At 60.8% G+C, this 94,439-nt stretch carries 81 protein-coding genes and 1 tRNA gene; 50 read left to right on the top strand and 32 right to left on the bottom strand.

Features of this window, described 5'->3' with window-relative positions:
- From AC0L2R_RS07030 to AC0L2R_RS07005, 6 genes are all read left to right on the top strand, one after another.
- On the top strand, window positions 1-427 hold a 427-nt coding region (locus tag AC0L2R_RS07030), incomplete at its 5' end, for a GNAT family N-acetyltransferase (RefSeq protein WP_473508234.1).
- Between the two features lie 215 nt (window positions 428-642).
- Window positions 643-1,404 carry a 3-hydroxyacyl-CoA dehydrogenase gene (locus tag AC0L2R_RS07025; RefSeq protein WP_473508233.1) on the top strand — a complete coding sequence of 254 codons (762 nt, stop codon included), beginning with the start codon at window positions 643-645 and terminating at the stop codon, window positions 1,402-1,404.
- A gap of 6 nt (window positions 1,405-1,410) precedes the next feature.
- Window positions 1,411-2,559 (top strand): CaiB/BaiF CoA transferase family protein, encoded by a 1,149-nt coding sequence (locus AC0L2R_RS07020; protein ID WP_473508232.1) that lies wholly within the window; start codon window positions 1,411-1,413, stop codon window positions 2,557-2,559.
- A 105-nt stretch (window positions 2,560-2,664) separates the two neighbouring features.
- A complete protein-coding gene (locus AC0L2R_RS07015; protein ID WP_473508231.1) occupies window positions 2,665-3,426 on the top strand; it encodes a HugZ family pyridoxamine 5'-phosphate oxidase in 762 nt (253 codons plus the stop codon).
- Window positions 3,427-3,599: 173 nt separating this feature from the next.
- Window positions 3,600-3,938 (top strand): ArsR/SmtB family transcription factor, encoded by a 339-nt coding sequence (locus tag AC0L2R_RS07010; RefSeq protein WP_091594634.1) that lies wholly within the window; start codon window positions 3,600-3,602, stop codon window positions 3,936-3,938.
- A 310-nt stretch (window positions 3,939-4,248) separates the two neighbouring features.
- Window positions 4,249-5,052, top strand: coding sequence for a TrmH family RNA methyltransferase (locus AC0L2R_RS07005; protein WP_091594637.1), 804 nt, complete (start codon window positions 4,249-4,251; stop codon window positions 5,050-5,052).
- A gap of 29 nt (window positions 5,053-5,081) precedes the next feature.
- Here the strand turns inward: AC0L2R_RS07005 and AC0L2R_RS07000 are convergent, their stop codons facing one another.
- Together AC0L2R_RS07000 and AC0L2R_RS06995 are read right to left on the bottom strand one after the other, a co-directional pair.
- Window positions 5,082-6,230: a coiled-coil domain-containing protein gene (locus tag AC0L2R_RS07000; RefSeq protein WP_473508230.1), complete on the bottom strand. Its 1,149-nt coding sequence runs from the start codon at window positions 6,228-6,230 to the stop codon at window positions 5,082-5,084.
- 148 nt (window positions 6,231-6,378) lie between these two features.
- A complete protein-coding gene (locus AC0L2R_RS06995) occupies window positions 6,379-7,014 on the bottom strand; it encodes a DUF1134 domain-containing protein (protein WP_236369205.1) in 636 nt (211 codons plus the stop codon).
- A gap of 357 nt (window positions 7,015-7,371) precedes the next feature.
- On the opposite strand from AC0L2R_RS06995, the gene chpT reads away from it, so the two are divergent.
- Window positions 7,372-8,001 (top strand): histidine phosphotransferase ChpT, encoded by a 630-nt coding sequence (gene chpT / locus AC0L2R_RS06990; RefSeq protein WP_091594641.1) that lies wholly within the window; start codon window positions 7,372-7,374, stop codon window positions 7,999-8,001.
- A 246-nt stretch (window positions 8,002-8,247) separates the two neighbouring features.
- Complete coding sequence (locus AC0L2R_RS06985; protein WP_473508229.1) at window positions 8,248-8,616, top strand: response regulator; 369 nt, start codon at window positions 8,248-8,250, stop codon at window positions 8,614-8,616.
- A gap of 125 nt (window positions 8,617-8,741) precedes the next feature.
- On the opposite strand, the gene ctrA is transcribed toward AC0L2R_RS06985, so the two are convergent.
- On the bottom strand, window positions 8,742-9,437 hold the full coding sequence (gene ctrA / locus AC0L2R_RS06980; RefSeq protein ID WP_006203583.1) for a response regulator transcription factor CtrA: 696 nt from the start codon (window positions 9,435-9,437) through the stop codon (window positions 8,742-8,744).
- 450 nt (window positions 9,438-9,887) lie between these two features.
- Here ctrA and AC0L2R_RS06975 point away from each other — a divergent pair, with 450 nt between their 5' ends.
- The gene (locus AC0L2R_RS06975; protein WP_029349790.1) at window positions 9,888-10,265 is read left to right on the top strand and encodes a flagellar export protein FliJ; all 378 of its coding nucleotides are present in this window, start codon (window positions 9,888-9,890) and stop codon (window positions 10,263-10,265) included.
- Between the two features lie 413 nt (window positions 10,266-10,678).
- Here the strand turns inward: AC0L2R_RS06975 and sciP are convergent, their stop codons facing one another.
- Window positions 10,679-10,954, bottom strand: coding sequence for a CtrA inhibitor SciP (sciP, locus tag AC0L2R_RS06970; RefSeq protein WP_006203587.1), 276 nt, complete (start codon window positions 10,952-10,954; stop codon window positions 10,679-10,681).
- A 273-nt stretch (window positions 10,955-11,227) separates the two neighbouring features.
- Between sciP and mnmA the strand changes: the two genes are divergently transcribed.
- Window positions 11,228-12,418, top strand: coding sequence for a tRNA 2-thiouridine(34) synthase MnmA (gene mnmA / locus AC0L2R_RS06965; RefSeq protein ID WP_473508228.1), 1,191 nt, complete (start codon window positions 11,228-11,230; stop codon window positions 12,416-12,418).
- Between the two features lie 54 nt (window positions 12,419-12,472).
- On the opposite strand, the gene AC0L2R_RS06960 is transcribed toward mnmA, so the two are convergent.
- Window positions 12,473-13,438 (bottom strand): Gfo/Idh/MocA family protein, encoded by a 966-nt coding sequence (locus AC0L2R_RS06960; protein WP_023797942.1) that lies wholly within the window; start codon window positions 13,436-13,438, stop codon window positions 12,473-12,475.
- 329 nt (window positions 13,439-13,767) lie between these two features.
- Between AC0L2R_RS06960 and AC0L2R_RS06955 the strand changes: the two genes are divergently transcribed.
- A tRNA-Met gene (locus AC0L2R_RS06955) sits at window positions 13,768-13,844 on the top strand.
- A 244-nt stretch (window positions 13,845-14,088) separates the two neighbouring features.
- On the opposite strand, the gene AC0L2R_RS06950 is transcribed toward AC0L2R_RS06955, so the two are convergent.
- Window positions 14,089-15,015 (bottom strand): ABC transporter substrate-binding protein, encoded by a 927-nt coding sequence (locus tag AC0L2R_RS06950; RefSeq protein ID WP_473508227.1) that lies wholly within the window; start codon window positions 15,013-15,015, stop codon window positions 14,089-14,091.
- Between the two features lie 263 nt (window positions 15,016-15,278).
- On the opposite strand from AC0L2R_RS06950, the gene AC0L2R_RS06945 reads away from it, so the two are divergent.
- Together AC0L2R_RS06945 and AC0L2R_RS06940 are read left to right on the top strand one after the other, a co-directional pair.
- Window positions 15,279-16,142 (top strand): hypothetical protein, encoded by an 864-nt coding sequence (locus AC0L2R_RS06945; RefSeq protein ID WP_473508226.1) that lies wholly within the window; start codon window positions 15,279-15,281, stop codon window positions 16,140-16,142.
- Window positions 16,143-16,189: 47 nt separating this feature from the next.
- Window positions 16,190-16,777, top strand: coding sequence for a YceI family protein (locus AC0L2R_RS06940; RefSeq protein ID WP_473508225.1), 588 nt, complete (start codon window positions 16,190-16,192; stop codon window positions 16,775-16,777).
- Window positions 16,778-16,909: 132 nt separating this feature from the next.
- Here AC0L2R_RS06940 and AC0L2R_RS06935 read toward each other — a convergent pair whose 3' ends face one another.
- The 10 genes from AC0L2R_RS06935 to AC0L2R_RS06890 form a co-directional block, all read right to left on the bottom strand.
- Window positions 16,910-17,644 carry an FCD domain-containing protein gene (locus AC0L2R_RS06935; RefSeq protein ID WP_473508224.1) on the bottom strand — a complete coding sequence of 245 codons (735 nt, stop codon included), beginning with the start codon at window positions 17,642-17,644 and terminating at the stop codon, window positions 16,910-16,912.
- A 107-nt stretch (window positions 17,645-17,751) separates the two neighbouring features.
- A complete protein-coding gene (gene fghA / locus AC0L2R_RS06930; protein ID WP_473508223.1) occupies window positions 17,752-18,606 on the bottom strand; it encodes an S-formylglutathione hydrolase in 855 nt (284 codons plus the stop codon).
- A 129-nt stretch (window positions 18,607-18,735) separates the two neighbouring features.
- Window positions 18,736-19,464, bottom strand: coding sequence for an ABC transporter ATP-binding protein (locus AC0L2R_RS06925; protein ID WP_473508222.1), 729 nt, complete (start codon window positions 19,462-19,464; stop codon window positions 18,736-18,738).
- Complete coding sequence (locus tag AC0L2R_RS06920) at window positions 19,457-20,191, bottom strand: ABC transporter ATP-binding protein (protein ID WP_473508221.1); 735 nt, start codon at window positions 20,189-20,191, stop codon at window positions 19,457-19,459. Before AC0L2R_RS06920 ends, AC0L2R_RS06925 begins: the two co-directional genes overlap by 8 nt.
- On the bottom strand, window positions 20,188-21,156 hold the full coding sequence (locus AC0L2R_RS06915; RefSeq protein WP_473508220.1) for a branched-chain amino acid ABC transporter permease: 969 nt from the start codon (window positions 21,154-21,156) through the stop codon (window positions 20,188-20,190). The genes AC0L2R_RS06920 and AC0L2R_RS06915 overlap by 4 nt, the downstream gene beginning before the upstream one ends.
- Entirely contained in the window at window positions 21,156-22,022 is an 867-nt protein-coding gene (locus AC0L2R_RS06910) for a branched-chain amino acid ABC transporter permease (protein WP_473508219.1), read from the bottom strand. Before AC0L2R_RS06910 ends, AC0L2R_RS06915 begins: the two co-directional genes overlap by 1 nt.
- Before the next feature lie 61 nt (window positions 22,023-22,083).
- On the bottom strand, window positions 22,084-23,292 hold the full coding sequence (locus AC0L2R_RS06905) for an amino acid ABC transporter substrate-binding protein (RefSeq protein WP_473508218.1): 1,209 nt from the start codon (window positions 23,290-23,292) through the stop codon (window positions 22,084-22,086).
- Window positions 23,293-23,608: 316 nt separating this feature from the next.
- Window positions 23,609-24,868 carry an NAD(P)/FAD-dependent oxidoreductase gene (locus AC0L2R_RS06900; RefSeq protein ID WP_473508217.1) on the bottom strand — a complete coding sequence of 420 codons (1,260 nt, stop codon included), beginning with the start codon at window positions 24,866-24,868 and terminating at the stop codon, window positions 23,609-23,611.
- A 15-nt stretch (window positions 24,869-24,883) separates the two neighbouring features.
- Window positions 24,884-25,201 (bottom strand): 2Fe-2S iron-sulfur cluster-binding protein, encoded by a 318-nt coding sequence (locus tag AC0L2R_RS06895; protein WP_473508216.1) that lies wholly within the window; start codon window positions 25,199-25,201, stop codon window positions 24,884-24,886.
- Between the two features lie 10 nt (window positions 25,202-25,211).
- Window positions 25,212-26,393, bottom strand: coding sequence for a cytochrome P450 (locus tag AC0L2R_RS06890; protein WP_473508215.1), 1,182 nt, complete (start codon window positions 26,391-26,393; stop codon window positions 25,212-25,214).
- Between the two features lie 101 nt (window positions 26,394-26,494).
- Between AC0L2R_RS06890 and AC0L2R_RS06885 the strand changes: the two genes are divergently transcribed.
- A complete protein-coding gene (locus AC0L2R_RS06885) occupies window positions 26,495-27,436 on the top strand; it encodes a LysR family transcriptional regulator (protein ID WP_091594674.1) in 942 nt (313 codons plus the stop codon).
- A gap of 106 nt (window positions 27,437-27,542) precedes the next feature.
- Here the strand turns inward: AC0L2R_RS06885 and AC0L2R_RS06880 are convergent, their stop codons facing one another.
- Window positions 27,543-28,085: a cupin domain-containing protein gene (locus AC0L2R_RS06880; RefSeq protein WP_091594910.1), complete on the bottom strand. Its 543-nt coding sequence runs from the start codon at window positions 28,083-28,085 to the stop codon at window positions 27,543-27,545.
- Between the two features lie 61 nt (window positions 28,086-28,146).
- A complete protein-coding gene (locus tag AC0L2R_RS06875; RefSeq protein ID WP_473508214.1) occupies window positions 28,147-29,268 on the bottom strand; it encodes an alcohol dehydrogenase catalytic domain-containing protein in 1,122 nt (373 codons plus the stop codon).
- Window positions 29,269-29,546: 278 nt separating this feature from the next.
- Here AC0L2R_RS06875 and AC0L2R_RS06870 point away from each other — a divergent pair, with 278 nt between their 5' ends.
- The 5 genes from AC0L2R_RS06870 (at window position 29,547) to AC0L2R_RS06850 (ending at window position 35,066) form a co-directional block, all read left to right on the top strand.
- Entirely contained in the window at window positions 29,547-30,395 is an 849-nt protein-coding gene (locus tag AC0L2R_RS06870; RefSeq protein ID WP_473508213.1) for a fumarylacetoacetate hydrolase family protein, read from the top strand.
- Window positions 30,396-30,499: 104 nt separating this feature from the next.
- Window positions 30,500-31,399, top strand: coding sequence for a VOC family protein (locus tag AC0L2R_RS06865; RefSeq protein WP_473508212.1), 900 nt, complete (start codon window positions 30,500-30,502; stop codon window positions 31,397-31,399).
- A 79-nt stretch (window positions 31,400-31,478) separates the two neighbouring features.
- Complete coding sequence (locus tag AC0L2R_RS06860) at window positions 31,479-32,360, top strand: alpha/beta hydrolase (RefSeq protein ID WP_473508211.1); 882 nt, start codon at window positions 31,479-31,481, stop codon at window positions 32,358-32,360.
- 32 nt (window positions 32,361-32,392) lie between these two features.
- Window positions 32,393-33,430 (top strand): Ldh family oxidoreductase, encoded by a 1,038-nt coding sequence (locus AC0L2R_RS06855; protein WP_473508210.1) that lies wholly within the window; start codon window positions 32,393-32,395, stop codon window positions 33,428-33,430.
- Window positions 33,431-33,494: 64 nt separating this feature from the next.
- On the top strand, window positions 33,495-35,066 hold the full coding sequence (locus AC0L2R_RS06850; protein WP_473508209.1) for a bifunctional 3-(3-hydroxy-phenyl)propionate/3-hydroxycinnamic acid hydroxylase: 1,572 nt from the start codon (window positions 33,495-33,497) through the stop codon (window positions 35,064-35,066).
- A 73-nt stretch (window positions 35,067-35,139) separates the two neighbouring features.
- Here AC0L2R_RS06850 and AC0L2R_RS06845 read toward each other — a convergent pair whose 3' ends face one another.
- Both AC0L2R_RS06845 and AC0L2R_RS06840 read right to left on the bottom strand, forming a co-directional pair.
- A complete protein-coding gene (locus tag AC0L2R_RS06845; protein ID WP_473508208.1) occupies window positions 35,140-35,757 on the bottom strand; it encodes a TetR/AcrR family transcriptional regulator in 618 nt (205 codons plus the stop codon).
- 56 nt (window positions 35,758-35,813) lie between these two features.
- Window positions 35,814-36,170 carry a DoxX family protein gene (locus AC0L2R_RS06840; protein ID WP_419694531.1) on the bottom strand — a complete coding sequence of 119 codons (357 nt, stop codon included), beginning with the start codon at window positions 36,168-36,170 and terminating at the stop codon, window positions 35,814-35,816.
- Between the two features lie 270 nt (window positions 36,171-36,440).
- Between AC0L2R_RS06840 and AC0L2R_RS06835 the strand changes: the two genes are divergently transcribed.
- From AC0L2R_RS06835 to AC0L2R_RS06795, 9 genes are all read left to right on the top strand, one after another.
- Window positions 36,441-37,550 carry an alcohol dehydrogenase catalytic domain-containing protein gene (locus tag AC0L2R_RS06835; RefSeq protein WP_473508207.1) on the top strand — a complete coding sequence of 370 codons (1,110 nt, stop codon included), beginning with the start codon at window positions 36,441-36,443 and terminating at the stop codon, window positions 37,548-37,550.
- Window positions 37,551-37,648: 98 nt separating this feature from the next.
- On the top strand, window positions 37,649-38,671 hold the full coding sequence (locus AC0L2R_RS06830) for an amidohydrolase family protein (protein WP_473508206.1): 1,023 nt from the start codon (window positions 37,649-37,651) through the stop codon (window positions 38,669-38,671).
- A gap of 67 nt (window positions 38,672-38,738) precedes the next feature.
- Window positions 38,739-39,410 carry a 4-carboxy-4-hydroxy-2-oxoadipate aldolase/oxaloacetate decarboxylase gene (locus tag AC0L2R_RS06825; RefSeq protein ID WP_473508205.1) on the top strand — a complete coding sequence of 224 codons (672 nt, stop codon included), beginning with the start codon at window positions 38,739-38,741 and terminating at the stop codon, window positions 39,408-39,410.
- A 540-nt stretch (window positions 39,411-39,950) separates the two neighbouring features.
- Entirely contained in the window at window positions 39,951-41,744 is a 1,794-nt protein-coding gene (locus tag AC0L2R_RS06820) for a putative bifunctional diguanylate cyclase/phosphodiesterase (RefSeq protein WP_473508204.1), read from the top strand.
- A 129-nt stretch (window positions 41,745-41,873) separates the two neighbouring features.
- Entirely contained in the window at window positions 41,874-42,395 is a 522-nt protein-coding gene (locus AC0L2R_RS06815) for a ubiquinone biosynthesis methyltransferase UbiE (RefSeq protein WP_167366450.1), read from the top strand.
- Window positions 42,392-43,570 carry a methyltransferase domain-containing protein gene (locus AC0L2R_RS06810; protein WP_473508202.1) on the top strand — a complete coding sequence of 393 codons (1,179 nt, stop codon included), beginning with the start codon at window positions 42,392-42,394 and terminating at the stop codon, window positions 43,568-43,570. The genes AC0L2R_RS06815 and AC0L2R_RS06810 overlap by 4 nt, the downstream gene beginning before the upstream one ends.
- 14 nt (window positions 43,571-43,584) lie before the next feature.
- On the top strand, window positions 43,585-45,954 hold the full coding sequence (locus tag AC0L2R_RS06805) for a SpoIIE family protein phosphatase (RefSeq protein WP_473508370.1): 2,370 nt from the start codon (window positions 43,585-43,587) through the stop codon (window positions 45,952-45,954).
- Between the two features lie 2 nt (window positions 45,955-45,956).
- Window positions 45,957-46,520: a slr1658 superfamily regulator gene (locus AC0L2R_RS06800; RefSeq protein WP_473508201.1), complete on the top strand. Its 564-nt coding sequence runs from the start codon at window positions 45,957-45,959 to the stop codon at window positions 46,518-46,520.
- A gap of 20 nt (window positions 46,521-46,540) precedes the next feature.
- Window positions 46,541-46,879: a slr1659 superfamily regulator gene (locus tag AC0L2R_RS06795; protein WP_023797948.1), complete on the top strand. Its 339-nt coding sequence runs from the start codon at window positions 46,541-46,543 to the stop codon at window positions 46,877-46,879.
- A gap of 100 nt (window positions 46,880-46,979) precedes the next feature.
- Here the strand turns inward: AC0L2R_RS06795 and melA (AC0L2R_RS06790) are convergent, their stop codons facing one another.
- The 6 genes from melA (AC0L2R_RS06790) to melA (AC0L2R_RS06765) form a co-directional block, all read right to left on the bottom strand.
- Window positions 46,980-48,353, bottom strand: coding sequence for an alpha-galactosidase (gene melA, locus AC0L2R_RS06790; protein ID WP_473508200.1), 1,374 nt, complete (start codon window positions 48,351-48,353; stop codon window positions 46,980-46,982).
- 23 nt (window positions 48,354-48,376) lie between these two features.
- A complete protein-coding gene (locus tag AC0L2R_RS06785) occupies window positions 48,377-50,047 on the bottom strand; it encodes an ABC transporter ATP-binding protein (protein ID WP_473508199.1) in 1,671 nt (556 codons plus the stop codon).
- A 13-nt stretch (window positions 50,048-50,060) separates the two neighbouring features.
- Window positions 50,061-51,188, bottom strand: a complete 1,128-nt coding sequence (locus AC0L2R_RS06780) for an ABC transporter permease (protein WP_473508198.1) — start codon at window positions 51,186-51,188, stop codon at window positions 50,061-50,063.
- Complete coding sequence (locus tag AC0L2R_RS06775) at window positions 51,185-52,198, bottom strand: ABC transporter permease (protein WP_473508197.1); 1,014 nt, start codon at window positions 52,196-52,198, stop codon at window positions 51,185-51,187. The genes AC0L2R_RS06780 and AC0L2R_RS06775 overlap by 4 nt, the downstream gene beginning before the upstream one ends.
- Before the next feature lie 122 nt (window positions 52,199-52,320).
- Window positions 52,321-54,405 carry an ABC transporter substrate-binding protein gene (locus AC0L2R_RS06770; RefSeq protein ID WP_473508196.1) on the bottom strand — a complete coding sequence of 695 codons (2,085 nt, stop codon included), beginning with the start codon at window positions 54,403-54,405 and terminating at the stop codon, window positions 52,321-52,323.
- Between the two features lie 203 nt (window positions 54,406-54,608).
- Window positions 54,609-56,081, bottom strand: coding sequence for an alpha-galactosidase (melA, locus tag AC0L2R_RS06765; RefSeq protein ID WP_473508195.1), 1,473 nt, complete (start codon window positions 56,079-56,081; stop codon window positions 54,609-54,611).
- Between the two features lie 230 nt (window positions 56,082-56,311).
- On the opposite strand from melA (AC0L2R_RS06765), the gene AC0L2R_RS06760 reads away from it, so the two are divergent.
- The 4 genes from AC0L2R_RS06760 to AC0L2R_RS06745 all read left to right on the top strand — a co-directional run bounded on the left by AC0L2R_RS06760 (window position 56,312) and on the right by AC0L2R_RS06745 (window position 61,290).
- Window positions 56,312-57,178 carry an AraC family ligand binding domain-containing protein gene (locus tag AC0L2R_RS06760; RefSeq protein WP_473508369.1) on the top strand — a complete coding sequence of 289 codons (867 nt, stop codon included), beginning with the start codon at window positions 56,312-56,314 and terminating at the stop codon, window positions 57,176-57,178.
- A gap of 464 nt (window positions 57,179-57,642) precedes the next feature.
- On the top strand, window positions 57,643-58,857 hold the full coding sequence (locus AC0L2R_RS06755) for a glycosyltransferase family protein (protein WP_473508194.1): 1,215 nt from the start codon (window positions 57,643-57,645) through the stop codon (window positions 58,855-58,857).
- A 1-nt stretch (window position 58,858) separates the two neighbouring features.
- Entirely contained in the window at window positions 58,859-60,103 is a 1,245-nt protein-coding gene (locus AC0L2R_RS06750) for a glycosyltransferase (protein WP_473508193.1), read from the top strand.
- On the top strand, window positions 60,100-61,290 hold the full coding sequence (locus AC0L2R_RS06745) for a glycosyltransferase family protein (RefSeq protein WP_473508192.1): 1,191 nt from the start codon (window positions 60,100-60,102) through the stop codon (window positions 61,288-61,290). Before AC0L2R_RS06750 ends, AC0L2R_RS06745 begins: the two co-directional genes overlap by 4 nt.
- 91 nt (window positions 61,291-61,381) lie before the next feature.
- Here the strand turns inward: AC0L2R_RS06745 and AC0L2R_RS06740 are convergent, their stop codons facing one another.
- Together AC0L2R_RS06740 and AC0L2R_RS06735 are read right to left on the bottom strand one after the other, a co-directional pair.
- The gene (locus tag AC0L2R_RS06740) at window positions 61,382-62,053 is read right to left on the bottom strand and encodes a methyltransferase domain-containing protein (RefSeq protein WP_473508368.1); all 672 of its coding nucleotides are present in this window, start codon (window positions 62,051-62,053) and stop codon (window positions 61,382-61,384) included.
- Window positions 61,998-62,489, bottom strand: coding sequence for a hypothetical protein (locus tag AC0L2R_RS06735; RefSeq protein WP_473508191.1), 492 nt, complete (start codon window positions 62,487-62,489; stop codon window positions 61,998-62,000). The genes AC0L2R_RS06740 and AC0L2R_RS06735 overlap by 56 nt, the downstream gene beginning before the upstream one ends.
- A 29-nt stretch (window positions 62,490-62,518) precedes the next feature.
- Here AC0L2R_RS06735 and AC0L2R_RS06730 point away from each other — a divergent pair, with 29 nt between their 5' ends.
- From AC0L2R_RS06730 to AC0L2R_RS06720, 3 genes are all read left to right on the top strand, one after another.
- A complete protein-coding gene (locus tag AC0L2R_RS06730; protein WP_473508190.1) occupies window positions 62,519-65,233 on the top strand; it encodes an ABC transporter transmembrane domain-containing protein in 2,715 nt (904 codons plus the stop codon).
- A gap of 302 nt (window positions 65,234-65,535) precedes the next feature.
- Window positions 65,536-65,985 (top strand): cyclic nucleotide-binding domain-containing protein, encoded by a 450-nt coding sequence (locus AC0L2R_RS06725; protein WP_091594718.1) that lies wholly within the window; start codon window positions 65,536-65,538, stop codon window positions 65,983-65,985.
- Window positions 65,986-66,120: 135 nt separating this feature from the next.
- Entirely contained in the window at window positions 66,121-66,975 is an 855-nt protein-coding gene (locus AC0L2R_RS06720) for an MBL fold metallo-hydrolase (RefSeq protein WP_473508189.1), read from the top strand.
- Here the strand turns inward: AC0L2R_RS06720 and AC0L2R_RS06715 are convergent.
- Together AC0L2R_RS06715 and AC0L2R_RS06710 are read right to left on the bottom strand one after the other, a co-directional pair.
- Window positions 66,955-67,740, bottom strand: a complete 786-nt coding sequence (locus AC0L2R_RS06715; protein ID WP_473490991.1) for a polysaccharide deacetylase family protein — start codon at window positions 67,738-67,740, stop codon at window positions 66,955-66,957. The genes AC0L2R_RS06720 and AC0L2R_RS06715 overlap by 21 nt on opposite strands.
- Entirely contained in the window at window positions 67,737-68,825 is a 1,089-nt protein-coding gene (locus tag AC0L2R_RS06710; protein ID WP_473508188.1) for a glycosyltransferase family 4 protein, read from the bottom strand. The genes AC0L2R_RS06715 and AC0L2R_RS06710 overlap by 4 nt, the downstream gene beginning before the upstream one ends.
- A 73-nt stretch (window positions 68,826-68,898) precedes the next feature.
- On the opposite strand from AC0L2R_RS06710, the gene AC0L2R_RS06705 reads away from it, so the two are divergent.
- The 8 genes from AC0L2R_RS06705 to AC0L2R_RS06670 all read left to right on the top strand — a co-directional run bounded on the left by AC0L2R_RS06705 (window position 68,899) and on the right by AC0L2R_RS06670 (window position 79,906).
- Window positions 68,899-70,077, top strand: coding sequence for a DUF3095 domain-containing protein (locus tag AC0L2R_RS06705; protein WP_473508187.1), 1,179 nt, complete (start codon window positions 68,899-68,901; stop codon window positions 70,075-70,077).
- Between the two features lie 113 nt (window positions 70,078-70,190).
- Window positions 70,191-71,534: a nucleotide sugar dehydrogenase gene (locus AC0L2R_RS06700; RefSeq protein ID WP_473508186.1), complete on the top strand. Its 1,344-nt coding sequence runs from the start codon at window positions 70,191-70,193 to the stop codon at window positions 71,532-71,534.
- Window positions 71,535-71,740: 206 nt separating this feature from the next.
- Window positions 71,741-73,081 carry an adenylate/guanylate cyclase domain-containing protein gene (locus tag AC0L2R_RS06695; protein WP_473508185.1) on the top strand — a complete coding sequence of 447 codons (1,341 nt, stop codon included), beginning with the start codon at window positions 71,741-71,743 and terminating at the stop codon, window positions 73,079-73,081.
- A gap of 165 nt (window positions 73,082-73,246) precedes the next feature.
- Window positions 73,247-75,142, top strand: coding sequence for an ABC transporter ATP-binding protein (locus AC0L2R_RS06690; protein WP_473508184.1), 1,896 nt, complete (start codon window positions 73,247-73,249; stop codon window positions 75,140-75,142).
- Window positions 75,139-77,037, top strand: a complete 1,899-nt coding sequence (locus AC0L2R_RS06685; protein WP_473508183.1) for an ABC transporter substrate-binding protein — start codon at window positions 75,139-75,141, stop codon at window positions 77,035-77,037. The genes AC0L2R_RS06690 and AC0L2R_RS06685 overlap by 4 nt, the downstream gene beginning before the upstream one ends.
- 2 nt (window positions 77,038-77,039) lie before the next feature.
- A complete protein-coding gene (locus AC0L2R_RS06680; RefSeq protein WP_023797971.1) occupies window positions 77,040-78,038 on the top strand; it encodes an ABC transporter permease in 999 nt (332 codons plus the stop codon).
- The gene (locus tag AC0L2R_RS06675; protein ID WP_091594734.1) at window positions 78,035-79,216 is read left to right on the top strand and encodes an ABC transporter permease; all 1,182 of its coding nucleotides are present in this window, start codon (window positions 78,035-78,037) and stop codon (window positions 79,214-79,216) included. Before AC0L2R_RS06680 ends, AC0L2R_RS06675 begins: the two co-directional genes overlap by 4 nt.
- A gap of 210 nt (window positions 79,217-79,426) precedes the next feature.
- A complete protein-coding gene (locus tag AC0L2R_RS06670; RefSeq protein WP_473508182.1) occupies window positions 79,427-79,906 on the top strand; it encodes a class I SAM-dependent methyltransferase in 480 nt (159 codons plus the stop codon).
- 36 nt (window positions 79,907-79,942) lie between these two features.
- Here the strand turns inward: AC0L2R_RS06670 and AC0L2R_RS06665 are convergent, their stop codons facing one another.
- Window positions 79,943-81,358 carry a DUF5939 domain-containing protein gene (locus tag AC0L2R_RS06665; protein ID WP_473508181.1) on the bottom strand — a complete coding sequence of 472 codons (1,416 nt, stop codon included), beginning with the start codon at window positions 81,356-81,358 and terminating at the stop codon, window positions 79,943-79,945.
- Window positions 81,359-81,549: 191 nt separating this feature from the next.
- Here AC0L2R_RS06665 and AC0L2R_RS06660 point away from each other — a divergent pair, with 191 nt between their 5' ends.
- From AC0L2R_RS06660 to AC0L2R_RS06640, 5 genes are all read left to right on the top strand, one after another.
- Window positions 81,550-82,374, top strand: a complete 825-nt coding sequence (locus AC0L2R_RS06660; protein WP_473508180.1) for a hypothetical protein — start codon at window positions 81,550-81,552, stop codon at window positions 82,372-82,374.
- Window positions 82,375-82,448: 74 nt separating this feature from the next.
- A complete protein-coding gene (locus AC0L2R_RS06655; protein WP_473508179.1) occupies window positions 82,449-82,973 on the top strand; it encodes a GNAT family N-acetyltransferase in 525 nt (174 codons plus the stop codon).
- 58 nt (window positions 82,974-83,031) lie between these two features.
- A complete protein-coding gene (locus AC0L2R_RS06650) occupies window positions 83,032-84,417 on the top strand; it encodes a hypothetical protein (RefSeq protein WP_473508178.1) in 1,386 nt (461 codons plus the stop codon).
- A gap of 287 nt (window positions 84,418-84,704) precedes the next feature.
- Window positions 84,705-88,004, top strand: coding sequence for an ATP-binding protein (locus AC0L2R_RS06645; RefSeq protein WP_473508177.1), 3,300 nt, complete (start codon window positions 84,705-84,707; stop codon window positions 88,002-88,004).
- Between the two features lie 19 nt (window positions 88,005-88,023).
- Window positions 88,024-88,704, top strand: a complete 681-nt coding sequence (locus AC0L2R_RS06640) for a peroxiredoxin-like family protein (RefSeq protein WP_091594747.1) — start codon at window positions 88,024-88,026, stop codon at window positions 88,702-88,704.
- 38 nt (window positions 88,705-88,742) lie between these two features.
- On the opposite strand, the gene AC0L2R_RS06635 is transcribed toward AC0L2R_RS06640, so the two are convergent.
- Entirely contained in the window at window positions 88,743-91,709 is a 2,967-nt protein-coding gene (locus AC0L2R_RS06635; RefSeq protein ID WP_473508176.1) for a trifunctional glycosyltransferase/class I SAM-dependent methyltransferase/polysaccharide deacetylase, read from the bottom strand.
- 915 nt (window positions 91,710-92,624) lie between these two features.
- Here AC0L2R_RS06635 and AC0L2R_RS06630 point away from each other — a divergent pair.
- Window positions 92,625-93,290, top strand: a complete 666-nt coding sequence (locus AC0L2R_RS06630) for a hypothetical protein (RefSeq protein WP_473508174.1) — start codon at window positions 92,625-92,627, stop codon at window positions 93,288-93,290.
- A 7-nt stretch (window positions 93,291-93,297) separates the two neighbouring features.
- Window positions 93,298-94,439: protein kinase family protein (locus AC0L2R_RS06625; protein WP_473508173.1), on the top strand; the 1,142-nt coding region annotated here is incomplete at its 3' end.

Here is a 94,439-nt window from a genome sequence, read left to right as displayed (position 1 = left end):
GTGCGTAGACGTCGCCGATGTCGTGCAGCAGGGCGCAGACGATCCAGTCGGTGTCGGCGCCCGCGCCCCCAGCGCCCCGCGCCCCCCGCCCCGGGCGGCCGCCGCCCCCCCCGCGCTGATGCTCGGACCGCTTGCCGTGCGGCCGGCGTACAAGAATCTCGGCATTGGCCGCCGGCTGGTGGCGATCGCGCTGGAGGCCACCGCCAAGGCCGGCATGCCGGCGGTGATGCTCGTCGGCGACGAGCCCTATTACGGCCCGCTCGGCTTCAAGAGAATCCCGCGTGGGCAAATCTCCATGCCGCGCCCGGTCGATCCTGACCGGCTGTTGTCGCATGAGATCGTGCCGGGCGCGATGGCACGGCTGGTGGGGGAGGTTTGCCACGCAGATCAGGCAAGGATTGCCGCGCAAATCGCCGCGATGGCGTGACCATCCGGATGCTGTTGCGCAGTCCTGTCGGGCTTCGTAGCATGTGCCCGACTAAGGTGTGTTGAGATTCAGGTCGGGCCGAGCCGAAAACGGTGGTATTCGAGAACCGGAGCGGAGCGTACTTTTGGGTACGTGAGCACCGGAAGCGCAGGAGACCACTGCTTGTAGGCCGGCCTCACCTGAATATCAACACAGCTTGGATGGAGGACGCCGACATGAACCCCAACGGCCAGATTGCGATCGTCACCGGCGGCGGCTCCGGCCTCGGCGAGGCGACGGCACGTGCACTGGCCGCAAAGGGTGCCGGCGTTGCCATCCTCGACCTCGGCATCGAGCGCGCGGCGAAGATTGCGGCCGATATCGGCGGCATCGCCATCCAATGCGACGTAAGCAGCGCCGATGGCGGTGCTGCTTCAGTGGCGGAAGTGGTAAAAAAGTTCGGCGAACCCCGTATCCTGGTCAATTGCGCCGGCATCGCCATCGGCATGAAGACGATCGGCAAGGACGGTCCGCACCCGCTCGACCAGTACCGCCAGGTGATCGAGGTCAATTTGATCGGCACCTTCAACATGATCCGCCTCGTCGCCGACCAGGCCGCGAAGCTTGAGCCGCTGGACGGCGGCGAGCGCGGCGTCATCGTCAACACGGCATCGGTCGCCGCCTTTGACGGTCAAATCGGCCAGGCGGCCTATTCAGCCTCCAAAGGCGGTGTCGTCGGCATGACGCTGCCGGTGGCGCGCGACCTTGCCCGGTCGGGCATTCGCGTCTGCACCATCGCGCCCGGCATCTTCAAGACGCCGATGATGGCCGGCATGCCGCAAGAGGTGCAGGATACGCTCGGCGCTGCGGTGCCCTTCCCGTCCCGTCTCGGCGAACCTTCCGAATATGCAGCCCTTGTGCTGCATATCATCGAAAATCAGATGCTCAACGGCGAGACCATCCGCCTCGATGGCGCCATCCGCATGGCGCCGAAGTAGCCGACCATGAGTGCCGAAGTCGCCCTTCAGGCGAAGACCGGCCCGCTCGCCGGCCTGACTGTGATCGAGATGGCCGGGCTTGGACCGGTGCCGCTGGCCGGGCTGATGCTGTCGGAGATGGGCGCCGAGGTGCTGCGCATCGAGCGGGCTGGGTCGAGCCAGCCATTTCTGGCGCTGCCGGACGAATACGACATCGACTGTCACGGCCGCTCCATCCTGCGGATTGACCTGAAGCGCTGGGAAGGCGCCGAACTGGTGCTGCGCCTTGCCGAAAAGGCCGACATGCTGGTCGAAGGGTTTCGTCCCGATGTCATGGAGCGGCTTGGTCTCGGGCCGGATGCGGTACTGGCGCGCAATCCAGCCCTGATCTACGGCCGCATGACGGGGTTCGGCCAGGACGGTCCGCTATCGGGACGTGCCGGCCACGACATCACCTACCTCGCCTATTCGGGTGTGCTGCATGCCATCGGCCAGCAAGGCGGCCGGCCGGTCCCACCGCTCAACCTTGTCGCCGACTACGGCGGCGGCGCCATGATGCTGGTCGCCGGCGTACTGGCCGCCCTGTTTGAGCGCTCGCGCTCCGGCAAGGGTCAGGTGATCGACGCCGCGATGACCGAGGGCGCTTCAATGCTGGCGACACCTGTGCACGCCCTGATGGCGGCGGGCCTGTGGAGTGACACGCGTGGCGCGAACCTGCTCGATTCCGGCGCGCCCTTTTACGACACCTATGAGACCGCGGACGCACGGCACCTCGCCGTCGGCTGCCTTGAGCCCCGGTTCTTCGCCGAATTTGCAAGACTGCTGCCGCTCGACCAGATTTTTGTACGCGGCCAATACGACAGGACTTTGTGGCCGCAGATGCGGGCCGCCATTGTCGATCGGGTCGGGCAGAAATCACGGGACGACTGGGACCGTCTCTTTGCTGCAACCGATGCTTGCGTCGCACCGGTCTTGTCGCTGCGGGAAGCCAGGGATCATCCGCACAATCGCGCTCGCAACGCCTTCTTGAAGTCGGGTGCGCTTGAGCGCCCCGCCCCGGCGCCGCGCTTTTCGCTTTTCGCGCTCCCGGCCGACGCTTGCCGCCATGCCGGCCGATCACGATTGTCAGGCGGTGACGGTGCTGGCACGCTTCGGCCTTTCGGAAAGCGAGACTGAGGCCCTTTTCAAATCTGGGGCCCTTTTCAAATCTGGGGCCCTTGTCAAATCCGGTGTGATAGGTTGATAACTGGAGAGCAAAGATCAGCTTAAGACGGTGTGGATTTGAACGATCGAAAGAAGGACGTGATCCGCGAGACCGACGCCGAAGCGATCAGGCTGGCGAAGACGCTGATCCGCAGTGCCCGTTTCGGCGCGCTGGCGGTGATCGAGCCCGGGACCGGTTCGCCGCTGGCCAGCAGGGTTGGTGTCGCCACCGATATCGACGGCACGCCGCTGATCCTTGTATCGATGCTGTCCGCCCATACCGGCGCGATCCTTTCCGACCCGCGCTGTTCGCTGCTTGTCGGCGAGCCCGCCAAGGGCGACCCGCTGGCGCACCCACGGTTGACGCTCGTCAGTCGGGCGGCACGGCTTGAGCCTGGATCCGACGAGCACGCCCGCGCCGAACGGCGCTATCTCAACCGCAACCCCAAGGCGAAGCTCTATGCCGGTCTTGGCGACTTCTCGATCTTCCGCCTTGAGCTGGAGCGCGCCAGTCTCAACGGCGGCTTTGGCAAGGCCTACCTGCTCGAACGCGCCGATCTGGTCACGACCGCGCCGATCGTCGAAGAGCTTGCCGCTGGCGAACAATCCGCCCTCGACCATATGAATGCCGACCATAGCGACGCAATTGCCGTCTACGCGCGCCACTTCGCCAAGGCGGCGGGCGACGGCTGGGTCGTCACCGGCTTTGACGCCGACGGCATGGACCTGGCATTGGGCGACGATATCTGCCGGGTGTTCTTTCCCGAGCCATTGAGGACCGCGCGCGAGCTCAGGCATGTTCTGGTCGACATGGCAAAAACCGGCCGAGTGGCGGATTAAACACAGTCCGACAGTTAATCGCGTCGGGTCGAAAGCAAGTCTTGAGGTTTGTGCGAGATGTTCTACGCTTTCCCGGTAGCGTTGAATCGCCAGCGCACATTCGCAAGTGAGCCTATGGAATCAGACGCTATTGCCCCCATAGCGCCGGAGGAGCAGGAAGGTATGGGGGATCGATGGTCTCGAAAAAGCTAATCGCCAATGCCGAATCAGCGGCTTCGTTTCTGACGCTGATGGGCAACGAGAAACGACTGTTGATCATGATCTACCTGGCCGACGGTGAAATGTCGGTCGGCGCTATTGCCGAAAAGGTTCTGCTCAGCCAATCCGCCCTGTCACAGCATCTAGCCAAACTGCGGGCGCTCGATCTCGTCGAGACCCGGCGCGACCGGCAGATGATCTACTATTCCTGCAAATCCGATGCCGTGCGCGAACTTCTCAACACGCTGGACGGGATTTTCGGCGAGGGTGAGCCATCGCAGATGGCATACCGCCCGCGTCGCTCCGGGACTTGACCGGCCAATGCATGTCGCCCAAAGCCGGCAACATGCATAACTGGTCCGAGCGCCCCTTGCCTCGCTGACGACTCCTGATGCATGTCGCGCAAAAGCATGCCCGTGCAGCGGTTTTGCGATAACGACATGCATAAAACAACAACCTAAAGCGCGTCGCGAGAGGTCGGTTGAGGTCGGTCGAACGCGACGCGCTTTTGAGCGACTTGCGTCCACTTGGACGCAGAAGGTACGCTCTGACACTTTGGATCCACGCGTCGTGCTGTCGCAAAACCCACCATGATCGGGCCGATGCGGGTCAGTTGAGGCAAGCATGCGCAGCATTCGTATCGACGACCCGCAAGACCCGCGCGTCGCCGCCTATCTCGACATTCGCGAGCGCGATCTTGCCGGCCGGCAGGGTCGTTTCGTTGCCGAAGGCAAGGTGGTGCTCGAAATGCTGCTCGCAGCCAAACGCTTTACCGCCGAATCGGTGCTGGTGCTCGAAAACCGGCTGGCAGGCCTCGACGCAACCCTGCGCAAGGCGCCCGCGGACCTTCCGGTCTACGCGGCAGCAAGCGAGGTCATGGACAGGATTGCCGGCTTTCACATGCATCGCGGCATATTGGCGATCGGCCGCAAGGGCGAGGCGCAGCCTGCAGAGGCCTTGCTGGATGCCCTGCCCGCCCGCGCGTTGATCGTCGTGCTGGTCGGCATCGCCAACCATGACAATATGGGCTCGATCTTTCGCAACGCCGCCGCCTTCGGCGCCGATGCCGTGTTTCTGGACGCGACCTGCTGCGATCCCCTGTACCGCAAGGCGATCCGCGTTTCGGTCGGCGCCGCGCTGAAAATTCCTTTTGCCTCCTTCGCTGAGACCGTCGGCTTTACCGCGGCGCTCGATCGGCTGGGCTTCGGCCAATTCGCATTGTCGCCGCGCGGACAAACCGACATCCGCGATGCGAAAAGGACCGAACGGCTGGCACTCTATCTCGGCACTGAAGGCGAAGGCCTGCCCGAGATGCTGCTCGCCCGCCTGCGGACGGTGCGGATCGATATGACGGAAGGCTTCGACAGCCTGAACGTCGCCGCCGCGTCAGCCATCGCCTTGCATCATTTCTCGGCAAGCAGGACCTGAGCCGCAGAAGTCAGCATCACTGCCTGGGCTCAATGCGCCGATTCGGCCTGCTGCAGCGCCCGCACGCGATCGGCAAGGCTGCGTTCACCGCTTCCCGGTGGGTTGGGTGCCGCAAGAACCTTTGCGATCGGCGATTCCGGCCCGTCGAGCTTCGCCGTCAGAGCTACGACCTGCGCCGCCAGGTCGCTCATCTGCTCGCGCAACGCAGCGCTGGCGCCTTCGGATCTGGATACCGCGTCGGCGGCAAGATCCGTTTTCAGCCTCTTGTTCTCGCTGGCCAGTGCCGTCAATCTCGCCTCCAACTGCTCCCGGTCGCTGTCGAGCTTGGCGATAGCTTTTTCCATATCGCCCTTGACGGCCACATCGGCCTGACCGCCTTGCGCTCCGACGAGACGCACCGCTGCCGACGCATTTTCCACGCTTTCGCTTTTCAGCTTTTCGCGAAGCCGCGCGATTTCCTTTTCGCGGCGTTCAAGCTTGTCCTCGCGATCGGCAAGCGTGGCGAGCAGGCGCTCGATCTTCTTGTCCAGTTCGCCGGTCCTTTTCTTCTCGGCTTTCAACGCGTCTCGCGCGGCCTTGCTCTCGGCCGCGATCTCCTGTTGGCGCCTGTCGGCCTCCTTGCGCTGGCCGCGCAGCACTGAAATATCATCGGCCAGCTTTTGCAATTCGGATTCGCGCGCCACAAGTTCGATCTGACGGCTGCTGGAAGAAAAGCTGGCGTCGTCATACATGTGCTCCAGTTTTTTCAGCTCGAGCACACGCTTTTCCAGGGCATGCTCGGTTTGAGCAAGCCGATCCGACAAAAGCTGCAACTGGTCTTTGCGCTGCCGAAGGTCTTCGCCCTTGGCCTCGAGCGCGGAAAGGGCGTGTTCCTTGTCCTTCCGCTCGAGCGCCAGTTCCTTCAGTGCTTCGCGGCCACGGCCGATCTCGACAAGCTGTTCGGCCGATTTCTCGCGCAACGCCTTGACGCTCATCTCAAGCCGACGTGTCGCCATGGCGAACTCGGCGCGGATGCGATCCTTCTCCGCCTGGATCTCGGCCAGCGTCAGCGGCATCGAGCCCTCGATGCGTTTACGGGTCAGCATCACGGCCCGCCGCCAGATGGCCGGAGCAATCATCAGCGCCAGAAAGCCGGCGCAGAGAAAGCCGAGGACAAAGAACAGGACCGACTGAACCAAGGTGACTATCCGTTATGAACGGCAAACAACCGTAAGGGACTGTGCCACGTTCGCATGACGGAATTCCAGTGCCGCGGCAAGGGTCTGCCGCAGCATTGTTCACACCGTCGATCCTGGAAACAATCGCGGTGACGAGGCAACCGCTTGCTCAGAATGGATTCCAGGTTGCGCGCTGGGTAAGCTTGAGGTAGCCGAGATTGACGCCAAGCCGGGCTCCGACGCCGGTACGGATCGGCACCAGCAGCACATTGTTGTTCTTCATCACGTTGAAGCCGACGCCAGCCACGAGGTAGGCGGAGCCGGCAAGGCCGCCGAAACGATTGTAGAGGCTGTTCACATCGTCGAGATTATAGACCAGCATCATCACCCGCGAGCCCTCGCCGCCAAAATCCCAGCCGAGCGACGGGCCCTGCCAGAACACTTTGTGATCGCCGGCATTCTTGGTGTAGAGTGTGCCTTCACCATAGGTCAGGCCACCGATCAGGGCGCCCGAGCCCTCCTCCCCAAGCAAATAGCCATTGGGCAGGCCATAGGAGGAGAAAATCTTCTCCACGACGGTGGCGAGCCCGCCCGACGTCGCACCGAAGAATTTATGACCGGAATCGACGATCTCCTGAGCGGTGTATTCCTGGGCCCGCGAAGGCGAGGTTGAAAAGACGACAAGGCCCATGAGAGCGATCGCCATTGAGAAGACACGGAGAAAGCTCCGGTCTGTGAAGACACGGAGAAAGCTCCGGTCTGTGAAGACACGGAAAAAACTCCGGTCGTAGTATCGGGAAAACATGCTTCCAATCTCCGTCAGGGAGCACTTTCGCCGACGCCTCGCATCCGTGCGGCTCTTTGGTGGCCGTTAAGGATGACTGTTAAGGACAAACTATGCCGTAATCCTTTTTCAACCATTAAGCTTTCACATGAAGATGGCGGTTCGTAGGCTGGTTTCGCGCTGATTTCGCGTCGGCCCGCAGTATCCGCACCCTGCGTGAACACACCATTTTCGATAGCGACAATTCCGGATTTGTTGCTGCACGCTCAGGCGCTGTGTATTCAGTAGGCCTTGGGAGAGCGAGCGTGATTCGTGTGGACAGGCGTGATCATTGATCGCCCGGCCATCTCCAGTGAAATTTTGCAGGGACTTTCGCCGATGGCCGAGCTTTTCACCCTTTCCGCACCCGATCTCGCCGCGCTTTTGTGCAGCCGGGTCTGCCACGACATCATTTCGCCGGTCGGCGCCATAAACAACGGGCTTGAGCTGCTCGACGAAGGCGGCGCCGACGAAGATGCCATGAAATTGATTCGCCAGAGCGCCAGAAACGCTTCGGCCCGCCTGCAATTCGCCCGCATCGCCTTCGGCGCAGCCGGTTCTGCCGGCATGATGATCGACACCGGCGATGCCGAGGCCGTTGCGATCGCCTTCTTGAAGAACGAGAAGCCGGAACTGATCTGGAATGGACCCCGTGCGCTGCTGCCCAAGAACAAGGTAAAGCTGCTGCTCAACCTCATTCTCGTCGCCAACGCTGCCATTCCGCGTGGCGGCAAGCTTACGGTCACGCTTGAAAAGCTCGACACGGAACCACGCTTTGCGCTCGCCGCGAGCGGTCCGATGCTGCGCGTGCCGCCCAAATTCCTGGAGCTCCATTCCGGCAACAAGCCTGAAGAACCGATCGACGCGCATTCGGTGCAGCCCTACTACACACTGCTTTTGGCACGCGAGGCGAACATGACAATATCGATCCACGCGACCGCAGAAGAAATCGTTCTCTCGGCTGCTTGAATTTACTAAGAAATGATTGAAAAGAACAGATAAGAGTTTTTAGACAATATTTACTGCACCATCACGGTCGAATGAAATGAACCCCAAAGGCTAGTTCGGCCGAAGCATCGGTCAAGAAGTTTCCGTAAAAGCTGTTCTTGCAAAAATTTTACCTATCGGCTTTTCAGCTTCTTTACCGGATTGACCATACGGTGCCTTCCAGACCGCGACGCTGCCGGATTGCCGCATGGCAAAGAGGGCCCGGAAATGAAACGCTGCATGTTCATCGACGATTCGAGCGTCATCAGGAGGGTTGCAAAACGCATCCTGGGTGGTTCCGACATGCTGGTCATCGAAGCTGCCAGCGGGCTTGATGCGGTTGAGATGTGCACTGCCGACATGCCGGATATCATCATTGTCGACGGCGCCTTGCCGGACATGCAGGCCGAGGACGTCATTCGCCGCGTACGCGCCATGGAAAGTCCGATACAACCCCAGATCCTGATTTTGCTGGTTGAGGTCGACGTCGCTTCGATCATGCGGGCAAAGCGCGCCGGCGCCCAAGGCTATCTGCTGAAGCCGTTCACTCGGCCGCAACTTCTCGAGCGCTTCCGCACCTTGAGTTTTGCCGCCTGATTCGCCGCCGCTGGCGCATGGCCGCGGAAATCGGCGCTCCAATATCTGCGACATGACATAAAAACGCAAAATCCGGCCGAAGCCGGATTTTTGTCGGAAGAATCGATCGGATCGGCGTCGTCAGCTCAGGCGCTGACGCGGATGTCTTCCGGCTCGCGCAGCACGTAGCCGCGACCCCAAACCGTCTCGATGTAGTTCTGGCCGCCGGAAGCAGCGTCGAGCTTCTTGCGCAGCTTGCAGATAAAGACGTCGATGATCTTCAGTTCCGGTTCGTCCATGCCGCCGTAAAGGTGGTTGAGGAACATTTCCTTCGTGAGCGTGGTGCCCTTGCGCAGCGAGAGCAGCTCCAGCATCTGGTATTCCTTGCCGGTCAGATGCACGCGCTGGCCACCGACCTCGACGGTCTTGGCATCAAGGTTGACCACCAGGTCGCCGGTGGTGATGACCGACTGGGCATGGCCCTTGGAACGCCGCACGATGGCGTGGATGCGGGCGACCAGTTCGTCCTTGTGGAACGGCTTGGTCATATAGTCGTCTGCGCCGAAGCCGAGGCCACGTACCTTGTCCTCGATGCCGGCCATGCCGGAGAGGATAAGGATCGGCGTCTTCACTTTGGAAAGGCGAAGTGTTCTCAACACCTCGTATCCCGACATGTCGGGGAGATTAAGGTCGAGAAGGATGATGTCGTAGTCGTAGAGCTTACCTAGATCGACCCCTTCTTCGCCAAGATCGGTCGTATAGACATTGAAACTTTCCGATTTCAGCATCAGCTCGATGCTCTGTGCGGTCGCACTGTCATCTTCTATCAGCAGAACACGCATTTCATTCCCCTTTTCTGCTGCCGGACCATTTCACGACCCGTCCAGGACCGGAGCAGTGATTGCCTGAGCAGAGGCTGCCATCGAATGGTTAACAAAACCTAATTCCGTGCCGTTGACGGTACCAGATTTTTTAACCCTTTTCTACACCTTGTTGAATCTAATAGCGAATCTAAGAACCAAACCGCTAATGCAAAACATTAATAAGCCAGACTAAGTGACTCCAGGGACTCGCTAGCCGTGCTTCCGCGTCGGGGCCGGAATTTTTACCCGGCCTTAAGTCCTGAGCCGTATGATTAACAATGCCCGTAAACGAATGGTTACCGCCGGCAAAAAACTTTAGGAATTTGTTTCCCATAGTTCTGGTAAAGTCGGTGGAAGCGGGTCGAAGCCTGAGTTTGCCAGGCGGATTAGACGATATGTGCAGGTGTGCGTTTCCAGGAGTACCGAATCATGAAGTCACGTGAAAACCTCGTTCGGCTGAAGCAGTTTCAGGTGAACGAGAAGCGGCGGCAGTTGCTGCAACTCGACATGATGATCGCCGAATTCGAGCGCATGGCTGTCGAACTGGAACTCCAGATCACTGCCGAAGAAAAGAAAGCCGGCATCACCGACATCAACCATTTTGCCTATCCGACCTTCGCCAAGGCAGCACGCTTGCGCCGCGACAATCTCAGAAATTCGCAAAGCGACCTCGCCCAGCAGCGTAGCGTTGCCGAATCACTGCTCGGCGAAGCCGAAGCGGAGCTTTCCAAAGCAGAAATGCTCGAATCACGCGACACCAAGATCCGAGACGCCGAGACCGGCGGCCGCAGCGCCATGATCGGCTGAAAACAAGGCTTTAAGGCCGGTCAGCACCCAGCGATCAGGTCGTTGCCCATCTGGAATGTCGCCGCTCATTGGTCGAGCAACTGCCAGTTTCAGGCCTACGCTGCCAAATCCCCTTGATGCTCCGCGACCGCCCGCATCTGGGCTGATGTCGGGCGCAGGCGATTCCGGCCAGGACTTTATCTGATTGAGCAGCCCACCAGGTTCCGGCCGAGTTCGGCTCGGGGCCGGCCGCGCAGGCTTGCGGAACTCGGCAAGGTCGACGCGAAAAATGCTTGCTCCAAGAAGCAGGCGCTGCTCATGCCTGTTGTCAGCCCGATCGGCAGGTGGTGCTGACCGTCTGAAGCAGAGAAAACCCTGTCGGCAAAGCAAAAAGGGCGCGGATTGCCGCGCCTTTTGACATCCTTGAACCAGCCCTAATGCCGATATTGCTGGATGCGCGTTGTGCGCAGGCCGGCAAGGCCATATTCATCGATCGACGCCTGCCAGGACAGGAATTCCTCGGTGGTCAGCTTGTAGCGCTGGCATGCCTCTTCGAGACTCAGCAGCCCGCCCCGTACAGCCGCCACCACTTCCGCCTTGCGCCGGATAACCCAGCGACGTGTGTTCGTCGGCGGCAGATCGGCAATCGTAAGGGGGCTGCCGTCAGGCCCGATAACATATTTGACGCGCGGTCTAACAAGATCGGTCATCGTACTCTCTACTAAAAACTCAAAGACCCAATCCCCACCACATTACCGCCACAGCTTTAAAATTTGCCTAAGCGATCCCTAATAGCTAGGTAAGGATCATGAACGCCGCGTTAGTCTTTTCGTCGGCATTTGAGGCATCTGCCCAGCAAGCGCCCGAATCCGTTCAAAAAATCGGCCGGTTCGCGAAGCTGGCGCACCCGGAAAGCTTGACCTATATTCCGGCCATTGGCATTCAGGCGCCGTCATCCAGGCGCCGTGCAGAACGAAAGAACCATGAACAGCCTCGACCTTCCCGGACGCCCCGAAGATACCCGCATCGTTGTCGCCATGTCGGGCGGCGTCGATTCGTCGGTTGTTGCCGGCCTTTTGAAGCATGAAGGCTATGATGTCGTCGGCGTCACGCTGCAGCTCTACGACCATGGCGCGGCAACGCACCGGGCCGGCTCGTGCTGCGCCGGCCAGGACATCGACGATGCCCGCCGCGTCTCCGAAACGCTCGGCATTCCGCATTATGTGCTTAATTACGAGGAGCGTTTCCGCAAGGCGGTGATCGACCCCTTCGCCGAGAGCTATGTGGCCGGCGAAACGCCGATCCCTTGCGTTTCCTGCAACCAGACGGTGAAATTCGCCGACCTCCTGGCGACCGCCAAGGAACTCGGCGCCGAGGCGCTGGCCACCGGCCATTACATCCGCTCCGGCGCCAACGGCGCCCATCGCGCGCTGTACCGGCCGGTCGACGCAGATCGCGACCAGAGCTATTTCCTGTTCGCCACCACACAGGCGCAGATCGACTACCTGCGCTTTCCGCTCGGCGGCCTGTCGAAGCCGCAGGTTCGCGCCATCGCCGAGGAAATGGGGCTGACGGTCGCTGCCAAGCAGGACAGCCAGGACATCTGCTTCGTGCCGCAGGGCAAGTACTCCGATATCATCGCCAAGCTGAAGCCGACTGCTGCCAATCCGGGCGACATCGTCCATATCGACGGCCGCGTGCTCGGCCGCCATGAAGGCATTTTGCGCTACACGATCGGTCAGCGCCGCGGCATCGGCATTGCCTCGGGCGAGCCGCTCTACGTCGTCCATCTCGACGCCGACCGGGCCCGCGTCGTCGTTGGCCCGCGCGAGGCGCTGGAAACGCACAAGATCTATTTGCGCGACATGAACTGGCTGGGCGACGCTGCGCTGACAGATATTCCGGCCACCGGGCTGGAGCTTTTCGCCAAGGTCCGCTCGACACGCCCGCCACGCCCGGCCGTGCTGCGTCACAACGCCGGGATCACTTCGGTGGAACTGGTCGACGGCGAGTCCGGTATCGCGCCCGGCCAGGCCTGCGTGCTCTATTCCGACGACGGCAACGAGGCCCGCGTTTTCGGCGGCGGCTTCATCGAGCGTTCCGAACGCGGTGCCGAGGCCGAGGCGATGCTGACGCGGCTAGCGGCCCGGCCGACGCAGATTCCCGCCGAATAGACGATAATCCCGATCTATCGGGATCGATCAGGCTCTGATACAGCCGCACTTCTCTCAGGAAGACGATCCGGTGTGGGCAACCGTGCCAGCGGTCAGGATACGCAGCACCCTGATGGCTTCCTCGCCGCTGGTACGCGGTTCTGCCCGCGTCTCGATGCACTGGATGAAATGCTCGAGCTCTCGCGTCAGCGGCATGCCCTCGCCCACTGCAACATAGGACGGCTCGTTGGTGGTGAAGGCCCATTGGCCGCTGTCTTGCCAGACCGCGTGGCGGTAGACGGCGAGCTTGCGCTCCCACGGCTCGACATCGTCGAACACCGCCATCGCCTTGGTGCCGACCACGGTCAGCCGCCGTTCGCGGTAGGGATTGAGCCGCGACGCGAATAGGTGGCTGCGCAGACCGTTGGGAAAGCGCATGTGCAGATGCGCGAAATCGCTGAGATTGTCGAGGAGCGCTGCCCCTTCTCCACGCACCTCGATCGGTTCCGTGCCGGTGATGGCCAGGATCATCGACAGATCGTGCGGCGCCAGGTCCCACAGCGCATCGTTCTCGGTGTGGAATTTGCCGAGCCCGAGCCGGTGCGAATGGATATAGCGGACCTCGCCGAGCTCGCCATTGTCGATCAGCGCCTTCAACGTCTCGAAGGCGGGATGAAAGCGCAGCACATGACCGACCATGAAGACGCGGCCATTGTCGACCGCCGCCTTCACCGAACGCTCGGCATCGGCCACCGTCAGTGCGATCGGCTTCTCCACCAGCACGTCCTTGCCGCCCTGGACGGCGCGCACCGCCATATCGGCGTGGAACTGCGGCGGCAGCGCCATCACGATGGCGTCGATGTCGCTGCGCACGAACAGCGCCTCCGGCTCGATCGCCAGGCAATCCTGCTCACTGGCGAAACCTTCGGCGCGGGCAGGGTTGACGTCCGAGACCGCGTGCAGCGCGCCGAGCGCCTTGAGGGTGCGGATGTGGTTGCTGCCCCAGTATCCGCAACCGAGGACTGCAATGCGCGGTTTCATCATTCCAACTCTAGAATTTCGTGGCCGAGACATAGCGGCGCGCCCCGCCGAACTCAACCCGGCATTTCTGTGCCCGATTGTCTGCCCGGCAAAGCTTTTCGGCCATCAGAGCGAGGTGCGTCCGCCTGGACACACAAAGTACGTCTCAAGACCGTGAAGCTTGGCGACGCGACAGGATGCGATAGAGTGTGGCGCCAGACCGGCTGCATCGACACCGGCTGCATCGATGCTTGACAGGCTTGGCGTCCCAACCTTATATCCGCCCGACCTTGGCGAACGCTTCGACATGCCCTCTGATTTGAGGCGGATTTCGGGCCTTTCGCCGCCCTGGCGGGGTAGCTCAGTTGGTTAGAGCACGGGAATCATAATCCTGGGGTCGGGGGTTCAAGTCCCTCTCCCGCTACCAAAACTCCTTAAATCATTGATATATCGAACAAATCTATGCAAAATGGTAGCGCCTCCGTTTGAAATTGATCAAGAAGTAACGTGGCGCCCTCGTTTTCAAGCGCCAGGTGATTTCAGAGTCGAGGAAGAGCAGCACGCGTTTTACTCCTCCCTGAAAGCGCGCTTGATCCGATCAGCAAGGGCTGCACGATAAAAGACAACATCGTGCGCCTGCCGGTGGAAAGATTTTCGCCGGCCGCTGGTGATCAGGCGGCGCCTTCCAGATAGCGCCTGTCGAAGACGCCCTCGGCAGCATCGCACTTCGACTTGTCGAGCAGGTTCGCCCTGACCATCAGGTCGATCGTCGTCTTGAGCGCCTTGTCTGGCACGGCCAGGCCCTGCGGCCACATGCCCATGCCACGCATATATTCCAGGCCCCGTCGCGCCAGGGACTCGCTGTCGGGTGTGGTAATGCGCTGGAAGATCGGCAGGGTGATGCCATGGTTGGCCGCGTCATTCGTGACCGAATGCGCCTCGATCAGCGCCTTGAGGAAGCGGGTCACGAGATCGCGGTTCGCTGCCAGCCAGGATGCCTTGCCGATGACAGCGGTGAAGACGATCTCGGAGATTGCGGCGCTGACTTCCCCGAGCAGATTGTAGCCCTGGTCCTGCGCGAGGAAATTCCATGGTGCGGGCTGCGGAGCGCAATCGATTTCGCCTGCCTGCAGCGCCTCCCACCGCTTGGTGTGAATGCCGGCCAGGGCAAACTCATAATCGCCGGGGTAGTGCAGCCCTGCCGCGGCCAGCACGATCTGCGTGTAGATCGCGGTGCCCTCCGTCAGCGAGGACGTGCCGACTTTCTTGCCCCTCAGCTCGGCAAGCGAGCCGATGCCCGGGCGCGCCACGATCGACATCGGCAAGCGCACGGCGTTGGCTGCCACGATACGCAGCTCTCCTCCCCTGACGAAGTCGGCAACGGCGCCTTCCGGCGGCGTAATCGCCAGATCCGCTTCGCCGTCGAGAACGGCCGCGGTCGCCTTTTCGACGCTGCCCATGCGCTTGTAGTCGATCCGGATGCCGTGCTTTTCGAAAAGGCCCTGTTCGTCGGCGACGAAGACAGGAAGCCAGTTGAACCCCTGCGCCCCGCCCGCGAGCCGAAGATCGGCGAGGCCGGCAGATTCCTGGTCAGTCATGGCGATATCCTCCGTTGAAACTCCGGCGCAGGCACTGGTCTCTGGCGAGATGCGGTTCGGTTCTACGGCCGTGATGCCGTGCACATTGACAGACGCATAATAATTGAGATACTATATAGTATCTAAAAAACATACGGTATGTCAATATACCGAACGAAGGAGTCGGCTGATGCAACATCGAGCCGAAGGAGGAAACATGCGCCCCACCAAGAGTGTCGCCGATATCAGCAGCCGACAGTTCGACGCGCTGCGGAACAGCTGACATGAGCGGCCTGGCGCGATCGCCACAGGAAGCGATGATCCTCGGCATTGTTACGGCTGGTTTGCTGGCGCTTGTGGCAGCAGGGCTGCTGCGCTGGCTTCGCGCCGGGAAGCTCTGGACGGACCTCCTGGTGCCCGCTTCCTTCCTCGTCGCTTACTGGCTGGCCTACAACAAGGTGCCGTCTTTCCCGCCAGTAGGTGCGGTCAACAAGGTCTTCTTCGTCGCCGCGATTGGAACGGCGCTCGGTATCCTGGCCGAGGCCGTCGGCCGTGGCATGCTGGGTCGCGCACTTGCCCTTGCCCAGCCGATCGCGTCCGCCGCGTATATAGGAGCGGCTCGGCTGCCCGATGCGCTCCCGGAAGTGGCGGTGGCCGCGTTATGGGGCCTACTGGTGATGCATGGCCTTTCCGGTGGAACAGACCGGGCCGAGGACGAATCCGGCACAAGGCACGCCGCCTTGCTCGGCATCGCATGCGCCGGATTCGCGCCGATCGCGCTATTGGGGGCATCGTCCTCGAGCTTCCAGCTCAGCCTGCTTTTCGCAGCCGCCCTAGCGGCCATTGTCGCCACCAATATCTCAAATCCGGATTTCGGATTCCGCTCCGCATCCCTCTTGGGAGGAGCAGGTGGCATGATAGCGGTCGCGCAGACCGTCACGCTGATCACGCGCAAGACCGACATGCCGGCGCTGGCCGTGCTGTCATTGGTCTTTGTCGCGCCCTTTGTCGTCGATCCGGTTTTGCGCCGGATCCGCGCCACGAACAAAGCCGTCCGCCTCGCCGCATTTGTCGGGATTTGCCTGCTGCCAGTCGGCGCATCCCTGGCGATTGTGATCGCGCGGTATGGCTCAAGCTTCCCGGTATGACCCGGAAGAGAACTGTCGGAAACCAGTTTAGGGAGGAAGTTACACCTATGTCGAAACTACTGCGGACCACCTTGCTTGCCGCCACGATCGCCTGGTTGCCGCTAGCCGCCGAAACAGCCGCGGCCGGGACGTTCGAAATCGATCCCGTGCATTCGGGCATTGCTTTCTTCATCGAGCATCTCGGCTTCTCGCAAGTGATAGGAACGGCGAAGGAGTTCTCGGGCACGTTCGCGTTCGACGCCGCCCACCCGGCTGACAGCAGCCTCGACGTTGCAGTGAAAGTTGCCGGCATCTCGACCAACAACAGCCAACGCGATAGCGACATCCAGGGCGCCGACTGGTTCAATGCAACCGAGTTCCCGCAGATCACCTTTGTCGGGCGGGAATTCAAGGCGGTCGATGCCAAATCCGGAACGATCATGGGCGATCTCACGATCGCAGGGGTGACAAAGCCGGCCACGCTGGACGTCACCTTCAACAAGGAAGGCGAGAACCCGTGGGACAAGAGCCACGTCGTCGGCTTCAGTGCGCGAACTTCGATCAAACGCAGCGACTTCGGCATGAAGGCCGCGCTCGGAATGATCGGCGACGACGTGAGCCTCGTGATTCAGGTTGAAGGGCGTGCCGGTTCATAACTCACGGTGACCATCCGGCAGGCTGTCGCCTGCCGGATGGTCCTCGATGGAAGCGGGTCCCATCGGCAGTGTTCGTTCAGGCTGGTTCGCCACCATCACCCACGGATTGCGCCAAGTGAAACTTGCCGTGGCCTACTCGGCGGCCACGGGATCCGGACGCCTGAAGGCATCGGCCGTCCCACCTTGCGCGAAAAGGTGGCTTGCATGAGCAATGACGTTCTCGGTCGTCTCGCGGATATGCCGGTCGACCAGATCCTGCGCCGTGGCCGTGTCGCGGGCGATGACCCTGTCCATGATCATCTTGTGCTCGACGTCCTTTGCGCGCCATTGCGGGCGAAACTGAGAGGACATCCTGCGATAGCGGTGGGCGCGCTCGAAGAGCTTCTGCCGGATTTCGAGCAGATTGGGCGAACCGCATGCAGCGACCAGCGACAGGTGGAACGCACTGTGCAACGTGGCCCATTCGTCGGAGAGATAGTAGCTCGCACCAAGCCGGCTTTGCAGGCGGTCCATCCGATGGAACGCAGCCATGATGTCCGCCTCCCAGCGATCGTCGCCACGATCGATTGCCAGCTTGATGCACTGCCGTTCGACGAGCACGCGGACATCCGTCAGATCGTTGAGATCGAACAGCGAGACTGGCGCGACCAGGAACCCACGCTGCCCCTCCGCCACAACCAAGCCTTCGGCCACCAGCCGCGACAAGGCCTCGCGCAGAGTGGAGAAGCTGACTTCATACAACTCCCTCAACGTCTCGAAGCGCAGCTTGGATCCGGGTTTCAAGGCACAGCTGATGATGTCGCTCCGCATGCGCGCCAACACATCCCCAGCGCGTGTCTCTCCGGCGGGCTTGAGACTGTTACCCATGCATACGACTCCGCATTGAATTATCGCGGAGATTACTGCGGATTTTCGAAATAATCAAACCTCCCGCGTCGAAGCGGCGCGATACCGGCCAGGGCGGCGTGTTGGCCTCAGCCGTCAAGCAACAGCCTCTCAGCATGCCAGCGCAGATGGTCGTCCATGAAGCTCGAAATGAAGAAATACGAATGGTCGTATCCATCCTGCATGCGCAGTGTCAGCGGAATGCCGGCCTTGGCGCAGGCCGCCTCCAGGAGCCAAGGCCTTAGCCCGTCATTCAGGAACCCGTCCGATGTCCCCTGGTCGACGAGAAATTCCTGAAAGCGGTGCCCATCCTCAATGAGCGATGTGGTGTCGTAGATCCGCCACGCGGCTTCATCCATGCCGAGGTATTTTTCGAGGGCCGGCCTCGACCAGCCGGCTGTGCTTGGCTGCACGATTGGCGCGAAGGTCGAGCAACTCCTGAACCGCTCCGGGTTTTTCAAGGCGATGGTCAGTGCGCCGTGTCCGCCCATCGAATGGCCCGTGATGGCCTGGCGCGACATGTCTGCCGGAAAATTCGCAGCGATCAACGCCGGCAATTCCTCGACGATGTAGGAATACATCCGGTAGTTCTCGGCATAAGGCTGCTGCGTCGCATCGAGATAAAAGCCGGCGCCGCAGCCAAACTGCCAATTGTCCTTCTCATCTGGGATGTCGGCGCCGCGCGGACTGGTGTCCGGACAGACGACAATCAGCCCCAGTTCGGCGGCCATGCGCCTGTATTCGCCCTTGTCCATGACATTTTGATGGGTGCAGGTCAGTCCCGACAAATACCACACCACCGGGCAAGGCGTTTCCCGGGCCTGTGGAGGCACGAAAACGGCAAACGACATGTCGCAGGAGCAACTCGTCGACAGGTGCGAATAGACGCCCTGCACCCCGCCATGGGATTTTGCCTGGGAGATCGTCTTCGTGGGGTCCGGCATGTAGTCTCCACCAATTTCAAGCGCCAATGATAGCCATCTATGGCATCCGCCGCGGCCGCGGCAACCCTGGTGGATCAGGTTGCCCGATATTGGGCGGCACCAGCAGATCGTTGGCGTGCGGCAGTTGCGCTAATGCGCTGCCGCCGCGGCGGCGTCGCCGAGATAGGCACTCATGATTTTTGGATCTTTGAGCAGGTTTGGCGCCGTGTCCTCTCCGACGATCCTTCCCGTCTCGATCAGGTAGCCGCGATCGGCGGTCTTGAGGCTCAGCCGCGCGTTCTGCTCGACGAGCAGGATGCCGAAACCTTCGGCGGCGATGGCGGCCAGTGACTTGAACAGCTCCTTGGCCAGCAGTGGCGACAGGCCGAGCGATGGCTCGTCCAGCATCAGGATGTCCGGCTTCGACATCAGCGCCCTGCCGATCGCGACCATCTGCTGCTCCCCTCCCGACATCGTCTGCGCCAATTGGCGACGGCGTTCGGCCAGCCGGGGGAACAGCCCGTAGACAAAATCAAGCATCTTGCCCGCGTCAGGCTTTGCGCGCCTGGCATGGCTTCCAAGCCGCAGGTTCTCCGCCACGGTGAGTTCGCCAAAGATGCCTCGGCCTTCCGGGACGAGCGCGATCCCCTCCTCCACCATCAGATGGGCGTCGAGTTTCGTGACATCCTTGCCGTTCATGACGATCCTCGTGCCGGCCTTCGTCCCGACGAGCCCGGCGACAGCGCCGAGGAAGCTGGACTTTCCCGCGCCGTTGGCACCCAGGATGACGCAGATCTCGCCTTTGGAAACGCGTGCGGAAACGCCTTCGAGCGCAACATGGCGTCCGTAGCGGACGCCGAGATTGGACACCTCAAGCATCGTCGTCGTCCCCCAGATAGGCGCGGACAACCTCCGGGTCGGCCAGGACGCTGGCCGAGATGCCGTCGGCGATCTTCGTACCGGAATTCATGACGACGCAGCGTTGGCAAAGCGAGCGGATGGCATCCATCACATGCTCGACCATGATGATCGTCCGGCCCTGCGCACTGATCTCGCGGATGAGCGCCATGCCGATCCTGAGTTCGCTGGGGTTGAGGCCGGCGAGCCACTCATCGAGGAGCAGGACATGAGGGTTGCTCGCAAGGGCACGGGCGAGCTCTATTCTCTTCTGGTCGATATAGGTCATTGCCGCCACGGGAATCTCCTCGCGGCCCTTCAACCCGACGCGTGCCAGCAGTTCGCGGGCAAGCGTCAGTGCCTCGCCGCCCCAGAGCCTGTTGTGCCCGAAGACGGCGCCGGCGACGACGTTCTCCACCGCGCTCATGGACGGCAGGACGCGTACCAGCTGGAAGGTCCGGGCAACCCCAATCCGGGCGATCTTGTGGGCTGCCAGTCCGGCGATGGGCTGTCCGGACAGGAGAATATTGCCCGATGTCGGCGACAGCGCCCCCGATATGAGGTTGAGCATCGTGGTCTTGCCTGAACCGTTCGGGCCGATCAGTCCCAACAGCTCACCCTGGGCGACCTCGAAACTCACATCGTTGACGGCGACGAGGCCGCCGAAGGCCTTGCGCACCCTGTCGATGGCCAGCAAAGGAACGCTCATCTCCCCTCCTCCACGGTCGTTGCCAGCAAGCTCTGGTCGGTTGGACGGCGACGACGGAACAGGCTTTCCAGCTGGCCCGTGACACCGTCGGGAAGCACATAGACGATCGACAGGAAAGCGATGCCGACGATCACCGCCGTCTGGTTCGGGAAGTGGCCCGAGATGAAGTCCATCACCAGGGTGAAAGGGACGACGCCGACCAGGGGACCCCACAGGCGGCGTGTCCCGCCGAGCAGAGCCATGATGACCACGAGGAACGATGTCATCGGATTGAAGGCCGCGTCCGGCGTGATGTAGGAATAACGAGGCGCCATGATTGCGCCGGCCACGGCAATGAAGGCCCCCGAGACCGCGAACAAGATGATCCTGGCGCGAGCGGTGTCGACGCCGACATGACGCGCCACGGCCTCGTCATTGCCGATGATGCGCAACGCCAGGCCCAGCCGGGACCTGTTGATGAGCCACCCGGTCATGAACACGATCACCGTCAGCGCAAGCAGCATCCAGTAGAGATGCGCCTCGGTGAGATCGGTGAAGACGTATAACCCGATCGTGCCGCCGAAATTGGTTTGTACCCAGGTCACGATCTGGCCCATGAGTTCGGCAAGGCCTAGCGTGAAGATCACGAAATAGACTCCTGAGAGCCTGAGGGTCGCCAATCCGACCAATATGGCCAGCAAGGCGCCGGCTGCGACCGCGATGAGGATGAGCGCCGGGAAAGGCAGGACGTCGATGAAGATCGCGACCGAATAGGTCCCGACGCCGAAGAAGGCGGCGCTCGCCAACGAGACCAGGTGCGTGGACCCGGAAAAGATCGCCCAGGCCGTGCATATCGCCGCATAGAGCATGATGTTGACGCTGACCGACAGCCAGAACCCCTCGGTGACCAGGGGAAGAAAGGCCAGCACAGCCGCGCCGCCAAGGCCGGCACCAACAGCCAGAAGTTCATTGCGCGGAATGTTCATCACGCCGGCCGCTTTCCGAAGATGCCCTGCGGCCGGAACAGCAGAACGAGGATGAAAAGGGCGTAGTTGGCCGCCAGCGTCAGCCCCGGGTCCAGCAGGCTGGCGACGAGCGTCTCGGTCAGGCCAAGCACGAGGGCTGCGAGAACCGCGCCACGAATGTCGCCGACACCGCCCATGATCACGATGATCAGCGCCTTCATGGTGAACAGCACGCCCATCGACGTGTTGAACGTGTAGAAGGTCGACAGCAGCGTGCCGGCGCAGGCCGTGATCGAGCCTCCCAGGGCAAAAGCAAAGGCCGCCGTCCGGCGCACATCGATCGCCACGAGCCTTGCGGCGCGCGGATCGACGGCGACGGCTCGAACGGCCGTGCCGCGGTCGGTGTGGTAGAGGAAGACGTAGAGAGCGGCGGCGATGACGGCCGCGGCGACAAAGGCCACGACGCGGTTGAGGCCGAACGAGTCGCCCATGATCGAGAAGGGCTGGGCGAGGAACTCATAGTTGAAATAGGACCCGCCGAAGGCCTGCAGCATCAGCCCCTGGAACAGGAACAGCAGTCCGAAAGTCGCCAGGATCGAATCGACCTCGAGCATGCCTCGGTTCCTGGCCCGCTTCACCAGAGGCTGCATCAGCCAGGCATAGATCAGCCAGTTGACGACGAAAGCGCCGGGGCCGATCACCAGCAGGCCAAGAAGCGGATTGATGGCGTAGCCCGCATACAGCCAGAATGTGACGAAGCACGCGGCGACGAGCGTCTCGCCATTGGCGAGGTTCATTATGCGCGCCACGCCGTACTGCAGCGTGAGCCCGAGGGCGATGAGCGTATAGGTGCCCCCGAGGAGCAGGCCTGTCAGCAGGATGAGCATTGGTATTCTCGCGGTGAGGGCCTGGCGCCACGAGGACGCCGAGGCCCCTGGGAGGATCGGATCAGTTGCTGGGCCAGACGGGCTTGATCACTGGCTGCTGCACGCCCTGGAGGTTCCCGGTCGCCCTGACGCCATGAACGACGCCATCGCTCCACTGGCCCACCGTCCAGTTGTTGTTGTTGATGTTGTTGTCGAAGTGGACATCGCCGATGACGGTCTTGAAGGTGCCCGACTGGATTTCCTTGTTGAGCGCTTCCTTATCCAGGCTGCCGACGTGCTCGACGGCCTGTTGCAGGATCTCCAGGCTGGCATAGGCCACCGGGCTTGCCCACCAATCGGCTTCCTGGCCCGTCACCTCGAGGTGCTCCTTGCGATAGGCCTCGAACACGGGATCGCTGGCATTGACACCGCCCATGATCAGGACCCCGTTGGCAGCGGCGCCGAAGCGCTTTCCGTAGGCGTCGAGATTGCCGCCGACGCTAACGAAGAATGCCTTGACGTCGAACTTCTGCAACTGCGCCTGCTCGGTGAGAGCGAAGCTGTCCGGCGGGTAGGAGTAGGCGACGAAGGCGTCGGGGTTCGCCGCCTTTGCGCTTGCTATCACGGGAGCGACGTCCTGGTTGCCGAGCGGATAGGAGCTTTCGTAGACGGTATCGAAACCGGCCTGCTTGAGCGCTGGCTTGCCAGTCTTGATCATTTCGAGGCCGAAGGCATCGGAGACGTTGACCACCGCGACCCGATTGCCGATCTTGCCGGCGTCGCGCAGATCCTTGAGCGTGCCGACGATACCGTCGGCGATGCCCTGTGCCGGACCGAGCAGCCAGAACGTGTTCGGCCAACGCTTGACGAATTGGTCGAGATCGTTGGCATTGCCGGTGGAGACGATCTGCGGGTAGCCATATTTCGCGATCAGCGGGGCGGTCGCGAGATTGAGGCCTGTCGAATATGGCGGGATGATCAGGTCGACCTGGTCCTGGGTGGCAAGACGCTGAATGTTCTTGACCGCCTCTTCCGGCGACGACTTGTCGTCATACTCGACGATCTCGATCGGCCGCATCTGATCGCCGACCTTGAGGCCGCCGGCCTTGTTCACTTTCTCGACCCACAGCTTGATGTTCGGCCAAAGCACGCCTGACGCGCCGCCCGCAAGTGGCCCGGTCTTGGATGCGCTGACGCCGATCCTGACCGGGTCCTGCGCCGTGGCGGCGCCGATTGTGCCGACCGCCAAGGCCGCCGAAAGCATGAGTACATTGAAACTGCGTCGCAACATCGATTCCTCCCAGTTCTGGCTGCAGTGGGCGCTTCCCTCTCGCCTCGCGGCTCGCGAGAACGAGTTGATCGCCCGATCCTCTAGCGAATTGCTTAGGCCATTATCCTCCGATGATCCAGCTAATTTCGTAATATCTAATATTTTCGTTATTTTGGCGAGCGAAGCCCGACCCAAGGCGACTTGGCCGGAGCACGAGGCTGCGCCGTCCAAAACCGCTTCCGCCTCACATCACCAAAATACCAAATAGTATTCAGATACTAATAAGAATGTCAACATTAAAAATCTGCCGGTGCGTCCCTACCCCTCCAGGTCGGCCTCATTTCGAGCTCGCCAGGGCCTCGAGCGCCAGCGCCGGATCCGCTACCTGAGCAGGGTCGAGGCTGGCCGACACGGCAAGGAGGCGCTTTCCGATCAGATAGTCGCGCGGCGCATTCAGCCCATCGACGGCGACGAACTGCCCCTCGCGGTAGTACCAGTGCGACCGTCCTGGGCCCGCCCCCTGCCTGACAACCACCGTATCGCCCGTTCTGGACAGGCCGGCGATCTGCAGCTTGAGATCGAACTGATCCGACCAGAACCACGGCTTCGGCTTGTAGGGCTGGCGCGCGCCCATAATGTTGCGGGCGACCAGGTCAGCGCTGTCGATGGCGTTGCCGACGCTCTCCATCCGCAGCGCTCCTCCCGGCAAGGAGAAGTTGGCGCAGTCGCCGGCAGCCCAGATGAACGGATCGCCCGTGCGCCCGTACGCGTCGGCAGCGATACCGTTGTCGATAGCGAAACCCGCCTCTGCAGCCAGCGTCGTTTGCGGCATGCCGCCGATTCCCGCCACGACGACGTCGGCGGCGATGATCGTGCCGTCGCCGAGCCTGGCGCCAGTAACGCGATCAGCGCCGAGCAACTCGCTCACCGCCCTGCCGAGATGGAACGTCACGCCCCTGGACCGGTGAAGGTCTTCCACAGCCCTCGCCGTTTCCGCCGAAGCCACCCGTGCGAGCGGCCGATCGGTGGCTTCCACGACATCCACTGTCGTGCCGAGCCCACGCGCGACGGCGGCGATCTCGAGGCCGATATACCCACCGCCGATGACAAGGAGCTTGCCACGCGTTTCGAGCGCAGGCCGCAATGCATCGATGTCGGCGAGCGTGCGGATCGTGAAGATGCCCGCAAGGCCGCGCGAAATCGCCTGCGGAAGCTTTCGGGCGGTCGCTCCGGTTGCGAGCACGAGACGGTCGTAGGCAAGCATGCCGCCATCGGCGAGGCATACGCGCCGCCGACCGCGGTCGATGGCTGCGACGCGCGTTCCCAGTCGCAACGCGATCCGGTTCTTTGCGTACCAGTCCTCCGCTTTCAGCTTCAACCGGTCCCGCTCGAGTTCGCCAAGAAGATATGCCTTGGACAGCGGAGGACGCTGGTAGGGAGCATCGGCCTCGTCCCCGATCAGGGTGAGCGACCCGACAAAACCGTTCGCCCGCAGCTTCTCGGCCGTCGACAGGCCGGCCTGTCCGGCGCCGACGATCACGATGCTGCTTTCGTTGCCGGGTATGGCGGCGGCGGGATGGTCGACGTCGTGGAGCATGGCCAGCCGCAACCGCTAGGCGGCCGGAATGCGGACAGAAACGTTATCCAGGGCGTCGCTGACCTTGATCTGGCAGCTCAACCGGCTTCCAGGTTCACGCGGTGCTTCGGCGAAGTCCAGCATATCGTTTTCATGTTCGCTGATGGGCCCGAGCCTCGACATGATGTTCTCGGGAAGCACGACATGGCATGTGGCGCAGGCCGCCGAGCCGTTGCATTCGGCGATGATGCCCGGAACGCCGTTTTCAAGCGCGGTTTCCATCAAGGTGCGGCCGCTCTGGGCCTCGACGGCGAGCTCGGCGCCGTCGGCGAGGAGGAACCTGATCTTCGGCATGAAACTCTCCTCAAGCGTCCCAGACAACGGGCATGTGCGTGGGGCCACGAAACACCCAGCCCCGGATGCGGACGTGGTCCGGATTCTTGAGCCTGAGATTGCGCAGCCGCTCGAACACCGTCGGCACGGCGATCTGGCTTACCAGCGCGCGCGACACCCATGTCCCGGCGCAGAAATGCGATCCGGCGCCGAACGCAAGGTGGGATTTCTTCTCCCGGAAGATGTCGAATTTTTCCGGATCGCTGAAACGGCGGTCGTCGTGATTGGCGGCGCCGACGCACAGACCGACCTGCTCGCCCTTGCGGACCAGCGTCCCCGAGATCTCCGTGTCGCGGGTCAAGCGGCGTGGATACATGCCGATCGGCGAGATCCAGCGCACCGCTTCTTCGAAGGCCTGCCCCCAGAGCGAAGGCTCGGCGCGAACGCGCGCGAGCTGATCCGGGTTCTGCAGCAGGCCAAGGATCAGCGTAAGGATCGAGTCGCGGGTCTCGTTCAGCCCGCCCCCGATCGCGACCTTAATGTTGGCGTAGATCTGCTCGACCGTCTGCGGAGGATCGGCCTGGAGCATCGAAGACAGCATCGAAGGATTTGGATTGTCCCGATGATGGGGAAGCATCCTGTCGACGGCGCTCTCGACGCCGCTGGCTGCCTCCCTCGCCTTACGGGCGATCTCCGGGTTGTGCGAGTAGTTGCCGGAACCGTCGATCAGCGACTGCGACCACAGTGCCATCGTGCGCCAGTCGACGCCGTCGAAACCCAATATGTCGGCCAGTGCGCGTGCCGCGATCGGCGCGGCGAGTTCGTCGAAAAGTTCGGCCTCGCCCCTGTGCTCGATCTGCGAAATAACGTCGTCGCAAATGCCCCGCATGGGGTCGGCCCAGCACCGCTTGACGACACCAGGCCGCAGGCTCGGATCCATCGCCGCCCTTTCGCGGGCATGATCGTCGCCGTCCTTGCGCATCAGGTTCGGCCCGATCACCGTGTTCAGCAGCGACTGCGGGTTGATGGAGGAAAACGTCTCGGGGTCGCGTTCGATGGCCATGATGTCGTCGAAGCGCGTGACCATCATGATGTTGGCTGCCTCGACCTTGACGACCGGCCCGAGGTCGCGGACGCGCTTGAAGACCGGATACGGATTGGCAAGCAGGTCTTCGAACGCAACGTCGTCGACCACTTTCACGGCTTCGCTCATGATTTCCTCCTGTCGGGGAACGGCGTACGAAATCCACGTGTATTCAGCAATGCGATGAGTTAGATAGATGTCATCGAAAATTTGCATGTAGGAGGATAGCAATGCTGCCCGACGAGCTTGCCAGTGTGGACTTCGCGGCCTTGCAGACGCTTGTTGCTGTCCAGGACCGCGCCTCGTTTTCGGACGCCTCCCAGCTTCTCGGCGTCAACCAGTCCACCATAAGCTACGCCATCAAGAGGCTGCGAAAGGCCTTCAACGATCCGCTGTTTGTCCGCCAGGGCAATTCGATCGTGGCAACCGATAAGGGCGAACAGCTGGCCCAGCAGGCACGCGGCATCCTTGAGCAGATGGCGGCGCTTTCTTCGCCGTCGGGTTTTGACCCAGCCACCGCCGTAGGAAGCGTGACGGTGTCCTGCAACCATCATGAGCGGATGTTTCTCATTCCGGACTTTCTGCGGCGCGCGCAGAAGGAGGCGCCGCAGGCGACGATCCACATTTTCGAGTCCGCCGTCGACGGCAAGCAGCAGTTGAAGGAGAACACCTGCGATATCGTGCTTGGCCCGGTCTCGATTCTCGGGGACATCTACTACCGTAGGAAGATGTTTTCGGATCACTATGCGTGCGTCATGGACCCGGCGCACGAGCTCACGCGCGGAGCACTGACGCTTGAGCGCTATTGCGCCTCGCGGCATGTCGCGGTCACCCATAACGGGCGCTGGGAGGCTCTCTATTTCGCCGCGCTGCGCGCCAGGGGTATCGAGTTGGAGCCGGACGTCACCGTCTCCAGCCATGACATACTGGAACGCCTGATACCGGCCTCCGAATTGGTGGCGACGATTCCGTATCGACTGGCGCGTCGCCTTTCGGACAGGCTCGCTTTGCGTCCCTTCCCGATGGACGTCTTCATCCAGGTCGACATGTACTGGACCGAGCGCACGCACCACTCCGGCCTGCACCGCTGGGCCCGCCAGATCCTGGCCGAGGTCGCCGAGAAGAATCTCGGCGACGGGGACCGCCAACGGCAAGACGAGATGATCGCCTGACGGGCGGACAGTAAGCCTGGGCAGATGAAGCCGGTGCCGCGCAAGCGGAGCGCACTTTGCCAGCCAGACCACGCTGGATGGACGATCCGCCCGGGAGCGACAACACCTAGACCGTGGTCGCTCCGAGCATCACGACCGAGATCGTCACCGGCTCGGCGAAGGGATTGCGCCAGGCATGGCGCGCGCCCTGCTGCACCACCGTATCGCCCTGTGTCAGTTCGACGGTCTTGCCGTCGTCAAGCTCGAGGACAAGCCGGCCCTTGACGACGGTGACATAGTCGACCGTCGGCGTCTGGTGCATGCCGGGATTGTCCATCTCGAAGCGTTCGGCGATGCCGGGCGCGGCCTTCAGGTGCTCCGGACCCGCCAGTCCGGGCTTCCAGTCGGGCGACATCATCACGCTGTCCGGCGGAAAGGTGATCATCCAGAACACCGAACCTCCGACCGAAGCGAGCATCGTGCTCTCGCTCGCCATCGGGTCGGCGCCGTCCCGTCTGGCCAGATCCGGCGTCCCGTCGATCTTCCACTGCGGAGACGAAACCAAACCGGGCGTGTGCTGGAGCGCCATCTCGCGCGGCGAGGAACCGTCGCTGATGAATACCGATTTTCCTGCGGCGTTCTTTCCGGTGACAACGCGGCGAATGGTCATGTCTTGATCCTCCCAGACAACATGGATACTATTCGGTATCAGCATACCCAAACGTATGCAATTACGGATGGATCACAAAATTCGAAAACCCGCCATGGCGCTGGGCGATGCCCGAGATGGCCTCATTGACCTTGCTCATGGGCGTCGCCTGGGTTTCCAGGAGATCGAAGCTGACCTTGCCGATCCCGACGAGGTCGGCCATTTCCTGGCCCTCGGATGTCGTCAGCCAAGCCGAACCGATAAGACGCTGGTTGCGGTCCATCATCATGTGCACGTCAATGGGAACCGCACCCATCACGGCGCCGATGTCGACGGCGATACCGCCGCGGCGCAGCGCCCTGAGGCCCGCCAGGAAAGGCTCTTGCGGCGTGCCGGGACCGTTGCAGTCGATGAAGGCGTCGACCCCCTCGCCATGCTCCGTCCTGGAACGGGCCCATTCGTCGGGCGATCCGTCGTCAAGCGAATGTGTCTCGATGATGCCGGGCGCCAGCGCTTCGATCTCCTTCAGCAGCTTGCTGTCGCGACCGGTGCCGAGAATCTTCTTGACCCCGAACGACGGGCCGAACACTGCGATCGATATGCCGAGCGTGCCGGAGATGCCATTGACAAGGATCGTGTCACCGGGACCGACCTGCGCTTTCTTCAGAGCGGAATAGCCGGTGCCCATGTAGCCGAGCCGCGCCGCCTGATCGAAGGTCATGTTGTCGGGCAGAGCCACGATCGCCGACGCCGGCGCGGCCATGTACTCGGAAATACCGCCGACCGGGTAGTCCTCGAATGTCTGGAGCGCTTCATGGCTAAAGCCGAAATAGCCCTGGAAGGCGTAATGGCGGCAGGAGATCGTGTCGCCGCGCCGGCAATGACGGCAAGAGCCGCAGGAGCGCCCCGGATTGACGTAGACCCGATCGCCGGGTTTCAGACTGTGGACCTGGCTGCCGACCGCCGCGATCTCGCCGGTCGGGTCGAGGCCGAATATCGCTGGGAGCGGCGGCTGCGGCATGTGGGGAAACCAGGTCGGCCACATCGCCAGGATGTTGGCGAGGTTCGGCACGATGCCGCACGATCTGACGCGAACGAGCACGTCCATCGACCCAAGCTTCGGAACCGGCACTTCCTCGATCCTCAGCTGACCGCCGATCTCGTGCATGCGCGCGGCCTTCATCGTCTGCGGAATTGCTGTCACGTCGATACCTCCCGTTCGCTCAAACCAGCGCATGCCGAGTTTCTCTCGCGCATGGGCCTCCTCCCGAGGCCAGACCGGTGATCGCATAGATTTTTCGAAATATCAATATTTTTTCGTAACTTTGTGGGGATGACCAAGGACTCGGCACCACGCCCAGGCAACGGTCAGACCATTGACCTGAGGCCGGGCCACTTGTCGCCTTCTTACGATGGGCTTGCCTATTTTCGAAAATCCGGTTTACTCCAAAACGGAAGTGCCTGCTTTTAAGGTACGTCGTAATGGGTGAGCCTTTGAAATTCGCTTCTTTCGTCGAACGCAACGGTGCCGGCTACGGAATGGTTGACGGTGAAATCATCCTGCGGCTGGATTCTGTTCCCGGCGCGCCGCCAGATCTCAAAGCCTATCTCGATAGCCGGTTTCCCGACCTCACGCCCGATGAACGCGATCTCGAAGCCTTGCCGCTGGCTGAGGTCAGCCTGCTGCCGCCGATTCCCAACCCAGGCAAGATCTTCTGCGTCGCCGCCAACTTCCGCGAGGGTGACAAGCCGACGCCGCAGTTCCCGCTGCTGTTCATGCGCCACGCGCAAGCACAGACCGGCCATGGAGGGGCGATCCGGAAGCCGGCGGTTTCCGACAAGCTGGATTTCGAGGGTGAGTTGGCGGTGATCATCGGCCGCCGCGCACACAAGATCGTGCGCGGCGAAGCAATGGCGTACGTCGCCGGCTATTCATGCTTCAACGAGGGGAGTGTGCGCGACTGGCAGAAGCACTCGAGCCAGTTCACGCCCGGAAAAAACTTCTACCACAGCGGCGCGTTTGGTCCCTGGATGGTCTGTACGCGCGAGATTCCGGACCCGGCTCGCCTCCTTCTGGAGAGCCGGGTCAATGGCGTGAGCAGGCAGTCGATCGCGATCGACCGGATGATCTTCGATATCCCCTGGCTAATCTCCTACATCTCGACATTCGCCCCGCTCGACCCTGGCGACGTCATCGTTTCAGGCACGCCATCAGGCTTCGGCGCAAGCCGCAATCCGCCTGAATTCCTTTTCCCTGGCGACGAGGTCGAGATCGAGATCCAGGGCATTGGAACGCTGCGAAACACCGTGATCTCGGATCAGTCGCTCTAAGATTTCGTAATAATATCTTTTTTTCGAAATTTGTTGCCGTGGAGCCGAGTTTGATCTAAGGAGATCGCCAGGACCACGCTGCGGCCATAGGAAGGAGACTGGTGATGCACCTGGTGTTTGGGGTCGGTCACATAAAGCTGAATGTCCGTGACGTAGACGCCGTGATCCACGACTCGACGGAGATTCTCGGCCTGCGGGTCACCAAGCAGGCGGCGGGGGAGACATGGCTGAGCTCGAACGGCCGCGAAGCAGAACTCGTGCTTCTCCATTCCGAGGAGAATTCCTGCCACACGATCGGGCTCGAAGCGCTGACTGAGGAGGCTGTCGCGGAAGCCGCCTCGCGTGTCGACGGCGCCGGCTGCCGGATCCTCTCGCGCGAACCCAGCCTGGCGTGCTGCGATGCCGGCATCACCTTCGCGACGCCGGACGGTCTGCGCTTCGAGATACACACCCCGGCGCGCGACGACATGTACAATCCGCGCTACCCGACCAACGGCATCAAGCCGCGGCGGCTCGACCACATCAATCTCATCACGCCCGACCCGGTCGCCACGAGGCAGCAGCTCTCCGAAATCTGCGGCATGCGGCTCACCGAGCGCATGGTCAACGAGGCTTTGAGCTGGATGCATGGCGGCAACCGCCAGCACCACATTCTGGGTCTGGTGAAGGGTCCGGTCGGGCTTCACCACTACTCTTTCGAATTCAGCCACTTCAGCGACTATTGCCGGCTTGGCGACATTCTCGACGGGTTCGACCGCCAGGTCCTTTGGGGGCCGGGCCGCCATCGCCCGGGCGACAACACCTACGCCTATTACCTCGATGCCAGCGGCGCGATGGTCGAGTGCTCCGGCGCCATGCACATGGTCGCCGACGACGCCCACTTCGTACCCAACGTCATCACCAATTTGGAGCGCCCGGGAAACGTTCGCCAGATGAATGTCTGGGGTTCTCCCGCCCCCCAGGAATGGCGCGAGCACCATTTTCCATTCGCCGGGATCGACTGATCCGCAGGGCTCGGCGGCAGACCACACAGGCAAGCAAGGCGAAGCAGCTCGGGGCGCTGCTACGGATAGGAGATAGTTTATGCAGGAAAAACTGACGTTCGAATCCGACGGCCTGAAACTGTCGGCGGTTCTGCACATTCCCGACAGCCACCGTCCCGGACAGAAGCTGCCGGCATTCATCGTCTGCCACGGCTTCGTCGGTTCCAAGGACGAGTCGCACGCCCAGATCCAGGCGGAGATGATGGAGACGTTCGGCTATGCCGCGCTGCGCTTCGACTTCCGCTGCTGCGGCGAGAGCGAGGGCGAGCGCGCCCAGGTGCGCTGCTTCGATCAGGTCGCCGACGCAAAGAACGCGCTGACCTTCCTTGCCGGGCGCCCCGAGATCGACCCGAAGCGGATCGGCATCACCGGCCACAGCTTCGGCGCCGCGGTTTCGGTCTATACAGCAGGCGTCGACGAGCGGTTCGCCTGCGTCATCTCCTCATGCGGCTGGGGTCACGGCGAGCGGAAGTTCCGCGGCCAGCACCCCACGCCGGAGGCCTGGGAGCGCTTCATGGGCCTGCTCGAGAAAGGCCGCGAGCACAAGCGCGCGACGGGCGAGAGCCTGTGGATCTCGCGGTTCGACGCCGTGCCGATCCCGGAAAAATTGCGCAAGAATCTGTCGCCCAAGGCGATCATGGAAATCCCGACCGAGACGGCATGGAGCATGATGAACTTCAGGGCGGAGGACGTGGTTGCCAACATAGCGCCCCGGCCTGCCCTGTTCTTCCACACCGCCGACGACATCATCACGCCGACCGAGCAGTCCATCCGCCTGTTCGAGAAGGCCGGGCAGCCGGCCGAGCTGATGCTGATTTCGGGCACCGCCCACTTCCCGCTCGCACCGGAGGACGCGCCGCGCACCAAGATGATGCTCAAGGGCTGGCTCGACAAATTCTTCCCGGCAACGCCGACAGTTTGAGGTCGATGCGGCCAGACAAGGAGACATTCGGCATGCCCGTCGCCCAGGAAAACGAACTGACCGATTTTGCGACCGCGCTGCTCAATGCTGCCGGCTATACGCCGGACGAGGCGTCACAAACCGCGCGGCTGCTGGTGTGGGCCAATCTGCGTGGCGCGGATTCGCACGGTGTTCTCAGGATCCCGCGCTACATCGAGATGATCGAGACCGCTGTCGTGTGCGCCGGTCAACAGCCGACGCTGATCCGGGAGTTCGGGGCGACCTGCGTCTTCGACTACGGAAAGGGGCCGGGCGCGGTCGCCATGATGCACGCGGCAGGCAAAGCCGCCGATCTGGCGGAAGCGTTCGGCATCGGCTGGTGCGGCGCCCGCGATGTATCCCATGCCGGCGCGATCGGCTATTTCACCACCAAATTGGCCGAACGCGGGCTCATCGGCATCGCCATGACCGCATCGAGACCGCTCATGAGCTATTTCGGCGCAAAGGGCGAGGCGCTGTCGACCAATCCGCTGTCGATCGCCATTCCGCGGCCTGGCGGCGCCGATCCGATCGTGCTCGACATGTCGACTGCCGCCGTCGCGCTCGGCAAGATCATGGCGGCCAAGGATTCAGGCAAACCGATCCCCCGAGGCTGGGCCATCGATGCCAACGGCGTCGAAACGCAGGATCCGCATGAAGTGGCAGCCATACTGCCGATGGCCGGGCCGAAGGGATCCGGTCTGTCGCTGATGATTGAAATTCTGTCGAGCGTGCTGGTGGGCAACGCCGTCATCGCGCCGTTCCTGCGCGGCGAGAAGAACGGCGGCTTCAATGGCCTTGTGCTTGCCATCAATCCGGCGGCCTTCGGCGACAGCTCGTCCTTTCTCGCCTCGGTGGAAAGCCTCGCCGGCGCGATCCATGCGCTCGATCCGGCGGTCAGCTCCGATGGCGTCAAACTACCCGGCGAACGCGGCTTCCAAACCGGGCGGGAGCGCACCGCCAACGGCATTCCGCTGGCGAAGGGCACGGCCAGAAACCTCGCCGATGCAGCCGTCCGGCTGGGGCTCACGGTGCCGGCCTTCCTGCAGTGATGCCAAGTGGCAGCCCGCACCAAGCCAGCCAACAAAGGACCGAAACCAGCGGGGGGTCTCACTGATGACGCAAGATGAGGCGGACGTCGTGGTGGTCGGGCTCGGCCCGGTCGGCATCACCTTGTGCAATCTTCTTGCGGCAGCAGGCGTCAGGGTGGAAGGCATAGACGCCGCTGACGACGTCTATGCACTGCCTCGCGCGATCGGCATGGACCACGAGGTGATGCGGATCTTCCAGAACATCGGCGCGGCCGACGCCGTGGCCGCAGCGACGGGGCACTATCGCCCGTCGGAATATAGGTCCGCCGATGGAACCCTGTTGCGCCGGTTCGAGTCCCCTGCCCAGCCCTACCCGCTTGCCTGGCCGCCCTATCTGACTTTCCTTCAGCCGGATCTCGAAAGGGCTCTGCGCGCCAATGGCAAGAAGTTCCCCCACCTGACGCTGCGCACGGCAACGGAACTCGTCGGCCTTGAGAACCCCGATAGACCGATCCTGACCTTGCACGACAAGGCGAGCGGCGAGCGCACAAGGCGCGCGCCCCGCTATGTCGTCGGTTGCGACGGCGCGAACAGCTTCACACGGCGCGGGCTCGGCGTCGCGCTGGAGGACCTCGACTTCGACGAACCCTGGCTCGTGGTGGACATGATACTGGAGGACCAGCAGGCGCCATTGCCAGAGACCAACGTCCAGTTCTGCAATCCCGCGAGGCCGCACACGTATGTGTGTGGGCCTGACCAGCTACGCCGCTGGGAGTTCATGATCCTGCCGGATGAAGATCCGGCGGAGGTCAACCGCCCGGAACGTATCTGGCAATTGCTTTCGCCCTGGCTTCGGCCGGACCAGGCCAGGCTGTGGCGCTCGGCGACCTACAACTTCCACGCCCTTGTTGCGGAGCAGTGGCGCGTGGGCAGCGTCTTTCTAGCCGGCGATGCCTGCCACATGACCCCGCCTTTTCTCGCGCAGGGAATGGTGCAAGGCATCAAGGATGCAGCCAATCTCGCTTGGAAGCTGGCCCATGCGATCGGCAGCGGATCGGAGCACCTCCTCGGCACCTACCAGGCCGAGCGCAGACCGTTCATGCGCGAAGTCATCGACATCACCAAGCGGCTTGGACAGTTCATCTGCGAGCGGGATCCGGACAAGGCTCAGGCGCGCGATGCCGAGATGGCCGCGGCCATGCGCATGGGCCAAGGTGTTCAGATCCGGCAGAACCTCTTTCCGCCCATCCGTCATGGACTTGTCGCCAGCAACATCGATGGCTCGCCGAGCCCTCGCGCCGGTGAGCCATGTCCTCAACCCTGGATTATCGGGCCTTTCGGCCGGAAGCGGCTCGACGATGCGTTGCCGCCAGGGTTCCAGCTTCTCATCGCTGGCGACATGGACCCCTCGCCCACCCTCCTGGACAAGGCGCGACAGGTGGGCATTGCCGTGCATCGCGTGGCGCAGGAGAAATCCTGCCCTTCGCTGTTGGTGGAAGAGGACCGCGTTCTCGCCGACTGGCTAACCGCGAAGGGCGCGCGCGCCGCCCTGGTGCGGCCGGACCATGTGGTCTTCGGTACGGCCGCGGACACGCGGGGGACCGAGCAGCTCGTGTGTCAACTCCAGATGATGCTGGTGGCGGCACCCGACAAATGACGTGTGCTTGCGTCGCGCGCCTGAACGGGCCTCGACTGCGAGCCGGAACTGGCCGGTGCGAATCGGAAGCGCCTTATTTGCGGGCTGGCTGCTTCATGTGGCGATAGAGGTGGGCCAGATGCATCGAGGTGAGCGTCGCCCGCACCATCTCGCCCGGTGAATCGTCCTTCATGAAGCTGGAGAGGCCGCCATAGATGAGTTCCAGAACGACGCCGCCCACATAGAGTGGTTCGATATCGGAACCGCCATAGGGAAAAAGCTTTGCCGACAGCAGCTTGCCCAGACCTTCCCACTGGTCCTTGAACAGGCGCAGATGCCGCTCTTCCAGTGTGTTGTCGCGGCGGGCGATCCGCAACAGGTCGATTGCAAGCGTTCCCCAGCGCTTGTCCTTCGCTCTCTGGTTGGCCCAATCGCACATCGCATCGATGATCTTTTTCGGGTCGTCGTAGCCGTCGAGCAGGCCGGTGAGTTCGACCACGTCGCCACCGGCATGGCGCTCGAGCAATTGAAGGAAGATGTCTTCCTTGTTCTCGAAGTTCGAATAGAAGGCGCCCTTCGAATAGCCGGCTTCTTCCGCGATACGTTCGATGGTGGCGCCGGAGTAACCATCGCGAGCCACGACATCGCTCGCCGACAGCAAAAGCTTCTCACGAGTCAGAGCCTGGCTCTGTTCGCGCGTCAGTCGCGGCATCCGCTATCCTCCAAGCCATTCATTGAGATACCCTTGGTATCCGAATCGGCCGAAATTTAGAAGGCCGAAACAATACAGGCAAGCGCCCAAAAAATCGGGTATTCGGGACCCATCAACTGCCAGCGCCAACGCGGGCCATTGATGCGCACCACGGCATAGGCTGCGCCCAGCAAGACGGCCACGCCGCACGCCGCAGCCCATCGCGGATAGATGCCGAACACCATTCCAACGGCGGCAACGAACTCCAGCGCAACCGTCAGCACGATGAAGGGCTTTCCTGGCTTCAGCCCGGCGGCCTCGAACGTCTTTGTCGCCTTTTCGAAGTTCCTGATCTTTCCGATGAAATGCGGAATGAACCAGATCCCGCACAGAATGCGCAGGAGATCGATTGGCGTTAGCATGAACTCCGGCACTGATTCCTCCATGTAGAACGTCGATCGGACCGCCCGGCCCGTCCTCCCGTTCCTGATTGTCGTTTGCGGCGACGTTCTCCCAGCCAGCGGAGCGAAAGTGTTCGTCGCCAACCCAACCGGCGCGGCGTTCGCCGGACATTTTCCCCAAATGCTGTCGCCCTTGGAAAATGGCTCTTGCGTCACCCAATCCAGATACTATACGGTATCCACAGTCTAGGAGGAATGTCAACGCGGCATCTCCGCGATCCGGTCAATTGGGAGGAACAGACGATGACGATCATGATGCGGGCGGCACGGCTTCACGCCGTGAACGAGCCGATGCGTGTTGAGGACGTGGCGAAGCCGGTGGCGTCCGGCACGGATGTGGTCGTCGAGGTCAAGGCCTGCGGGATGGTACCCAATCTCGCCAACGTGCTGAACAACTGGGAAACCTGGTATCCGCATCAGCCGTTGCCGATGAAGCCGGCGATCTTCGGCCTCGACCCCGCGGGCATCGTGCATCAGGTCGGTGAGCAGGTCGTGGCGATCAAGCCCGGCGACCGCGTGTATGTGAATCCGTTGCGCTCCTGCGGCGCGTGTCATGCCTGTGTCAGCGGCCATCAGGCGAAGTGCGAATACTTTACCTTCAACGGCTATTTCGGCTTCAACAGGAACAGCCTGGAAATCTACAAGCGTTATCCGGAAGGCGGCTTCGCCCAGTTCATGCGCGCGCCGCAGAATGCGATCGTCAAGATCCCCGACAACATGACCTATCCGCAGGCGGCCCGCATGGGCTACCTCGGCACGGCCTATTCCGCGCTCAAGAAGTTCGGCGTACCGGCCGGCAGATCGCTGATCATCAATGGTGCGACCGGCACGCTGGGCGTCGGCGCGACACTCTTCGCGCTCGCCATGGGCGTCTCGACGATCTACGCGGTAGCACGCGGCAAGCCCCTGCTCGAGCGGCTGAAGCAGCTTGCCCCGAACCGGATCCAGACTTTCTCCAACCAGGACGGGAAGGTCGCCGACTGGGTCCGCTCGCAGACCGGCGGTCTCGGCGCCGACTTCATGCTCGATTGCCTCGGTGCGGTGGCCGATGTCAAGGCCATGAAGGACGCGATGATGGGCGTCAAACGCGGCGGCCGCATCGTCAACATCGGCGGCACCGGCAGCGACATGCTGTTCAACACCAAATGGTGGATGGACAATTCGATGGAGCTTCTCGGCTCAGCCTGGCTGACCACGGCCGAGGGCATGGAGATCGCCGATATGGTCCGCTCCGGCGCGATCGATCTTTCGGTGCTGGAGGCGCGGACGTATCCGCTCGAGCAGATCAACGAGGCCATCAATGGCGTCGCCTCCGGTGACGGCGGCTTCACCAGCTACGTGCTCGAACCCTAGGGGGACATCTGGCGGACCTCACCGTCCGCCGCTTGCCGGGAACCGCGGAACGGCGCAGCGGATCGACGATGCGTCAAATTGTGCGTGAAGAGAACGAAATGATCATCGACTGCCACGGCCACTACACGAGCGAACCGACGGGGCATCACGCCTTTCGCAAGGCGCAGGTCGAGTTCGTCGAAGGCAGGCGCGACGCCATGCCCGCCTATCCCGGCATCGCCGACGAAATGCTCAGGGCGACGATCGAGCAGAACCAATTGCGCCTGCAGCGCGAGCGAGGCACGGACCTGACCATCCTGTCGCCGCGGGCTTCGGGCATGGGCCACCATATCGGCAGCGCAGAGAACAATGCCGAATGGTCGCACATCTCCAACGATCTGATCGCACGCATCGTCGACATGTTCCCGACCAACTTCGCCGGCGTATGCCAACTGCCGCAATCGATGAGCGGTGACCTGAAGCCGGTCCTTGAAGAGCTCGAGCGTTGCGTCGTCGAGCTCGGCTTTGTCGGGTGCAACCTCAACCCCGATCCGTCCGGCGGCTTCTGGTCGGCGCCGCCGATCCACGACCGCTACTGGTATCCCCTCTTCGAAAAGATGATCGAGCTGCAGGTGCCGGCCATGATCCACGTCTCCGGCTCGTGCAGCGCCTGCCTGCATACCACCGGCGCGCACTACATCAATGCGGACACCGCCGTGTTCATGCAACTGATCCAGGGCGACCTGTTCAGCGCGTTTTCGGATCTCAAACTGATCATTCCGCATGGCGGTGGTGCGGCGCCCTATCATTGGGGACGTTATCGCGGCCTGGCGATGATGTTGGACAGACCCGGACTGGCCGAGCACCTGATGCGCAACGTCTTCTTCGACAGCTGCGTCTATCATCAGGCGGGTATCGATACGCTGTTCCGCGTCGTTGGTCCGGCCAACATCCTGTTTGGGTCCGAATTGCTCGGGGCGGTCAAGGCCATCGATCCAGAAACCGGCTTCGCCTTCGACGATACGCGGCGCTACATCGACGCACTTTCGCTCGGTGAGGTCGAACGCCACGCCGTGTTCGAAGGCAATGTCCGAAAGGTCTATCCGAGGCTGGATGCGCGGCTGAAGGCACAAGGGCGCTAGACCAGCCGATGAGCACTGTTCGGGTGCGGCGCCTGGTGCCGCACATCATCATTCCGGGAGAACACTTATGGGCAAAGTCGTAACCAAGACCGAGCGCACGCAGATCGAAACCTGTGATGCTCTTGGCCAACTTGGCGTGGCCACGGTTCACGAGGCACATGGGCGGACTGGCCTGCTCGCCGCGCGCCTGCGGCCCATCTATGATGGCGCCAGGATTGGCGGCAACGCGCTGACCTGTGAAGTCGCACCGGGCGACAACTGGATGATCCACGTCGCGCTGGAACAGGCGCGGCCAGGCGACATCCTGGTCGTCACCCCGACCTCGCCTTGCGAGGACGGCTATTTCGGCGACCTGCTGGCCGAATCGGCCAAGGCGCAAGGCATCAGGGGCCTCATCATCGATGCTGGCGTGCGCGATATCTCGACCCTGCGCTCCATGGCCTTCCCGGTCTGGTCGAAGGCGATCAGCGCACAAGGGACGGTCAAGGAGACGCTTGGCAACGTCCAGGTGCCGATCGTCTGCGCCGGCGCCCACATCCAGCCGGGCGACGTCATCGTGGCCGATGATGACGGCGTGTGCGTTGTGCCGCGCGAAGCCGCGGGAAGGGTTCTCGAAACCGCCCGCAGGCGCGAGGCGATGGAAGAAGAAAAGCGCAGTCTCTATGCCGCCGGCAAGCTCAGTCTCGATGTCAACGAAATGCGCGAGCGCCTGCGGCGCAAAGGCCTCGTCTACGAATAGGCAACCGCATAGCAGGTTCGCCGCCCGCAAGGAAAATCTTGATCCCGCGGGCACGCTCGATCACGCGTGCGCCAAGTCCATTTCAGGACACCGTCGGCCTCGCGCATTGCAGCGCAAGGCCAACGGCTGCCTTAGAATGAACGGCGCAAATTGCTCAGCCAGTGCAGCGAAGCCTGAACTGGCCGTTCTCTGAATGTGGGGAAAGGCGGTAGCGCTCTCCCGCTACCACCTTCAAAATTGCCCAACAATTCTCCGGCCCCTTCATGGCTCCCGGAAGCCCAGCGTTTGCGGGATGTGCGGCCGAAAGCTGGGGAGAGCGGAAACAACCTTCCCATTCAATCTGCTCTCCGAATGTCCATCATTCTCCGAAGCTGGGGAGCCTTTTGGATCTTCGGTCCGGCCCATCCGCGGGCACAATCTTTGCGTTCCCGCCAACGGTTCCGCCAATGGCGTCTCTATGACTTGCCCGCAAGCACCGCCGCAACCTATAGGTTTGCAACTAGCCTTATGGTTTGCTAGCTTCACCGTAGGGATGAGGAGATGCGGATTTTGTACCGCCTTTGGAAGTGGCTCTTACGTCCGAAAGCACAGGGTGCCGGAGCGAACAGGGAAGAGCTTTCACCGAGTCATCCGTCCTCCATCAGCGAAGCGCGTCTCCTGGACTTTTTGGCGAACACGACTGATGGTGTGTCGTTCTATGATCAGGACTTCCGCCTGACGCACTACGCAACCAACCTCAAAAGCATCCACAGCCGCCCGCTGGTTGCGGGCGTCGCTCTGAGGGAGATTTATCCGAACGTCGACACTGAGCTCATCGAAAAATTTGTTCGCGTGCTGCGCGGCGGCACTCCAATAAATGTCAATCTCCAGCGATCGCTGGGGGAGGCGCCCCGTTCCGCTGTCGTTTTCGGCGCTGCGAATGGAATTGGAATCATTGAATCCAGAGAAAGGGAGCGGGGCGGGCGGGGCTCACCGGAAGAGCAAGAGCGTATGATGCTCCTTCATCAGGCGACGCACGACGCATTAACCGGATTGCAGAACCGGCGGGGGTTCAGCGAAAACCTGCAACAAGCTCTGTCGGTGGTCGATGAGCCAAATGCCACTGCCCTGCTGCAAATCGACCTTGACGGTTTCAAAGCGGTCAATGACACACTCGGCCATGGCACGGGCGATACGTTGCTTCAACTGGCAGCAGGCCGGATCCGGGACACGCTGCAGGACGGCGAACGCGCATACCGGTTAGCTGGAGACGAGTTCGCCGTCATTCAATCGCGTACGGAACAGCCCGCCGAAGCGGAACGCCTCGCGGGGGCGTTAATTGAAGCATTCAAGGCGCCGTTTATGATCAACGACATCCCCGTCTTCGTCGGCGCGAGCATCGGAATTGCATTCGGACCGGGACACGCGACCGAGGGCGAGCAGTTGATGAAGGCCGCGGATATCGCCCTTTATGCAGCCAAAAGAGACGGACGCGGCTGTGCGCGAATTTTCAATCGCTCGATGCAGCTCCTGCTCGAACAGCGTGAAAACCTGAGGCGCAGTCTTCGAATGGCGCTGGACCGGAACGAGCTTTATCTTGAATATCAACCGCTCATTCGGGCACCCGAGTCGGTCGTGGGCTTCGAAGCGCTGCTGCGATGGCGGCATCCCGAAGTCGGGACCATTCCTCCGAGCGTGTTCATACCGATCGCCGAAGCCGACGGTCTCATGGACGAGATTGGACGATGGGTGATCGAAGAAGCCTGCCGCCAAGCAACGAGATGGCCGTCTTCACTGACGGTCGCCGTGAACCTGTCGCCGGCGCAGTTCCTGAGCGGTTCGCTCACGGACACGGTTGCTCAGATCGTCGACGCAGTCGGAATCCGCGCCGACCGGCTTGAGCTCGAGATTACCGAAACCGTTCTTCTCGAGCAAACCGTCGACAACATTGACACACTGAATACCCTGAATGTCCTCGGGATAAGGATCGCGCTAGACGATTTCGGCACCTACTACTCCTCGTTGAGTTACCTTAAGAACTTCCCGTTCGACACTTTGAAGATAGATCGATACTTCATAAAAGACTTAGAAACCGATCGAAAAAGTCAGACGATCGTGCGATCGATCATAGGCATGGCGCACGGCTTGGGGATAAGCGTCACCGCGGAGGGAGTTGAAACGCCGGGACAGGCACAATGGCTGATCAGGGAAAACTGTGATTACCTCCAGGGCGATTTCCTGGGACGGCCACTCGGAGCCGAGGCGACGCGCGATTTCATCAGGCGATCTTCCAAGGAACTAATACGCGAAAGTGGGGACGAAATCTGGCGATCCAGCGTCCGGCCCCATGCATAGCGGCGTGGACGAACCTGAGGGAAGCGAGGCAGAGCGATATGGATTTCCAGAGACAGGTCAACTGCCGTCCGGGAAGGGTTCGTCGCACCGCTCGACTAAAATGCAGCCAGAAACGAGTGAGGAACGCCAATGAACATTGCTTCTCATGACGAAGATGGCGAAGCAGTCTTTGAGACAATGATCCAGATCGATTTGGACGTCAAAACTTTTATGTCTGATTGGATACTCTGCGATCAACTCTCGACTTACTCGGCGCGAATGATCAGCCATAACAGACCTGACTCCGTACGGCATTCAAACCTCTTTTCCTCCGCGTTGAACGAATTATTGGAGGTCGCCTTTCGTACGCGGCATTACGGCGGTGAAATAGCCTGTAGGGTGTCACGCCGGGGTGAGACGGACAGGATCGAACTGACATTCCCTTGCATTCCCGAAGAACGACAATTCTTTGAAGAAGCGGTGTTTCAAATTACGGGATCCGAGGCAATGGAGCGCTATCTCAACTCAGTGTCCGGAGACCTCGCGCCCAGTCGTGAAGTCGTTCTCCTGGAACTCGTCATCGACTACAACGCGACCCTTCGAGTCGAGCAAGTCGGCGCTGATATCATCACCCTTGTCGTCGATCTTCCGCTTGAGGGCATGCCAAGTTGAGCGCGTACAACCTTTTCCCCCGTTTCAGAGCGCAATACGATGTAAACGATCAGGAGTTCTCGATATCGGGAATACTGCGGCCCCAGTCGATCGATGAGCTTGCGCCCAGCATTGCCCTGTTGAAGGAATCAATCGCTCGTGTACGCGGTACCCTGTACGTAAACGTCAAACGATTGACGCAAATGAACAACACCGCATTTCATGCTTTCTCGCGGGTCATTATTGACGCCTGTCGCGCTCGACCAGATCTCAGGTTCGTACTCGTAACGTCAAGCGTTGTCGGGTGGACGACCAGAAAATTCGGGCGCCTGAACGGAATCGAAGCGAACATCACGGTTCAAGAGTATGACAGTGATTTCTATCCGGGGCAGAGCTTCCTCGAAGAAGGCGGGTTCATTCCGATCCTCCGCACACAGACGAAGATGACTTGGCGCCACGAGCGCACAATCTTGCCGCGACACGGCATGCAACCCGGTATCATCATGGCCGACATCTGTTGCGGAATTGGTGATTTCGCCGTACTCGTGCAGAAAGAATTTCAGCCGTCACGGATTGTCGCTCTCGACCATTCCAGGTCAAGCCTTGCTTATGCGCGAAGCGTGGCTGCGGCGTTCGATATCGGAGGAATTGAATACACCTATGGCGACGCGTCAGAAATGCTGCTTGACCAAGATCAGTTTGACTTGGTCACATGCCGACACTCCCTGCAGGTGTTCAACAAGCCCGAACTGATTCTCAAGGAACTCTTTCGCATCTGCAAGCCGGGCGGACGCGTCTACATCACGAATGAAAAGAACTCGCACTGTCTGGGCGAACCGCGCGCCGATAGCATCCAGTGGACCTATAGTGAAGTCGCCAAGCTTTGGGCGCACTTCCAGATGGATATCGAGCTTGGCCCCAAAAGCCGTCGATACCTGGTCGAGGCGGGGTTCGAAGACATTCGAGTCGAGTCTTTCGTGGTCACTAACCACGACGGCGATCCGCAGGACTTCGCAGATGTCGTCGCGGCATGGGAGAACGTCTATGCAGGCGAGATGGCGACAAAGCGAGGTGACCCGCCGGCGTTCATCAGACGGTTCCGACAGGGTTTCCAGGATCACATTTTCGCTGCGCTCCACCCCAAGGGATACGCCGGCTGGCCAATCTGGGTTGCATCGGGACGTAAGCCACTGTGAGCGAGTCGCATGCCATTTCCCGCAAACCCTGGTCCGTTTTCCGGCCTAACAGCTTCCGCGCGAAATTCATAATCGTTGTAGGCGGGGCGGTGCTCTTCGACCTCCTGGTCGGTGGGAGCGTGGCCCTTTGGAACGTCAACCGGCTTTCCCGCGACGCGACGTACCAGATCGAGAGCGGCCTCACCAAGGCGAGCCAGGAATACCTCCAGAATTATATCGAGACGACTGCTCTGCGCGCCGATCTCCTGTTCGACCAAATGCACTCCGAGGTTACCGCACTTGCAGGCTCCATGCAGAGACTGATCGATCATCCAGAGGCGAAGGAGGCTATCGGCAACGCGCTGGCGACGGACTCCTATTTCAATGCGCCGCTTGTACATGACCCCAAGGGAAACTGGATGCAGAGCCCACAAGGGTCGCCTTCGGTCTTGAGTATCTGGGGATATCTTCTCTCCCCCGATGGCCGACCGAAGCCCGAAATTCTCCACAAAATTCAGGAGAGTGCGGCGTTCGACATTTTTGGCCCAAGCCAAATGGCAACAGGCGCCAGGAAGTTGCAGGTCTATTACGTTGGACCGAAGGCAGCACCTATCATGCGCACGACTCCTTACTCCGATCAGGCGCAAACCTTCGACAAGCTCTATCCGGGCCACAACAACGCAAATTTCTGGGATTTCTTCTTTCCTGGCGTCTATGAGCGCTGGCAGGGGTGGATCAGGGACCCGAATTCGCGTCCCGTAAAAGGCGATGACATCACGGCGACTGCCCCATATATCGATGCGATTACCGGTAAGCTCATAGTGAGTTTCTTCCATCCGCTCTGGACGAAGGACCGCAAGGATGTCGCCGGCATGGTCGCTTCCGACGTAACGCTCGATCAACTCGCTGAAATCGTCGAAAGCGTGAAGGTCGCTGAGACGGGCTTCGGTTTTCTCACCATGTCGAATGGCAATGTGCTCGCGATCAAGCCCGAAGGCGAGAAAACGCTCGGGCTCAAGATTGCAAGCGGTGCGGCGGGTCAAGGCGTTACCGGACTCGATCGCTCGCTCAAAAAGAGTACGCATTCGGCCGTTGCGGCGCTCGAACTTCCTGCCGACGACAAGACGGTCATCAAGCATATTTCGATTTGGGAGGAGGATGGCGAAGCCGAACCTCACATCGTCGCGCTTCGCCGACTGGAGGCAGTCAATCTCTGGAATAGCACGGGGTCCATCACAGCCGAAAACCAGATGCTCGGCTTCGTCGTCCCGGAGCGGGAAATCTATGCTTCCCTACTTGCAGCGCAACAGAGCATTTCCAGCGCGACCAACCGGATCCTGGTCTCCCAGATCATCGCAATTATCATTTCGCTCCTGATTGTCTTTGCGGCTGTCTTCGGAATCTCAAAGCGGATCACCGCAGGCCTCAGCGCGCTTGCAGCAGCCGCAAAGCGGCTCCAGGCACAAGACTATTCAGTTCGAGTAAGCATTCCGACGCATGACGAAGTGGGAGAGGTGGGGGTCGCGTTCAACCGGATGGCGGAGGAGATCAGCTTCCATACGGAAAATCTCGAGCAAATCGTCGATGAAAGAACGAAGGAGCTTGAAGACGCAAATCAGGAGATTTCCGCCCTCAACAGCAAATTGCGAGATGAGAACCTGCGCCTTGGTGCAGAGCTTGCAGTTGCCAAACATATCCAGATGATGGTTCTGCCGAGAGCCAGCGAACTCGAAGCCATCCACGGGGTCGAAATCGCCGCTTATATGCGGCCGGCCGACGAGGTCGGCGGCGACTACTACGACGTCTTGCAAGAGGGATCGCGGGTCAAGATCGGGATCGGCGATGTCACAGGCCACGGGCTCGAAAGCGGTGTGCTGATGCTGATGGTTCAATCCGTTGCACGCGCACTGCAGGAGACTGGCGAGGACAATCCACGTCAGTTTCTCGATCGACTGAACAGAGCCATCTATAAAAATATCGAACGGACCAACACCGACAAGCATCTCTCGCTGGCCTTTCTTGACTTTGAGAATGGGAGGGTGACCCTGTCAGGGCAGCATGAGGAGGTTCTCGTCGTTCGTGCAAATGGAGAGATCGAGCGTATCGATACCGCCAATCTTGGTCTGCCGATCGGCCTCGAACGCAACATCTTGCCGTTTATCGCAACGCGCGACATTCCGTTCAACAGCGGCGATGTGATCGTGCTCCACACGGATGGTGTGACCGAGGCGGAAGATCCGGAGGGAAAATTGTTCGGTTTGATACGCCTCTCTAACAGTGCGCGCCACTATCATCGCAGGAGCGCCGAGGAGATCAAAACTGGAATTATTGAGGACCTGATGGCCCATATCGGAACACAGAAAATCCACGACGACATCACGCTCGTGATCATGAGGCACAAGTAGGAATGACAACACTGTTCGGAACAGCCGACTTTGCAATTGGAATGAGAGAGAGCGTCAGCCGCGTGCGATTGTTCGATGGACCTCTCGACCTGAGTTGGCATCATTGCGCAACTACTTCGGACTTCATCGCGGACGTTTTTGCCCTGCGCTTCCAGTCTTCTCGCAACGACTACAGGGAAGTGCGACACAGCATTGGCTATCTAGTCAACGAACTGATTGAAAATGCGGTCAAGTTTCGTGCGCCAGGCGAGATCACGATCGAGGCGGCCATAGAATCGGAAAGTTTTAAAATCAAGGTTTCGAATGTTGTTGACGTCGAAACGACCGCTAAATTTCAAAATCTTCTGTCGGAGATCACAGCCGGCGATCCGGGTGATCTCCTGATCCAGCGAATCGAAGAGAATGCCGCGGACCCTCAGACAACAAATTCCGGTCTTGGATTGCTGACGTTGATGAGCGACTATGGCGCGAGCCTGGCTTGGGTCTTCAGCCCCGCCGACGAAAGGGATCAGGTTCGCCTGGAAACATATGCTTCAATTGTGGTATCATCAGAAACTTATAACTAAAACGAAATGAAGACAAAATCGTGGACATAACAACGACAAATTATCGCGTGTGGAACGAAGGAAGCGATGTTTATTTTGACGGCGTAATGAGGTTGTCCAGTTCTGAGGCCTATGCGCCTATTTTGCAGCTAATGATGAACGTCCTTACCTCCAATCCTACTACTATAACGATACATGTATCAGACTTGGAGTTCCTTAACTCGTCGGGCATCAATTTATTGGCCAAATTTACCATAGAGGTCAGAAAGCATCCAGAGATCCAACTCATTGTCCGGGGAAGCTCGGAAATACCTTGGCAGTCGAAATCGCTGCCAAATCTCAAAAAACTACATCCTGCGATGGTACTCTTCGTTGGCTGACAGGCGGTTTATCCAGGCGCCAAAGACCATTCGGCTACACTTTCCGGACGTCTGCCTTTTGAGATGAGAATCGCGGCTCCAAACCAGGACCGTTCCGTCCTTACGCTGCCTGCACGTTTTTCGAGATCCGCGCCCACTCCGGAATCCAGTCGCCGTGCGCGGCGAGCAGGTCGTCGACCAGCGACCAGATCTGGTCGAGATCGAGCTCAGCGGCGGTATGGGGATCCATCATCGCCGCGTGATAAAGATGCTCGCGGTTTTCCGTCATCAAGGCCGCGACAGTCAGTTCCTGCACATTGACATTGGTGCGGATGAGCGCCGTCAGTTGCGGCGGCAAGGTGCCGATGAAGGTCGGCTGGATGCCGGACGCATCGACCAGGCACGGCACTTCGGCCGCGCAATTTTCCGGCAGCGAGGTGATGCAGCCATTGTTGCGGACATTGCCGTAAATAACCGAGGGCTCGCCGGTCCAGACCGAGTTCATGATCGAGGAAGCATATTCATGGCTCTCCTCGATCTCGATGTTCTCGGCGCTCCGGTAGGCGGCCGCCTGCCCTTTCCAACGCTCGATCTGCTCGATGCAGCGTTTGGGATATTCATCGAGCGGAATGCCGAACTTCTCGATCAGATCGGGCCTGCCGTCCTTGATGAAATAGGGCGTGTATTCGGCGAAATGCTCCGAGCTTTCGGTGACGAAATAGCCGAGGCGGGTCAGCATCTCGTAACGCACCTTGTTCGGGCAGCGCGGATTCCAGTGGCTGGGTTTCGGAAATCGCCCGTCGCGGTAGCCGCGCACGAGATCCGGATAAAGGTCGCGGTAGCTGCCATCGGCCTGCCGATGCTCGAATTTCAGGTAGAAGGCCATGTGGTTGATGCCGGCGGCCCGGTAACGGATTTCCTCGAGCGGGATTTCGAGATCTCGGGCGAGTTCGAAAGCCGTTCCCTGCACCGAATGGCAGAGACCGACCTGCTTGATGAGCGGATACTTTTCCGCAATCGCCCAGGTGTTGATCGCCATCGGGTTGACGTATTGCAGGAGGATGGCATCGGGGCAGATTGCCATCATGTCTTCGCAGATTTTCCAGAGATGCGGAACGGTGCGCAAACCCCGCATGATGCCGCCAACGCCGAGCGTATCGGCGATCGTCTGGCGCAGGCCGTATTTCTTCGGCACCTCGAAATCAGTGACCGTGCAGGGCTCGTAGCCGCCGATCTGAAAGGCAACGACGACGAAGTCCGCGCCTTCTAGGGCCTTGCGCTGGCTGGAATGCGTCTCGATGATCGCCGCAGAGCCAAGCGTCTTGACCAGCTTTCCGGCGACGATCTCGCTTTCTTCCAGGCGCTGCGGATTGACGTCCATCAGCGCGATGGTAGCGCCCGAAAGAGACGGCCGCTGCAGCACATCGCCGATGACATTCTTCATGAAGACGGTGGAACCGGCCCCGATGAACGTGATTTTGGGTTGTCTCGTCATGAATTGCGCCTCTTGTCTGCGATTTATGCGGCTACCTCGAACGCGGCCTTGACGAGCCGTTCGGTGTAGGCGGTCCTCGGATGGGAAAGAACCTCGTCGACGGGTCCCTCCTCGACGATTTTACCGTGCTGCATCACCACGACCCGATGACAAAGCGCGCGTACGACCTTGAGATCGTGGGAAATGAAGAGATAGCTCAGGCCGCGCTCGTCCTGCAGTTTGCGCAGGAGGTCGATGATCTGGGCCTGAACGGAGAGATCGAGCGCCGATGTCGGCTCATCGAGCAGGATGAATTCCGGTTCGAGTGCGATTGCCCGCGCAATAGCGATGCGCTGGCGCTGTCCGCCGGAAAACTCGTGCGGAAAGCGCGACAGGATGTTGTGCGGAAGCCCGGCGCTGACAAGCGCCTGCTCCACGCGCTGCAACCGATCACTTTTGTTGTCGCCGAGCCGATTGACGATCAGCCCCTCCTCGATGATCTGGCCGACCGACATGCGCGGATTGAGCGAGGAGAACGGATCCTGAAAGACGACCTGCATGCGCGATCTGAGCGGCCGCATCTGGTCACGTGTCCTTGCGTGGATCGGTTCGCCGTCGAAGAAGATTTCGCCGCCGTCGGCCGTCAGAAGCTTCACCAGCGCCTGCCCGAACGTCGTCTTGCCGGACCCGGATTCGCCGACCAGCCCCAGCGTTTCGTACCGGTGAAGCTTTAGGCTGAGGCTGTCGACGGCGACGAGTTCCTTGAGCCGCGGCTTGAAGAACCCGCCATGCTTCAGCATGAACGACACCCGCACATTGCTGCCCTCGAGAATGACGGCTGAGTCCACCGGCGTCGGATTGGCCATGCCCTTTGGTTCGGACGCCAGAAGATGGCGCGTATAGGGATGCTGCGGGTTCTTGAAGAGCGCTTCAGTGGTGTTGTGCTCCTTCACCTCGCCCTGGCTCATGACATAGACGTAGTCGGAAAACTGGCGAACGACCGTCAGATCGTGAGTGATCAGGATTACCGCCATACCGAGCTTCTGCTGCAGATCACGGATGAGGTTGAGGATCTGCGCCTGCACGGTGACGTCGAGTGCCGTCGTGGGTTCGTCGGCGATGAGTACATCCGGATTATTGGCGAGCGCCATGGCGATCATGACGCGCTGGCGCTGACCGCCTGAAAGCTGGTGCGGATATTGGTTGAAGCGGCTTTCCGGGTCCGGAATCTGCACCTGCCGCAACAGCTCCAGCGTACGCTCCGCTGCTTGCCTGCGGCTCATCTTCTGATGAACGCGGATCGCCTCGATGATCTGCGCGCCGACCGTGTAGACCGGATTGAGCGAGCTCATCGGCTCCTGGAATATCATCGAAATGCGGTCGCCGCGCAGCGCCCGGCGCTGCCGGTCGGAGAATTTCAGCACATTCTTCCCATCATATTCGATCCGCGAGTGCACGGCCACGGTGGCGCGCTTGGTGAGCAGGCCCATGACCGTGCGCGCCGTCACCGACTTGCCGGAGCCGGATTCTCCCACCACAGCGATGGTCTCGCCGCGATAGAGCTGAAACGAGACATCCTTGACCGCGTCGACGGTTCCGCCTTCTATCTTGAACGTCACCGCGACATTGCGGGCGTCGATGATCGGACTGCCGGTCCTCACCGCATGATCGTGACGTTCGTCCGGCGCCATCGAGATTTTTTCCGTCAGAGCCATGGTGCCGGCCTTCTCAATAGGGATCGACGGCGTCGCGAAGACCATCGCCCAGCGCATTGAACGCAAAGACGGTGACCAGCACGAAACCCACGGGGGCAAGGATCCAGGGATAGGACCCAATGACGGAGTATGTCGCGGTATCCTGCAGCATCAGCCCCCAGGAGATCAGCGGCGGCTTCACCGCGAAACCGAGGAAGCCGAGGAAGGATTCAAGCAGCACGACATTGGGGATCGCCAGCGTGACGGCGACGATGACGTGGCTCATGACGTTGGGAAAAATATGCTGAAAGATGATCCGGCGGTCAGTTGCGCCGATCGCCATCGCCGCCCGCACATAGTCGATCCGCGCCAGCGCCAGAGTCTTGCCTCGAACTTCGCGCGACAGCTGTGCCCAGCCGAGCGCCGACATGACGACGATGACGAACGCGAGGAAGACATTGGTCGGCGCCGTCACCGGAATCAGCGAGGTGAGCGCGAGATAAAGCGGCAGTTGCGGAAAGGCGAGCACCAGTTCGACGAAGCGCTGTACCCATGCGTCGAACCTTCCGCCGAAATATCCGGACACCATGCCGACCGTCGTGCCGACTACCGTGATGATGAACACCACGGTCAGGGCGATCATCAGCGAAATGCGCGAGCCGTAGATGATGCGCGACAGCACATCGCGGCCGAATTTGTCGGTGCCGAGGAAATTGACCGGGCTTCCGTCGGTGGCGCCGAAGAAATGCCGCTGCGCCGGGATCAGTCCGAAAAGCCTGTATCCGAACCCTTTGACGAAAAAGCCTAGCGTCTGCGGGTTTTCGTAGTCGGGGCCTACGATCGGCTGGAACGTGACGGGGTCGAATTCATCTGTTTCACGAATCGGATAGCTGCGCGGCGGAAAGAACAAGTTCCCGCCCCGATCCGTCATGCTGATTGTCTGAGGCGGCGCGAAACCGACGCCGGTCAGCTTCGGATCGACGGGTGCGAAGAACTCCGCGAATATCGTCATGATCATCAGGAGGCAGACAAGGATCAGCCCTATCATGCCGGTCCAGGATCGCTTGAGACGGCGCCAGACAAGCGCGGTATAGGTTTCGTTGCCATTGCCTTTGGCCGGCGGCACGGAGGCGCAGATTATGGATTGGACGTCGGCTTTCATGCGTCGGTCCCTCCCCCAAGGCGAACCCGCGGGTCGAGCGCTGCAAGCAGCATGTCGGCGATGATATTGCCGACGATCAGGGTCACCGACAGAACCAACATGAAGGTCGCCGTGACATAGACGTCGCCGATCCACATCGAGCCGACGATGGCCGGGCCGACCGTCGGCAGGGCGAAGATGATCGCGGTTTCGATCTCGCCGGTCAGCATGTAGGGCAGCACGACGCCCTGATACATGACGAGCGGATGCAGCGCGTTCGGCACAGCGTGGCGCATGACCACCGTGCCCTCGCTCAAGCCCTTGGCCCGAGCCGTTTCGACATATTGGGCGTTCAGCGTATCGAGAAGATTGCCCCGCATGACGCGCATGTTGTAGGCGAGCCCGCCCAAAGTGGCGATCGCGATGACCGGCCAGACATGCTTGACCAGGTCGACGAACTTGCCCCACGACCAGGGCGCGCCGCCATAGCGGGCGGAATGGAAGCTGTTGATCTCAGTGACATTGAAGTGGAACACCAGGATATAGACGATGATCAGCGCCATCAGGAATCGCGGTATCGTCATGCCGAGAAACGAGATCCCCGACAGCAGGCTATCCACCCAGGAATATTGCCGGGTTGCCGCCAGAACGCCGAAGGTGATGCCGATCACCGACGCCAGTATGTGGCAGACGAGCGCCAGCGCCAGGGTGCGGGGCAATCGCTCGCCGACCACGTCGGCGACTGGCTTGTTGTAGAACAGGCTGTGGCCAAAATCGCCGCGGGTGACGATGCCGGTGATCCAGTTGACGTACTGGAGGGGCAAGGGCTTATCGAGCCCGTGGGCGACCTTGTAGGCCTGCGCCTGGGCGTCGGCCTTTTCGAAGGATGCGCCACCCTGGTTGATCAGTTGCGAGCGCACATAGTCGCTGTAGTCGCCCGGCGGGGCCTGGATGATCGCGAACGTCACGACGCTCAGGACGAAGAGGACAGGAATCGCCGAGGCGATACGCACAAGCAGAAATCTGAACATGATCGCGTTTGCTTCTCTTGTGGCTCGTGGCGATCTGCTCCTTCACGAGGCGCGGTATCTCCACGGTTCAATTCGCAACCTCCCCTCCGGCGGATGCTCGCCGGAGGGGAAATCGACTGCGGTCAGTTGATCGGACCGCCTTCACCGGGCTTGCCCGGAAGCTGCTCGGGGAACAGCTCGTAGTCGCCCTGCTTGTCGGCAGCGACGAAGACCCGTTCACGGATGATCGTGTCCTCCGCCCAATTGAACATGAAGATCGGCACGCCTTCCGGAATGTTGGAGAAGCGCTTGTTGATGATGAGCGCACCCGGATATTCTGTCAGGCCGATCGTATCGAGATTCGTCGTCGAGACCTTCTGGAACTGCTTCATCAGATCAGCGCGCTCGTCATTGTCGTTGCTGGAGATGAACTTGTTGACGACGTCCACGAGTTCCTGTTCGAACGGCATCAGATCGACCGTGCCGTCCGTTCCTGCCCTGTGATGCCAACTCGTGCGCGGACCGGTCGGGGCAAGCTGGGTCGTGTTCTGCACAACTGAGGTCTGTTCCTGCTCGTTGCGGCGAACAAGCCAGTCGAAGCGCCCGGCATACTGGGTTGCGTCGCGCTTCGCGCCATCGATTGTGTTCAGCACGACCTTGAGGCCAAGCTGTTCCATCTGGCCGACCAGACCTTCCGCGAGATTGCGATCGGTGCTGTAGTCGGAATTCACCAGAAGCACGATCTGTACGTCCGAGCCGCCAGCTGTACCGGCCGGGAAGTTGACGGCGCCGTTGCCGTCCGTGTCCTTCAACCCGACCTTCTCCAGCAGCGCCTTGGCGCCTTCCAGATCAAACGGGTAGTACACCGTCGAGGCGCGGTCGTAAAAGCTCGTGCCAGAGGAAATGCCGCCGGGATAGATCGCGGTGAAGGGTCCTTTGACGAGGGATTCGCCGAGTTTCTTGCGATCGATGGCCATGGTCACGGCCTTACGGAAATCGACGTTGCGGTTGAGCTCGCGTACGGCCTGCGCCCGCTCGTCCGGCTCGCCCCAGCCATTGGCTGAAAAGTTCATGCGAAGATTGTAGCCGATCAGCCGGGCGCCAAAGGCCAGCCGCGCGGGAGCCGTTTCCTGTGCGGCGCGCTTCAGCGATTCCACGAAATTTTCAGGTTGCTCCAGGTTCGAGATATCGCCGGACCCGGCGATCGCCTGCACGTCGCGATCGGCCCAGGTCGAAAGCTTGTAGTGCAGTTCGTTGAGATAGGGCAGCTGATTTCCCTCTTCGTCGACCTTCCAATAGTAAGGATTGCGGCGAAGCACGATGACGTCGTCCGAACGGTATTCGATAGGCACCCAGGCGCCCATGACGGGCATATTCAAGTATTCCGGCGGAAAGCCGTTCTTGTACTCGTCGTAGGTGGTGCCTGCATATTTCGGATGCTTGGTCTTCAAAATGTGCGAGGGGCCAGGGCAGAAGGTTCCATAGGCCATCGCATAGAGATGCTGGCGCGGGAACGCGTCCTTAAAAGTCCATTTGACCGTATGTTTGTCTACCGCCTTCAGGGTGGTGCCTTCTCCGAACGTTTCCGGTGTTGCACCGTTCAGCGGCGAGACGTTCGGATCGACGACATTGTCGTCCCAATAGAACATCACGTCATCGGCGTCGAAGGGATCTCCGTCGGACCACTTTGCGCCTTCGATCAACTTCATCGTCAGTGTGTGGCCGTCTTCCGACCACTCCCAGCTCCGGGCAAGATTGGGCAGCGGCTCGACGTCTTTGGCATCGACCTGGAAGAGCGGCGCGGTGCGCGTCAGGCATTCGAACATCGCGATGTCAATGCCGCCCCAGCCTTGCGTCTGCCCGGCACTGTAGTTCCAGCCTTCCGGCCGGCCGCCGACGACGTGGCGCATCGTGTCGCCATAGACGCCTATCCCGTCGGGCATGTTGCCTGTCTTGAAGACCATCGGCTCCTTCGGCAGCCGCTCGGCCAACGGAGGCAGTTTCCCGGTCTTGACGAATTTTTCTGTGACCCACTCCGGCTCGCGATATTCGGATAGCGCCTTGAATTCCAGAATTGAATCGCGCGGCACGTAATTGATCGTGCCTTGCGCCGGAAACGGCGGCTGTTCCGGCACGATCGTCGGCTCGGAGGCCACGGCCTGGATCACGAACGCCGATATACCAAACAGGAGCGCGGCGGCGGTTTTCATGCGGCCAAAAATGTTCATTGTCCTGGTCTCTCCCTTATGCTTCGGGCCTGCCGCGATGGCATGGCTCTCCTCCTACAAGCATCGAACGAAGCGGTATTCCGCTTTCTCAGAAGCGGTATTCCGCTTCTCGGATGACAGTGCCGCGCTGCCCGGGCGCATTCGCCGAGGCACGATCCTGTCCGCCCGGTTTTCCGGAACATTGGCTTATCGCAACCAATGTCTCAGCCGGCCGCGCGCAACTTCATGGCGTCCTTTTCGGCCCTGATCTCTTCGATCGAGCGAACCTCGCGGCGGGCGACGCCCTTCCATTCCCGCGTTTTTACCGTCGCGCGGCTCAGCCGCTCCTTGGCGCTGTCGATCGCATGGGCGAATTGCGGTAGCCATTGCGCTTGCGCCACAACCATCTCGTCGACCATCTGCCAGACTTCTTCCGGCGTGCAGACGGCGCCAACCAGCGGATCGTGCAGCACGGCCAGTTTCAGGAGGTCGATGTCGCCGGAGATTGCCGCGTGGACGGACATGCGCTGGACATTGATCGACGAAATGCAGGTCGCGGCGCAGGCTTCCGGAAGCGTGATGCCGGCCACCATGTTGATGCCGAAGCGATCGACGAAACCAGGCGATTCGATGATTGCATCGGACGGAAGATTGGTGATGACGCCTTCGTTCTTGACGTTGAAGTGCCCGCGATAGACCCGGCCGGTCTCGAGCGCCTCCAGTATGTGGCTGGCGTGCTCGTTCGAGCGGCGCCCGGGATCGAAGGGCTTTCCCGCATCTTCGAGGAATTGCGGGAACTCGGTCTCGAACCAGTTCCGGGTTTCGGTCGAATAGCGCAGATAACCGCCGGTTTCGCCGTGGATCCAGTCCGACATGTCGATCCACTTGGCGGTCTCCTCAGGCCGTTTGCGGTACCAGGGCAGATATTCCGACAGGTGGCCGTTACTTTCGGTCGAATAGACGCCGAAGCGCTTCAACACGTCAATCCTGAGTTTCTCCTGCCGCGAGAAGACCGGATGCGCCTCGAAGGCGGCGATGAGCTCATCCTTGCCGATCTTGCGGCCCTTGACGCGAACGTCGACGAACCAGGTCTGGTGGTTGATGCCGGAGCAGACATAGTCGAGCTCGCCTTCCCCGGCGCCGAGGATCTCGGCAATCTGCTCGGCCCCATGCTGGACCCCATGGCAGAGACCGACCGTGTCGACCTTGCCGAATTCGATCGCCGCCCAGGTGTTCATCGCCATCGGGTTGGCATAGTTCAGGAATTTGGCGCCTGGCTCGGCCAGTTCGCGAATGTCCTTGCAGAAATCCAGAATGACCGGGATGTTGCGCTGGCCGTAGAGAATGCCACCGGCGCAGATCGTATCGCCGACGCACTGGTCGACGCCATATTTCAAGGGAATGCGGATATCGTCGGCATAGGCGGCGAGACCTCCGACGCGCACACAGCTAATGATGTAGCGCGCGCCCTCGATCGCCTTGCGGCGGTCCGTCGTCGCGGTCACCCGTGCAGGAAGCTGGCTCGACTTGACGATCCGCAGGAGAATTGACTCGATCATCTTGAGATTGTGCTCGCTGATGTCGGTCAGTGCGAACTCGATGTCGCGCAGCTCCGGCACACACAAAATGTCCGTGAAAAGCTTCTTGGTGAAACCGACGCTGCCCGCGCCAATGATTGCGATCTTAAATCTGCTCATTCGAACCTTCTCCGCAAGCGGATTGGACCGATAGGTAAAATCGGTTCGTGGAAATCCAGTCCAGGCGTGTTATTCGGAAGACACGCAACCAGGCGGCGTGCAACCGGGGTTTCATCCTCATCTCTTTTGTTTTTGGTCAATATGCGTAAGATCACGCCCCTCCGGTAGGGCGTAGATGTGCTTTGTAGGGTAATTTTGTGCTGCAAAAACTCGTCGACCTTGGGCCGGTGATGAAGATGATTTCCCTGCCGCGCGCTCGGCAGCGATTGCACACCATGCCGACGAGCACCGGCTACGACGTGAGAACGGATGCCGGCTACAGCTGGGATGGCCGCAGGCGCGGGCAGACGCCGTTCACAGTGATGCAGCACACCATCAGCGGCACCGGAAACCTGCGTTACGGAACCAGGTCCTACCGCATCGCTCCGGGCGAGACGATGCTGTTGGTTGTTCCGCATTCGCACCGCTACTGGGTCGAAAAAGGCGGGCGCTGGGAGTTTTTCTGGATATCGATGCATGGGGCGGAAGCGTTGCGCATCCATAGAGAGGTCCTGGCAACGAAAGGACCGGTGTTCAGGCTTCGGGCAGCGACCGTCGATAATCTGGCCGACTGCGCCTACCGGCTGGTCAAAGGCGACGGCTCAACGCCGGCACGCGCCTCGGCAATTTCCTATGAGGCGGCCATGGCACTCTATGACGACGTGTTCGAACTGCACGGAAATGACGTGGCGGAGAATTCGGTAGTGCGTCAGGTGACTGACTATATCGGTGCGCATCTGCATCTGCCGTTGCCGGTCGATGAGCTGGCGCGGCTTTCCGGTCTCAGTCGCGCCCATTTCTCACGTGTGTTCGCGGCGCATGAAGGTATTCCTCCGGCTGAGTTCGTCCTCAACCGACGCCTCGACCGCGCCGCAAAGCTACTGACCATGTCCGCCGACCTTCCGGTGAAGGATATTTCCGGCATGTGCGGCTTCGAAGATCCCAACTACTTCGCCAAGGTATTCCGACGTGGCTTCGGCGTCAGTCCGACAGAATTCAGAACCACTGGCATGTATGCAAGCGCCGGTCATCAGCAGGGGCAGATTTTGGACAGATGACAAATAGCGCTGACCTGTCACCTTTGATGGCTGCTTTTAGCGCGAGAGAGACCGTCAACCTGGTCACTCGGACATCAGCTTTCAGGAGGCGGCAAAGCTGGCCTTGTAAGCAAAAAGCGTCCCGAAAGGCGCCTCTCAATAGCTTGATTCCCTTGAGAGAACTTGGAGCGGATGAAGCGATTCGAACTCTCGACCTCAACCTTGGAAACGTCTATTTCTGCCAACGCCGCCTTATCCGAATCTTCGCTGCCAATCCGAGATGATCAAGACCAGAAAATGATGCAGGTTCTCTGGACCAGCGTGGCTGCTGAGCAGACGCAGCTTCCTGGCTTCTGCATATGGACCCTCTTGGGTAATTGATAATTGCGCCGTCATGTTCCAAAACAGGTCGGCAGACCCGCGAGGATGGTTTCGTGCGGGGTCGTCCACGGTCCTCAGGCGAGAATTCCAAAAGACGTTCAACAATGACCCAGCACGTACAAAATGCTCGAATTCTCATGTACAGCCACGACACGTTCGGGCTCGGCCACTTGCAGCGCTGCCGGACGATCGCGCATTCGCTGGTCGAGGATTTCCGCGGACTTCAGGTGCTTATCATTTCGGGTGCGACTATCGCTGGCGCCTTCGACTACCGCGCCCGTGTCGACTTCGTGAAGATCCCCAGCGTCATCAAGTTGCGCAACGGCGAATACACCTCGCTGGAAAAGGATATCGATCTGCATGAGACGCTAAGGATGCGCCAGTCGATCATCCGCCACACAGCCGAGACCTTCCGGCCGGATATTTTCATCGTCGACAAGGAACCGCTCGGCCTGCGCGGTGAGATCGAGGACACGCTGTCCTACCTCAAGACGCGGGGCACCACGCTCGTGCTTGGTCTGCGCGAGGTGATGGACGCGCCGCATCTGCTCGAAGCAGAGTGGGCACACAGGGATGTGATGCGCAAGATAGGCCTGTTCTACGACAAGGTCTGGGTCTATGGTCCGCCGGATTTCTACGATCCGCTGATCGGTTTGGACGTGCCGCCGGCTGTCAGGGCAAAGATGAAGTTCGTCGGTTTCCTGCAACGGAGCCTGCAGAAGAACGAGTTGCCCGGCCACCGGCCCGACGGCGATTATATCCTCGTTACCACCGGTGGCGGCGGTGACGGCGGCGACCTGATCCACAGTGTCATCGATGCCTATCAGCAGGATCCGCAATTGCAGCATAGGGCGCTGATCGTGCTTGGGCCTTACATGCCGGCGCGCAAGCGCAACAAGCTGCTCAAGAAGGGGGCCAAGATCCCCTATATCAAGATCATCGAGTTCGACAACCGCATGGAAGATCTCATTGCCGGTGCCAAGGCGGTCGTGGCGATGGGCGGTTACAACACCTATTGCGAGATACTGTCTTTCGACAAGCCGGCGCTGATCGTGCCGCGCGTCAAGCCCCGCGAGGAACAACTGATCCGAGCACGGCGCGCAGCCGAACTCGGCCTCATTGAGATGCTTTTGCCGGAAGAAGCCGAGGATTCCCAGCGGTTTGCCAATGCGCTGGAGGTGCTGCCGGCCCGGCCCGGCCCATCGCAGAGCCATCCGCATCTGACGCTGGAAGGGCTGCCTCACATTTCTGAAATCGTCGCGGAACTGCTCGACCGGCGGGGCGGCCATCACCTTTCGGTCATTGAAGGCATGATCTGAGTTGCAACATCGCAAGATCGTCGTGGTTCTGAAGGGCTATCCGCGGCTGTCGGAAACCTTCATCGCGCAGGAACTGCTCGGTCTGGAGCGTGCGGGGTTCGACCTGATACTCTTCGCCCTCAGGCGGCCGACCGACGCAAAACGCCACCCCGTGCATGACGAGATCAAAGCGCCCGTCCATTATCTGCCGGAATATCTGCATGAAGAGCCGCTGCGCGTGGTTCGCTCGCTGTTTGCTTATCTGCTTCGGCCGGGCTTCTGGCGCGCGCTCGGATCGCTGGCTATCGACCTCGGCCGCGACTTTACGCGCAATCGCGCGCGCCGCTTCGGACAAGCGCTCGTGCTGGCGGCCGAATGGCCGGAAGACGCGGGCTGGCTGCACGCACATTTCGCGCACACTCCGGCATCGGTGACGCGCTATGCCAGCCAGCTTCGTGGCCTGCCCTGGAGCTGCTCGGCCCATGCCAAGGACATCTGGACTTCGGCGGACTGGGATCTGGCTGGCAAGCTTTCCTCGGCCCGCTGGACGGTCACTTGCACGAAAACCGGCTTCGACCGTCTGAAAAAACTCGCTAACGGCAACGCGTCTGTGCATCTGAGCTATCATGGGCTCGACCTTGATCGCTTCGGCAGTTTCGGCGAGGCGCGAAAACAGCATGACGGCTCGGCGCCGGACGAACCGGTTATCATTCTGAGTGTCGGGCGCGCCGTTGAAAAGAAAGGTTACGATACGTTGCTGGGGGCCCTTGCCCTCTTGCCTGGTGATTTGGCGTGGCGTTTCGAGCATATCGGCGGCGGCGAGGAACTGGAACGGTTCAAGGCGCTGGCGCAAAAGCTCGGCCTGGATGGCCGCGTCTTTTGGAAAGGCGCGCTTGCGCAGGAGGAGGTGCTTGAGCACTACCGCTGCGCCGACATCTTCGCCCTGGCCTGCAGGATCGCCGCAAATGGCGACCGGGACGGTCTGCCGAATGTCCTGGTGGAGGCGGCTAGCCAGCGGCTTGCCTGCGTGTCGACCGATATTTCCGGCGTGCCGGAGCTTCTATCGCCGGATGAAACCGGGCTGCTGGTTCCGACGGAAAACCCAATTGCCCTGGCGCAGGCGCTGGAGCGCCTGATCCGTGATCCCGTGCTGCGCGCCCGCCTCGGCGACGCCGCAGAGCGGCGCGTGCGCGGTAATTTCGATCATTTGGCAAGCATTGGACAGCTCAAGGAACTGTTCGAGCGGGAGTGGCGGGCCGCCGAATGAAGCGGCTGCGGGCTTTCTTCTATGTCCAGCACCTGCTCGGTATCGGCCATCTCGCGCGCGCCAGCCGCATTGCGGCGGCTCTGGTCGATGACGGGTTTGACGTAACGGTCGTGACCGGCGGAGCGCCGATCGCGGGGTTTCCGGGAGTGGGTGTGAAATCTGTAACCCTGCCACCTGTCACCTCCGGTGATGAAGGATTTTCCGGACTTGTCGACCTGCGGGGCAAACCCATCGACGATGATTTCAAGAGATGGCGTTCAGAGATGCTGCTGCAGGCCTTCCGAGATTGCAGGCCTGATATCGTCATTGTCGAGGCGTTTCCATTTGGACGCCGGCAGATGCGTTTCGAACTCCTGCCGCTGATCGAGGCCATCGACGCGACGTCGCCCAGACCGCTGCTGGCGACGTCCGTCCGTGATATCCTTCAGCAGCGCGTCAAGCCGGGCCGAAACGAGGAAACGGTCGATCTGATCAACAGGCATTTCGACCTTGTCATGGTCCACGGCGATCCGGCTTTCGCAACCATCGACAAGACATTTCCACTGGCTGGGGCGATCAAGGCCGAGGTCACCTACACAGGGCTCGTTGCCGCGCCGCCATCGCCCGCGGCCTCCGCGCGGTTCGACGTTCTGGTGTCGGTTGGCGGCGGGGCTGCCGGAAAGAGCCTTGTCAGTTCCACCATCGCAGCGGCGCGGCATGCCAACAACGCTGGGAAATGGTGTTTGATCACCGGCCCCAACCTGCCGAAAGACGAGTTTGACGCGATCACACGCGATGCCTCGCCGGTCCTGTCCATCTTCCGGTTCCGCGAGGATTTCGCCAGCCTGCTGACCGGCGCCCGCCTGTCAGTCTCGCAGGCGGGTTACAACACGGTCTGCGATGTCCTGCGCGCGGGTTGTCGCTCTCTGCTCGTTCCATTTGCAGCCGGCGGGGAAACCGAACAGACGGTTCGCACCCTGAGGCTCGAAGAACTCGGTCTTGCAACGGTGCTGATGGAGAAGGACCTAACGCCTGAAGGTTTGGCGCAAGCGATCGAACAGGCGCTTGCGGGACCGACGCCAGCCGCGCATCGTCTCGATCTGGAGGGCGCGCATCGCTCGGCGCAAATTCTGCGCCAGCGGTATCGAACATGGTCCCTAAAAGTGGGGCCCGGTTTCGGAGAAGTTCATGATCAAAACAGACGATAGATGCTAACGCGCGTCGCGTCTGGCGAGGTTCGTGCGACGCGCTTCATCCCCTCGTTTATGCATGTCGTTGTCCCAAACCGGGCGAAATGCGTCAAACAGTTCCAATCAGCATGAAGCGCGTATAATTTTTTGTCGGCAGTTCGCCGGAGAACCGCACCTCCTGTAACGCCGCCATTGCTTCGAAGGCTGCAAGCGAAGCCACGCAGTTGATGTGCGTCGGCTCGCTGAAATAATCGTTCGATTGCAGCAGTACAGTCGTGCCCCGCGGAAGCAGGGCAAGCCAGGCTCGCAGATCGGCTATGTGTTCGCAGCTCGTATTGACCATCAGGTCGGGCCGCCCGGCCGCATAGTCGAGTGCGTACATATCTGCCGTCAGTGCCCGGAAACGGTCGCCGGCTTCCCGGTTGAGGGTCCGGGCGACCGGCGCGACTTCGGGATCGATGTCGATGCTATCGACCGCCGCGATGTCGAAGCGAGCGTCGTTAAAAAGCATAGCCGGCAATACGCCGTACCATCCACCCAGAACCCATATGCGCCCGAACCGGCCGCCGCAGCTTTCGAACAGCCTGTCGAGCGCCCACATCTTGCAGGCGACCTGCTTGTGGTTGAAGGCGTTGGCGATATCGGCGTTCGGATGCCTGGTGATGACGCGCGCCAGCGCTGCCACCAGGGGGCACTTGACATAGGCAGCAATTCCCCGCGTCAGGTCAAAGGCTTGCTCGTGCCAGTCCATGCCGGCATTGCGTGGTTGCGTGACATCCATCATATTCGTCTTGTAGGTTGGGATTTCGGGCGACACAACGCAATCTTGCCTCCCGGAAGGCTGTTGATTCGCGGACGTGATTATGCTGGAAGCCGCTTCGCCATTGCCCGGTGCCGGAGAGAGCCTGTTGCATCTGTCCGGACCAGCGGCGTCCATTCGCCAGCACCAGCCGCGCAGCTGCTGCCTCGTGCTGCTCGGCTATTCGCCGAAACCCTACCGAAGCCGCGAGCCGTTTGGCCAGCCGCATTCTTCGATGATCAGCAATGCCGATGTCGTTGTTATCGATCATGCGCCGGAACTGGATCGCGCCGCCTCGCATGTTCCTTCCATCGTTGAGCGCAGGACAATCTCCGTGCGCTGCAGCTTCGAGCTTGTCTTTGGCGACGAAGAAATTGCCGATACGCCATTCGCCAGCAGGTGCTTTTACATCCTGCATCGTTCCAACTGAAGGGTCCACAGCCGCATATGGAACCCAGCCTAGCCCGCTATATCTGGACGCACACCAAGAAGCAGCAGCTCTGGATATTGATGATCGTCGTGCTTTCGATGATCCCGTATTTCATGTCCTTCGACCTGCCGAAGCTGATCATCAACGGCCCGATCCAAGGTAGCGGGTTCGAGCAACCGGGCGCGACCCAGCCATTCATGAGGCTGCACTATAACCTGCCGTTCATCGGAGAGGTCCAGTTCTTCTCCGGTTTTCAGCTCGACCGCGTGGCGACGCTGTTTGCGCTGAGCCTTGTGTTCCTCTTGCTGGTCGTCATCAACGGCCTGTTCAAATTCTATATCAACACCTACAAGGGCCGCCTCGGCGAACGCATGCTGCGGCGTATCCGCTTCGATCTGGTCGATCGTGTGCTGCGGTTTCCGCCGTTTTACTTCAAGCGGGTGAAATCCGCCGAAGTGGCGACCATGGTGAAGGACGAGGTGGAGCCGCTGGGCGGCTTCATCGGCGATGCCTTCGTGCAGCCGGTGCTGCTCGGCGGCCAGGCGCTGACGGCCATGCTGTTCATCGTGGTCCAGAATTTCTGGCTCGGAATGATCGCGGCCGGGATCGTGGCGGTCCAGATCGTGCTCATCCCGCGAATGCGGCGGCGGCTGATCGTGCTCGGGCGCGAACGGCAGTTGACGGCGCGCGCGCTTTCGGGCCGGGTTGGCGAAATCGTCGACGGCATCGGCGCGGTTCACGTCCACGACACATCAAATTACGAGCGCGCCGACATAGCTGCGCGGCTCGGGCTCATCTTCAAGATCCGCTTCGATCTTTACCAATGGAAATTCATGGTGAAGTTTCTGAACAATTTTCTCGCGCAGCTCACGCCCTTTCTGTTTTACATGATCGGCGGGTATCTGGTCATCCAGGGGCGGCTGGACGTCGGTCAGCTCGTGGCCGTGATCGGCGCCTACAAGGACCTGCCCGGACCGATGAAGGAACTGATCGACTGGGATCAGGCGCGGCAGGATGTCCAGGTCAAATATCAGCAGGTCGTTGAACAATTCACCGTCGATCGGCTCATTGCGCCGAGGATCGGGGCATTGACGATCGACGATCCCGATCCGATGACCAAGCCCCTGTCGGCGATCGGTCTGTCGATAGCAGATGATGGCGGTGCAATGCTCCTCGACCGTGTCTCCCTCAAGATCAAGCCGGGTGAGACGGTGGCGCTGCTCAGTACCGCAACAGGTGGAGCCGAGGCGCTTGCAGAAGCCTTCGCAAGGCTGAACTGGCCGGACAGCGGAAGGGTCGCTTCGGGCGCCGACGACTTGCTTGAACTCCCCGAAGCAGTGACCGGCCGGCGCATGTCCTATGCCTCGTCGGATGTCTTCCTGTTCCAGGCAAGCCTACGCGATAACCTGCTCTACGGGCTGAAGCATGCGCCGCTGACATCGGTGCCTTATGACGATGCTGCGGCAGACCAGCACCGCTGGAACATGCATGAGGCGCGCCTGTCGGGCAATCCGGATCTTGATATCCACAGCGACTGGATCAACTATGTTTCCGCCGGCGCTACCGGCCCGCACGACCTCTTTGAAGCCGTGCGCCGGGTACTCGACGCGGTTGTTCTATCGCGCGATATCCTGGATCTTGGCTTGCGCTCTTCGGCCGATCTCACGCGTCACAGCGAGCTTGCCCGGCGGATCGTCGAACTGCGTGCGGCGCTGCGAACCCGGCTGGAACACGAAGGGCTGAGCGGACTGGTGGTTCCTTTCGAACCGGGCGCCTACAACAAGGAAGCAACGATCGGCCAAAACCTGCTCTTCGGCGCTGCCGCCGGCCCCGAACTGGCCGACAGGGCTATGGCGGCCAATCCCTATTTTGCTTCTGTTCTGAGGCAAGCCGGCCTCGACCGCACGCTCTACGAAATGGGCATGGAGATCGCCGAACAGGCGATCGAGCTGTTTGCCGACCTGCCGCCCGATCACCCGTTCTTCCAGCAACTTGCCTTCATGAGCGCCGAGGAGATACCCACCTACGAAACCTTGCTGCAACGGCTCAAGAACCGTCCCCACGAGGCGGTTTCGGAGAGCGACCGCGCCATGATCGTCACCTTGAGCTTTGCCTATATCGAGCCCCGGCACCGCTTCGGCCTGCTGAGCGACGAACTGATGAGCAAGATCGTCGCTGCACGCAACCTGTTCTATGAACACCTGCCGCCCGAGCTGCAGAATGCCATCGAACGGTATGATCCCGCCAAATACATTGCCGCGGCCACCGTCATGGATAATGTCCTGTTCGGGCGTGTGGGCAACAACCATCCCGACGCGCCGGATCGCATACGCTCCATCGTCTATGACATTCTTGACGAACTTGGGCTTTATGCCGAACTTCTGGATGTCGGCCTGGACTTCAACGTCGGCTCCAGCGGCAGGCGGCTGACCAGCGGGCAGCGACAGAAACTCGATGTTGCCCGGGCCCTGCTCAAGCGTCCTGATTTTCTCATTCTCAACCGGCCGCTGTCGGCGCTCGACCAGCGCATGCAGGACAAGGTGCTGCGGAACGTGCTCGAGGAAGCCAGGCGCGACGGCCATTCGCCGGCAATTGTGTGGGTCGTGACGAATCCGGCGATGGCGATGATGTTCGATCGCGTTATCGTCTTCGATTCGGGTAAATTGGTGGAAGACGGAACACCCGAGACACTTTTGGCAGGGAACGGTACATTCAAGGGACTGTTGTCATAGAGCAGCGGACATTCAGATGGGATCATTCTGCCGGTGGGAATTTACTGCAAGGTCAAGGGATTCGACGACGGGCGTAGCGAGGCCACATCCCGCCGAAACCCGAAGGGTTTGCCGCAGATTCATCCGGCTCTTCGAGTTTCCGGTTGGCGGACGCCATTGCCAGGCGGCATCGCCCGATCGCACGACATCGGGCTCGCCACCTTTCGCGCGGTTCGTCTCGCCATCCCGGAAACAGAATTCATTCCATCTGGGCGTCCATTGCTCTAGTCTGGCAAACGCGAATTTTGGGAAGGTTTGCGACAATGCTGCTCAAGGATGAAGTTGCAATGCTGCAACGCGTTCCCTTGTTCTCTGCCATCGACCCGACAAAGCTCAAGCTGCTTGCGTTCACATCCGATCGTGTGAGCTACAGCGCCGGCCAGATCCTTTTCCGGCAGGGCGACGAGGGAGACGCCGCCTATGTCATCCTTTCAGGCAGGGCGGATATTCTGGTCGATTCCGACAGCGGACCGATAAAAGTTGCCGAACTGGAGCCAAATTCGATTGTTGGCGAGATCGCCATATTGTGCAACAGCTCTCGCACCGCCACCGTCAGAGCGGCAAGTCCGCTGGAAGTCTTGAGGATCCGCAAGGATCATTTCCTGAGGCTTATGAGGGAGTTCCCGGAAATGACCATCGAGATATTGCGGGTTCTTGCCGATCGCCTAAGCCATACGACCGCGGATCTGATCGATGCACGAAGCACCAAATAACGGATGACGTGCGCTCGATCCTCGCCGTCGCGATGGCACTGGCCTCTTGCTGAGAAGGTTACCCCGGAGAAAACCTGTCTCGCCTAGCAGCAGTTGTTTGGCTACGATGGGCGACGGGGACTGGGAAGGGGTAGCATGGACTACGAAGTTTTCCTGGTCAGGTTTTGGGGCGTGCGCGGCAGCACTCCGGTATCGGGGCCAGAATTCTCTCGCTATGGCGGCAACACGAGCTGCATTGAGATGCGATGCGGCAAGCATACGCTTCTGTTCGACGCGGGCTCTGGCCTACGGCCTGCCGGCGCCGCACTTCGGGCGTCAGGCGTGACCGATTTCGACCTGCTTTTCACCCATTGCCATTACGATCACATCATCGGGCTGCCGTTTTTTGCGCCGATCTATGACCGGAGCGTCAAGCTTACGCTTTGGTCCGGGCATCTTGCAGGACGCATGACGACCCGGCAGATGGTCGATGAGTTCATGCGGCCGCCGTGGTTTCCGGTGAAACTGGAGATCTGCAAGGCAAGCCTCGACTGCCGCGATTTCGTATCCGGAGACGTGCTTCGCCCGCGCGAAGGGGTGGTGGTCCGAACCGGCAGTCTTATCCATCCGGGCGGCTGCATAGGCTACCGGGTCGAATGGGGCGGCCGGGTCGTGGCGGTGATCACAGACACTGAGCACGAGCCGGACAAACTCGATCAGGCGGTGCTCGCCCTGATCGAAGATGCCGACCTCGTCATTTACGATTGCACCTACACCGACCAGGAAATGGAACGCCGCCGCGGTAACGGGCATTCGACCTGGCAACAGGGCGTCAAGCTCTGTGAGGCGGCCGGTGCGCGGCGGCTTGCGCTGTTTCACCACGATCCGACACGCACCGACGAGGAACTGGACAAGATCGAGAAACTGGCCAAAGACAGGTTTGCCGGCGCTTTTGCCGCTCGGGATGGCCAGACGCTCAAATTTCCGGGCTCATTGCACAAAAAGCGCTGAGCTATTTCCTCTACCGGCGCTGCGCCCGATCAATGTCCCGATCGGAAGCCATGCGCAGGCTTCAGTCTGTGCGGTGACTGTGAACAGCCGTTCGAGGAACAGCCAGGCCGATTCATCATGTACGAGATGGTGGGTGAGCAGGCCGACCGGTTCGCCGCCGTCGATTGCACGCTGCAATTGCGCGATAATAGCCTGAACCAATAGGCCATGATCGCGGCAGCCGCGCGTGCCATGCCAATCCATGATGTCGACATTGCTGTTGATGACCGCCAGTGGAGCCGGCTTCGGCGGCCCATAGACCGACAATGCCGCAAATCCTATCGATCCAAGGTTGGGTACCAAGCCGGCGTCGATCCTGTTCCAGGGTGGCACCAGCATCGGAACGGCACGTGCGCCGTGCAGGCCGGTTACGTGCGACAGCCCGCGAGCCAGATCATCGAGCACCGCCTCGCGTGGCCGATGCGCGCCGAGCTCCTGCTTTTTCTGGTCCTCGGGCGCATGATTTCGGTGCGCCCAGCCATGGATGGCGACCGCGGCATGCGGCGCCTCGTCAAGCCGGACGACAAGCTTCTCATCAGTCAGGGCCGGAATGACGGCAAGAGTGACCGGAACCGCGAATTCACCGGTGAGGTCGAGCAGCCGATCGAGCGCAGGCGTCGGATCCACGGCGTCATCGTCACGCAGCCAGAACTCTGCCTTTCGGTCCGCCCGTTGCCGGCACGCCAGTTCTTCCACCAAGGGCTGCCAGATCCGATCGGATGTCATGAGACCGGGATCTTCGCAAGAAGTTCGGCCAGACGCGCCGCCGCAACACCGAGGGAGCGTTCTTCGAGGATGAAACGTCTGGCTTCCGCGGCCATGATGGTTCTTTCGTCGTTGCGGGCGAGAAGCCTTTCAATGGCAGAAGCGAACGCCGCCACATCGCCCGGCGGGGTGAGAAACCCGGTCTGGCCATCCCGCACGACCTCCGGCACGCCGGCGATGTCCTGAGCCACCACCGGAAGGCCGGCGGCCTGTGCTTCAAGATAGGCAACGCCATAGGCCTCGCCGTAACCCGGCCAGACGTAAATTCCCCCACTGTAGAGGACATCCGCCACGGCGGCTGGCTCAATCGCGCCAAGCCATACGATACGGTCGGCGGGCAAGCCGGCGAATTGCGCTTTGACCTCGTCACGGGCAGGCCCATCCCCGACGACCGACATGGTCCAGGGCAGGTGGCCGATCGGACCGAGCGCCTGCGCCAGCATGCGATAGCTTTCGACTTTGTCGCCCGGGCGCATCATGGCGACGGTAACGAGGCGCGTCGGACAACCCCGTGTCGGCATTTCCCGGAATGCCGATGTGTCGATGAAGGGCGAGAGCATACCGAGAGCGGCGTCGGGAATCGCATCTGCCAGTCCCTTACGATCCCTTTGCGTGAAGCAGATGTTCAGCGCTGCCTGTTCGACGGCTCGCGCCACCAACGCCTGCGTGTCGGCCCACAAACCGGCGTTGCGCCGCCTCGAATAGGAGGCTTCTGCTGTCACACAGGGGATAGCAAAGTCTGACGCCAGCTCGGGTCCGATCAGGTCGGGCGCCTTGTAATAGGGATGATAGCTGAACCAGAGATCGGGCTTGCCGTCACGATCCCAAAGCCTTGTCAGCCGCGCGGCTTCCTCTCGGGCCTCGATCTTGAGCGCATCGAAAATTTTCGGAACTGGTTCGCGTAGATAGAAGCGCAATTCGGACGCCAGTTCGACGCTATGCCCTGCATGCTCCAGCGCCTTGACCAGCGTCCGTGCCATCTGGCGGTCGCCGGAGGCAACGGGATGATTGGGCGACTTCAGCGGCGCGTAGAAGGCAATTCGCATCGCCCGACCCTATCATCGGAAAGCCTGCGCAAGTCAATTTCGAAGCATGATCGACTCACTTTCAAGCAGTGGAATGTGGTATCTGATGCTCATGGAAACAGCTGCAGCGTCCGATCCGTTTGTCGCTTCTTTGCCGGTCTTCGCAAGGTTCGAAAGCGTTGCCGATATCGATAACTATCGGCCTCTCCCGGATGGCTGGGCGCTGGCCACCGCCGACATCGTCGGCTCGACCAAGGCGATCGACGCTGGGCGCTATAAAACCGTCAATATGGCCGGCGCCAGCGTCATCTCGGCGCTGCTCAATGCACTGGGTCGGCGAGATCTTCCCTTTGTCTTCGGCGGCGACGGCGCGCTCGTGGCGTTTCCCGGCTCGGCGCTGGAGATCACCCGCAACGCGCTGGCGGCTGTCCAGAGATGGGTGGCGGACGAACTGGACCTGACCTTGCGTGCCGCAATCGTGCCGATAGAGGATATAAGAGCGCAAGGCCTCGACGTTCGCGTGGCGAGGTTCCGGGCCTCCGAAGCGGTCTTCTATGCCATGTTCGCGGGCGGTGGCGGCAGTTGGGCGGAAGCCGAGATGAAAGCGGGGCGCTACCGCATCGATCCTGCGCCAGCCGGCACACGGCCGGATCTTACCGGCCTCTCCTGCCGCTGGAACCCGATCGACGCCCGGCATGGCGAAATCGTCTCGATCATAGCCATCCCGGGGCCGTCGCGCGACTTGCGCGGTTTTCAGTCTTTGGCTTCCGACATCATCGCCCTTGCCGGGGGGCAGGAACGCGATGGCCACCCGTTGCCGGTAAACGGTCCGGCCTACAGTTTTTCGCCCGCCGGCCTCGATATCGAGGCGCGGGCCATGGCGCCGGCAGGATGGCGGTGGCTGTCGAAGCTGTGGATATTGTTCCAGCTGACGCTTACGGCTGTCACCGATAGATATGGCTGGACGATCGGCAGCTTCGATCCGAAGATCTACAAACGCGACGTGGCCAGCAATTCGGATTTCCGGAAGTTCGACGACGGCTTGAAGATGACTATCGACGTCGACGCGGATGTGTTGCAACGGATCGAGACCCGGCTGAAACAGGCGGAAGAGGCGGGCATCTGCAACTATGGCCTGCACCGCCAGAAATCGGCCTTGATGACATGCCTCGTCGCCTCGCCGCTGCAGCGCGATCACGTTCATTTCATCGATGGCGCCGCCGGCGGCTATGCGATGGCCGCCGCAAGCCTGAAGGCGAAGGTGCCGGTCTGACGGCAGCTTGCGGAAATCGATTTTCCGCAATATGCCTCGGGGTTCTTGGGGAACCAGGTGAGCCTTGCCATGGGCGCGCGGACGGCCTGTCCGAATTGACGGAAAGCAGATTTTTGGACGCCTCACGATCGACATATGACCGTCTTCTGAACCTGATTTCGACGCGCACCGCGCAAGTCGGTGTGATCGGGCTGGGCTATGTCGGGTTGCCGCTGGCAGTTGCGATCGCACGCGCCGGCTTCCCGGTTTCCGGCTTCGACATCGAAGCCCAGAAGGTCGAGAGCCTGAACAACGGCCAATCCTACATTGAGGCGGTGACGTCGACGGCCCTTGCCGGCCAGGTGGCAAGCGGACGGTTCCGCGGCACTGCGGATTTTGCCGAACTGGCCGTCTGCGATGTCATCATCATCTGCGTTCCGACACCGCTGACGAAAAACCGTGAGCCGGACCTCTCCTTTGTCAGGAACACGGCAGGCACCGTGGCGAAGCATCTGCGTCTCGGCCAGCTGATCGTGCTGGAATCGACCACCTATCCCGGCACCACCGACGACGTGATCAAGCCGATACTGGAAGAAACCGGCTTGCAGTCGAAGATAGACTTCTTCCTCGGTTTCTCGCCCGAACGCGAGGATCCCGGCAACCGCAGCTTTGAAGTCGCGACAATCCCCAAGGTCGTGGCAGGCGACGGCATTGAAGCGGCGATACTCGTGCAGGCTTTCTACCAGGGCGTGGTCAAGACCATCGTTCCGGTTTCCACCACGGCGACCGCCGAGGCGGTCAAGCTGACAGAAAACATCTTCCGCTCCGTCAACATAGCCCTGGTCAACGAGTTGAAGGTCGTGCTCGGTGCGATGGGCATCGACATCTGGGAGGTGATCGAGGCGGCAAAGAGCAAGCCCTTCGGCTACATGCCTTTCTATCCTGGCCCCGGGCTTGGCGGGCACTGCGTTCCGATCGATCCCTTCTACCTGACGTGGAAGGCGCGCGAATACGAAATGCCGACCCGCTTCATCGAGCTGGCGGCAGAGATCAACACGGCCATGCCGCGTCATGTGGTCGATGAACTGGCGAAGGCGCTGGACCAGCGCTGCGGCAAGGCGCTCAGCCGCTCGCGCATTCTCATCATCGGGCTCGCCTACAAGAAGAATGTGCCCGACATCCGCGAGAGCCCCTCATTGCGGCTCATTGAACTCATCGAGGAATGGGGCGGCAAGGCGGAATTCCACGATCCGCATGTTACCGAGATCCCGGCCACACGGGAGCATATGGCGATCAAGGGGCGGCGCTCGGTCGACTTGACCGAGGCGGAATTGAAGGATTTCGATGCTGTCGTCATTGCAACCGACCACGACGCGATCGACTATCAGGCGATCGCTGATCACGCTCTTCTGATCGTCGACACACGCAATGTTTTTGGCCGCCTCGGGCTAGCCCGAGAGACGGTGGTGAAGGCCTGACGGCGTCTGGGCTGGCGAGTTTTTTTGCCGGATGTCAGGATCGTGATTGAACTCCGCCGGCAGCCTCGCCACATAATGCCCCTTCGCCGGCTTTTGCCCCAAGCCGGCTTCATTGATTTCGGGGGTCTTGTCTCTGGGGTCGTTAGCGGAGCGTGTTATGGCGGATCAAAGGAGAATGGCTCGTCTTCGACGGGTCTCAAGATAGCATGAGCACAGCGCAAGCAGAAATTTCCACCATTCTCATGGATAAGGTTGCCGATTGGCTGACCCAATCGGCGCTGGCGGGCGACGCCCTGGAAACATTGGTAAAGGGCTTTTGTGAACGGCTGGCTGCTGCCGGCCTGCCGCTGAAGCGGGTGCATTTGAGCTTTTCGATGCTTCATCCGCTTTATGACGCGCTTGGCTTCACCTGGCTTCGTGGCCAAGGCATGGAAGTGGAAGGCTTCCGCAAAGAGGACGGCGTTCATTCTGACAGATTCCTGACCAGCCCATACTACCATCTGCTCAGCAACAAGCTCGACCATCTGCGGCGCCGGCTCGACCCGTCGATGCCGTCGGAATTTCCTGTTTTCGATGATCTCAGACTTATGGGCGTGACCGATTACATGGCTTTCGTCCATCCCTTCAACGGCAATACCAGTCAGGGCATGATGGGATCCTGGTCCACCGACAGCGCTGCAGGCTTCAGCGACAACATGATTTCAGCGCTGCTGCGCATCCAGAATCATCTCGCTATCGCAACGAAGATGGCGGTGCTCACCAAGCTGGCCGACAACATGATGACCACTTATCTCGGCGGTGACGCCGGCAGGCGTGTGCTGGACGGCCAGATCAAGCGCGGCGAGGGCGACACAATCCGGGCCGCACTGGTCATGGCCGATATGCGCGGGTCGACAAGGCTTGCCGAAACTTCCGGCCGCGAAATCTACATCGATACGCTGAACCAGTTTTTCGATGCCATTGCTGCACCTTTCAATCGCAGAGGCGGGCAGATCATGAGTTTCCTGGGGGATGGCTTCATTGCCGTCTACCCTTGCGAAAGGCACCGCTCGCAGTCCGAGATCGCCTGCCAGGCTGCTCTTGCAGCAGCGCACAAGGCCACCGCGCGCATGATGGATCTCAATCTGCGCAGAAAGGAGCAGGGATTGGGCGACATAAACTTTGGCATTGGCCTGCATGTCGGCAATGTGATGTTCGGCAATGTCGGGCTTACAGACCGGCTCACATTCTCTGTCTTCGGCTCGGCTGTAAACGAGGTCCAGCGCCTCCAGACCCTGACCAAGAAATATTCGCACAGCGTTCTCGCCAGCAAAGACTTCGCCAGCTATTGCGGCGCCATCAGCTGGCTGACGCTCGGCAACGAGGAACTGGCGGGCATCAAGCAGAAGCTGACGGTGCTTTCACCCGATCTGTCGGGTGCTCTCGCACTCGATGAGGACGGTGCGCTGGAGCCGATTTACGACCGAATATCCGACGCCGAGCAGGTCATGCTGCTTCATCGCGATGCCGCGCGGCTGTCGGCGGCCGACCCGAGGAAGCTCCAGTAACCGCCACGATCTGATCCGAACGCCTTTCGGATGCAATCCGGTCGCCGGTTCCGCCAGGGAACTGGCGACCGATTTCGAATCCAAGTTGCTCTGCGCTGCCAATGCGTTAGTCTCGCTTTCTGGGCCCGCCGCCCGGCGGGCTGCCAGAGTGGGGCTGGTGTGAGAATGAATTCGGGTGTTGATCTGCTGCGGATCGAGGATGTTGGCATCTCTTTTGCCATTATCGGCGGACCGTTGCATGCCGTCAGACGTGCAAATCTTCGCGTCTTGCCCGGCAAGGTCACTGCGCTTGTAGGCGAGTCCGGTTCCGGAAAATCGGTTCTCAGCCAGGCAGTGATGGGCATTTTGCCAAACACAGCCCATGTTCGCGGCCGTATCCTGTTTTCCGATCCTGAAAAGCCCGGCACGACGCAGGATATCCTGCAGATGCCGCGTGACGGACCCGAAATCCGGGCGTTGAGAGGCAGCCGCATCGGCAAGATCTTTCAGGAGCCGATGACATCACTGTCGCCGCTGCACACGGTCGGCAATCAGGTCAGCGAATCCCTGCAGATTCATACGCCCATGGCTCGGGTGGAGCGCAAGGCGCGGGCCGTGGAAATGCTCGACCTTGTCGGCTTTCCCAACCCCAAGCGCGCCTATGACATGTATCCCTTTGAACTTTCGGGAGGATTGCGTCAACGCGCCATGATCGCCATGGCGCTTATCTGCCGGCCCGCCCTGTTGATCGCCGACGAGCCGACAACGGCGTTGGACGTCACCATCCAGGCGCAAATCCTGCAATTGCTGCGCGGGCTTCAGGCCAAGCTGAACATGGCGATGCTGCTGATCACGCACGACCTTGGCGTGGTCGCCAATGTCGCCGACGAGGTGGTGGTCATGTACCATGGCGAGATCATGGAAGCGGGACCTGTCGAGGCGATATTCCGCCGGCCAGGCCACCCTTACCTGAAGGGCCTGATGGCAGCCGTTCCTCATTTCGACCTGAAGCCTGGCGAAAGGCTAAAGGCGCTCCGCGAGGTGCCGGTGAATGTCGGGAACCTGCTCGGCAAGCAGACGGCGCCGGCATCGAAGGGGCCGGACGACATCCTGCTGTCGGTCAGGGATCTGACAAAGACCTTCACCATCCGCAAGTCCGGATGGTTCGGCGGAGATCATCAAACCTCTGTTCGCGCCGTCGACGGTGTGAGCTTCGATATCAGGCGGGGTGAGTGTCTGGGTCTTGTCGGCGAAAGCGGCTCCGGCAAAACCACCGTCAGCAAGATCCTCATGCGGGCTGTCACACCAAGCGGCGGCTCTGTGATCTTCAACGGCAGCGATGGTCCAATCGACGTCCTGGAAGCCGAGGGAGACGCCCTGCGCATGCTGCGCGCGAAAATCCAGATGGTCTTCCAGGACCCGGTTTCGTCGCTTTCACCTCGCATGACGGTGGAGAACATCTTGAGCGAGCCGCTGGAAATCCATCAACGTGGCAATGCCGCGTCCCGACTCGTCACGGTCAAGAGCCTGATGCAGGCAATCGGGCTCGATCCGCGCTTCATAAAGCGTTATCCGCACAGTTTCTCCGGCGGGCAGCGTCAGCGTATCGGCATCGCGCGCGCGTTGGCGCTGGGGCCTGAACTCCTGATCTGCGACGAGCCGGTTTCGGCACTCGATGTCTCTGTCCAGGCGCAGATCCTGAACCTTCTGAAGGACCTGCAGAAGGAACTGGGCCTGACCTACCTGTTCATATCCCACAACCTGGCGGTGGTGGACTACATGGCAGACCGCATCGCGGTGATGTGCGGCGGCCGTATCGTCGAGCTCGCGCCGCGCGAAATTCTGCTTAGGAAACCGGTCCACCCCTACACGCGCTCACTGGTCGCCGCAGTACCTTTCCCCGATCTCGACAGGCCGATGGACTTCAAAACGCTGAAGCTCGACGGCGCTTCCGACACCAGCGCATGGGGACCGCAATTCCGCGACGGGAGCGACAAGGATATGCTGTCGCCGCTCGACCTTGGCGGCGGCCACCTCGTGCTGGCCCGGCGTACGGCCGATGTCAGCGAGTTACGCCATTGATCAGCCGGCGCACCGCCCTTGGACTTATGGCTTCGGCATTTCTGCCGGGCACGTCGCGCGCCGGCGATCTGGAGCCGGAATTTCTTCAGCCGCAGCTGAAGGCCAAGGCGCTGCCGGCACTCGCCGAACGCTTGCCCAAGAGCCCGCGCGCGTTGAACCTCGCCGCGATGGGCCGGCAGCCCGGCCAGTATGGCGGCACGCTGCGCACGATCATCGGCAGCCAGAAAGATATCCGGATGATGACGATCTACGGGTATGCTCGCCTGGTCGGCTATGACGAAAAGCTCAACTTGCAAGCCGACATTCTCGAAAGTTTCGACGTAGCGGATGATCGCGTCTTCACTTTCAAGATTCGGGAAGGCCATAAATGGTCTGACGGTAGCCTGCTGACGCCGGAGGATTTTCGCTATTGCTGGGAAGATGTCTGGCTGAACGATGAGCTTTCGCAAGGCGGGCTTGCCCCTGCCCTGCTGGCGAACGCCAAGCCGCCACGCTTCGAGATCGTCGATCCGTCGACGGTCCGCTATAGTTGGGATGCGCCCAATCCCGACTTCCTGCCCAAGCTTGCTGCTGCTTCGCCGCTATCGCTGGTTCTGCCGGCCACCTATCTCAAGCAGTTCCACAAGAAATACCAGGATCCATTTCGGCTCGCCGGCCTGATGAAGGAGAACCGGGCCAAGAAATGGACGCTCCTGCATATCCGCATGTCGCGGCAGTATCGCCCGGAGAACCCGGAACTGCCGACGCTCGATCCATGGCGGAACCGGACCAAGCCCCCGGCCGAGCAATTCGTCTTCGAGCGCAACCCGTTCTTTCATCGAGTAGACGAGAATGGCCGGCAAATGCCCTATGTTGACCGGATTGTCATGAATGTCAGCTCGCCGGCGATCATTTCCGCCAAGACCGGTGCGGGCGAGAGCGACCTGCAAAGCATGGGAATTGACTTCACCGACTACTCCTTCCTGAAGGATGCGGAGAAGCGCTACCCGGTGAAGATGCATCTCTGGAAACGCACACAGGGTTCGCGGCTGGCGCTGCTGCCCAATCTGAATTGTGCCGACCAGGTGTGGCGTGGCCTTCTTCGTGACGTTCGCGTGCGCCGCGCCCTTTCGCTCGCTGTGGATAGGCGCGAGATCAATTTGGCCGTGTTCTACGGACTGGGGCAGGAAAGTGCCGATACGGTCCTGCCGGAGAGCCCGCTCTACCGGCCGGAATTCGCGAAAGCCTGGGTCGCCCATGATCCCGACCAGGCCAATGCCCTGCTCGACGAGGCCGGGCTTCAGACGCGTGACGATGAAGGCATGCGGATACTTCCCGATGGACGCCCTGCGCAGATCATAGTGGAAACGGCCGGCGAAAGCACGCTGGAAACCGACGCGCTCGAACTCATCACCGATCACTGGCGCAAGATCGGGATCGCCCTGTTCATCCGGACTTCGCAGCGCGATATCTTCCGCAGCCGCGCGCTTGGCGGCCAGATCATGATGTCGATGTGGTCGGGAATCGACAATGGCGTGCCGACCGCCGACATGAACCCGTACCAGTTGGCCCCAACTATGGACGACCAGCTGCAATGGCCGCTCTGGGGTGCTCACCACTTGTCTCATGGCAAGGTCGGTGAGGCGCCCGATCTTCCGCCTGTGGTCGAGCTGATGGCTTTGCTCAAGCGCTGGAAGGCATCGACCGAAGCCACGGAGCGTGCCGAAATCTGGAATTCAATGCTGTCGATCTACACCGATCAGGTGTTTTCGATCGGCACCGTGAACGGAACGCATCAGCCGGTTCTGGTGTCCTCGCGGCTGCGCAATCTGCCTGACAAGGCGCTCTACGGCTACGACCCGACCGCCTATTTCGGCGTCTACATGCCGGATACATTCTGGCTTGGAGAGTCCTGAGCGTGCTTCGATATTTTGTCTGGCGCATTGCCGTGATGGTTCCAACGCTGCTGGTCATATCGGCACTGGTGTTCACGATCATCGAACTTCCCCCTGGCGACTATTTCGACAGCTATGTTGCCGAGCTTCGGGCTCAGGGCGAAGCGGTGGATTCCGATCGCATCGAGATGATGCGCAAGGACTATGGTTTCGACCAGCCACCGGTCATTCGCTACTTCTACTGGGTCGGCGGGATGCTGCGCGGCGATTTTGGCTATTCCTTCGAATATGAGCTGCCGGTCCGCGACGTCGTCGGGGACCGAATGTGGCTGACCGTGCTGGTTTCCTTCGTCACGATCATCTTTACCTGGCTCATCGCCTTTCCGATCGGCATGTACTCCGCCACGCATCAATACAGCTGGGGCGACTACGGCCTGACTCTCTTCGGCCTTCTCGGCCTTGCCATTCCGAACTTCATGCTGGCGCTGATCCTGATGTATTTCGCCAACATCTGGTTCGGCACATCCATCGGCCATCTCATGGACCAGCAATATCTCGGCGAGCCGATGAGCTGGGCCAAGGCGAAGTCGATCCTCGCCCATCTCTGGATTCCGGTCTTGATCATCGGCACCGGGGGCACGGCAAGCATGATCCGGCGGCTGCGCGCCAATCTCCTCGACGAGCTACACAAGCAATATGTCGTGACCGCGCGCGCCAAGGGACTTCATCCGTTCAAGGCGCTGGTCAAATATCCGCTGCGCATGGCGCTCAATTTCTTCATTTCCGACATCGGCTCTATCCTACCGGCCATCATCTCCGGCGCCGAAATCACGGCGATCGTGCTGTCTTTGGAAACTACCGGGCCGATGCTGATCAAGGCGCTGCAAAGCCAGGACATGTACCTGGCAGGGTCGTTCCTCATGTTCCTCGCCTTCCTGACGGTCATCGGTGTCCTGATTTCCGACCTGGCGCTGGCGCTGCTTGATCCAAGAATTCGTTTGCAGGGCGGTAGCACCAAATGAGCACGCATTCGCCGCTGCCCGCTCCGGGTGCTCCGCTGCAACACTACGTTTCCACCGCGCCCTTTGACCTGGAGTCGGTCGAGGCGATGACGCCGGAGCAGTCGAAGGTCTTTCAGGCGTCGCAGTTGCGGCTGATGTGGTGGAAATTCCGGGAGCACCGGCTTGCCGTTATTTCAGGCATATTCCTGGCAGCGCTTTATTTCGGAATACTGATCTGCGAGTTCCTGGCCCCCTACAATCTGCACACGCGCAACATGGACTACATCTATTCGCCGCCGCAGCGGGTGCACCTGTTCCACAACGGCCAGTTCGTCGGGCCGTTCGTTTATGGCCGCCAGATGACGCTGGATATGGACACGCTCAAGCGGAACTACATCGAGAATCAAGATGATGTTCAGCGGATCCGTTTCTTCTGCAAGGGCGACAGTTATCGGTTCTGGGGCCTGATCGAAGGTGACAGGCATTTTGTCTGCCCTGCCGAAAACGGCCAGCTCTTTCTGGCCGGCACTGACAGGCTGGGGCGCGACGTGCTCTCGCGCATCATCTATGGCGCACGCATTTCACTGACAATCGGCCTCGTCGGCATCAGTTTCAGCTTCCTGCTCGGCATCGTCATCGGCGGACTGGCCGGCTATCACGGCGGTATATTCGACCTGATCGTTCAACGGATAATCGAAGTTCTGCAGTCAATCCCCAGCATCCCGCTATGGCTGGCTCTGGCTGCGATCATGCCGATAACCTGGAGTCCGATCCTGATCTATTTCGGCATCACCGTCATCCTCGGGCTGCTCGACTGGACCGGACTGGCGCGGGCCGTGCGTTCCAAGCTTCTAGCCTTGCGCGAGGAGGATTACGTTCTGGCCGCGCAATTGATGGGCGCCAGAAGCAGCCGCATCATCGGGCGGCATCTCATTCCCGGCTTCATGTCGCATCTGATCGCGACGGCCACGATCTCCATACCCGGCATGATCCTGGGCGAGACGGCGCTGAGCTTCCTCGGGCTCGGCCTGAGGGCGCCGATAACCAGCTGGGGCATCCTGCTCACCGAGGCGCGCAGCGTCAGCGTCATCGCGTTCTATCCATGGCTGCTTTTGCCGATGCTCCCCGTCATTCTCGTCATCCTGGCGTTCAACTTCCTCGGCGACGGCCTGCGGGACGCCGCAGATCCCTACAAGTGAGATCGCTATTCCGCCGCGCGCCGGCCGCCGACTCCACCCGGTATGATCCTGTCGGCAGCCTGTTCGGTTATTGCAGCGTTCATCGTTCGCCTCTATAGGTGCCGAGACGCAATCGGGGTTTAACACGTCGCCCTCGGGTTTCACCTGTGAACCGTTCTGGTCGCGGGCATTGCCCATCCGTTGGGCTGGTTTCAGGACACACAAACGCATATGACTCGCCTTGAGAATTTCATCAGCAGGATGACCGCACAGCGCGACATTCTCGATCAAGTTTGCCCCGAGGTGGCGAAGATGGAAGGGCTGGTGCTCGAGTTCGGCCTCGGCAACGGCCGGACGTTCCACCATCTGCGCGAGCGCCTGCCCGGACGCCGGATCGTGGTGTTCGACCGCGAACTTAGCGCACACGCCAGCTCAATTCCCAACGCTGAAGACTTCGTGCTCGGCGAAATACGCGAGACGGCGAAGAGGTTCATTGGCATCGACGCGGCTCTTGTTCATGCTGACATCGGCACCGGCTATGACGATCGCGATGCAGTGACCTCTACCTGGCTCCCCGATCTGATCGCGCGCCTGCTTCGCGTCGGCGGCTTCGCGGTCAGCGGCACGCCCCTCGAGCACCCGCTGTTGCAACGCCTCCAGCCGCCGCCTTCGGTGCCCGCCGATCGTTATTTTGTCTGCAGGCGCGTGTGAGGGGCCGAGACGACCCAAATCTTCGGGGCCAAATCTTCAGGGGATCATATATACTGCTATCTCCCGCTCAATGCCGCGCAGCGAGACGTCGTGGGGCACGGGCGTCAGCGCGTTCCTGTGCAACAGATCGGCGGTGAGATTGTCGCCGACTACGGCACGAGTGGCGAAGATCGCCTGTGCATTGGCAAGGTTCTGGACCCGCGAAGCAATGTTGACCGTCTGGCCGAAATAGTCCTGTCGCTCGTTCATGGACACGGCGATGCACGGGCCGGCATGGACTCCGATCTTGAGCAGCAGATCCTCGCGCCCGCTCTTGTCGTTGAGCTCACGCATGGCATCGCGCATCCTGAGGGCCGCAGCAATCGCACGATCAGGCGTCGCGAAGGTCGCCATCACCGCATCACCGATCGTCTTGACCACCGCGCCTGCCTCCGCCGCAACGATCTCGTGCAGAACCTGGAAATGCACGCGCACGAGATCGAAGGCCGAAAGATCGCCCACCCGCTCGTAAAGCTCGGTCGATCCGCGCAGGTCGGTGAACAGGAAGGTCAGGCTGGTGATTTTCAGGCGCTGGTCGATGTCGAGCGTATCCGTGCGATAGAGATCGCGGAACGTCTGGTTGGTGAGCAGGCGCTTGGCGGTCAGGAAGGGCCGGCGTTTACCCAGGAGACCATGCAATTCCTGGCCGGCGATGAAGACCGTCGGCAGCACGCGTGTGTCGGTCCTGTTCTCCAGCGAAATGCGCAACGGGCCGGGTTGCATCTCCAGCGTCTGGTTCTGGACATGGTCGCGGTCGAAGACCAAAGAGAGGCTTCGGCGCTCTTTTGTTGGTTCGCCCTTCACGTCGATGAACTGTGCTGAATGGGTGACCGGCTCGAAGACGATGACGAATTCAGACGGAAGCTGTATGGGCAGAACCGCCTTTTCGCCGGGGGCAAGCTCGATATCCTCCAGCGAGAACGCTTCGATCTTTTTCGCGAAATCCTCTTCCGGCAGATCGACGCCGGACGCCCAGTAGATCTGGCGGTAATATTCCAGCAAGGGCAGTTCGTGTGGATTGTGGGCGGCAATCCTGCGCACGCGGGGACTGACGGTGAATGTCACCTCGACCATCTCGTCGAGGGTCGGCGAATAGCCCTCGGAGCACAGCGCGCAGGTGTATTCGTCCTTCTGCAGGGTTTTCAGCGTGGCGTTTGTGTCGAGCACGCCGCCACAGCCGGGGCATAGAACATTCCAGGAAATGTCGAAGATGCCTACCCGTGCCGCATGGAGAAAGGCGCTTATGGCGCGTTCCTCGTCGAGGCCATGCTTGCTGGCGAAGGCTGGCGCATTGATGCGGCAAAGTTCGCGGTCCTTGCCCTCCGCGATGGTTCGCTTGATCGCGTCGATTGCCTGCGGATCGACACCGGTCGATTGCCGCAGAAGCGAGAACAGATCCTGAGCTTCGTTCATCGTGCAGGCTCCGGAAAATGCGCCCCCGGAGGCGTCTTTGGTCCCAGTACTCCATCTTACTTCGAAACGCATCCTACGGCCAATCGAATAGATGGGCATGGTGACAGTTCAATTTCCATTCGGCGGATTTTCACCGGCCGCAAGCGGCACTATGATGGTCCATGGGGCATTCATCTTGGGGACTTTCTCCCATGCCGACATCCAACAACCCGCCATTTCCCGCGGCCCTGCGCCTATTCTCTGTGGTGGTCATCATCGTGCTGATCGTAGGCGCCGGCCTGTTTTTCGCGCCTGTGCTGGTCAAGCCGCGCTGGCCTTGGGCCGTCACGCCGTTCAATGCCCGCTTCCTCGGCGGCTTCTACACCGCCGAAATAGTCGTGATGGCGGCGCTGCTGGTCTGGAATCGCTGGTCGCCCGGCAGGCTCGTGCTCGTCATGGCCTTCATCTTCACCGTCATCGTGTCGCTGGCTTCGTTCATCAATCTCGGCTATTTCAACTTCGAGCGCAAAGCGCCCTGGCTCTGGTTTTTGGTCTATCTCGCTTCGGTCGCGGTATCCGGGCTGTTCCTGTGGAGGGCCAAGGCCCGTCCTTCTGCAAAAGGCGTGACCTTAAATCCGGCATGGCGCGGCTACATGCCGGTGGAATCGGCGATCCTTGGGCTCTATGGCCTAGGCCTGTTGCTGTTTCCCCTGACATTCGGCAGCCTCTGGCCATGGCCGATCGATGCCTTCCATGCTCAGGTCTACAGCGCCATCTTCCTGGCCGGTGCGGGCGGTGTATATCTCGTCTGGAGAAGCGCGCCGCGCGAGGAACTGCTGGTGCTCGGCCTGGCGCAGTTTCTCACTGGCCTGCTTGCCATCCTTGGCCTCGTTATCACCGACGCTGCGGTGCACCGGATTGACTGGACAGCGACCAGGACATTGTGCTGGCTCGGCCTTCTCGGCTGGATCGGCATCAGCGGCGTCTTCAAATTCTACGCCGCCTCTCGGTATTTTAGCTCGCAATCGGCGTCATAGGTTGAAGAGACCGCTGGATTTTCAGGTGACGTCCGGTGCATCGTGGCGGGCCGATTGCCTTCGCCGGGAAAGCCATGACCACCACGACCTCGCCCTCCTCGGAGAAAATCCAGCCGCAGCTCCGGTCCGTCCGGCTAAGCGATGCGGATGCGCTTTGCGCTATCTTCAACATGCCGGGCTTCCGCTGGGGCACGCTCAGGATGCCCTTCGAGATGGTGGAGCAGGTGGAGCGGCGCATCGCCAAGTCCGGCCAGGAAACCACCTGGATCGTCGCCGAGCTGGACGGCAAGGTCGTCGGCCATGGCAGCCTGGTCGTGCAGGGTTCGCCGCGCCGTTCACATATCGGCGAGATCAATATCGGCGTTGACGATGCCTTTGTCGGCAAGGGTATCGGCTCTGCCATACTCGGCGCGCTGCTTGACGTGGCCGACAACTGGCGCGCCCTGAAGCGGGTCGAATTGACCGTCTTTGCCGACAACGAACCGGCCGTCCGTCTCTACACAAGCCACGGCTTCGAGGTCGAAGGCCGGCATGTGAAGGCCGGGTTTACCGACGGGCAGTACCACGACCTCCTGAGCATGGCCCGGCTGCGGTTCTGATATCCGCTATTGTCTGGTCTCCCTTGGCGTTTGCACGGCAAGCGGCTAGACGGGACCAATGACCGCCGTCTTTGACCCATCCCCTACGCCTCCGGCGGAAATTCTGGCAGTGCTGTCGCTGCTCTGCCCGGAAGTCGTGCGCGACATCGAGCAGAACTGGAATGCACCGGTTTCCGACTACGCCCGCCATCTGTGGCGGCCGGTGGCAAGGCCTGCATCGGGCCCGGCGATCGCTGCCCGCTCGATCCTGCGCGAAGTCCTGCATCAGCGCCTTGGTGTGATCATGCAGCCTGAAGAGATCGGCAAGGTCCTCGACGAGTTCGAGTCCAGACCGGTGATTCAGTCCGGCCTGCACTGCCTGCTTCTGATGGACCGGATCACCTTCGATGCCCTCCTGCTTGCCTGGCTCGGCGCGGTCGAAAACGGGCTGTCGGCCTTCTTCAGCTTCATGGGAACGACGATGACCATGGAGACAATTGGCCGGGAGGGGCCGGGATGGCTCGATGTCGGTGACGACAAGGTCAACCTGTTTGGCATGGGGCGCCACAAACTGTGCCGCAAAAGCGCCTGCGTGGCCGGTCCCGTCACCCTCAACAAGCGCGCGCTCGAAGCGGTGGGCGACGAAACGGATGCCAGCCGCTGGCTGGGCACACTGCTTGCCAGCCAGGACAAGGTGTTTGGAACCGCCGCCGATGCGCTGACAGCCCTCAACGAGGATCTGGTCGCCGATTGGGATCGTTCCGGCATGGCCCAGCCGGTTTTCATCGATGATCGGCTCGCCGCGGCTGCCATGGCGCGGCATCTGGAAAATGACGGCAGCCTTGTTTCCAGGCTGCTCCTTGAGCCCGCAAGGCGCCAGCGTCTCGAACGTGCCTTGCAAGCAGCCGCATCGAGCCCATTTGGCAGGTTCCTGCCCAATGCCACGGCCTATTTCTGGGGTATCCGCGAGGAGCGCGTGCGCAAGCTCGTCCTCGATAACGGGCACCTGATCGAGCCTGGCAGGCCGCATGGTCTTTCCATCCCGTTCGAGCGACCGCATCTCAGGCAGGCGCTGCTGGACGGCATGCTGCTGCCGAACTTGTTCCTGATGTTCCTGGTCCTTGCCATATTGCCGCGCGTGCGGGTTGTAGGCGGCCTGAGACAGATTGGTTATGTAGCGCTTTTCCACTCGATCCTGCTGGCTGCGCTAGATGAAAACGCGCCGGAAGAGCGCGATCTGGCTGCGGAGTTGCAGGTTCGGGAAAATGCCTGGGGCATGCGGGTCATCGACGAAAAGATCTCGGTCCGCGAGCAGCTTGCCGGCCTGCCGAAAGGGGCGGTCTTCCCGGACCTGCTCCGGCAATACCGTTTGCGGACGTTTGCCGAGGCGACCGACGACCTGAAGCTGGTTCGCGAAAACGCCCGATGGCGCAAGATCGGCCAGGCAGAGATCAAGGCGAACTGAGCCTACTTCAGGTTGATTTTCTGGTGCGCAACCGCAAGCGACGGCGATCTATCGGTGAGCCTCTGGCGTCTGATCCGGCCGCTTCCTTGACGCTGATGCATTTCGGGATTTCGACGACGGCTTCCGCCTCGATCGGCAGCGCTATGCCACCGGACCCACACGGATCGCTCGATGCCCATTTGCGCTGCCGCTTGCTGGTCGACGGCTATCGGTTCATTCTTGTGAACCTTGGCCGTGAAGTGCGTAGCGAGATCACGCCGTCACGGCCCCTAGTGAGGTCTTGTTCGATGGACTGCTCGGGCTGCGGTTTCGAGGTTGAGGGCGGTTACGCTTTCTGTCCGAGGTGTGGCAGGCGCCAGCCAGTGCCATGCGCCAGTTGCGGCTACCGCTGCGCACCTGATTTCGAGTTCTGTCCGAAATGTGGGGCAAGCGTCGGGGCGCCCGCAAAAGCCGTCGAACGGCCTGCTCCGACGCCAAGCCGGACCATTGTGCAGCCTTCTCGAACTCCGTCGCTGCTTCCGAACATCGAAAGCGAAGATGGGCTGTATCCCGTCTCTGACGCCGATCGCCGGACGGTAACGGTCCTGTTCGCCGACCTTTGCGGCTTCACGACACTCAGCGAGCAGCTCGACCCCGAGGTCATGCAAGCGCTGCAGAACGAACTGTTCAAGGAATTGACGGCGGCCGTGCGAAACTTTGGCGGTTTCGTCGACAAATTCATCGGCGATGCACTGCTCGCTTTGTTCGGTGCGCCGGTCGCGCATGAGGACGATCCGGAACGTGCGCTTCGCGCCGCTCTCGACATGATCGCCCGGACGGCGCGGCTCGGCGAAGGCACCCCCCACTCCGGCTCGCCTCTGTCACTCCATATCGGCATAAACACTGGTCCGGTCGTCACTGGCGGATTTGGCGTCGGCACGGCCAAATCCTATTCGGTGACCGGCGACACAGTGAATACGGCGCAACGCCTGCAATCGCTGGCCGCACCGGGTGAGGTGCTGGTAGGCGAGCTCACTCACAGGCTGACCCGGCATGCCTTCTCTTACGAGTCGCTGGGTGATGTCGTGCTTCGCGGCAAGGCTGGCAGTGTGCTCGTCCATCGGCTGGATGCACCGCTTGCGGCCCCGCGTGCAGCACGTGGGCTCGAGGTGCTCGGCCTCAGTGCGCCGATGATAGGTCGTGGTGCCGAGCTCAATAGAATGCTGGCCAGCCTTGACCAGGCGTGCGGCGGCTCGGCCCAACTTGTCCGCCTCGTCGGAGAAGCCGGTATCGGGAAATCGCGGCTGGTGAAGGAGTTCGTCGCCCGCGTCGGCGACGAGGATCGTTTTCGCAACGTCGCCGTGCGGCTGGCCACGTGCTCACCGCTGGGCGAACAATCATTTGGCGCCTTGGGCGCAGTGGTGCGCAGCGCTGCCGGGATGATGCAGAACGACAATGGGGACGAAATGCGGGGAAAGCTCGCAGGCTTGCTTGCGAATCTCGGCCTGGAGGGCGAGGAGGCGAAGCGGCTGATGCCTTTGCTCTACCATGTGCTCGGCCTTGGCGACCCCGATGCCACCTTGCAGCATGTCGAGCCCGAGCAGCTGCGGCGGCAAATTCTCTACGCAGTCCGCACAATCATCGAACGGCGGCTTGCGTTGTCGCCGCTGTTGATTGTCGTCGAAGACCTGCACTGGGCCGACGCCGTGTCGCTCGAGGCACTACGTTTCGTGATGGACAGGTTGGAACGGACGCGCTTGATGTTGCTGGTCACGCATCGTCCGGCGCCGGACAACGACCAGCTCGGCTCAAGCCGGGTCAGTCACACAGCGCTCAGGCTTTCGCCGCTCAACAATGATGAAGGTCGCAGCCTGCTGGCGGCGCTTTTCGGCGAAAGCTGGGTAAACTCCGCAGGAGGGCTTCTCGACCAGATCCTCGAGCGCGCGGGTGGCAACCCCCTCTTTGTAGAGGAGATCGTCCGCGGCCTTATCGATCGCGGCGTACTGATGCGCGAGGGCCAGCGATGGCGGACTGCGGCAGGCGAAGTCGCAACCGGCATTCCCGCCACTATCCAGGCAATGTTGCTTGCTCGCGTCGATCGGCTGCCCCAAGAGGTGCGCCGGTTGGCCCAGGAAGCCGCGGTCATCGGCCCGCGCTTCGATGCCACAGTTCTGAAAGCCGTGACGTCCGATCCCGGCCGGCTGGAAGCCGGCTGCGAACTGCTTTGCGATGCGGAAATCATCGAGGAAGTTGCCGGATCAGGCTCGGTCTCGTCGCAAAGCTACCGCTTTACGCAAACATTGCTGCAGGATGTGATCTACCAGAACATGCTCCTGCAACGCCGGACCGACATCCACGGGCGGGTCGGTGCTGCCTTGGAGCAATTGTGCGGCGACAAGCCGGAACGGCTCGAGGATTTGACCGTGCTCGGTCATCATTTCGCACAGAGCGCCGAGCGGGAGAGAGGCGCGCATTACCTGCAGGCGGCGGGCGATCGCGCTCGCATGATATACGCCAACGACGACGCACTTCGTTTCTACGAGCGAGCACTGACTGCGTTGAGCGCGATCGGGCAAACACCGCTCAAACTGGAAATTGCAGAGCGCATTGCCGATTTGAGCGGCCCGATGGGCCGCCGCGAGATCGCGCACCGGCACTACGAAACGGTGTTGCAGGCATACCGCGAGTCAGCCAATCGTGTCGCGTCGGCGCGCGTTTTGCGAAAGATGGGTCGGCTGCTCTGGGACGTCGGCAAGCGGGACAACGCAGAATCCCGCTATGCTGAAGCGGCAGCGCTCCTCGATGGAGCGGATGCCCCGATCGAGCAGGCGCATCTCTGGCAAGAACGTGGCCGACAGGCGTTCCGTAGCGGAGATCACGCTCTCGCGGCAAAATGGGCAGACGCGGCGCTGGATTGCGTACGCTCTCTGACGACGGAGCATGTCTCCGAGGTAGGGTGTGATGCCACCCTTGTGACCGCCGAGGCACTTAATACCAAGGCTGTCGCGCTGGCTCGCCTTGGGCGAAACCGTGAAGCCGTGCGTCAGGTTGAGCGTAGCATTGAATTGGCCGAAGCCGCCGGTCTGCTGGGCGCGGCCTGCCGCGGCTACACCAATCTGGGCGTGCTTTACACGACCATCGATCCGGCACAGGCGATGGAGGTCTGTCGGCGCGGTCTTGAAGTGGCGCGCCATATTGGTGATTTGGGTTTCCAGGCGCGCCTCCTCGCCAATCTGGCGGTCGCTTGTTGTACTTTCACGGATCGCTGTCCAACGGAGGGCGTGCCTGCTGCCGAGAAGGCCATCGAGATCGACCGGGCGCTCGACCAGCGCGAGCACCTGCCGGTGCCGTTGATCGTGCTTGGGCAGATCCACCAGTGCAACGGCCATCCGGAACTAGCGGTTGGCTTGTTCCACGAAGCACTGGACGTAGCCCGCGAAACGGGCGAACCCCAACTGCTGTTTCCGTGCTATGATGGTCTCGCAACGCTCAATCTCGACCTCGACAATCTGGCCGAGGCCGAACGCTACTTTTCCCTGGCGCAGGGTATATGCGCCCAGCACGGGCTCGACCCGGAAGCGCTTGTGGTGCTGCCTTTTCTCGATTAACCGGGGTCGGAGGTTGGAAATGTCCGCGCGTAGCGACTTGGTACCGCTTCAACCGGGCGACCGTGCGCCGAACGTGGTACTCGACGCCATTACCCAGGAAGGCAAGATAGCGCTTGACGACTTTCGCGGACAAAAGCCGGTGCTGGTCGGCCTGTTTCGAGGTCTGCATTGTGCGTTTTGCCGGCGCCATATCGCCGCCCAGGCGCGGCTTGATCCGGAGCTGCGCGAAAAGGGCGTGGAGAGCCTGACGGTGGTCAACACGCCGATCGAACGGGCGCGTCTCTATTTCCGCTACCACCCGATGCCGAATCTGCTTGCGGCCTCCGACCCTGAACGCGCATCACATCGTGCTTTTGGACTGCCCAATCTCGAATTCACCGAAAACGAGACGAACTGGCCGTACAAGGTCTCGATGGCAGCGGCAAAGGATATGCGGGTCGACATACCAGGCGAGTTGCCTGGTCCTATGGATCCTATTGCTGCCAGCGAACTCCTCAACAAGAGGGACCATTACGAACTGACCGAAGCCGACGAGCAGATGATCGCAACCGGACACGGACAACTGGTCGGTCAGTTCCTGCTGGACCGGCAGGGGATCGTCCGCTGGAGCTTCACCGAGATTCCAGAGGGTGGGCGATACATGTTTGGGGCGCCAAACCCGCAGGAGCTGATGTCAGCCGTTTCCCAAGTCGCCCAATAGACTAGCGAACGAGGTAAACGGGCGGGACACTGACAAGTTCACCGCTCTTCGAGCACCGCCTCGACCTTGGCAACAAAGTCATCGAGTGAGCGATCCCCGCGAATTTCGATGCGCGGAAGGTCGATGGGATCGCAATCGAGGTCCGCCGGCCCGTGTCTGCCGCCGAAGCCGATCCGATAGCCGCACTCCTTGGCCAGCCGGCCAAGCCGTCGGTCGGTGACAGAGAAGGGTGCCGCGAACGCCGTGGTTGGCCGACCGGTCCACCGTTCGATGAACATGCGAGAGCGCAGGAGCTCGGCGGCCAAGTCAGAACTCGACAGACCATCGATCGCGCGATGCGTCGCCAGATGGCTTCCGAAGAACGCACCTTCGGCGGCGAGACGTCGCACCGTGCCGGCGTCCATAAGCGGCGTCGGCGGGCCGCTGTCGGCGTCCCACAGTGCACTTTCCCCCACCAGGTCCGTCACCAGGAACACTTCCGCGGTCAGGTCGTTCGCGCGCAAGATCGGCCAGGCATGGTCGGCAAAGTTCTGGAAGCCGTCGTCGAAGGTGATGAGCACTGGGCGGCCGGCGACAGGTTGACGGTTGGCGATGAACCGTTCCAGCTGCTCGGACATGATGGCGTGAAAGCCATTGGCGCGCAGCCATGCCATCTGGCCATGGAATGCGGCGGGCGCGAGCCGAAAACGGGCGAGCGCGGCCGGACCTTCGTCGGCGACGCTGTGATACATGAGGACAGGGATACGCTGCCGACGCTCGCTACGCGCAACGTCGCGGCGCAGGGCCCGCGCCCCGCCCCAGACGATATTTCGCGCGACCCCGATTTCGAGGCGCGCGCGGATTGGCGCATGATCAATCATCGGTTCCGTCGCCGCCTCGTCCGGTGACTGGCGGCGGAAGCGGTCTACGCGATAGAGCTCGGTCTGGATCGATTGATCGAGGACGAGACCTTCGGTCCCTGCCAGCGTCTCTGAGATCGCTTGTGCACCGAATGTGTTCCAGTCGAAGCCGGTCCTTTCAACATTGTCACGTAAGACGAATGCGTGTGCGTTGATGAAACTGCCGCCAGGCGCCAATGCGTCAACGATTTTTTTGGCGAAGCGCCGCAGCTCGGCGAGATCATCCAGATAATAGAGCACTTCCGAACAGACGATCAGGTCCATCTCACCAGGCAGCGTGTCCGCGCAAAAGTCCAATACGCCGAACTCGACATTCGGCTGATCGCTGCATCGCGCGCGCGCTCGCCCGATAGCTACGGCGGAGATGTCGGTTGCGGTCAAATGGCTCACTCGCGGCGCCAGCTGCCGCGTGAAGTGCCCCTCCGCGCAGGCCAGCTCAAGCGCTCGTCCGATCGGGCCGGCAGGCAGAATTTCGAGCTGCCGCTCATATTTTTCCTGCTCATAGGAGGAACCGTAGTTCCAGGGATCCTCGGTCGCGAAATAGCCATTCCAGAACGACGTGCGATCCATGTCGTGCCTGGGCCGTGCGCGGCGCGGCGCCGCAGGAGGCGCCGCAGCTTCGGCGCTCGACCGAACCAGCCTCCGCGCTTCCGCGGCCAACCGCGCGAGTTTGCCAAAGTGGCTGTCCGGATCGGGTCCGCGTTCAGCTGTGGCCGACAATGCCTCGGCTGCGAGCGTGTTTGACGTGTCGGCGCCGGCGGCCTGTTGCGGTACAGGTGATCGTCTCGCAAACCTTGCCGCACTGTCTACAAGCCGCTCAGCGGCCACGACATTCTGGATCAATTCAATCCAATGGCGCCTTGTCACTTTCCCGAGTACGCCGAACTGCACGACAGCCTCGATCTGGCTATCCATCATCAGATAGGCATAAATTTGATCGATTCCTTCCGGAACTTCGATCGAGGTCGGATTTCGAATATCGACGCGAATTCCAAGCGTCCGCGCCAGCCGGCGCGGCGCGGCAAGATCGTCGAAGTCGAGAAGCATTTCCTCAAGGTGATACTGGACGCGGCGACCCGCGACGGGATCGTCCCAGACCTTGCCGAGTTCGGTGATCAACTCGGTGAGGGAGCCGCCGAACCTGTCCCATCTGGCAGCCAATTGCGCTGGCACCGATAGGCTTCCTACCATAAGGCCATCGAAGGCCACCTTGGCGATCTCACGCGCCCACTTACGTCCTGCCGGGAGCGCGCGCAGGAACTGCGGGCTGATCGAGCGGCGGCCGCTGCCGCAATCCGACGCGGCGTTCCACAACGCGAACCACGCGAGTGCTTCGGAAGCGGTGCGGCCGTTCGTTTCGATCGCACCATTGGCGTGAGCCGATGCCGGCTTTTTGACCCTGGGATCAGGAGAAAAGCCGCGGGCGATCACGATTTCCGCATCGGCCAGCATCTGTGTCGAATTGCGGGTGAGCGAGTTGGGACTGGTCCGATAGAAAGCGAGCGGTTCGTCGACCATCACCCAACGTTTGCCTAGACGTGCCAGGCGCTGCCACAGATCCCAGTCCTCGCAGGTGCGCAACGAAACATCGAAGCCGCCCAACTCGACAATTGTCTTCCGGTCGACGAGCAACGCGTGAGTGCGGATGGGGCAACGGCGCGCGAATGTTTCGAAGGGCTGGATCGCAACCTCCGTCGGGATGCTCGACGGGGTGAGTTCGCCATCGGGCATCACGCGCCGGGAACCGCAATAGGCGGTGACCGCATCGGGCGCGGCTTCAAGTGCGGCCAGCATTTTCGCAAGGAAGCCGGCGTCCACCCAATCGTCCGCATCCAGGAACATGAGCCAGCGTCCGCGCGCAGTCGAAATCCCGCTATTGCGCGCGCCGGCGGCGCTATACGCAGAAGCGCTCAACGTCCGAAACCGGGCATCGTGCTCCACATAGCCGGCGATGATCGCGGCGGTGGCGTCCGTGGAGACGTCGTCGACGACGATCGCCTCCCAATCCACTATTTCCTGATCGACAACGCAATCGAGTGCGCGCGGCAGCGTTACCTCCGCGTTGTGCGCAGGAACCACGATTGAAACCAAGGGATTATGCGCCACGCCGTCTTACCCGCGCCTGGTTCGAAGGTAGAACAAGAGTCCCGAAACATAGCCGGCGATTTCCTGCCAAAGGAAACGGTCCTCAGCGACACCGCGTCCAAACAGTCTCCTGCGAACGCTTCCGAGCCGCCGCGACGCCGCCATTTGGCTGCAGAGCGAGCTTGCTCCTGTCGTGCTACCGATGTTGGAAGCCGGGCGCAGCATTCGCATCCGTGCCGCCGAGCTTGGGCGCCAGCTGTCGCAAAGGGACGTCAAGGCCAAGCATGCCGCATAGTCATGTCGTCGGTCCCCGGAGTCGGCGCCATGACCACGAGCTGCGGTCCCTGGCATCGTGCAATAGCTATGGCAACCTGACGTCTTTTGCAATCGGGACGCAATAGATACAAGCCCACTGAAGCGTTGGTGTGAATGACTGCAGTGATTGGGACTATTGCTCCCCGCCTATCGACCGAAACGCCTCGATTCGGAGGTGCATTCTCGAACAGCCGTTCTCCGTGCGAAACAAGACCTTCCTTCTACCGTTGGGCCCGCATCGGAAGCTGATCGTCGCAGTATACAGCCGGGTGCGAGACAGTATGTGCACCGCCAGACCCGCTATTTTAGATACTTCTAATGAATATGCGCTACTTAATTGAGTTCCAAGTAGCTATAGACTGACATTGTATTACTCATTTCTATAGTAGATTGCGTCAAATGGTCGATTAGATTAGCCGGTTATGACTGCTATCACGAAGAGATGTGCGGGCGACGTAACTCGGAACCCGTTCATTTGCCGCTAGTCAAGAGATGTAAAAGGGACCCACGAATTGGCTTAAGGCAAGAAGATTCCGGCTTGCGAGCCGGCTATTTTGCTGACATGTTTGGGCGTTTTTGGGTTTTGCACTGTGGCAGGTGTTCAAATGAAGGGGCATAAGGATGGCTAAGGAATCTTCGAGTACCGCTTCTTCGGCAAGTAAAGCGGACGAAAATTTGATAAACAATCCAGATGGAAACGGGCTGGCCTTCATGGGGGTCCAGGCCCGCGAGAGCGGGGTGCCCGGCGACGCTGTAGGTGTCGACAAGATACGTGATCTGCTGTTCGGCAACCAGATGCAGGACTACGACCGCCGTTTTTCCAAGCTTGAAGAACGGTTCTTGCAGCGCTTCAAGGATGTCGAATCCGAGGCCAAGCGCAATCTTGAAATGTACGAGTCGAATGCAAAGAAGCAGGTCGAATCGCTCGCGGCGCAATTGCGGAACGAAAAAGATGCACGAGCCGAGGCCGACAAGGAGATTGACCGGAATCTTCGCGAGCAAAATCAGGCGCTTGAAAAGCAGGTGCGCGCGTTGTCGGATCAATTGAGCGAGCTTGAGCGCGAAGTGGCGGACCGGATAAATCGAAGCGATCAATTGCTGCGTGAGGAAATCAAGCAAAAGAATGAAAGCATTCAGATGCTGATTGAGAAAATGTTTTCCGATCTCAGCAACGTCAAGACCGACCGAAATCTTTTGGCCGGCCTGTTTGTCGAGGTTGCAAAATGTCTAAATCAGGATCCCGTCGGCAGCAAGCACAACTCGGAACGCAGCTGGAAAGTGAGTTGATCGGAACTTGACGTCGACCGTCGACCCAATCAGCCTTCCTCAAAGAGCAGCTTCGAACGATCCAGAGATTGATCGCGAGGCTCTGGCTAATCTTTTGGTCGAAATTGCCCGGAACGTCGATCCGGACTATCGTGCGCGTCTCGACGGAGTTCCAACCGCCGATCCTCGCATGGAAACGCTGCGCCAGTTGCTGGTCGGCCGCGAAATTTCGGAGCTTTCACGAGTTGCGCACCTGCTCGACGAACCTGAGCAGCTTGCGTCTGCAGTGGGGGGTGTTCTCCCCAGCGCAGCCGCACGTGCGCCTCATGTACAACTCGGCGAGGCCCTTACGCCAGCTGTCGAGAGGGCCGTGCAACGGTCCATCCAGAAGAGCCCGCGTACGCTTACGGATATATTATACCCGGTGTTTCTGCCGGCAATTCGCAAGTCGATCGGGGAAAAGATCGATCAGACCTTTCAGTCGCTGAATGAAACTCTAAGACATATATTTACCTGGCATGGGCTCAAGTGGAGATTTGAAGCTTGGAGAACGGGTGCAAGCTTCTCAGAAGTTGTTCTTAAGCATTCTCTTGTCTATCGTGTAGAGCATGTATTTCTCATTAACCGCAATTCCGGGATTTTGATAGCGCATGTAACAGCCGATAATGCAACGAGCGAAGATCCTCAACTCATTTCTTCGATGCTTAGTGCTATTCAAGATTTTGTGAAAGACTCATTTAACGAGAAAGAACAAAGCGGCCTGGACACTATCCGTTTCGGAGAGCTTCGTCTCTGGTCGGAAGTTGGACCGTTTGCGACCTTGGTCGCGGTGATCCGGGGAAATCCGCCAGAGGAATTACATGAAATCGTTCGCGATGTGTTGTTTCGCATCCATGATGAATACTCCCAGGCTTTAGAGCAGTTTGACGGCGACAGTTCGCAGTTGGCCGGCATAGAGGCGCAGTTGCAATCCTGCGTTGAACTGAAGCAGGAGGACTCAAACCAGGGATTTCCGTGGCTGGTGGTGGCTGCAGTCCTGCTGGTTTTGATTCCAGCAGGCGGTTGGTTCTTTCTTTCCTGGCAATCCGGGCAACGCTGGCAGGCCTATGTGTCGCGACTGGGAACCCAGCCGGGCATCATCGTTGCCGAACAAAAGGTGCGCGATGGCCA

It is taken from the genome of Mesorhizobium sp. WSM4820 (genome assembly GCF_055811075.1).
The sequence above is the reverse complement of the archived record's forward strand: the minus strand, read 5'-3'. Positions and strand labels throughout refer to the sequence as shown.

Excerpts from the sequence above, each read along its gene's own strand:
- AC0L2R_RS07025 (WP_473508233.1), top strand. The coding sequence starts at position 643 with ATGAACCCCAACGGCCAGATTGCGATCGTCACCGGCGGCGGCTCCGGC.
- AC0L2R_RS07020 (WP_473508232.1), top strand. The coding sequence starts at position 1,411 with ATGAGTGCCGAAGTCGCCCTTCAGGCGAAGACCGGCCCGCTCGCCGGC.
- AC0L2R_RS07010 (WP_091594634.1), top strand. The coding sequence starts at position 3,600 with ATGGTCTCGAAAAAGCTAATCGCCAATGCCGAATCAGCGGCTTCGTTT.
- AC0L2R_RS07005 (WP_091594637.1), top strand. The coding sequence starts at position 4,249 with ATGCGCAGCATTCGTATCGACGACCCGCAAGACCCGCGCGTCGCCGCC.
- AC0L2R_RS06995 (WP_236369205.1), bottom strand. The coding sequence starts at position 7,014 with ATGTTTTCCCGATACTACGACCGGAGTTTTTTCCGTGTCTTCACAGAC.
- chpT (WP_091594641.1), top strand. The coding sequence starts at position 7,372 with ATGGCCGAGCTTTTCACCCTTTCCGCACCCGATCTCGCCGCGCTTTTG.
- AC0L2R_RS06985 (WP_473508229.1), top strand. The coding sequence starts at position 8,248 with ATGAAACGCTGCATGTTCATCGACGATTCGAGCGTCATCAGGAGGGTT.
- ctrA (WP_006203583.1), bottom strand. The coding sequence starts at position 9,437 with ATGCGTGTTCTGCTGATAGAAGATGACAGTGCGACCGCACAGAGCATC.
- AC0L2R_RS06975 (WP_029349790.1), top strand. The coding sequence starts at position 9,888 with ATGAAGTCACGTGAAAACCTCGTTCGGCTGAAGCAGTTTCAGGTGAAC.
- sciP (WP_006203587.1), bottom strand. The coding sequence starts at position 10,954 with ATGACCGATCTTGTTAGACCGCGCGTCAAATATGTTATCGGGCCTGAC.
- mnmA (WP_473508228.1), top strand. The coding sequence starts at position 11,228 with ATGAACAGCCTCGACCTTCCCGGACGCCCCGAAGATACCCGCATCGTT.
- AC0L2R_RS06960 (WP_023797942.1), bottom strand. The coding sequence starts at position 13,438 with ATGAAACCGCGCATTGCAGTCCTCGGTTGCGGATACTGGGGCAGCAAC.
- AC0L2R_RS06950 (WP_473508227.1), bottom strand. The coding sequence starts at position 15,015 with ATGACTGACCAGGAATCTGCCGGCCTCGCCGATCTTCGGCTCGCGGGC.
- AC0L2R_RS06945 (WP_473508226.1), top strand. The coding sequence starts at position 15,279 with ATGAGCGGCCTGGCGCGATCGCCACAGGAAGCGATGATCCTCGGCATT.
- AC0L2R_RS06940 (WP_473508225.1), top strand. The coding sequence starts at position 16,190 with ATGTCGAAACTACTGCGGACCACCTTGCTTGCCGCCACGATCGCCTGG.
- AC0L2R_RS06935 (WP_473508224.1), bottom strand. The coding sequence starts at position 17,644 with ATGGGTAACAGTCTCAAGCCCGCCGGAGAGACACGCGCTGGGGATGTG.
- fghA (WP_473508223.1), bottom strand. The coding sequence starts at position 18,606 with ATGCCGGACCCCACGAAGACGATCTCCCAGGCAAAATCCCATGGCGGG.
- AC0L2R_RS06925 (WP_473508222.1), bottom strand. The coding sequence starts at position 19,464 with ATGCTTGAGGTGTCCAATCTCGGCGTCCGCTACGGACGCCATGTTGCG.
- AC0L2R_RS06920 (WP_473508221.1), bottom strand. The coding sequence starts at position 20,191 with ATGAGCGTTCCTTTGCTGGCCATCGACAGGGTGCGCAAGGCCTTCGGC.
- AC0L2R_RS06915 (WP_473508220.1), bottom strand. The coding sequence starts at position 21,156 with ATGAACATTCCGCGCAATGAACTTCTGGCTGTTGGTGCCGGCCTTGGC.
- AC0L2R_RS06910 (WP_473508219.1), bottom strand. The coding sequence starts at position 22,022 with ATGCTCATCCTGCTGACAGGCCTGCTCCTCGGGGGCACCTATACGCTC.
- AC0L2R_RS06905 (WP_473508218.1), bottom strand. The coding sequence starts at position 23,292 with ATGTTGCGACGCAGTTTCAATGTACTCATGCTTTCGGCGGCCTTGGCG.
- AC0L2R_RS06900 (WP_473508217.1), bottom strand. The coding sequence starts at position 24,868 with ATGCTCCACGACGTCGACCATCCCGCCGCCGCCATACCCGGCAACGAA.
- AC0L2R_RS06895 (WP_473508216.1), bottom strand. The coding sequence starts at position 25,201 with ATGCCGAAGATCAGGTTCCTCCTCGCCGACGGCGCCGAGCTCGCCGTC.
- AC0L2R_RS06890 (WP_473508215.1), bottom strand. The coding sequence starts at position 26,393 with ATGAGCGAAGCCGTGAAAGTGGTCGACGACGTTGCGTTCGAAGACCTG.
- AC0L2R_RS06885 (WP_091594674.1), top strand. The coding sequence starts at position 26,495 with ATGCTGCCCGACGAGCTTGCCAGTGTGGACTTCGCGGCCTTGCAGACG.
- AC0L2R_RS06880 (WP_091594910.1), bottom strand. The coding sequence starts at position 28,085 with ATGACCATTCGCCGCGTTGTCACCGGAAAGAACGCCGCAGGAAAATCG.
- AC0L2R_RS06870 (WP_473508213.1), top strand. The coding sequence starts at position 29,547 with ATGGGTGAGCCTTTGAAATTCGCTTCTTTCGTCGAACGCAACGGTGCC.
- AC0L2R_RS06865 (WP_473508212.1), top strand. The coding sequence starts at position 30,500 with ATGCACCTGGTGTTTGGGGTCGGTCACATAAAGCTGAATGTCCGTGAC.
- AC0L2R_RS06860 (WP_473508211.1), top strand. The coding sequence starts at position 31,479 with ATGCAGGAAAAACTGACGTTCGAATCCGACGGCCTGAAACTGTCGGCG.
- AC0L2R_RS06855 (WP_473508210.1), top strand. The coding sequence starts at position 32,393 with ATGCCCGTCGCCCAGGAAAACGAACTGACCGATTTTGCGACCGCGCTG.
- AC0L2R_RS06850 (WP_473508209.1), top strand. The coding sequence starts at position 33,495 with ATGACGCAAGATGAGGCGGACGTCGTGGTGGTCGGGCTCGGCCCGGTC.
- AC0L2R_RS06845 (WP_473508208.1), bottom strand. The coding sequence starts at position 35,757 with ATGCCGCGACTGACGCGCGAACAGAGCCAGGCTCTGACTCGTGAGAAG.
- AC0L2R_RS06835 (WP_473508207.1), top strand. The coding sequence starts at position 36,441 with ATGACGATCATGATGCGGGCGGCACGGCTTCACGCCGTGAACGAGCCG.
- AC0L2R_RS06830 (WP_473508206.1), top strand. The coding sequence starts at position 37,649 with ATGATCATCGACTGCCACGGCCACTACACGAGCGAACCGACGGGGCAT.
- AC0L2R_RS06825 (WP_473508205.1), top strand. The coding sequence starts at position 38,739 with ATGGGCAAAGTCGTAACCAAGACCGAGCGCACGCAGATCGAAACCTGT.
- AC0L2R_RS06820 (WP_473508204.1), top strand. The coding sequence starts at position 39,951 with ATGCGGATTTTGTACCGCCTTTGGAAGTGGCTCTTACGTCCGAAAGCA.
- AC0L2R_RS06815 (WP_167366450.1), top strand. The coding sequence starts at position 41,874 with ATGAACATTGCTTCTCATGACGAAGATGGCGAAGCAGTCTTTGAGACA.
- AC0L2R_RS06800 (WP_473508201.1), top strand. The coding sequence starts at position 45,957 with ATGACAACACTGTTCGGAACAGCCGACTTTGCAATTGGAATGAGAGAG.
- melA (WP_473508200.1), bottom strand. The coding sequence starts at position 48,353 with ATGACGAGACAACCCAAAATCACGTTCATCGGGGCCGGTTCCACCGTC.
- AC0L2R_RS06785 (WP_473508199.1), bottom strand. The coding sequence starts at position 50,047 with ATGGCTCTGACGGAAAAAATCTCGATGGCGCCGGACGAACGTCACGAT.
- AC0L2R_RS06780 (WP_473508198.1), bottom strand. The coding sequence starts at position 51,188 with ATGAAAGCCGACGTCCAATCCATAATCTGCGCCTCCGTGCCGCCGGCC.
- AC0L2R_RS06775 (WP_473508197.1), bottom strand. The coding sequence starts at position 52,198 with ATGTTCAGATTTCTGCTTGTGCGTATCGCCTCGGCGATTCCTGTCCTC.
- AC0L2R_RS06770 (WP_473508196.1), bottom strand. The coding sequence starts at position 54,405 with ATGAACATTTTTGGCCGCATGAAAACCGCCGCCGCGCTCCTGTTTGGT.
- melA (WP_473508195.1), bottom strand. The coding sequence starts at position 56,081 with ATGAGCAGATTTAAGATCGCAATCATTGGCGCGGGCAGCGTCGGTTTC.
- AC0L2R_RS06760 (WP_473508369.1), top strand. The coding sequence starts at position 56,312 with ATGAAGATGATTTCCCTGCCGCGCGCTCGGCAGCGATTGCACACCATG.
- AC0L2R_RS06755 (WP_473508194.1), top strand. The coding sequence starts at position 57,643 with ATGACCCAGCACGTACAAAATGCTCGAATTCTCATGTACAGCCACGAC.
- AC0L2R_RS06745 (WP_473508192.1), top strand. The coding sequence starts at position 60,100 with ATGAAGCGGCTGCGGGCTTTCTTCTATGTCCAGCACCTGCTCGGTATC.
- AC0L2R_RS06740 (WP_473508368.1), bottom strand. The coding sequence starts at position 62,053 with ATGGATGTCACGCAACCACGCAATGCCGGCATGGACTGGCACGAGCAA.
- AC0L2R_RS06735 (WP_473508191.1), bottom strand. The coding sequence starts at position 62,489 with ATGCAGGATGTAAAAGCACCTGCTGGCGAATGGCGTATCGGCAATTTC.
- AC0L2R_RS06730 (WP_473508190.1), top strand. The coding sequence starts at position 62,519 with ATGGAACCCAGCCTAGCCCGCTATATCTGGACGCACACCAAGAAGCAG.
- AC0L2R_RS06725 (WP_091594718.1), top strand. The coding sequence starts at position 65,536 with ATGCTGCTCAAGGATGAAGTTGCAATGCTGCAACGCGTTCCCTTGTTC.
- AC0L2R_RS06720 (WP_473508189.1), top strand. The coding sequence starts at position 66,121 with ATGGACTACGAAGTTTTCCTGGTCAGGTTTTGGGGCGTGCGCGGCAGC.
- AC0L2R_RS06715 (WP_473490991.1), bottom strand. The coding sequence starts at position 67,740 with ATGACATCCGATCGGATCTGGCAGCCCTTGGTGGAAGAACTGGCGTGC.
- AC0L2R_RS06710 (WP_473508188.1), bottom strand. The coding sequence starts at position 68,825 with ATGCGAATTGCCTTCTACGCGCCGCTGAAGTCGCCCAATCATCCCGTT.
- AC0L2R_RS06705 (WP_473508187.1), top strand. The coding sequence starts at position 68,899 with ATGTGGTATCTGATGCTCATGGAAACAGCTGCAGCGTCCGATCCGTTT.
- AC0L2R_RS06695 (WP_473508185.1), top strand. The coding sequence starts at position 71,741 with ATGAGCACAGCGCAAGCAGAAATTTCCACCATTCTCATGGATAAGGTT.
- AC0L2R_RS06690 (WP_473508184.1), top strand. The coding sequence starts at position 73,247 with ATGAATTCGGGTGTTGATCTGCTGCGGATCGAGGATGTTGGCATCTCT.
- AC0L2R_RS06675 (WP_091594734.1), top strand. The coding sequence starts at position 78,035 with ATGAGCACGCATTCGCCGCTGCCCGCTCCGGGTGCTCCGCTGCAACAC.
- AC0L2R_RS06670 (WP_473508182.1), top strand. The coding sequence starts at position 79,427 with ATGACTCGCCTTGAGAATTTCATCAGCAGGATGACCGCACAGCGCGAC.
- AC0L2R_RS06665 (WP_473508181.1), bottom strand. The coding sequence starts at position 81,358 with ATGAACGAAGCTCAGGATCTGTTCTCGCTTCTGCGGCAATCGACCGGT.
- AC0L2R_RS06660 (WP_473508180.1), top strand. The coding sequence starts at position 81,550 with ATGCCGACATCCAACAACCCGCCATTTCCCGCGGCCCTGCGCCTATTC.
- AC0L2R_RS06655 (WP_473508179.1), top strand. The coding sequence starts at position 82,449 with ATGACCACCACGACCTCGCCCTCCTCGGAGAAAATCCAGCCGCAGCTC.
- AC0L2R_RS06650 (WP_473508178.1), top strand. The coding sequence starts at position 83,032 with ATGACCGCCGTCTTTGACCCATCCCCTACGCCTCCGGCGGAAATTCTG.
- AC0L2R_RS06645 (WP_473508177.1), top strand. The coding sequence starts at position 84,705 with ATGGACTGCTCGGGCTGCGGTTTCGAGGTTGAGGGCGGTTACGCTTTC.
- AC0L2R_RS06640 (WP_091594747.1), top strand. The coding sequence starts at position 88,024 with ATGTCCGCGCGTAGCGACTTGGTACCGCTTCAACCGGGCGACCGTGCG.
- AC0L2R_RS06630 (WP_473508174.1), top strand. The coding sequence starts at position 92,625 with ATGGCTAAGGAATCTTCGAGTACCGCTTCTTCGGCAAGTAAAGCGGAC.